This window comes from Curtobacterium sp. SORGH_AS_0776 (assembly GCF_031453355.1).
Lineage (GTDB): Bacteria > Actinomycetota > Actinomycetes > Actinomycetales > Microbacteriaceae > Curtobacterium.
This window is the reverse complement of sequence record NZ_JAVIYU010000001.1, coordinates 1,247,458-1,360,149: the sequence shown is the minus strand read 5'-3', so window position 1 is coordinate 1,360,149 and position 112,692 is coordinate 1,247,458. Positions and strand designations below refer to the sequence as shown.

The window sequence follows — 112,692 nt, the reverse complement described above, 5'->3', positions numbered from 1 at the left end:
CGGCCTCGGGCAGAAGGACGTCTCGGGGACCGGCACCGAGCACCGCGGGCCCGCTCCCGTGCTCGCCGAGCCGCCGAACGTCACCGACGTCTTCGGCACGATGCAGATCCCCCGGTTCGGCAAGGACTACGAGCGCCCGATCGGCGAGGGCACCGACCGCGAGAAGGTCCTCAACACGATCGGCCTCGGCCACTACCAGGACACCGCGATGCCGGGCGCCGAGGGCAACTTCGCCGTCGCCGGGCACCGCGTGACCTACGGCAAGCCGCTCAACCAGATCGCCGAGCTCAAGACCGGCGACGACGTCGTGGTGCGGGTGACCGACGCGAAGACGAAGTTCGACGTCTGGTACGTCTACAAGGTCACCGACTCGCAGATCGTCACGCCCGACCACGTCGAGACCATCGCCCCGGTGCCGAACAAGCCCGGGGTCGAGCCGACGGCCGACGACCGCTGGCTGACCCTGACCGCGTGCCACCCGATGTGGTCGGCGAAGGAGCGGTACGTCACGCACGCCAAGCTCGACTACTGGATGCCCGCGTCGGAGGGCACCCCGAAGGAACTCTCGGAGACGTCGAAGTGATCTTCCCGTTCGTCTGGCGCATCCTGCCCGGCCCCGCGGCGCTCAAGGTGATCGAGTTGCTCGTCGTCCTCGCGGCGATCGTGTGGGTCCTGTTCACGTTCGTGTTCCCGTGGGTCGCTGCGGACATCCTGCCGCCGCCGGACGGCACGGTGGACGTGTCGCCGTCGCCCTGACGCGTGGGGTTGCGCAGCGTCCTGAATTCGCACCGTGCGAGGTTCCGCTGACAGTGGGACGTTGGGGGCCTCGCACCGAGCGCGGGACCTCGCACGGTGGCGGGGCGGGTGCGTGCGCGGGGGCGGGTTCGCGCGCGGGCGCGGGCGCGGGCGCGTCAGACCGTGGTCGTCACCCGGGATCCACCGTCGGACGTGCGCCGCACGGCGATGCGCTCCGGGATCCGCTGCTTGAGCTCCTCGACGTGGCTGACGATCCCGACCTGACGGCCGCCCGCGGTCAGGCGCGACAACTGCCCGATCACGTCGTCGAGCGTCTCGGGGTCGAGCGTGCCGAACCCCTCGTCGACGAACAGCGTGCCGAGGGAGACTCCGCCCGCCTCGGCCTGGACGACGTCGGCGAGACCGAGCGCAAGGCAGAGCGACACCGTGAAGGTCTCGCCGCCGGACAGGCTGCGGGGGTCGCGCACGGTGTCGGTCGTCTGGTCGTGCACGGCGAGCGCGAGGCCCGTGCGCCGTGCGCGTGAGCCGGACTCCCGCTCGTCGGAGGTCTCGAGCGTGAACCGGCCCGCGAGCATCGCCCGCAACCGGTCGTTCGCCGCGGCGACGACGTCCTCGAACCGGCGCATGAGCACGTAGGTGCCGAGGGTGATCCCGGTGGGGTTGGCTGCTGCGACCCCTGCCGCGACGTCGGCGAGCCGCACCACGGCCCGACTGCGCGCAGAGGTGTCGTCGCGAGCACGGACAGCGGCGTCCAGCTCGGCTGCGCACCGTTCGGACGCGACGGCCTGATCGACCGCCGACGTGGCCGCGCGGACGGCTGCCTCGGCCGCGGCTGCGGTGGCGTCCCGTGCTGCGCGGGCTCCGTCGAGGTCGAGTGCTGCCGGGTCGTCGTCGGCCGCAGCGACGACCGCCGGTTCGGCGAGTCCCGCGTCGACGACCGCGCGCGCCTGGTCGGCACGGGCGACCTCGGCCCGGAGTGCTTCGGCGTCCGCTCGGTCGAGGACCCCGGCGCGGGCGGAGACGACGTCGTCGAACCCCTGCTCGGCGAGGACCCGGTCCACTTCGGCCGCACGTTCGCGGACGTCTGCTGCTGCCGAGTCCGCGCGGCTGTCGGCCTGGAGCACCGCGTCGAGTCGGCCGACGAGCGCGTCGAGCGACTCGACCCCCTGGCGCAGGGTCTCCGGCGCACCGTCGAGGTGTTCGGCCACGCGTTCGATCGCGGCCGACACCGCCGACTCGTCCTGCTCGAGGCGCTCGGCATCGGCTGCCGCTGCGCCGGCGAGGACGGCGCGTTCGGCGTCGACCTCGTTCCGCTGCCGTTCGAGGGTGCGCGTTCCCTCGTCGTGTGCGGCCCGCTGCTGTTCGAGGTCGCGCACGCGGACGGCCGCGTCGTGCGCCGCCGTGACGGCTGCGTCGGCCGCAGCCGCGAGGGCGTCGACGGTGTCGTCGTCGACGTCACCGAGGACCTGCACGAGCCGGGCGAGTTCGGCCCGTTCGAGTGCGAGGGCCGTCGCGGCGTCGCCGAGGGCGCGCTCGGCACCCCGGGCACGTTCGGCCGCGGCCTCGATCGCCTCGGTCGTGGGGTGGTCGTCCTGCGGTGTCGCGACGACCGGGTGCTCCGTCGCCCCGCACACCGGGCACGGGTCGCCCGGCAGGAGTGCGGCGCCGAGCTCTCCGGCGAGACCGGCGATGCGGCGCTCCCGCAACTGCTGCTCGACCCGGACGAGCTCGTGGGCGGTGGTGCGGGCGGCGACGACGGTCTGCTCGGCACCCTGCACGCGCCGTTCGGACGCGGCCCGGGCGACGAGGTCGGCCCGGAGTGCACGGACACGCTCGACCTCGAGCCGCGCGGCCTCGGACCCGGCGGCCAGCGCGGCGGCGGCCCGGGCGTCCTCGACGATGCGGGCGCGTTCGGCGGGGCGGGCATCGAGCGCGGTGTCGAGGTCGGCGAGGCGTTCGGTGAGCAGGGCTCCGCGAGCGACGGCGTCGGTGATCGCCCGACGCCTGCCGGGGAGCGCTCGCTCGAGGTCGATGCGGTGCCGGACCGCGGCGAGGCACTCGGTCACGGCGGTCCGCTGGTGGGCGAGGGCGTCTCGGTCGGTCGTCACGCCGTGCTGTGCGCGGAGGGCCTCCGCCGCCGCGGTGGCGTGGTCGGAGCGGGCGCGTGCGGCGTCGAGCCCGTCGGCGACGACCGCGACGCGGGCAGCGCGCTCGCCCGACGCCAGGCGCACGCGGGCCGCGGCGACCCCGTCGACACCCGCGTCGAGTTCCGCACGACGTGCGACGAGGACGGCGCGGCGATCCAGTGCGGCTGCACGAGCAGTGACCGACTGCTCGTGCGCCGCCGCAGCAGCGGCCGCGTGCGACGCGGTGGCGCGAGCGGACTCGGCGGCGTCGGCGGTCGCTCGGAGTGCTGCGACGGTCGCGGGGACGTCGGACTCGTCCGGCTCGTCGACGCCCGCAGCCTGGGCGAACCGGTTCAGGGCGTCGCGGACCCGGGCTTCGGCGCCCTCGACCTCGGCCAGGACGGCGCGACGGCGGACAGCGAGTTCGTCGGCCGTCCGGTCGTAGACCTGCGTACCGAACAACGACTGCAGCAGCTTGCGGCGGTCTTCGCCGGGAGACCGCAGGAACCGGGCGAACTCGCCCTGGGGCAGGACGACCGTCTGCAGGAACTGCGCCTTGTCGAGGCCGATGATCCGGGCGATCTCGACCGCGACCTCGGGGATGCGCGAGGACATCGGCTCACCGGCCACGTCGGCCGGCCCGGCGAGGCGGAACAGCTGCGCGGAGGCCTGCTGCTTCACGGTGCCGGTCCCCCGCTGCTTCGGGCGCTGGTACTGCGGCGTGCGTCGGACGCGGTACACACCGGCACCGGTCTCGAACACGAGCTCGACGAAGGGCTCGACCGCGGGGTCGGCGTGCTGGCTGTGCAACCGGTCGTCGCTCGCGTCGGCACCGGCCAGTCCGCCGTACAGGGCGAACACCACGGCGTCGATGATCGTCGACTTGCCGGAACCCGTCGGCCCTTCGAGCAGGAACACCCCGGAGGCGGCGAGCGCGGCGAAGTCGATCGACACGAGGTCCGGGTAGGGGCCGATCGCGCGGAGTTCGAGCCGGTGCAGGTACATCAGCGGTCCCCCTCACGCTGGAGGCCCAGGGCGGCCGCTTCGTACGCCTCGGTCAGGATCGCGCGGTCGTCGTCGTCCGGCGCGGTGCCGGTGGCGAACGACACGAAGTCGGCTGCCACCTCGACCGGGTCGGACGTCGCCGTGACCGCGCGGGCTGCGGCACGCTCGGCGCGGTCGGCCGGCTCGTGCGTGATGGCGAGGGCGTGGGGGAAGTGGTCCTTCACCCGGGCGTACATCCGTTCCGGGTGGACGGTGTCCGTCACGGCGACGCGGACCCAGGCGTCCGCCGCCGACCGGTGCGCCCCGGACTCGATCTCGTCGATCGTGGCCCGGACGTCGACGAGCCGCCGCGGCACGGGCGTCGGCACGAGCTCGGCCGTCACCTGCCCGGAGTCGTCGAGGTCGACGACGGTGACGGACTTCTGCTGGTGCCGCTCGCCGAACGAGAACGCGAGCGGCGAGCCCGCGTACCGCACGCGGTCGCCGTCCCCCACCCGCTGCGGCCCGTGCAGGTGCCCGAGCGCGACGTAGTCGATGCCGTCGAACACGGCACGCGCCACCCGGTCGACCCCGCCGACGCGGATGTCCTGCTCGCTGTCGCTCGGTTCGGTCCCGCCGACGAACGCGTGGGCCACGACGACGCTGCGCGTACCGGGCCGGTGGGCGAGATCGGCGCGGACGCGGTCCATCGCGGCACCGACGACGGCCTGGTGCGAGCGGGCGAGCGGCTCGTCGGGCACCGCCGCGAGGGCGTACCGGGTGAGGTCGGGGTGCAGGTACGGGATGCCGTACACCGCGACGGGCCCGTCGGCGTCGTCGACGAGGACCGGGGTGGCGATGCCTGCGGGTTCGGCGAGGATCCGCACCCGCGGGTCCATCACGCCGGCACCGAAGCCGAGTCGTGCGGCGGAGTCGTGGTTGCCCGGGGTGATGACCACCGTGGCCGTCTCGGCCAGCTGTTCGAGCACCCGGGACAGCATCCGGACGGCGTCGACCGGCGGGATGGCACGGTCGTAGACGTCCCCGGCGACGACGACGAGGTCGACCGCACGCGCCCGTGCCTGGTCGACGAGCCAGTCGAGGAAGGCCGCCTGGTGCTCGAGCAGGTCGGCACCCAGCAGTGTGCGGCCGAGGTGCCAGTCGCCGGTGTGCAGGATGCGCATGCGGTCACGGTAGCGCCGGCCGGGGACATCGCCGGGTGCCCCGCGGCGACCTGTGGAGAACTCAGGGCACGCAGGTCGCGGAGGAGATGCCGAGCAGTGACGTGACCTTCACCTTGACGGTCGGGGGGCTCAGCGCGGTCCAGGTCCCCCCGAGGTTCGTGCGGAGGTTCACCGTGTACGTCGTCCCCAGGTCGAGCAGGCCGCCACCGCTGTAGGGCAGCGACCGCTCGGTCCCCGCGACCGTCGCGACTTGTGTGGTCTGGTAGACGAGGTCGAACGAGTTGGGCGTGACGCCGGTGTACGTCCACGCGATGGTGACGGTGTTGCTGTTCAGCTGCGTGCACGTGAGGGTCGCGACGCTCGTCGCGGTCGCGGCGCCGAACGAGGTGGACGTGACGGTGGTCCGCGACCACGGCCCGGCGACGGCCTCCGCCGGCAGGAGGAACCCGGCTCCGCCCGCGAGCACGAGGACGGCGGCCGCGCCGCCGAGACGGCGGAACCGACGCGCTCGGCGGTCCGCACGACGGAGGGTACGGCGGCTCACGACGGCGGTGGGGGCGGTGGTCGGGGCCGTGGCGACGCGCGGGGCGGGGTCGACCCGCGCCTCCTGGCCGTCACCGCCACCGACGGCGCCACCGACCCTGTCGCCGACGCCGACGCTGTCACCGACGCCGCCGCCGACGCCGCCGCCGCCGACACCGTCACCGGCGCCGACGCCGCTGTCACCAACGCCGTCCGGTCCGCCACCCGCGTCGCGCGACGCATCGTCGTCCGACGAGCGCCCCGCCGGACCGACCAACCGCCGCAGCGATCCGTCGATCGTGCAGAGCGCGAGCACCGCGACCAGCCCGAGTGCCAGCATCCCGACCTTGCCCCACTCCCCCGCACGGAGCCAGACGATCGGCGCACCGACGAACGGGACCCGCAGGAACGCGACTCCGTGCACGGCCGACGGTTCGACGGGCGTGGAGTCCTGCCGGGGGTTGGCATCGCCCTTCGTGACGATCGTGCCGCGCGGACCGTCCTCGACGTAACGGTGCATGCGGAGGTGCCCGGGCTGGTCCGGGTCGTCGACGAGCAGGACCTTGCCCATCCGGACGTCACCGGCCGACACCGGGCGGGAGACCACGACGTCGCCGGGGGTGAGCCGCGGCTCCATCGATCCGGTCATCACCGTCGTCGGCTGCCAGCCGATGACGGCGGGAGCAGCCGCCCAGAGCGCGAGCCCGAGCAGGGTCGCGACGACGCCGCGGGCGAGCGTGGCCACGACGACGCGCCCCCAGTCGACGGCGTCACGGAGCGCGTCGTGCGGCGTGGGACCGCCGTGCACTTCGATGCTGACCATGACTGCCTTCGACCGGGGGCGCGTTGTCGGACGGTGACGGACGGGCCCGCATCGGGCTCGGTCCCGGACGTCACGCGGTGGACACGGGAGCGTCGATCACGCTCCCGTGTCGCCGGCTCAGCTGTTCTGGGCCTCCCAGGTGAAGCCGAGGGCCGCGGTGCCGCCCTGCACGGTGTTCGGTGCGGTGCTCGAGACGGTGTAGGTGAAGCGGTAGACGCGCGACTCCGAGCCGCTGCCGGTCGGGGCCCAGCTGCCGACACCCGTGGCGAAGTTGGTCGAGGCCCGTGCCGAAGCCCGCGACGGTGCCGCTGTAGAGCGTGCCGTTGGTCGACGCCGCGGTGAAGCCGGTGCAGGAGCCGAAGCCGCCGCCCGTGCCCTGCTCGACGGTGAGGTTGATGTTCGACGCGAGGGCGTTCGTCGTGGCCGCGTTCGTGCCGTAGAGCTTCACGGTCGAGGGCAGCGTGCCGGTCGAGGTGACCGTGATGCAGTTCGCACCGGTCGAGCCGGGCTTGAGGCCGGTCGCGTTGAACAGCGCGGTGTTGTTGTCGTCGTCGGTGAGGGCGACGCTGCCGGCCGTCCAGTTGCTGGTCGGGTTGACCGTGGTGGCCGAGAAGGCCGAGTAGGACGCGGTCGAGACGACGACACCCGAGGCCACGAGAGCGGCGGGGATGGCGATCCAGGCGGCGAGACGCGCAGCGCGCGGGGTGACACGGGACATGACGGAGCTCCTGATCCAAAGGGGCGCCGGGGTTCCGCGGTGGTTGGTCGCGACGGCGCCGTGGTTGCAACGACGATCAAGCTACTTGAGCGCCGTGTGGCTCACAAGGGAAGCTACACCCCCACAGTTGGGGGTACTTCAATCGGTGAGATACTTGTTCAATGAGCAGCACGACGGCATACCCGTGCCGTCCCGCCGATCGCGCAGGCGATCACCCTCCCGAGAAGAGCCGCCCGATGACGGACACCACCACCGCGCTCGCGCGACCCCTGGACGCCGCGCAGCTCCCCCCTGCCCCCGTGTCGCCGACCGTCAGCATCCCCGAGGTCGACCCGGACGGCGACGTCGCGACGCTGATGACGGCGTTCCGCGTGCTGCAGATGCAGCACGCGCGCGTCCTGCACCACGAGAGCTCCACCCGCGGGCTGAACGCCACGGACGCCCGGTTCGTGTTCTTCCTCGCGTCCGCCGACGGCGAGGGCATCACCCCGAAGCAGGCCGGCGAGTACCTCGAACTGTCCACAGGTGCCATGACGAGCCTGATCGACCGGCTCGAGAAGCGCGACCACATCGAGCGTCGTCCGAACCCCGACGACCGCCGCAGCATCCTCCTCCACCTCACCCCGTCCGGGTCCGAGGTCGCGCGCGAGATCGGCGCCGTCTACTCGTCGGCGTTCCGCGAGGTCATCGCCCCCGGCGACCGCGCCGGCCTCGCCGACGCCTTCGACCGGCTCGGCGCTGCGCTCGAACGCCACTCGCGATCGGTCTCCGTCGCGGGGACGATCGCCGGCCTGCAGCCGTGACGAACGGTGTCGGACACCGCGCGTAGCGTTGCCGGCATGACCCCCTCAGAACTCCTCATCGAAGCGTTCTCCCGCGTCCCCGCCACGGTCGAACGCGCCGTCAGCGGGCTGTCGGAGGACCAGCTGGCCGCACGTCCGGCCGCCGGTGCGAACACCCTCGCCTGGCTCGCGTGGCACATCGCGCGCGGGCAGGACGCCCAGATCGCGGACCTCGCGGGCACCGAGCAGGTGTGGACGGCGGACGGCTGGGTGGAGCGGTTCGGACTGCCCTTCCCCGCCGAGGCGCTCGGCTACGGCATGTCGCGGGACGACGTCGGACGCGTCCGCGCCTCGGCGGACCTGCTGGTCGACTACCTCCGCGCGGTGCACGACCGCACGGTCGCCTACGTCGGCACGCTCGAGCCGGCGGACTTCGACCCGGTGGTCGACGACGCGTGGGACCCGCCCGTCACGCGGGGCGCGCGGCTCGTCAGCATCCTCGACGACTGCACGCAGCACGCCGGACAGGCCGGGTACGTGCGCGGGTTGCTCTTCTTCAACCGCTGACGCGGTCGTGACGGACGGGAGGCGCGGTGCCAGCTGGCACCGCGCCTCCCGTCCTGCGTCTGCTCGCGACTACCGCGCGGCGAGCTCCGCGACGATCCCGTCGCCGGGGGCGGCATCGACGAGGTCCGCCTCGATCTCCGCGTGCTCGAGGATGCCCTCGATCTTGCGGCGACGGCTGCGCGGGACGATCGTGACGACGGTGCCCTCCTTGCCGGCACGACCCGTGCGGCCCGAGCGGTGCATGTACGCCTTGTAGTCGTCGGGCGCGTCGGCCTGCACGACGAGCGACACGTCGTCCACGTGGATGCCACGGGCGGCGACGTCGGTCGCGACGAGCACGTTCACGCGGCCGCTCGTGAGGAGCTGCAGGTTGCGCTGCCGGCGCGACTGGTTCAGGTCGCCGTGGAGCGAGGTCGCGCGGATGCCGGCGTCCTCGAACTGGTCGGCGAGCCGCTCGGCGTAGGCACGGGTGCGGGCGAACACGATGGTCTTGCCGGCGCCGGCGACGAGCTCCTCGAGGAGCTGGTCCTTCTGGCGCTGCTCGACCACGAGCACGCGGTGGTCGATCGTCGACGAGGCCTGGTCCTCACCGGCGACCTCGTGGACGGACGGCTCGTGCAGGAACTGCTCGACGAGCGACGCTACCTGGGCGTCGAGCGTCGCGCTGAACAGGAGCTTCTGGGCGCGGTTGCCCTCGGGGGTGACCTCGGCCGTGGCGGAGAGGATCTCCTGCACCGGCTCGAGGAACCCGAGGTCGCACATGTGGTCGGCCTCGTCGAGCACGGAGATGACGACCTCACTGAGGTCGAGCGTCCCCTTGTTCATGAGGTCCTGCACGCGCCCCGGGGTGCCGACGATGATGTCGACGCCACGCTCGAGCGCACCGACCTGGCGGCCGTACGGGACACCGCCGTAGATCTGCGTCGTGAAGAGGCCCACCGAGCGGGCGATCGGCTGCACGGTGCGGTCGATCTGCAGGGCGAGCTCACGGGTCGGCGCGAGGATGAGCGCACGCGGGGCGCGGCCCATCTTGCGCTTCGTGCCGCCGCCGTTCTCCATGAGCTTCTCGACGAGCGGGGCGCCGAAAGCGATGGTCTTGCCGGAGCCCGTGCGGCCACGGCCGAGGACGTCCTTGCCCGCGATCACGTCGGGGATCGTCGCTGCCTGGATCGGGAACGGGCTCGTGGCGCCGAGTTCGGCCAGGGCGCGGGAGATGTTGCCGCCGATGCCGAGGTCGGCGAAGGTCACGCCCTCGACGTCGGCCGCGAGGGTCGCCTCGGCCTGGAGCTTCTCGAGCTTGACGTCGTCGGCGGGGACGAAGGGCTTGCGCTCGGTGTCGTCGCGGTCGAAGCGGCGCGGGGCGCGGTCGTCACGGTCGAAGTTCCGGCGCGGACGGTCGTCAGCGTCACGGCGGGGCGCACGATCGTCGCGGTCGAAGCGACGGGGAGCGCGGTCGTCACGGTCGAACCGGCGCGGGGCGCGGTCGTCGCGGTCGAAGCGACGCGGGGCACGGTCGTCACGGTCGAACCGGCGCGGGGCGCGGTCGTCGTCACGACGGGGAGCGCGGTCGTCGCGGTCGAACCGGCGGGGCGCACGGTCGTCACGGTCGAACCGGCGCGGGGCGCGATCGTCGCGGTCGAACCGGCGCGGGGCGCGGTCGTCGTCACGACGGGGAGCACGGTCGTCACGATCGAAGCGACGCGGGGCACGATCGTCGCGGTCGAAGCGACGCGGGGCGCGGTCGTCACGGTCGAACGAGCGACGCGGACGGTCGTCGTTGTCACGACGGGGCGCACGGTCGTCGCGGTCGAAGCGACGGGGAGCGCGGTCATCGCGGTCGAAGCGACGGCCACCACGGTCGTCACGCTGCGGGCGGCCCTGGCCACCGTCGCGCGGCTCCCAGTTCGGACGACCCGGGCGCTCGCCCTGCGCCGCGCGGCCGCGACGCTCCTCGGCGTCCCAACGCTGCTTCTGCCGCGGAGCGGACGGGTCGGCGGCGCGGAAGCCGCGGTGCTTGCTGCTGCGAGCGGCGGGGGTGCCGTTCGGGTGGCGGACACGGTCGGAGGCGCGGTTGTCCGCGCCGCCCTTGTTGTACGGGGCCATGGCTACTTTCTCGGGGTGCGCAACGTACCGCAGCGCCCGGCAGCGACGTCGGCGGGGGCTTGCGTGCGGAGAGGGGGTTCTTCCCGTCGCGGATCGACGTGAATCCAGCCCTCGAGCAACACACACCCAAACGAAAACTCCGTGATCGCAATGTCACGGCGTCGAAGGCCGACCGAGTGAGTCTACGCGATCGGACCGTCGCTGGCCAGCCCACCGCCGGGCCGGGGCTGCGGGGCGGGGGCGATCCGTGCCTCCTGGACCGTTCGCGGGTCAGGACTCGGCGAGCCGCTGCCGCTGCTCGGCCACGTCGAAGTCCGCTGCGGGCCAGGTGAGCTGCATGTCCTCGAGCGTGCGGAGCAGGAGCTGCTGCACGGCGAGCCGGGCGTACCACTTGCGGTTCGCCGGGATGACGTACCAGGGGTTCGTGGCGGTCGAGGTGCGGTCGAACACCGTCTGGTACGCGTCCTGGTAGTCGTCCCAGAGCAGGCGCTCGTCGATGTCGCCGGGGTTGAACTTCCAGTGCTTGTCGGGTCGGTCGAGGCGCTCACCGAGTCGTTCGCGCTGCTCGTCCTTCGAGATGTGGAGCATGACCTTGACGAGGCTCGTGCCCGACGCGGCGAGCTCGTCCTCGAAGTCGACGATGGCTCCGTAGCGGCGCTCGATCTCCTCCGGCGGGGCGAACGCGCGGACCTTCTGGATGAGGACGTCCTCGTAGTGGGAGCGGTCGAAGACGCCGAGCTGGCCGGCGCCCGGCAGCTGTCGCTCGATGCGCCAGAGGAAGTCGTGCTCGCGTTCCTCGGCGTTCGGCGCCTTGAACCCGGCGTAGTGCACGCCGTTCGGGTCCACCGCGCCGACGACGTGCGAGACGATCCCGCCCTTGCCCGCGGTGTCCATCGCCTGGAGCACGAGGAGCACGCGGCGCTGGTCACCGGCGGTCGAGGCGGCCCAGAGGCGCTCCTGCAGCGCGGACAGTCGGGAGGCCCCGGCGGCGAGCGCCTCGAGCCCGTCGATCTTCCGCCCGGGGAAGCCGGGGGTGTCCTCGGGGTCGACCCGGTCGAGACGGAAGCCCTCCTCGACGCGGAGCAGCGGTTCGGGGTCGGCGTTCCAGGCCTTGCGACGGCTCACGGGTCCTCCTGCGGGGTCGTGACCATCCTTGCACCGCCGGACGGGTTCGTCCGGCGGTCGTCCTCGGGGCGGAGGAGGGGAGGGTCGGTTCCTCCCGTGGGTGGACGACGGCGTGCGGGGACCGGGTTACCGTTGATCCGATGAGGTCAGGCCGTCGCACGCTGCTCGCGCTCGTCGCCGCGGTCGTGGCGCTCGGCGCGGTCGCGTCGTGCAGCACGGACCCGGTCGGAGACGAGAACCGCACGGTGACCGCCGGACCCGTCATCTACCCGCTGTCGCTCCGGTACCACGGCATCGACGACGTCGCCGACGTGCCGTACGGGTCGGACGCGCTGCAGCGGCTCGACGTGTGCCTGCCGGCGGACAGTGCACCGGACACCACGAGGACCCCGACGCCGACGCCGGGCGGGACGGCGTCCGCGACGCCGGACGATGTCGGGGCCGACGCCGCCGGGGGCGGGAGTGCGAGTGGTGCCGGGACTGCCGCGGCCGGCGTCGCCGCTGCCGGGGCCGGGGCCGGGGCAGCCGAGGACGGGTCTGGTGCTGGCGACGCTGCCGTCGCCGAGGCGGCCAGCGGCACGCGTCCCGCCGTCCTGATGATCCACGGCGGGAGCTGGTCCCACGGCGACAAGGCCACCGCCGCGTACCGATCGGTGTGCAAGTACCTGGCCTCCGAGGGCTTCGTCACCTTCAACGTCGACTACCGGCTCGCCCCGACGGACCCGTTCCCGGCCGGGCTGGACGACGTCCGACGGGCACTCGACTGGGTGTTCCGTCCGACGACGCTGTCGACCTACGACGTCGACAGCAAGCGGGTCGGGGTGTTCGGGGGCAGCGCCGGTGGGAACCTCGCGGCGATGCTCGCCGTGACGGACCACGACTCGACCGCCTACGCCGAGGGGGACCGGATCCGGGCCGTCGTCGATCTGAGCGGCCCCACGAACCTGACGACCCGCTCGACCGAGGCCGACGGCGTCTCCGCCGCGTTCCAGCGGAAGCAGTTGCTGTACCTCGGCTGCCGGACCTACTCGGACTGCCCGGCCGCGACCCGGGCATCGCCGGAGTACCAGGTGACCTCGGACACGGCGCCGTTCTTCATCGGCCACTCCACCGACGAGTTCATCCCACTGTGGGAGTCGCAGGAGTTCGCGGCGACGCTCCGACGACATGACGTGCCGGTGACGTTCGTCGCGGTCGAGGGGTCGGCGCACTCCATCGCGCAGCTCGACGAGGCGATGAGCAAGCGCGTGGCGAACTTCCTGCGGGAGCACCTGGACTGAGGCGCGGCAGGGGCCTCCGCGCGTGGCTGGTGCCTGGTGGCCGCCGCGGCCCCGAGTCTCGGTTCGGCGGACGTTCCTCGGGCGGTGCGGACGCGAAAGTGTCCGCGGGGCCGAGACTCGGGCACCGGAACCGGCACCGGCCGCACGTGCCCCGGCCGGGTGGCACCCGGAGTCGGGACTGCCGCTCGCCGACCGCGCACCGCAGACTTCGGGGGTGACCGACACCTCGATGCGCCCTGCACACGCGACTGCCTCCCGCTGGGAGCGGCACTCCTCGCTGCAGACGTTCGCCGAACTCCTACTCGGTCTGTCGTTCACCGCCGCGGTGGCCTTCGGCGGGTACGCGGCCGTGACGGGACGGATGACCGTGCTGTCGCAGGGCGCCGGCGTGGTGTTCCTCGTGACGCTGACGTGCGTCCTCGTGTCGTGGTTCCGTGCCGTCGAGCGCGAGGAGGCACCCGCGGCGGCGCCGGCTGCCTCCGTCGTCGACCCGATCTCGGCGATCGACGCGGAGTACCGCCGCTAGTCCTCCCCCGCCGCGGCCCCACGCGCCGCGGCCTCCCCCGCCGCGGCCCCACGCGCCGCGGCCTCCCCCGCCGCGGCCCCACGCGCCGCGGCCTCACGCGCCGCCCGCCGGTCGGCCCGCCGCTCGAAGAGCCCCTCGACGAGGGCGTACAGCGACGGCAGCACCACGAGGGTGAGCAGCGTCGACGACACCAACCCGCCGATGACCACGAGCGCGAGCGGCTGCGAGATGAACCCGGACCGGCCGGTCAGCCCGACGGCCATCGGGAGCAGCGCAAAGATCGTCGCCAGGGCGGTCATCAAGATCGGCCGGAGTCGTCTGGTCGCACCCTCGATCAGGGCATCGTGCACGCGGAGCCCCCGGCGCCGGTACTGGTTGACGAGGTCGATCAGGACGATCGCGTTCGTCACCACGATGCCCACGAGCATGAGCAGGCCGATCAGTGACGCCACACCGAGCGGGATCCCCGTCACGATCTGCAGGAGCAGCGCGCCGGTGACCGCGAACGGCACCGACACGAGCAGCAGCAGCGGCTGCCGCAGGCTCCGGAACGTGGCGACCATGATCACGTAGACGATCAGGACCGCGACGAGCATGGCCAACAGGAGCTGGCTGAACGCCGACGACTGGCTCGAGGCGACACCGCCGATCTCGGCGGATGCGCCACGCGGCAGGTCAAGGCCGTCGACGGCCGCCGTCACGTTCTGCACGGCGGCACCGAGGTTCGTCGAGTCCGGGGTCACCGTGATCGTGGCCGTCCGGACGGCGTTCGACGTCGTGATGGACGTCGGCCCCTCGGACTGCTCGACGGTCGCCAGGTCGGACAGCGGCACCGACCCGGTCGAGGTGGGGATGGACAGCGACCGCAGTGCGGCGACGGTCGTCGGGGGCTCGGGGTCGGCGATGTACACGTCGAGCGTCGCGTCGTCGATCTCGATCGTGCCGGTGTCGCGGGGCGAGACCGCCGCGGCGACGATCCCGCCGACCTGCGTCTCGGTCAGCCCGCGCTCGGCGGCGGCCTGCCGGTCGACCCGGACGGCGAGGTACGGCTCGGACGCCGACAGGTTGCTCGTCGCGCCGGTCGTGCCGTCGACCTTCCGCATCTCGCGCAGCACCGACGCCGCCGCGGTCCGGAGCTCTGCCTGGGTCGGCGCGGTGACGTCGACCTCGATGTCGCTCGAACCGCCGAAGCCGCCACCGGCCGACGAGAGGCTGACCTCGCCGACGCCGTCGATGCGGTCGATTCGGTCGCGCGCGGTGGACTGGATGGTGGTCTGGTCGTCGCCGGCGTCCGTCGTGACGTTGTACTGCACGGAGGCCGACGCCCCGCCCCCGAAGGCCGCCTGGATCGACTGCCCGCTCGTCCCGATGGTGGTCTGCACGGTCTGCACACCCGCGACGCCACGGAGCACGCGCTCCACCTCCTTCGCCGCGTCGGACTGCTCGTCGAGGCTCGTCCCCGGCTCGAGGTCCTGCGTGACGGTGAAGGTGTTCTGCCCGGAGTCGCCGAGGTAGTTCGTCTTGACGAACGGCACGGCGGCCGCGGTACCGCCGAGCACGAGCACCGCCAGGACCACCACGAGCGCCGGCCGACCGATGGCCCAGCGGAGCACGGGCTGGTACCCGCGCCGGAGCCGGTCGGACGTGCCGGCGTCGTGCAGGTCCTCGGCGGACGACAGCGCGGCGGTCGCAGCGGACCCGTCGGCAGCCGCCCCACCGGCAGCAGCACCGCCGGCAGCAGCGCCACCGGCTCCACCGGCGGCGGCGCCACCAGCGGCGGCGCCACCAGCGGCGGCGCCAGCGACGGCGCCACCGGCGGCAGGTGTCCGGAGGAACCAGTACGCGAGCACCGGGACGATCGTCAGCGACACCAGCAGCGACGCCACGAGCGCCATCGTGACGGTCAGGGCGAACGGCCGGAACAGCTCGCCGACGAGCTCCGCGACGAACGCGACCGGCAGGAACACGGCGACGGTGGTGAGGGTCGACGCGGTGACGGCGCCGGCGACCTCGCGGACGGCGTCGAGCACCGCCCGGGTCCGGTCCACCCCGGGTTGCAGGTGCCGCTTGATGTTCTCGATGACCACGATCGAGTCGTCCACCACGCGTCCGATCGCGATGGTGAGCGCGGCGAGCGTGATGACGTTCAGCGTGTACCCGGTCGCCCGCATGCCGATCGCGGCGAGGAGCACCGAGGTCGGGATCGAGATCGCGGTGACGATCGTCGACCGCACCGACAGCAGGAACAGCAGGATCACGACGACGGCGAACCCGAGGCCGAGGAGCCCCTCTTCGGCGAGGGAGTCGATCGACTGCTGGATGTAGGGCGCCTGGTCGAACACGACGGTGAACCGGGGGTCGCCGGCGACCTTCGCCTCGATGCCGGGGAGGGCGTCGCGGACCGTCTTCGAGACGTCGACGGTGTTCGCTTCCTGCGTCTTGGTGATCGCGATGGTCAGTGCCGTCTCGCCGTTCACGCGGCTGATCGAGGTGCGCGGTGATTCCTCGATCGCGACCTTCGCCACGTCGCCGATGGTGGTCGGCGTCGTCGCGGCGGTCCCGGCGGTCGATCCACCGGCGGTCGCACTGGAGGCGCTGCCCACCCCCGCCGCACTGCTCGCCGCCGTCCCGCTGGTCGCGTCCACGGCCCCGGTCGAGCCCGCCCCGCCCGACGAGCCAACCCCGCCCGCCCCGCCGGTCGCGCCCGCTCCGCCGCCCGCCCCTGCCCCGGCGTCCGCCGCACCGCCGGACGAGGAGCTGCCGGAGGATCCCGCCCCGGACGACGACCCGCCGCTCGACGCGGCGGTCAACGGCAGCCCCTCGATGTCCTTGATCGAGGCGATCCGCTCCCCCGTCTGCACCGACAGCGTCGTGCCGTCCTGGGTGATCGTGCCACCGGGGACGAGCGTCCCGTTGTCGTCGAGTGCGTCCGCGATGGACTGGGTGCTCAGGCCCCGCGACGCCAGCTCGTCGGTGTCCGGGGTGATCACGACGCGGCGCCCCGGGTTGCCGAAGACGTCGGCCTGCCGGACGCCGTCGAGCTTCTCGATGTCGGGGATCGCCGTGGCGTTCAGCCGGTCGACCAGCTGTTCCTGGTCGCCCTTCCCCGTGACGGCGAGCTGCAGCACGGGCAGGTCGTCGAAGGAGCCGGTGACGATCTGCGTCTGCACGGTGTCCGGGAGCGACAGGGCGTTCACCGCGGTCTGGATCTTGTCCTCGGCGCTGGCGAGGTTCGATCCGTAGTCGAACGACGCCGAGACGACGCTCTGCCCGGTCGACGACGTCGCGGTGGTCGACTCGAGGTTCGGCACGACCTGGATCGCCTGCTCGATCTTCGTCGACACGTCGTTCGACACGACCTCGGGCGTGGCACCGGGGTACGCGCTGACGATGGCGACCTGCGGGAACTGGACGCTCGGGATGAGCTCCTGCTTGAGGCTCGTCAGCGCGATGCCGCCGAACACCGCGACGACGACGGTGACGAGCGCGATGAGCGCCCGGTTGCGGAGGCTGAAGACCGAGAGGAGGTGCACACCCCGATCCTTGCAGGGTGCACCACGACGCACTCAGCCGTCGAGCAGGAGGTACGCGCCGAGCACGCCCACGGTCCCGAGCACGCCGGTCGCGAGCGCCACGATCCGGCCGAGCGGGGTCCGTGCCGTCACGACCGCCACGACGACGACCGCCAGGCCGACGACGATCTCGACCACCCAGGTCACCGGCCCCGTGGTGTCCGCCACCTGCAGCAGGGCCCGGACGCCCTCGCCGACCAGCACGGCGGCGGTCGCCCCGAGCGCTGCCCCGCGCCACCCGACGTCCCGTGACCGGAGTGCCACCGCGACCGCACCCGCGAGCATCCCGGCGGGGATGCCCATCAGGACCCAGAAGTTCGTGATCGACAGCACGTCCGGGTAGCCGCGCAGGTTCGTCGTCGCCCAGTACCCCACGTGCATGAGCTCGAGGAGCACGACGCCGAGCACCATCGCGACCGGCGACGCCCAGCGCCCCGACCGCACACCGGCGAGCAGGCACAGCGCAGCCGCGACGACGAACCAGGGCCCGGCGGAGTTCGCGACGGAGGAGAGTCCGGGCACCGCCTGCCCGAACGAGGTCAGCACTCCGGCGAGCAGTGCCCCCGTGAGCGCCATCGAGACCCGGGCGGCGGCGGGCACCGCGTGGGTCGGAGCGGGCGCCGGACGGGCCGTCGTGCCGGCGTGCATGGTCGTCTCCATGGGACCAGGATCCCGGTGGCCGGGCGTCGCACGCATCACTCCGCAGAGCCAGATCGCACGAGGAGCGTCACCCCGGAGGATGACACTGCCGAGCGAGGAGGGCGCGTCACACCACCGCGGCGAGCGACCCCCGCACGCCGGCGGCGTCTCCGCCGATCCGCGCCCACGACCGTTCGAGCACGTCGACGAGCCGCACCCGGTCGGCCGGGGACATCGTGAACGGCACCCGCAGGAACCGCTCGAACCCACCGTCCGGGCCGAAGACCCCGCCGGACGCGAGCACGACGCCCTCGGCGCGTGCGGCGAGCACCAGCGCGCTCGACACCGGGCGCCCGAGCCCGACCCACGTCGTCAACCCGCCCGCCGGCGACGGCACGTCCCACTCCGGGAGCCGCGCGCGCAACGCACCCACGACGTCGTCGCGACCCTGGCGCAGGTACTCGCGCCGCGCCTCCAGGACCGCCGCCGTCCGCGGGACGAGCTCCCGCGCGACCAACTGGTCGAGCACGGGCGTGCCGAGGTCGCCCGTCGGACGGGCGAGGAGCAGCCGTTGCAGGAGCGCCGGTGCGGCGCGGATCCAACCGATCCGCAGGCCGCCCCAGAACACCTTGTCGGCCGACCCGATCATCACGACCGATGCCCCGGACGGGTCGGCCGCTGCCAGTGGCAGGGACGGCGAGCCCTCGATCCGCAGCTCGCCCATGGTCTCGTCCGCGATGACGGTCGTCCCGGTCGACGCAGCGACGGACAGCAGGAGCTCCCGGGTGGACGCGGACATCGTCGCTCCGGTCGGGTTGTGCAACTCGGGCATGACGTACGCGACCGCCGGCGCCGTGCGGCGCATCGTGGTCTCGAGCGCCGTGGCGTCCCACCCGGTCCGCGCGTCGACGGGCACGCCGACGAGTCGACCGCCGACCTCGCGGAAGGCCTCGTGCGCGTGCGGGTAGGTCGGGGACTCGACGAGGACGGCGTCGCCCCGGCGGACGAGCACCCGGGCGAGCAGGGCGATCGCGTGCTGCGCCCCGATCGTCACGACGACCTGGGACGGGTCGGTGGGCAGGCCGCGTTCGGTGTACCGCTCGGCGATCGCCGCGCGCAGCCCGGGGTCCCCGACGGTGTCGTACCCGATGCCGGCGAGCGCCGCGGGCACGTGCCGCACCGCGCGCTCGACCGCCTCGGCGATCCCGGGAGCCGCGTGCAGTGCGGCCTTGCGGAGGTCGAGCAGGTCGTCGTCGACGACGCCGCCGAGCCGTTCCGGGTCCGGTCGGCCGATCAGCCCGGCCGGGAGCCGGACCACGCTGCCGGACCCCCGGAGCGACACCACGAACCCGTCGGACCGGAGCCTCGAGTACGCGTTCGCGACCGTGGTGCGCGAGACGCCCAGCGCGGTGGCGAGCCCCCGCTCGGCGGGCAGCCGCACGCCCTGCGGGATCCGGCCGTCGATGACGAGCACGCGCAGCGCGTCGGACAGCGCCTCGTACGCGGGGGCGTCGGTACCGGCGCGCCAGTCGGTGAGGAGGAGTGCTGCGGATCGGGCACTGAGCAGGACCGGGGTCATGGATCCACGGTAGCGGAATTGGCTCTCGACCCGCAGTCCAATCTCCACGACGATCAAGCCATGACCCGCTCCACCGCCCTCACGCTCCGCTTCGTCCAGCTCTTCGTGGGCCTGTTCCTCTACGGCGCCTCGACGGCGCTGCAGGTGCGTGCGGTCGTCGGGGTCTCGTCGTGGACGGTCCTCACGGAGGGGCTCGAGAACGTGGTGCCGTGGTCCTTCGGCGTCATCACCGTGGTGTCGAGCGGCGTCATCCTGCTGTTCTGGATCCCGCTCCGCCAGAAGCCGGGCATCGGGACGCTGCTCAACGCCCTGGCGATCGGACCGAGCGCCGACCTCGTGCTCTGGCTCGTCCCGACGCCGTCGGAACTCGTCGGCCGGGTCCTCCTGTTCGTCGCCGGGCTGGTGCTCCTGGCGGTCGCCACCGCGTTCTACATCGGCGCCGGCTTCGGCACGGGCGCTCGTGACGGCCTGATGGTCGGCCTGCACGAGCGCCTCGGCTGGCCGGTGTGGGTGGCGCGGACCGTCATCGAGGTCTCGGTCGTGATCGTCGGCTGGTTCCTCGGCGGCGACGTCGGAGCCGGCACCGTGGTCGCGGCGTTCGCGATCGGCCCGATGGTGCAGCCGCTCATGCCGGTCTTCCGCCGGTTCCCGTGGAGCCCGGAACGGACGCGTGCCACCACACCGGTCCAGGAGGCGCGGGTCGCCGCCGCCTCGGAGGTCGCCTAGAGCCCTTGCGTGCGTCCATGTCGCGATATAACGTGTCTGCCACAGACGCGATACATCGCGAGTTCGAGGAGGCAACATGGCCCAGGAGAAGTGGCTCGTCGAGGAGCCGAAGGTGATCGACACCGGGATCGTCCGCCGCTTGCGCGTGGGCCTCGCCGGAGGACAGGTGGACGTCGTCGCGCACGACGAGCCGACCGCCCGCGTCGAGGTGCACAGCGTGTCCGGCAAGCCGATGAAGATCGAGCTCGACGGCGACACGCTCACGATCGACCACCCGCAGGTCCGGTGGGACGACCCGATCGGCTTCCTGAAGTCGTTCCGCGGCAAGGCCCACGCCGACGTCAGCGTCCTCGTGCCCCGCGACGCCATCGTCACCCTCGGCGTCGTCTCGGCCGGGGCCCTGCTGTCCGGCACGAACCGCGGCGCCACGCTCAACACGGTGTCCGGCGACCTCGTCGTCGACGACGTCGCGGGTGACGTCACCGTGAACGCGGTGTCCGGCACGACGACCATCCGCGAGCTCGACGGCGCCCTGACGGTGCACACCGTCTCCGGCGACGTCGTGGCGACCGGGGCGATCCCGCGGTTCTCGGCCGACGGGGTGAGCGCCGACGTGGTGCTCGACCTGCACGGCACCCCCGACCAGGCCCGCGTCAACACGGTGTCCGGTGCGGTGAGCGTCCGACTCGAGGACGGCGTGCCCTACCAGTGCACCGTCAGCACCGCCTCGGGCAAGCTGCAGTTCGACGACTCGGAGATTCGCGGCGTGCGGGGTTCCTACGTCAAGCAGGGCGGCGAGCTGTCCGGGCAGTGGCTCGACCTCAAGGTGAACTCGGTGTCCGGCGACATCGCGGTGCTGCACGCCCCACCGGTCGCGGAACCGACCGCGCCGGCTGCGCCGACCACGCCCGCGGCCCCGGTGAACGACGGCGAGGCGCCCGAATGAGCCCCGTCTTCGCGCACGGCCACCTGCGCCTCTACCTGCTCGTGCTGCTGGCCGACCACCCGATGCACGGGTACGAGGTCATCCAGGCCCTCGGCGACCGCTTCGGCGGCACCTACGTCCCGAGCGCCGGCACCGTGTACCCGCGGCTCGCCAAGCTCGAGGAAGAGGGGCTCGTCACGAAGTCCGCGGACGGCCGGAAGACGGTCTACGCCATCACCGACGCGGGCCGTGCCGAGCTCGACGCCCGTGCCGACGAGATCGCCGCGGTCGAGAACGGCGTCAACGACTCGGTGAAGTCCCTGGCCGACGGCGTCCGCGCCTCGGTGGGCGAGGCGATGCGGTCGCTCCGTGCCGACCTCGCGGCGAGCGCGCAGGCACCGCGCGGCCGGACCGCCGACGAGCCCGTGGACGTCCCGTCCGAGGGCGCCCGCGCCCTGCGCGAGATCGAGATGGTCCTGTCGTCGTTCCGGCAGCAGGTCCGCGCGGACCTCCGCCGTCGGGCGACCCGCGGCACGCTCGGTGCGGACACGGTCACGCGTCTGCGCGACGGCCTGGAGGCGCTGCGCAAGTCCCTCTGACGACCGGCGGCCGACAGACGGTGACGACCCGCGCCTCCAGGCAGCCCGCCAGGAGGCGCGGGTCGTCCGTCACAGACCGCGGTCGGCCAGGGCGTGCATCGCGTCCCGCAGGGCGCGGGCGGCACCCGCGCCTGCCCACTCGAAGGCGTGCGTGAACCGTTCGTCCTGCACGTACATGTCACCGAGCGTGCGGAACCGGTCGGCGGTGAGCTCGGCCGGGGGCGTCGCCTCGGCGAGCCAGGCGAACTGACGCCGCGCGAGTGCCGTGCCGGCCTCCGACGCCGGACCCGCGCCCGACGCGGCGAGCGCTGCGGCGTCCTGCGCGATCGCCCGCTGTTCTGCCTGGAAGGCCTCCTTCGCGGCGGCGTCCTTCGACTCCCACCAGCGTGCGCCTCGGTCCCAGGCCGCGGGCCCCCAGCGCTCCTCGACCTCCTGCCGGAAGCGCGTCTGGTCGAACCCGTCGAACGTGTCGGTGGCGTTCATGTCCTGTCCTTCCTCCAGCCTCGTGATGGTGGTCCGCACGGCCGCGAGCTGCCGCGCGAGCCGGTCGCGCTCGCGTTCGAGCCACGCGACGTGCGCCGTGAGGGCCGCGACGTCGTCCTGCTCGCCGTCGAGGACCCGGCCGACGTCGGCCAGCCCGAGTCCGAGCCCGCGCAGCAGGAGGATCCGTTGCAGCCGGACCAGCGCGCGGTCGTCGTAGCGTCGGAGCCCGCCCTCGCCGACCGCGGTCGCCGGCAGCAGGCCGATCGCGTCGTAGTGCCGGAGCGTGCGGCTCGACACACCGGCGGAACGCGCCACGTCGGCGATGCCGTGCGGTGCTTTCGCAGCTGCGGCTGCCGTGTCTGTCGAATCCCTCATGCAGGCCACGGTAGAGGTTGACGCTGCGTCAACTGCAAGGGGTTTCCGGGGTGCGCCCGACCCGAACCGGCACGGACGGGGAATACCACCGGGGTCGGCCGTGTTGACTCGCGCCCGGAAATGAGTAGGTTTGCCGCTCGTGACGAACGAGATCCGGTCGTTGAAAGCGCGACTGATCGGGGATCCCCTCCCCTCCGAGAAGCTCGAGGGACAGCTCCTCCCGAAGCACCTGGCACTGCCGATCTTCGCGAGTGACCCGCTGTCCTCCGTGGCGTACGCGCCGCAGGAACTCCTCATGATCCTGCTGCTCGGCGGGATGGCGTTCCTGACGTTCGCCCCGTGGGTCGCCGCCCTCGTCGTGCTGCTGCTCGTCGTGGTCGTCGCGTCCTACCGACAGCTCATCAAGGCGTACCCGTCCGGCGGCGGCGACTACGAGGTGGCGCACCGGAACCTCGGCGAGAAGGCGGGGCTCGTCGTGGCCTCCGCACTGCTCGTCGACTACGTCATGACGGTGGCGGTCTCGGTCGCGTCCGGCGTGGACAACATCATCTCCGCGCTCCCGTTCCTCAACGAGTTCCGGGTCGAACTGGCCCTGGTGTTCGTCGTGCTCCTCGCCGCCGCGAACCTCCGGGGCGTCCGCGAGTCGAGCAAGGCCTTCGCCGTGCCGACCTACCTGTTCGTGGCGAGCGTGTTCGTGATGGTCGTCGTCGGGCTCGCCCGGGCAGCACTGGGCAACGCCCCGGTCGCCGAGTCTGCCGCGTACACGGTGCAGAACGTCGAGCACACGACGCAGGCGGCGTTCATCCTGCTGCTCCTCCGCGCGTTCGCGTCCGGCTGTTCGGCGCTGACCGGTGTCGAGGCGATCGCGAACGGCGTGCAGGCGTTCCGCCGCCCGAAGATCAAGAACGCGCAGATGACCCTCGTGTTCATGGGGTCGATCGCGATCGTGCTGTTCGTCGGTCTCATCACGCTCGCCCTCATCTCCCGCGTGCACTACGCCGAGAGCGCGTGCGACCTGCAGGGCTTCGCGCAGTGCGCCACGACGCCGCAGCGTTCCCTGATCGCGCAGATCGCTGCCGCGACGTTCGGCGACAACACGGTCCTCTTCTTCGTGATCCAGGCGACCACCGCGGCGGTGCTGCTGCTCGCCGCCAACACGGCGTTCAACGGGTTCCCGCTGCTGGGGTCGATCCTCGCGCGCGACTCGTACGCCCCGAAGGCCCTGTCGACCCGCGGCGACCGGCTCATCTACTCGAACGGCGTGATCGTGCTCGCCCTCGTCGCGGCGGCGTTGCTGATCGTGTACCGGGCGAACGTCACGAGCCTCATCCAGCTCTACATCATCGGTGTGTTCGTGTCGTTCACGCTCGGGCAGACCGGGATGATCGTGCACTGGACGCGGTTGCTGCGGGCGGACCGGGCGGGCACCGCGGATGGTCCGGTCAACCGTGGGCAGGTCATGCGCTCCCGTGCCATCAACGCCACCGGCGCCACCTTCACGTTCGTCGTCCTCGTCATCGTCACGATCACGAAGTTCACGCACGGCGCCTGGCTCGTGTTCCTGATCATGCCGATCCTGTTCGTGCTCATGCTCGGCGTGAACCGGTACTACCGCGATGTCTCGCACGAGATCGAGGCCGACGAGGAGACCCGGTTCGGCGCGACCGGCGACCACGCGATCGTCCTGGTGAACAAGTTGCAGAAGCCCGTGCTCAAGGCCCTCGACTACGCGATCGCCGCGAAGCACGCGAGCTTCGAGGCCCTGCACGTCGCGATCGACGACGCCGATGCGGCCCGGCTCAGGGCACAGTGGGAGGAGTACGGCATCGAGGTCCCCCTGACCATCGTGCCGAGCCCCTACCGCGACATCTCGATGCCGCTCATCAAGTACATCAAGGCGCACCGGATGGAGCACGGCTCCGAGGTCGTGACCGTCTACACGCCGGTCTTCATCGTCGGGCACTGGTGGGAGACCTTCCTCCACAACCACCGCGGTCGCCGCATCCGGAAGAAGCTGCTGCTCGTGCACGGCGTGACCGTCGCGCTCGTGCCCTGGCTGCTCGACTCCTCCGAGCTCCTGTACGGCCGGCGATCCCGCCCGCTCCCCGGCCAGGAGCGTCGCGGCGAGCCGATCCGCCCCGCACTCCGCCGCTCCCCGCACGGCGTCGTCCAGCACGACGCCGAGGACGACCGTCTGCTCCGGTCGGCCCAGCGGAACAGCCTGCAGCCGCGCCGCGCGACCCGTCCGGCCGGTCCCGCCGAGGGCGTCGACCCGACCCAGTGCACCGGTGAGATGCACGTCCTCGTCCCGTCGCCTCCACGCGGCGACGGTCGCTCGTCGTAGCATCTGTCGTCATGACGATCTCCGACCTGCGCACGTTCGCCACGTTCGACGGGCACGGCGGCAAGGTCTCGAAGCGCGTCGAGGTGCTCGACCACGAGCCGACGCCCGGCGGCCCGCACGAGGGACTCGTCGCCGTCCGCGGCCCGCACCCCCTCGGCGCGCTCGACGAACGGGCGGCCGAGGACTCGACGCACCGCATCGGCTGGGTCGACCCGACAACGCTCCGCGACTGGTACCGCCCGGACCGCGTGGTGGTCTCCCGGATCGAGGCGCGTCGGTCCGGCATCGAGCCCGGCACGTACGCGGATTCACGCGGTCGCGGTCGGGTCCGGATCGACGGCCTGGAGGCGCGGCTCGCCCCCGACGGTCGGCCCGCCTTCCGCGCACTGGCGGGTTCCGCGGACGCCCCGGTCGTCGACGTGCCGCTCCCCACCGACCAGGCGGTGCGGCTCGTGGCGGTGCGCGCGGTCGACGAGGGCCTCGAGATCGTGACCACCCCGGTGTCGCCGTTCCTGTCGCCCGGTCGGTACCCGGCCTTCGGCGACGACGTCGTGGGGCTGCCGCCGCGCTCGGGCACCGGGCACGTCCTGGTCCGCGCTGCCGTCCTGATCGACGGCACCCTGCACGAGGTCGAGCGGATCGACGAGCGTGCCGCGACGATCTGGATCCGCCGCGAGGACCGGTCGGTCCCGATCGCGGTGAGCTCGGTCGGCCCGGACCTGGTGCGGTACACCGCGGTCGCGGACTGACCGTGGGTGCTGCCGCGGGGCGTGGGCGCTGCCGCGGGCGTGGGTGCTGCCGCGGGCGTGGGTGCTGCCGCGGGCGTGGGTGCTGCCACGGGCGGGGGCGCTGCCACGGGCGGGGGCGCCGTGTGTCCGGGGGACGCCACGGTGGGCGTTCCGGTCGGGGGTGCGGCGTAGCGTCCACGCCATGAGTGACGCAGACCCGATCGACGACCGCACCGACCAGCCCGAGACCCTCGGCGGCGCCCGCCCCGACCCCAGCACCGACGCCAGCAAGGACCCCGAGCAGTGGGTCACCGGTGACGAGCCCATGACCGGGCCGCAGCGCAGCTACCTCGACACGCTCGCCCGCGAGGCCGGCGAGGAACTCCCCGCCGACCTCACCAAGGCCGAGGCCTCGGAGCACATCGACCGCCTGCAGCAGCAGACCGGACGCGGCGCCGATTCCTGAACGCGGGTCCGCGCTTCTGCGGACCCGTGCCTGGGCATGTTCTGGTGATGTCCGGGAAGTCCCCCGGACGGGGGTGGATGATGACGCGTCACCGGTTAGCTTCGACGGCATGCGAACGACATCGACCTCCATCGGCCTGACCGCGCTCCGCATCGTCCTCGGCGTGGTGTTCATCGCCCACGGCGCCCAGAAGTTCGCGCAGGGGATCGGCTCCGTGTCGCAGGGCTTCTCCGGCATGGGCGTCCCCCTCGCCGAGGTCGCGGCACCCCTCGTCGCCGGGCTCGAACTCGTCGGCGGGGTGTTCCTCGTGCTCGGCGTCGCGACCCGGATCGTGGGCGTGCTGCTCGCGGTCGACATGGTCGTGGCCGGCCTGCTCGCGCACGCGTCCGCGGGGTTCTACTCGCAGGACGGCGGGTTCGAGTACGTCCTCGTGCTCGCGGTGGCGTCCCTCGCGGTGGCGCTGACCGGGCCGGGGCGGTTCTCGCTCGACGCGGTGTTCCTGCTGGCCTCCCGCCGGCGTCGTGGCGTCGAGGAGCCCCTGCCCGCCTGACGCCCGCGCCAGTGCGCGAGGTCAGTCGGACCCGACCGCCGGCGCCGAGCCCGCATCGTCATCCGCGAGCACGTCCATCACCTGCCGGGCGATCCGCCGCCCGGCACGGTTCGCCCCGATGGTCGACGCCTGCGGCCCGTACCCCGCGAGGAACAACCGCGGCTCGTCCACCGACCGACCGTCCTCGACCACGATGCCCCCGGCCGCGGTCCGCAGGTGCAGCGGCGCGAGGTGCCGCAGGTCCGCACGGAACCCGGTCGCCCAGATCACGGCGTCGGCGTGCACGTGCTCGCCCTCGGCCGTGACCACGCCGGTCTCGTCGAGCCGGGTGAACATCGGCGAGTCCTGCAGCACACCCCGCTCGAGTCCGGCACGGATCCGTCGCGACACGGGGACACCGGTGCCGGAGACGATGCTCGGCAGGGTCTCCCCCGCCCGGGCGGCCCGGTCCTGCTCGTCGACCGCCGCCACCGCGGACTCGAGGTCGAGCGCCGCCGACTCCGACCACACCATGGGCCGCCGGGTGAACCACCGGGTCCGCTCGGCGACGCCGTCGAGCTCGAGCAGGAACCCGATCGCGCTGGTGCCACCGCCGACGACCACCACGTCCTGACCGGCGAACTCCGCCGCGCTCCGGTACTCCGTCGTGTCCAGCTGCCGACCGCCGAAGGCATCCCGACCTGGGTACCACGGGACGAACGGCGTGCCCCACGTCCCGGAGGCGTTCACGACGACCTCGGCGCCGATCCGGCTCGTGCGCCCGTCGGCGGTCCGGACGGTGACGCACAGGCCTCCGGACGCTCCGGGGCTGTCCCCGATGCGCGACACGGACGACACCGAGACCGGACGGCGGACCCGCAGGTCGTAGTGCTGCTCGAAGCGCCGGTAGTACTCGCCGACGACGTCCCGCGCCGGTCGCGACCGGTCGGCGTCGTCGAACCGGAGGCCCATAGCGTTCATCCCGGGCAGGTCGTGCACGCGGTGCGCGGCTCCGAGGCGGAGGGCCTCCCACCGGAACTGCCAGGCTCCACCCGTGCTCGGCGCCCGGTCGAGCAGCACCAGATCGCTCCCCGGCGTCAGGCCGAGCCGGCGGAGGTGGTATCCCACCGAGAGGCCGGCCTGACCCGCGCCGATCACCACGACCCGGGCGTGCTGGTCGGCCGGGGCCTGCGCGTCGTCTGTCATCACTTCGATTCTGCTGTGGGCGGGGCCGTCGCGGCGACGTCCAGATCGGGGTACATGGTAGAGTGATCGGCAGATTTCAAACCACGAAACCGTTCGGTTCCCCGGGTGACTCCTCTCCCGCCAGGACCGGACCAGAGCCGATCACGAGGGGGTCACGCATGGGGCGCGGCCGTCAGAAGGCGAAGCACACCAAGGTCGCCCGGGAACTGAAGTACTTCAGCCCGGAGACGAACTACGGTGCGCTCGAACGAGAGCTCTCCGCCGGGCAACACTCGGACGAGAACTCCTACGTCGACCGCTGGGCAGACCAATACGGTGATGACCAGCTCGAAGAAGACGACGAGTTCGAACCGCAGCAGGACCAGAACAAGTCCGCCTGACCCAGGCTCGATGACGACGCCGCGCACCCTCCGGGGCAGCGCGGCGTTTCGTCGTGCCTGCCGCCCGGTGCTGCCCGCGTCTGACGTCGGCCGGGGCCCCGCGGACTCGGAACGACATCCTCGACGTCGCACGACAGCGACGATGTCGCACCCGCGCGCCCGCAACGACCGGCGCGCGCAACGAACGACGAAGCCGACGTCGTACGACAGCGACGATGTCGCACCCGCGCGCCCGCAACGACCCCCGCACGCAACGAACGACGAAGCCGAGGTCGCACGACCCGCCGCGCCCGTTGCGCCCCGGTCGCACGAACTGCCGCCCAGAAGGAGTCCGGACGGCAGTTCGTGCGACCTCGAGCCCGCGGCCCCGCGCGGCCCCGGGCGCCCGCGCTCAGCCCGCGTACGCCCCCACGAGCCGCACCGCGCCGCCGTCGACGCCCTTCGCGCCCTGCTCGAACCCAGTCAGGTCACGCGCCGAGGTCGAGATCGTCCCGACCGCCCACGACGGCAGCCCGGCAGCCCCGAGCGACGCGATGACGTCCGACGCCGCAGCGGCCGAGACCACCGCGAACATGCCGATGCCGAGGTTCCAGGTGCCCTCGGTGTCCTCGATGGGAGTGCCCGCCATCGACGCGAGCACACGGAAGACGGGGAGCGGCTCCCACGTCGAGCGATCGACCTCGACCCAGGACCCGACGGGCAGCACGCGCGCCAGGTTCGCCGCGATGCCACCGCCCGTGACGTGCGACAGCGAGTGCACGGCGCCCGGGTGCTGCTCGATGAGCGACAGCAGCGGCGTCGTGTAGAGGCGCGTCGGCTCGAGCAGGGCTTCCCCGACGAGGCCGCCGAGCTCCGGCAACGAGTCCGTGTACCCGACGCCGCGCGACGACAGGATGTGCCGCACGAGCGAGTACCCGTTGGAGTGCAGCCCGGAGGACTCGATCGCCACGACGACGTCGCCGTCCTGCACGAGGTGCGCGCCGAGCTGCGACCCGGCCTCGACCGCGCCGACCGCGGCACCGGCCACGTCGTAGTCGTCCGGCCCGAGCAGCCCGGGGTGCTCCGCCGTCTCGCCCCCGACCAGCGCGGTGCCGGTCTCCGAGCAGCCGCGGGCGATGCCGGCGACGATGTCCGCGATGCGCCCCGGGACGACCCGGCCGCAGGCGATGTAGTCCGTCATGAAGAGCGGCTTGGCGCCGACCACGACGATGTCGTCGACGACCATGCCGACGAGGTCCTGCCCGATCGTGTCGTGCTTGTCGATCGCCTGCGCGATGGCGACCTTCGTCCCGACGCCGTCGGTGGAGGTCGCGAGCAGCGGCCGTGAGAAGTCCTTCAGGAACGAGACGTCGTAGAGCCCGGCGAAGCCACCGACGCCGCCCAGGACCGACGGGGTGTGGGTGGCCGCGACTGCGGACTTCATGAGTTCGACGGCCAGGTCACCGGCGGCGGTGTCCACTCCGGCTTCGGCGTACGGGTTGGGCATGCTGAGTCCTTCGCGGTGACATGGCAGACTTGTTCGGTACCCCCCGATTCTACGGTCTGGAGCACACCCGCGAATGTGCGGCATCGTCGGCCTCGTTGCACAGGGCCCCGCCAACCAATCCATCTACGACGCACTGCTCCTCCTGCAACACCGGGGACAGGACTCGACGGGCATCGCCACGGTCGAGGGTCACATCCACCACATGCACAAGACCCGCGGTCACGTGCGGGAGTCCTTCCGCACCCGTGACATGCGTGCCCTGCTGGGCACCATGGGCCTCGGGCACGTCCGGTACGCCACCAAGGGTGCCGCCAGCAACGAGGAAGAGGCCCAGCCGTTCTACGTGAACGCGCCCTACGGCATCGTCCTCGTGCACAACGGCAACCTGACGAACACGCGGGAACTCACCCGTGAGCTGTTCGACATCGACCGGCGGCACCTCAACACGAGTTCCGACACCGAGCTGCTGGTGAACGTGCTCGCGCACGAGCTCCAGGGCCAGGTGCGCGGCAAGGACCTCGACCCCGGGCAGGTCTTCGACGCCGTCGAGCGCGTGCACGAGCGGGTCGAGGGTTCCTACGCCGCCATCGCGACCATCGCCGGGCACGGGCTGCTGGCGTTCCGCGACCCGTTCGGCATCCGTCCGCTGATCCTCGGGCACAAGTTCGACGAGGCCGGCAAGCCGGAGTGGGTCGTCGCCTCCGAGTCCCTCGTGCTCGAGTCCGGCGGCTACGAGATCGTCCGCGACGTCGCCCCCGGTGAAGCGGTCTTCATCGAGATGAACGGCCAGATGCACGCCCGTCAGTGCGCGAAGAACCCGCGCCTGGTGCCGTGCTCGTTCGAGTACGTCTACCTCGCCCGTCCCGACTCCGTCATGAACGGCATCTCGGTGTACGACGCCCGCCTCCGGCTGGGCAACCGCCTGGCGGACACGATCGCGCAGTACGCCCCCACCGGTGACATCGACGTGGTCATGCCGATCCCGGACTCGAGCCGCCCGGCCGCGATGCAGGTCGCGCAGAAGCTCGGCATCGAGTACCGCGAGGGCTTCTACAAGAACCGCTACGTCGGCCGCACGTTCATCATGCCGGGGCAGGCGGAGCGCAAGCGGTCCGTGCGCCAGAAGCTCAACGCGATGTCGTCCGAGTTCAAGGGCAAGAACATCCTCATCGTCGACGACTCGATCGTGCGCGGCACCACGAGCCGCGAGATCGTCGAGATGGCCCGCGCCGCCGGTGCGAACGAGGTCACGTTCACGAGCGCCGCGCCGCCTGTCCGGTACCCGCACGTGTACGGCATCAACATGCCGACCCGCGCGGAGCTCATCGCCCACGACCGGAAGATCCCGGAGATCAACACGGTGCTCGGCAGCGACCACCTGATCTACCAGGAGATCGGCGACATGCGCGACGCGATCATCGAGGGCTCCGACGTCACGGACCTCGAGATGAGCTGCTTCACGGGCGAGTACGTCACGGGCACGGTCAGCCCGGAGTACCTGTCCTGGGTCGAGGCCAACCAGCTCAGCTGAGCGCGGGTCGCGAACGCGACGGCCTGACCGACGGGAGGTGGGCCCCACCAGCCGGTTCCGGCGCACCGCGCCAGCGGGGTGACGGCCGTGCCTGGAGGGACGGTGCCAGCTGGCACCGCGCCTCCCGTCCGTTCGTCCGGTCGCGTCTACCGCGCCTGGTCGCCGTGGTCCTCGATCTCGCCGTCCACCGTCTCGGGCGGCAGCTCGACCTCGACGCGCTCCGCCGTGAGGCGAGCCGCACGGCGCGAGAACACGCGGTCCAGGACGACGGCGACGACCGCGCCGACGAAGGCGCCGATCGTGACGCCCCACAGGCTGAAGTACCCCACCAGGCTGCCGAAGCTCGCGGTCTCCTGCGTGTCCCCGCGGTCGATGTCCATGGTGAGCGACACCACGATGAGCGTCGCGATGAAGCCGAGCACCGCACCGCCCACGATGAAGACGCCGAACTTCGGGGCGCGACGGATCGTCACCTCGTCGGAGGAGGAGACGGCGTTCGGCGCCGGAGCCGGTCGTTCGTCGGGTCGATCGGTGTTGCTCACGGTCCCATTGTCCCCCACTGTGGGACGTGCTCCGGTCTGTGCGGCCAGGTCGATCCGGGAGAGGATGGTCCCTACCGATCGGTATCCACGGGGAGGAGGTACGGCAGATGCGCGAACGGACCACTCGTGGTTCCCGGATCCCGGCGCGGATCGGCTGGCCGATCCTCCAGCGTCGCGAGGAGGACCGAGCCGTCTCGGTCGTGGCCGAGCACCGGTGGAGCGTCGCGCTCGTCGGTGCTCCCGGTCTCGGCAAGAGCTCGGCCGCGGTGCGGGTCACCGACCGCGTCTCCGGGCGTGACACCTCCGGCCGGACCCTCGTCGTGCCGATCACCGCCGTCGCCGCCAGCCGCTCGATGCCGTTCGGCGCGGTGGCCGAGCGCTTCGGGGAGCTTCCCGGGTCCCTCGCCGAGCTCGTCGGTGCCGGCGGTGCCGAGCAGCGCCTGCGCGAGAGCGAGGAGCTCACCGACCGCGACGTCCTCCTGCGCGTCGACGACGCCGACCACCTCGACGCGATCTCGGCGCGGTACGTGGCATGGCTCGTCCGCGAGCAGGGCGCCCGTCTCGTGCTGACGTGCCGCGACTTCACCGCGCTCCCCGAACCCCTGCGCGCCCTGTGGCAGGACGACCTGCTGGAGCGCATCGACCTCGAACCGCTCGACCTGCACGAGACCTCGTCGCTCATCGCCGAGGCGCTCGGTGCCCAGCTCGAGACGGCGTCGGCGGAGCGGGTGCACCGCGCCACCGCCGGCAACCCGCTCTACATCCGCGAGGTCGTCCGGTCCGCACTCGCCTCCGGTGCCCTCGACCAGACCGCGACGGGCTGGTACTGGCGGGGCCGGGTGACGGCGTCGAACAGTCTCGCCGACATGTACCGGACCGAGCTCGGCTCGCTGCCGGAGGACCTCCGCGACGTGGTCGACATCGTCGCCCTCGCGGATCCGATCCCCCTCGCGCGGCTGATCGGGCTCGTCAGCGGCGGGGACGTCGACCGGGTGGTGGCGCTCGGCCTCGTCCGCATCGACTCGCTCGACGACGGCGCCGCGGTTGTCCGTCCGTCGCACCCGCTCGTCGGCGAGGTCGTCCGGGCGCTCGTCCCGGTCGCCCGGCGCACGGCGCTGTTCGCCCGCGCCAACGCGTTCCGCACCGACCGCCCCGAGGGAGCCCCGCCGGCCGCCCGGCTTCGTGCCGCGCTGTGGTCGCTGGAGTGCGGCGTGCTGCCCCCGGTCGACCAGCTGCTCGATGCCGCCCAGGTCGCGGTCCGGCTGCAGGAGCACGAGAGCGGCATCGCCCTCGCCTCGGCGGCCCTGCGTACCACGCTCAGCCCGAGTGAACGGGTCGCCGCGCACTGCCTGCGGTCGCTCGCGCACTCGTACAGCACCGGTCGCGAGGCCGGTCGCGCCGACGCCGAGGCCGCCTGGGCCGTGGTGTGCTCGGCCCCGACCGAGGTCGACGACCACGCCGTGATCGAGGCGTGCGAGACCCTCGCGAACATCCGGCAGTTCCACGACGACGACGTCCTCGCCGCGGTGGCCCTGACCGACGTCGCCGCACGGTTCGTCTCCGGCGACGCCGCCGAACGGCTCCGGCTGCTCCGACTCGCCCACCTCGGCTGGGGCGGCAGCTTCGACGAGGTCCGTGCCGAACTCGAGCGCTCGGGCATCGTGCACGCGGCGACGGTGCCGTTCGCCTTCCTCTGCCTGGCGCCGTGCGCGGTGATGGCCCTCGCGACCGGAGGGCGGCTGGACGAGGCGGCGGCGTTCGGCCGGGCCTGCCTGGCGACCGCGGTCGAGCACCTCGAGGACGCCCCCTGGAGCGTCGGCGAGATCGTCTCCGTGCTGCACCAGCTGCAGGTCTGGCGGGGCGACATCGCCGACCTCATCACCGAGGTCCCGGTCCGCCGGTCCAGCCCCTACCTGAAGTACGACTTCACGCTCGAGCTCATCGGCGAGGGCAACCTCGCGCTCGGCCAGCGGCGCTGGGACGACGCCATCGCCGCGTTCTCCGCCGCCTGCGAGCGGTACGACGTGGCGGACCACGGTGGCTTCGCGGCGTACCCGTGGGCACGGCTCGCGATGTCGTACGCCTACGCCGGCCGCGCCGAGGATGCGTCCGCTGCGCTCGACCGCGCCCGCTCGACGCCACTCCGGGCGATGCGGATCATCGGCGAGCAGGTCGCGGTGACGATCGCCTGGACCGAGGCGGTCCTCGGCAACCCGGCGGGCCTGCGGCACGCGGACGACATCATCGAGCGCGGGACGGCGAGCGGGTCCTGGACGCACGTCATGTACGCGCAGACGCTGCACTACACGAACGACATGCTGAACGGGCGGGACTCCGCCGCGTCCCTCGAGCGGATGCGCGACGCCGCCGCCCGGGTCGACGGACCGCTCGCGGGAGCCATCGTCGAGTACGCCGAGGCGATCCGCGCCGACGAGCGGACCCGGATCATCGCGGCCCAGGGCGTGCTCGCGTCGCACGGGATGGCGGTGTCGGCCGGACGGGTGAAGCCGCCGCTGACCAACCGCGAGTACGAGGTCGCCGAGCTCGCCGCACAGGGCATGAGCAACCGCCGCATCGCCGAGGTACTCGGCCTCAGCGTGCGGACGATCGACGCCCATCTGTCGCGGGTGTTCACGAAGTGGGACCTGCACGCGCGCACGGAGCTCGCCGAGCTGCTCTGATCGGCGAGTCGTCCGGGCGCAACCGCGCCTCCGGAAGCCGCAGGTTCGTTGCGGAATGCAGCACGACTCGCCGGAACGGTTGACAGGATGTACGGAATGTCGCGTACCTTTGACCCTGTCGCCGGGTTCGGACCCGTTCGGGTCGGGTCCGAATCCCGGCGACTTCTACGGTATTCGCCGGGTCGGTGACGTCACATCAGTAGGTACTACCTAATTCGGTGAGGCCGTCTAAGTACTTGCGTCCGTATGGACCAGGAGGCGCGGGGCGGGCTGGCACCGTTCCTCCCGTCCGACACACGCGACCGTCTGCTGGCTGCTCCGGACCGTCTGCTGTCCCGTTTCGGGGCCGTCTGCTGTCCCGTGTCGACGGCCGTCTCAGACGGCCAGACGCACCGGCAGGAAGTCCGTCAGGTCCGCACGTGACCCGGACGCGCTGACGCGCGACTGCGCGACGGCCTCGTCCCAGCGCAGCTCGCCGGTGGCGAGCGCGAGCCACGTCGCCGCGTCCGTCTCGACCACGTTCGGCGGCGTCCCACGGGTGTGCCGGGGGCCGGGGACGGCCTGGACCGCCGCGAACGGCGGGACCCGTACCTCGACGCTGTTGCCGGGCACGTCCTCCGCGAGGCGCTGCAACGACCACCGCACCGCGGTCGCCAGGGTCGGCCGAGCGGTGGCCCCCTGCTGCACGGCGGTGAGCGCGGCGCGGCCCTCCGCGTCCTCGATCCTCCTGGGTGGCATGTCCACAGGCTAGCCGTCGCATCGCAACGGGCGAGTCGGGATCGGTAGGGTGATCGGGTGCGAATCCTCGTCCTCGGTTCCGGTGCCCGCGAGCACGCGATCATCACGGCCCTCCTCGCGGAGCAGGCCGGTCACGTCATCACCGCAGCGCCGTGGCAACGCCGGCATCGCGGCCGACGTCGAGACCGTCTCGATCGACCCGACGAACGGTGCCCTCGTCGCCGAGTACGCGCTCGAGAACGGTGTCGAACTCGTCGTCGTCGGGCCCGAGGCGCCGCTCATCGCCGGTGTCGCCGATCCGGTCCGCACGCGGGGCATCCCGGTGTTCGGTCCGAGCAAGGCCGCCGCGCAGCTCGAGGGCTCCAAGGCCTTCGCGAAGCGGATCATGTCCGAGGCGGCCGTGCCCACCGGGCGCCCGGTGTACGCCGGCACCGTCGACGAAGCCGTCGCCGCGATCGACGAGCTCGGGGCCCCCTACGTCGTGAAGGCGGACGGGCTCGCCGCCGGCAAGGGCGTCCTCGTGACCGAGGACCGCCAGGCAGCGATCGACCACGCCACCTACTGGCTGCAGCACGGCCACGTCGTGGTCGAGGAGTTCCTCGACGGCGAAGAGGTCTCCCTGTTCTTCCTGAGCGACGGGCACGACGTCCGGCCGCTCAGCCCCGCACAGGACTACAAGCGACTGGGCGACGGCGACGTCGGACCGAACACCGGCGGCATGGGCGCGTACTCGCCGCTGCCCTGGCTCGCCGACCGCTGGGCGTCCGAGCAGGCCTTCGTGGACGAGGTCACCGACCTGGTCGCGCTCCCCACCGTCCGTCGGCTCGAGCACGAGGGCACGCCGTTCGTCGGCCTCCTGTACTGCGGGCTCATCGTCACCGAGCAGGGCGTCCGGGTCATCGAGTTCAACGCGCGCTTCGGCGACCCGGAGACCCAGGTGGTCCTCCCCCGCCTGGCGACCCCGCTGAGCGGGCTGATGCTCGCCGCGGCCACCGGGCAGCTCGGGGGCACCCCGGCGCCGTCGTTCCGCGACGAGGCCGCCGTGACGGTCGTGCTCGCGAGCGAGGGCTACCCGGAGAACCCGCAGACCGGTCGGCCGATCACCGGGATCGACGCCGCGAACGCGCGCGAGGGGGTCTCCGTCGCGCACGCCGCCACCGGGGTCCTCGACGACCAGCTCGTCGCGACCGGCGGGCGGGTGCTGAGCGTCGTCGCCACCGGGTCCTCCTTCGCCGAGGCCCGCGACCGCGCCTACGCCGGCCTGGGCGACATCACGCTCGCGGGAGCGCAGTTCCGCACCGACATCGCCGCGAAGGTCGCCCGATGAGCCCGGCACCCGTCCTCGACGGCTGGCAGCACGTCTCCTCCGGCAAGGTCCGCGAGCTCTACGTCCCCACCGGCACCGCCGACGTCGCGAGCGCCACCGAGCTGCTCCTCGTCGCATCCGACCGGGTGAGCGCCTACGACTTCGCGCTCGAGCCGCCGATCCCGGGCAAGGGCGAGCTCCTCAACCGGCTGTCCCGCTTCTGGTTCACCCAGCTGGCTGACGTGCCGAACCACCTCATCGCGCCGTCCGCCGGCGGGACCCCGGTGCCGTCGTCGGTGGCATCGCGCTCCATGCACGTCATGCCGCTCGAGATGTTCCCGGTCGAGTGCGTCGTCCGCGGGTACCTCGTCGGCAGCGGGTGGGCCGAGTACCAGCAGTCCGGCAGTGTCTGCGGCGTGCCCCTCCCCGCCGGCCTGTCGAACGGCGACCAGCTGCCCGAACCGATCTACACGCCGGCGTACAAGGCGCCGCAGGGCGAGCACGACGAGAACATCTCCTTCGAGCAGACGGTCGACCTCGTCGGGTCCGACGTCGCGACGCAGCTGCGGGATCTCTCGCTCCGCGTCTACTCCGAGGCGGCGGCGATCGCGCTCGACCGCGGGGTGGTCATCGCGGACACGAAGTTCGAGTTCGGGCGCGATGCGTCGGGGCAGATCCGGATCGCCGACGAGGTCCTGACGAGCGACTCCAGCCGCTACTGGGACGCCCGGTCGGGGAACCGCACGGAGTCGTTCGACAAGCAGATCGTGCGGGACTGGCTCAGCGCGAACTGGGATCGGCAGGGGACGCCGCCGGTGCTGCCCGAGGCGATCGTGGCGCGGACGGCCGAGCGCTACCGCGAGCTCATCGAGCGCCTGGGCGCGTAGCGCCCGCGCCGGGCCGCCGCGCGCGGCGCCGCGAGCGGGCGCAACACGCCGCTCACGTCCGCCGAGGGCGCACGAAGTGCCGCCCGCCGACGCCGAGCGCGACAGATTTTGCCCTCTCGGCACCCCCGCCCCGCCCGCGCCGCCTCAGTCGCGCGCGACGACCACCACCGTCAGGTCGTCCCCCGGGTCGTGCGTCGCCGCACGCGCCCGCACCCGCCCGAAGAACACGTCGAGCTCCGGCGCGTCCCGCCACATCGCCCCGAGCGCACCGAGGGACGCGAGCGTGGAGTCCCACAGCTCGAGTGCCCCGTCGCTCACGACGATGAGGACGTCCCCGCGCTCCAGCTCGAGCGTCCCGGTGACCCGCGCGGCACCGACCGGGTGCAGCCCGATCGGCAGGTCGTACGAGCGCAGCACGGTCTCGGTGCCGTCCGCGTGCAGGTGCAGCACGAGACCGTGCCCCGCGTCGGTGAACTCCATCCGCCCGGTCGAGGTCGTCAGGCGGCCGTGGAACAGCGTCGCGAAGGACTCGGCACGACCGAGGTCCGGGGCGACCTGGGCCTCGAGCGCCGCCACGGCATCGCGGGACGACGACGTCCCCCGGGCGAGCAGCGCACCACGGATGGTCGCGGCGAGGAGCCCGGCGGACATCCCCTTGCCCATGACGTCGGCGACGGTCACCGAGAGCGACGCCCCGTCGACGTGCCAGTCGTGGAAGTCACCGGACACGACCCCGTGCGGCTTGGACATGCCGCCGACGCGGTACCCGGGCAGGTCGACACCTGCTGGCTCGAGTCCGGCGAGCACCGAGCGGAGACGGTCCTCGTCGGCGCCGGCGGCGAGCTCGCGCTCCGCCCACACGCCGAGCTCCTGCAGCAGCGCGAGGTCGTCGTCGTCGAGCGTGCGCGGTGCCGGGTCGATGAGGCAGAGCGTGCCGACCTTGACGTCGTCGTCGCCCACCCGCAGGGGCACCCCGGCGTAGAACCGCACGTTCGGGTCGTCGACGACCATCGGCATGTCCGAGTACCGGACGTCGGCGCGGGCGTCGGGGACCACGACGGGACCGTCGACCGCGAGGGTCCGACCGCAGAACGTGTCGTGCAGCGGGATGGTCGGGCCGAACACCGTGTCGCTCTGCTGCGACTTGATGAAGACCTCGGACTCCCCCGCGAGGTTGAGGAACGAGCCGGTGACGCCGAACGCTTCGCGCGCGATCCGCGTGATCCGTTCGAAGCGTTCCTCGGGCCCGCCCTCGACCACGTCCAGCGCGGCGAGGAGCGCTGCCCGCCGGACGGCGTCCGTGGCGGGTCGGTCGGTGACGACGGGCTCGTGGTGCATGCACCAACGCTAACGCGCCTACCGGACAGCGGCCGTCCCCAGTACGGAGGACGTGCGCGGTCCCCAGGGTCCGTGGCGCGGCGTAGCCTTGCCGACGTGCTCCGACGTGTCGCCCCCGTGTTCTCGTCCTCGGCGTCGCCGCGGTCCTGACGCTCACCGGCTGCGGTGCGCACGACTCCACCGGACAGCTGTCCGTGACCGTGTCGGCCAACGCCGCGGACCACCCCTACGAGGTGAAGGTCTTCACCGCCGAGACCGGGAAGCTCTCCGAGCACCAGCGGGTGTTCCCGGGCGGCACCGCGGACTTCGCCGGCGTACCGCTGGGCAAGGTGACCGTGCGGGCGAACGAGCTCTGCCCGCAGGAGGCGACCGTGTCGAACGGCGAGGTCGCGACGGTCACGTTGACGACGACGGGCTGCTGACGCACAGGAGGCGCGGTGCGGGTCGGACCCGCACCGCGCCTCCTGGACGGGGTCCGGCTGGTCAGCCCTCGGATCGGCCCGACCGTCGGAGCGTCTGGTGCGGACTCTCACCGAACCGCTGCCGGTACGAGGCCGCGAACCGGCCCAGGTGCGCGAAGCGCCAGCGCCGGGCGATGTCGCGGACCGTCACGACCCCGCCCCGGCGGGACGTGAGTTCGAGGTGCACGCGGTCGAGACGGACCTCGCGGAGGTAGCGCATCGGCGTCACGGCGAGGCGGCGGCGGAACAGGTCCTGCAGACCCCGTTCGCTGAGCTCCGCGCCGGCGGCGATGTCCGCGACCTCGAGGTCCTCGTCCGCGTGGTCGTGCACGAAGCGGATGGCGCGACGCAGCCGGTGCTCGACGTCGGAGCGGGACCGGGTGAACGTCGACAGCACGACCGTGGCCACCCGCCGGTTCAGCGCTGCCCGCTCGGTGGCGTCGAGGTCGGGGTCGAGGATGCGGTCGGTCACCTCGCGCAGCAGGGTCAGCAGGGGCTCGACGCCGGGGTCGGCGGCGTCCGGTTGCACGAACTCCGACGGCTCCTCGGCGTCGCCGAGCATCGCGGGCGCGACGTGCAGGAGCGTCATCGCGGTCGCGTCGGTGTCGAACGCGTACGCGACGGGTGCCGACAGCATCATCGGTCGTCCGGGCCCGACGTCCCACTCGCTGCCGTCGTCGGCGGTCAGCGTCGCCCGGCCGTTGGCGAGCACGAAGACGACGTGGTCGGGGCGGGGGCCGATCGTGCCGGCCTGCGGCCCACCGGTGCGGATCTTCCGGAGGGAGACGTGCTCGTCGCCGCCGGAGCGGTAGTCGAACGGCTGGTCGGAGGACGTCACGAGAGCCTCCGTTCGACGGTCCGCGCGCCGGGTCCGGCGGGCCACCGAACGCTACCGTGACCGTCCGGCGCACGCGAGACCCCCGTCCGCGTCGCGCAACGGGTCGGCCGTTCGCCGTCGATCACGGTTCCGGGACCGCGTCCCAGACGTCGCCGTGCCGCGACAGCACCGTCCACCGCGACACCGGCCACGTCGTGACGAAGGCCCGGCCGACGACGTCCGACACCGGGACGGTCCCGTGCGCCCGGGAATCGGCTGAGTCGTACCGGTTGTCGCCCATCACCCAGAGCCGGCCCTTCGGCACGGTCACCGAGAAGTCGGTCAGCGCGACCCGGTCGGAGCCGGGCCGCAGCACGACGTACGACTCGTCGACCGCGTGACCGTTCACCGACAGGCGTCCCTGCGCGTCGCAGCACGACACGGTGTCGCCGGGCAGGCCGATCACCCGCTTGATGAGGTCGTTCCCCTGCCCGGGCCCGAGCCAGCCACCCGGGTCCTCGAAGACGACGACGTCGCCGCGTCGGAGCGGCACCACTCCGGGGACGAGTTCGTTGACGAGCACCCGGTCGCCGACCAGGAGCGTGTTCGCCATCGACAGCGAAGGGATGAAGAACGACCGGACGAGGTACGACTTCACCAGGAAGGACGCCAGCAGCGCGACGACCACGATGATCGCGAGGTCACGGAGGAACTTCCAGCGGGCACGCCTGCGGGGCTCGGGGACGGCTTCGTCGCTCAATGCGTCAGCACCACCTTGACGACACCGATGACGAACGCGACGGCGGCGAGCACGATGCCGCCCCAGAGCCCGAGGAACGTCGGCCGCTTGCCGCTGAACCGCTGCATGAACACACCGACCATGCCGATGCGGACCACGAGGATGACGAGCGCGGCCGTCTGCGCCCACGACGCGGGCAGCCAGCCGATCCAGGCGACGGCGTACAGCACCGCGGGGATGAGGCCGGACGTGGCGATCGGGTTCGCGTTGCGGACGATGGTGACCACGGACTCGCGACGGACGTCGTCGGACGCGTCGTCGTCCCCGAGCCCGTGCGCGACCAGGTGCGACAGCACGTGCGCGAGGTACGTGAGCACCGCGGTGCCGAGGACCGCCCACACCGCCGAGCCGTGGTGGATCGCGGCGGGGTCCACGGCGATCGCGGCGGCGAGCACGGTGATGTTGCCGTAGACGTACGACGACATCCGGTCGCGCATCTGCTCGATCGGCAGGTCGCGGCGGTCCGGACGGCCACCACCGCGCCCGTCCGCTCGGTCCGGCAGTCGTCGTGTGCGTGGCATCCCTCCATCTTGGCCCCGCCCGGGGCCCGCGCAGCCGACAGGACACCGAGTGCGATGGCACACGCCGTGCTCGCGATGACACGCACTGCGCTCATTTGGTTGACGCGTCAACCAAATGAGCGCACACTGGTCCCATGACCACGCAGGACCTCCTCGCCGCCGACACCTCGATGGGCGCCGTGACGCTCCGGGTCGCCGACCTCGACCGCATGATCGGCTACTACCGCGACGGCGTGCGGCTGTCCCTCCTGTCCAACGAGGGCGGTGTGGCGGTGCTCGGGCGGGGCACGACCCCGATCGTCATCCTCGAGCACGCGCCGTCGATGCAGCACGCCGGGCCGCACGACGCCGGCCTGTTCCACACCGCGATCCTGTTCGACACGAAGGCCGACCTGGCCGCCGCGCTCTACTCCGTCGCGACCCGGTACCCGCAGACCTTCACGGGCAGCGCCGACCACCTCGTCAGCAACGCCTTCTACTTCACCGACCCCGAGGGCAACGGCGTCGAGCTGTACTGGGACCGCGACCGCACCGAGTGGTCGTGGACGCACGGCATGGTCGACATGGCCACCATCTACGTCGACCCGAACGCCTTCCTGCAGGAGCACCTCACGCAGGACGCCCTCGACGGCGCAGCAGCACGCCCCGGACGTGTCGGCCACGTGCACCTGTCGGTCGGGGACGTCGCCACCGCCGAGGAGTTCTACGTCGACCGGCTCGGCTTCGCGACCACGGCCGGTTGGGGTGAGGCGCTGTTCGTCAGCGCCGGCGGCTACCACCACCACATGGCGATGAACACGTGGAACTCGCGCGGTGCCGGACGCCGCCAGCTCGCGCTCGGACTGGGTCTCGTCCGCATCGAGGTCCCCGGCGCGGACGACCTCGGCGCCCTCGTCGAGCGGATGCACGACTCCGGCGTGCAGTCGGCGGACGACGGTCGGACGATTGCCTTCGAGGACCCGTGGGCGAACCGGATCGAGGTCACGGCGCCGGGTCGCGGCTGACCCCACCGCACCGGGACGGACGGTCTCCGGCAGGATGGACCCGTGACTGAGGACATCCGGTGGGAGGTGGTCGAGGAGAGCACGCTGTCGCTCCCCGACCACGAGGCGATCGCAGCGCTCCTGGGACAGGCGTTCCCCGACTGGTCGCACTGGTACGTGGGCGGCCGCAGCTGGGCGGGCATGCAGCCCGAGCGGCGCGTGCTCGCCCGTGACGCCGACGACGTCGTCCTCGCCCACGTCGGGATCCGCCGGATGTTCATCACCGTCGGCGGCCGGGACGTGCTCGTCGGCGACACCGGCCTCGTCGCGGTGTCGCCACGACTGCAGGGCACCGGCAAGGGCCGCGACCTGATGGAGCGTGCGCACGCCGTGCTCGAGGGGCTGGCGGTGCCGTACGGATTCCTCGGCGCCGGTGAGAACCGGGTGCCGTTCTACGCGAACCTCGGCTGGCACGTGTTCGACGACGTCGTGGCGGACTACACGGCGTTCACGGCCGAGGGCGCCGGGCTGCCGATGACCGACCAGGGCGGCTGGATGGTGCTCCCCGTGGCGGAGCGGCTCGAGGATTGGCCGGCCGGCCCGATCTGGCTGAACGGCCAGCAGGTCTAGGCGGGACGACAGACGGGAGGCGCGGTGCGGGTTCGACCCGCACCGCGCCTCCCGTCTGGTGAGACCGGGGCTTACGCCTCGACCGCGACCTTCTCCGGGTCCTCGTTCGAACCGGGCGCGCTCGGCGCGACCGCCGCGCGCACGCGCGCGCCGAGGTCGGCGTCGACGTTCGTCCAGTAGGCGAACACCCGCTCGCGGAGGTCGTCGCGCGTCACCTTCGAGACGTGCCCGGCGATGTTGCCGACCAGGCGCTCACGCGCGGCGTCGTCGAGGACCTCGCGCACCAGGGTGCCGGCCTGACCGAAGTCGTCGTCCTCGGGGTGGAGGGTCGCGGCGGAGCGCTGCAACGCGCCGTCGGACTCCCAGCCGGGGGTCTCGTCGGTCGCGGCCGGGTCGGCGTGCGCACCGCCGAGCGAGTTCGGCGCGTACACCGGGACCTCGGACTGCTGGAAGTCGAAGCGCATCGCGCCGTCCTTCGAGTACGAGTGCACCTCGTTCTTCGGGGCGTTCACGGGCAGCTGCGCGTGGTTCGTGCCGACGCGGTAGCGGTGCGCGTCCGCGTAGCTGAAGATGCGCGCGAGGAGCATCTTGTCGGGGCTCGCCGCGATCCCGGGCACGAAGTTCGAGGGGGCGAAGGTCGCCTGCTCGATCTGCGCGAAGTAGTTCTCCGGGTTGCGGTTGAGCTCCATCGTGCCGACCTCGATGAGCGGGTAGTCCGCGTGCGGCCACACCTTCGTCAGGTCGAACGGGTTGAACCGGTACGACTCGGCGTCCGCGTAGGGCATGATCTGCACCTTGAGGGTCCAGCGCGGGAAGTCGCCACGCTCGATGGCCGCGTGCAGGTCACGGATGTGGAAGTCCGCGTCCTCACCGGCGATGCGGTCGGCGTCCTCCTGCGTCAGGGTCTTGTGGCCCTGCTCGGTCAGGAAGTGGTACTTGACCCAGAAGCGCTCGCCCGAGGCCGAGATCCACTGGTAGGTGTGCGAGCCGAAGCCGTCCATCTCGCGCCACGACGCCGGCAGACCGCGGTCGCCCATCAGCCACGTGACCTGGTGGGCCGACTCGGGCGACAGGGTCCAGAAGTCCCACTGCATGTCGTGGTCGCGCAGGTGCGAACCCGGCAGGCGCTTCTGCGAGCGGATGAAGTCCGGGAACTTGATGCCGTCGCGGATGAAGAACACGGGGGTGTTGTTGCCGACGAGGTCGTAGTTGCCGTCCTCGGTGTAGAACTTCAGCGCGAAGCCGCGCGGGTCGCGCCAGGTGTCCGGGGAGCCCTGCTCGCCGGCGACGGACGAGAAGCGGGCGAGCATCTCGGTCTGCTTGCCCGGCTGCAGGAACGCGGCACGGGTGTACCTGCTGATGTCCTGCGTGACGGTGAAGGTACCGAAGGCACCGCCGCCCTTGGCGTGGACGACCCGCTCCGGGACGCGCTCACGGTTGAACTGGGCGAGCTTCTCGACCAGGTAGTGGTCGTGCAGCGCGAGGGGCCCGTCGGCGCCGACACCCATGGAGTGCTGGTCGCTCGACACCGGCGCGCCGGAGTTGGTGGTCGTGGTGGGGGTGCCGGCTGGCTGGCCGGGCGTCGTGTTCTGGTCGGACACGGTTCCTCCTTGGGTGGAACGGTTGGTTCGGTCAGGGGTGCTCGGGTTGCTCGTGGTCCCGGTTCGGTGCCGGGAGCGGGAACGACTGCGGTCGTCCCCGGGTCGGGGTGTCGGCGGTCAGGCCGGGACGGCCACGGTGTCGTCGCGTTCGGCGGCGGCACACTGTTCGCAGATGCCCCAGTAGGTGACCTCGGCCGTGGTGACGGCGAAGCCGTGCGTCTCGGACGGGGTGAGGCAGGGCGCGTGGCCGACGGCGCAGTCGACGTCCTCGATCGCGCCGCACATCGTGCAGACGACGTGGTGGTGGTTGTCGCCGGTCCGCCGCTCGTACCGGGCGGGGCTGCCCGCGGGCTCGATGCGCCGGACCAGTCCGACGCCGGTCAGTGCCGCGAGGACGCCGTAGACCGCCTGGTGACTCGTGGTCGGCAGCTCGGCGGCGAGCGCGGTGACGATGTCGTCTGCGGTCGCGTGCGGCATGGTCTCCGTCGCGCGGAGGACCGCCAGGCGTGGTGTCGTGACCCGGAGACCGGAGGCGCGGAGCAGGTCGGCGTCGACGTCCATGCTGAGCCTTTCTTTTGCAGAGATCAAGACAACACCGCCACTGTACACCAGGCGATCCGATGGTCGAGCGCGAACGGTGGGTCATGACAGATGCACCACAGTCACCCCCGTCCCCGCTGCACTCCCCGCCCGCCTCGTCGCCGAGGCCGCGGGGACCTTCCTGCTCGTGTTCGCCCTCGTCGGCGCCGCGACCTCCACCGCCGTGTTCCCCGACGAGCACAACACGCTCGGGATCGGGCTGCTCGGGGTCGCGCTCACCCTCGGCCTCGTGGTGATGATCGGCGCGAGTGCGTTCGGTCCCGTCAGTGGCGGCCACTTCAACCCCGCGGTGACGATCGGCCTCGCGGTCGCCGGCCGGCACCGGTGGGCGGACGTCGTCCCGTACCTCGTCGCCCAGTTCGTCGGCGGCACGGCCGGGGCTGCCGTCCTCGTCCTGTTCGCCGAACTCGGACCGGCCACCGCCCTGCAGAGCATGCTCGACGGCGGCTTCGCCTCGAACGGCTTCGACGCGCAGAGTCCCGGCGGTTCCACCCTGCTCGGCGTCGCCCTCGCCGAGACGATCGCGACGGCCGTCCTCGTGACGGTGATCCTCCGCGTGACCGGAGCCCGCGGGAGCGCGGTCCCGGCGCCCGTGGTCATCGGCGCGACCCTCACGGTCCTGCTGCTCACGCTCATCCCGGTCTCGAACGCGTCGCTGAACCCGGCGCGATCGTTCGCCACCGCGGTCTTCGCGGGGCCGGACTGGCTCGCGCAGTGGTGGGTGTTCCTGGTCTTCCCCGTGCTCGGCGCCGTCGTCGCGGGTGCGATCGGTCGGATCGGTCGGATCGTGCGGACGTCACGCGCGGACGACGCGACGGTCGAGCCCGACGCACCGCGGGCCTGAGCCGACCCGGGGCGCGGGCGGGCCGGGCGATCGGCTCGACCCGCGCCTTCCGGCCTTCGTCCGCACCGGCGCGACGTGCCGGACGCATGTCGGACGCATGCCCCTGGCGGAATACGATGTGTCACGATCCGGTCGCGATCGGCTGGAACGACGCTGGGAGGGCGGGAACCCGCGCTACCGTCCCGACATGTCCATGCAGCAGGGCCTGCCGCAGCAGGCGCACAGCGCTCAGGACGTCCGGGGGATCATCGCGCAGCGGGACCTGGTCGTCGACCTCATCCGGACGGCCTGCGTCGTCCTCGTCGTCTTCGTGCACGTCACGATGGTCGGTGTCGCCGCGGGGGCGGACGGCATCGCGGTGACGAGTCCGCTCCAGGAACTCCCCTGGTACGTCGCCGCGACCTGGATCGGCCAGGTGATGCCGCTCTTCTTCGTGGTCGGCGGCTTCGCCAGCGCCGTGGGGTGGCGTTCCACGGTCGCGCGCGGCGGCGGCGCACGGGACTTCGTGGCGACGCGGCTCGTGCGGCTCTTCCGGCCGGCGATCCCGCTCTTCGCGGTGCTCGCGCTCGGCCTGGGCGTCGCCACGCTGCTCGGCACGCCGCCGGGGCTCCTCGCCGAGGTCGCGTTCGGCATCGGCTCCCCGCTCTGGTTCCTCGCCGCGTACGGGATCACCCAGTGCTGCGTGCCGGTCATGATGCGACTCCACGAACGCGCTCCGTGGCGCACGCTCGGCGCACTGCTCGTGCTCGCCGCGGCCGTCGACGGCGTGCGGTTCGCCAGCGGGACGGCAGCGGTCGGTCTCCTCAACCTCGGCCCGGTGTGGCTCTTCGCGCAGCAGCTCGGCTTCCTCTGGGCCGACGGCTGGTTCGCCCGACGATCGCGGGTGCTGCTCGTCGCCGTCGCCGCGGCCGGGTACGGCGTGCTCGTGCCCCTGACGTCGATCGGGCTCTGGGCTCCGGACATGCTGCAGGACCTCAACCCGCCGATGCTCCCGCTCGCCGTGCTGGCCATCGCCCAGGCCTGCCTCGTGCAGGTCGTACACGCCCCGCTCACCCGGCTGATGCGCACCCGCGCGGCCCAGGGCGCCGTCTTCCTGCTCGGCCGGGACGGGATGACGATCTACCTCTGGCACCTGCCGCTGTTCATCGCGCTGAACGGGGTCGCCCTGCTCGTCGGCGTTCCGTTCCCGGCGCCGGGGTCGCCGACGTGGTGGGCGACCCGTGGGGTGGCCCTCGTCGTCCTCCTCGCGGTCGCCCTCGGCACCGCCCGGGCGCTGCGCCGGTTCGACCGGCCGCTCCCCCGGCTGGTCCCCGGCACCGATCGCCCGGCCTGGCCCGTACTCGCCGTCGCGGCGCTCTGCACGATCGGGCCCGCCTTCGCGGTGATGCAGCTGCACCTGTCGTTCGGGGTCGCCCTGCTCGGTGCACTGGCCGTGCCGCTCGGGGTCCGGCTCCTGACGAGGACCGTGCCGACCCGGAGCACCGCCCGGATCTGAACCGGTTCTCACCGGCAGGGGCTGCTCCGGGGCGCGTGCCGGGCGGAGGATTGTGGTCGGCCGCACGATCCTCGAGGAGGCACCCCACGCCGTCGACACCCGAGTTCTGGAGCACGTGGCACCTCGACCCGCTCGCGGCCGTCCTCATCGCCGTGGCCGCGATCACCTACGGCTGGTGGGTCGTCGGTGCCGCCAGGCGGGGCACCCGGTGGCCGTGGTGGCGGACGCTCGCCTTCGTCGGGGCGCTCGTCCTGTTCGGCATCCTGCAGTTCGGGATCGTCGGCATCCACGACCAGGACCTCCGGTGGGCGTTCGTGCTGCGGTTGGCCCTGCTCTTCTTCGCGGTCCCCACCTTCGCCGCGTTCGCCGCGCCCGTCTCGTTGCTCCGCTCGGGAGGCCCGGCTCGCCTCGCGCACGCAGCCTCCGCAGCGCTCGCATCGCGTCCGGCACGGGTCCTCGGCAACGCGGTCGTCTCGCCGCTGATCGCCCTCGCGCTGTTCTGCGTGCTGCTCACCCCGTTCTCGGCGACGATCCGCGAGTCCCCGGTCTGGGCGACGGCGATCACGGTGTTCGTGCCGATGCTCGGGTTCGCCCTGCTGACCCCGCTGTCCGAGCCGGGGATCCTCCGCTCGTCGACGTTCGTCACGATGGAGTTCCTGCTCGCGTTCGTCGAGCTCATGGCGGACGCGATCCCGGGCATCGTGCTCCGGATCACGAACCACGTGCTCGACGGGTCGGTCACGGCGGCGGTCGGGCAGCCGTGGTTCCCGTCGCCCCTGCGCGACCAGCACCTCGCCGGGGACCTGCTGTGGTTCATCGCCGAGGTCGCGGACGTGCCGGTGCTCATCTCGCTGTTCATCCGGTGGCAGCGGTCCGACCGCCGCGAGGCCCGCACCGTCGACGCCCTCACCGACGAGGAGATGGCGGAGCTCACCCGGGCGCACCTGCAGCGCCGCGGGTGACGCGGTGCGGTGTCGGGCTGCCGACTCGGAACGACATCGCCGATGTCGTACGACGACGACAATGTCGCTGCCGCGCGGCCGCAACCGTTGCACGCGCGCACCGACAACACCGCCGATGTCGTACGACGACGACGATGTCGTTCCGCGGCGCACCGGCCCGCGCCCCGCACGCGACGGAGCCCCGCGCCGCACGAGTGCGACACGGGGCTCCGAGGCTCCGGACTGGCTCGGACTAGGCGTCGGCGTGCCGCCCGTGGTGGTCGGTCGCGGCGAGCTCGGCCTCGGCGGTCTCCGGCGCGGGCGCCGCGGCATGGACACCGTGACGCTGCTCGGACCCCACCACGCTGCCGTCGGACGCAGACGCGGGCGACCCGTCGGACGTGCCGCCGGTCTGCTGCCACGCCACGGTCTGCTTCGGCTTCGCCAGGAACAGCGCGGCGACGATCCCGATGCCGAGCACCACGGCCGGCAGCACGAGCGACTGTCCCATCGCGGTGGCGAACGGCTGCTGCAGGAACTCCGGGAGCTTCCCGACCTGCTGCTCCGCACCGCCGGCGCTCGTGCCGCCGGTGGACGCCGGGAAGTTGGCCGTGATCCGCGCCTCGATCAGCGCCGCGATGCCGGCCGAGCCGAGGACGGCACCGATCTGCCGCGTGGTGTTGTAGACGCCCGAGCCGGCGCCGGCGAGCTTCGGCGGCAGGTTGCGCGTCGCGGAGACCGAGAGCGGCCCCCACATGCAGGCGTTCGCGAGGCCGAGGAGCGTCGACGGCAGGAGCACCCAGCCCCAGTCGGCACCCGAGGCCAGGAGCGCCCCGAACCAGAACAGCGCGCCGGAGAAGCAGGCGAGGCCGAACGCCGCGACCCAGCGGAGGCTCCACCGGTTGAGGTTCTTGCCGACGAGCGGGGCGAGGCCGGCCGAGAGCACGGCCTGGGGGACGAGGAGCAGCGCCGCCTGGGTCGGGCTGAACGTCAGCACGTCCTGCGCCCAGAGCATGATCGGCAGGGCGAACGACGAGATGGCGACGCCGACCGCGGTGATGGCGATGTTCGCGAGCGTGAAGTTGCGGTCCTTGAAGAGGCCGAGCGGCAGGAGCGGCTCACCCTTCTGCACGCCCTGCCACACCACGAAGGCGATGAGCACGACGATGCCGGCGATGATGAGCGACCAGACCGAGATCGGGCCGGTGATGGTCCCCCAGTCGTAGGTCTCGCCTTCCTGGATGCCGAAGACGAGCAGGAACATGCCGACGGCGCTCAGGACGATGCCGAGGGTGTCGAAGCGGTGCCCGTGCCGGTCGAACGACGGGACGAAGCGCTGCGCGAGCACGAACGCGACCACACCGACCGGGACGTTGACGAAGAAGATCCACTCCCAGCCGAAGCCGTCGACGAGCAGGCCGCCCACGATCGGCCCGACGAGCGAGGCGACACCGGCGACGGCACCCCAGAGGCCCATCGCCGCGCCGCGGTTCTGCGGCGGGAAGATGCGCGTGATCACGGCCATCGTCTGCGGCGTCATCATCGCCGCGCCGAGCCCCTGGACCACACGGGCCACGATGAGCACCTCGATCGAGCCGGCGAGCCCGCACCAGAGGCTCGAGAGCGTGAACACCACGAGCCCGATCTGGTACATGACCTTCGGGCCGAAGCGGTCACCGAGCCGGCCGGTGATGAGGAGCGGCACGGCGTAGGCGAGCAGGTAGGCGCTCGTCACCCAGATGACGGAGTTGATGCTGGCGTCGAGCTTCGCGGCGATGGTCGGCGTCGCGACGGACACGATCGTCGAGTCGACGAGGATCATGAAGAAGCCGACGACGAGGGCCCAGAGGGCCGGCCACGGCTTCTTCTCGGTGGTGGTCGAGACGGAGGTCATCGAGTGGGTTCCTTGCTGTTCGTGGTGGTGCCTGTGTCGGTGGGGACGGCCGGGCCGTCCCAGGGGATGTCGCCGCTCGCGATCCGGTCGGCCGCGGCGTCGAGCCACTCGATCTGCGCGGTGAGCATGGCACGGACGTACGACACGTCCAGCCAGAAGCGGTCCGCGAGACGCTTGGCCTGGAGGCCCGTGGCGGCTTCGTCGTACTGCTCGCGTTCCGTCCGGAGTGCGCGGGCGCGGGCGCGCAGGGCGGTCGCCGCGTCCTCGGCGCTCAGGTTGTCGACGTGCGAGACCGCGAGTTGGAACTCCGGGTACTCGTCGGCGGGCTCGGCGATCATGCGGCGGAGGCCGTCCTCGAGCGCGGTGCGCCCGTGGTCGGTGATCGCGTAGGTGGTGCGTTCCGGTCGGTTGCCCTCCCGCGCGGTGCCGAGCGCCTCGGCGTAGCCGAGGTCCACCAGGCGACCGATCTGGTGGTAGAGCGTGCCGGGTCGGACCTTGACGTTCTGGTCCTCGCGACGCTGCAGCATCGTCTGGAACATCTCGTAGGGGTGCATGGGTGACTCCGCGAGGAGCCCGAGCGCGGCGAACGCGAGGGGCGTGAGCGACGCCATCCGTGCCTCCTGGACTGGTCCGTTCCGATTATTCCAAGTGGAATGTACGCCTTCGAACAACCGGGCGCAAGCGCGTCCGACGCGCCGCGCGCGCCCCGTAGACTGTTCGCGTCCCACCCATCCCCGAAGTGCTGGAGTGAACACGTGCCAACGATCGTCGTCGAGGTCATGCCGAAGGCCGAGATCCTCGACCCCCAGGGCAAGGCGGTGGGCAACGCCCTCGCCCGTCTCGGCAAGGCAGACCTGACCAACGTCCGCATCGGCAAGCGCTTCGAGGTGGCCGTCGACGGCCCGGTCGACGAGCAGAAGCTGGCCGAGGTCCGCGAGATCGCCGCCGACGTCTTCTCCAACGCCGTCATCGAGGACGTCGTGTCCGTGACGGTCGAAGGCGAGTGACACCGGTGCGCATCGGCGTCATCACGTTCCCCGGGCTCGCTCGACGACCGCGACGCCCAGCGCGCGGTCCGTCTCGCCGGCGCCGACCCCGTCGCGCTCTGGCACGGCGACCACGACCTGCAGGGCGTCGACGCGATCGTCCTCCCCGGCGGGTTCTCCTACGGCGACTACCTGCGTGCCGGTGCGATCGCGGCGAAGGCCCCGATCATGGCCGAGGTCATCGACGCCGCCGGCAAGGGGATGCCCGTGCTCGGCATCTGCAACGGCTTCCAGATGCTCGCCGAAGCACGACTGGTCCCGGGCGCGCACACCCGCAACGCACACCAGCAGTTCATCCGGCGCGACCAGAAGCTCCGCGTCGAGACCACCGCCACGGCGTGGACGAGCGGCTTCACGGCCCAGCAGGAGATCACCATCCCGCTGAAGAACGCCGACGGCCGCTTCGTCGCGGACGCCGACGAGATCAAGCGCATCGAGGACAACGGCCAGGTCGTGTTCCGCTACGTCGGCGTGAACCCGAACGGGTCGATCGACGACATCGCGGGCGTCTCCAACGGGCGCGGCAACGTCGTCGGCCTGATGCCGCACCCCGAGCACGCGACGGAGCCCGGGTTCGGCCCGGACACACCCGCGGCGATGGCCTCCGGCACGGACGGCCTCACCTTCTTCACCTCCGTGATCGAGTCGACGCTCGTCAAGTGACGACCACGCCGACGAACACGACTCCAGTGACAGGGAACGACACCACCGTGACGACACACGTCCGCCCGAAGCCCGACACCGTCCAGGACGCCGCAGCCACGCCCGACAAGGAGCAGCCGTACGAGGCGCTCGGGCTGAAGGCCGACGAGTACGCGAAGATCCGCGAGATCCTCGGCCGCCGCCCCACCTCGGGCGAGCTGGCGATGTACTCCGTGATGTGGTCCGAGCACTGCTCGTACAAGTCCTCGAAGAACTACCTCCGGCAGTTCGGCAAGAAGGTCACGCCGGAGATGACGAAGAACCTCATGGTCGGCATGGGCGAGAACGCCGGTGTCATCGACGTCGGCAACGGCTGGGCGGTGACCTTCAAGGTCGAGTCGCACAACCACCCGTCCTACGTCGAGCCGTACCAGGGCGCCGCGACCGGTGTCGGCGGCATCGTCCGCGACATCATCTCGATGGGTGCCCGCCCGGTCGCCGTGATGGACCAGCTCCGCTTCGGCGCGATCGACCACGAGGACACGCAGCGCGTCGTCCACGGTGTGGTCGGCGGCATCTCGTTCTACGGCAACTGCCTCGGTCTGCCGAACATCGGCGGCGAGACCTACTTCGACCCGGTGTACCAGGGCAACCCGCTGGTGAACGCCCTCGCGGTCGGGGTCCTCCGCCACGAGGACCTGCACCTCGCGAACGCCTCGGGTGCCGGCAACAAGGTCGTGCTCTTCGGTGCCCGCACCGGTGGCGACGGCATCGGCGGCGCGTCGATCCTGGCGTCCGACACCTTCACCGAGGGCGGCCCGACCAAGCGTCCCGCCGTCCAGGTCGGCGACCCCTTCGCCGAGAAGGTGCTCATCGAGTGCTGCCTCGAGCTGTTCCAGAAGGAACTCGTCGAGGGCATCCAGGACCTCGGTGCCGCCGGCATCTCGTGCGCCACGAGCGAGCTCGCGTCGAACGGCGACGGCGGCATGCACATCTCGCTCGACGACGTCCTGCTGCGCGACCCCACGCTCACCGCCGAGGAGATCCTCATGTCGGAGAGCCAGGAGCGCATGATGGCGGTCGTCCGCCCCGAGAAGCTCGACGAGTTCCTCAGCGTCGTCGGCAAGTGGGAGGTCGAGACCAGCGTCCTCGGCGAGGTCACCGGCACCGGCCGGCTCGTCATTGACTGGCAGGGCCAGGAGATCGTGAACGTCGACCCGCGCACGGTCGCCGTCGACGGCCCGGTCTACGACCGCCCTGTGGCCTACCCGACCTGGATCGACGCGCTGCAGGCCGACTCGGCTGCATCGCTCGACCGCCCGGCCGACGGCCCCGCCCTCAAGGCGCAGTTCCTGCAGCTGCTCGGCTCCCCGAACCTGGCGTCGAAGAACTGGGTGACGAACCAGTACGACACCTACGTGCTCGGCAACACGGCGCTCTCCTTCCCCGACGACGGCGGCATGATCCGCGTCGACGAGGAGACCGGGCTCGGCGTCACGATCGCCACCGACGCGAACGGCCGCTACTGCCAGCTCGACCCGAAGCAGGGCGCCCGGCTGGCCCTCGCCGAGGCGTACCGGAACGTCGCCGTCACCGGTGCCGTCCCGGCCGCCGTGACCGACTGCCTGAACTTCGGCTCCCCCGAGAACCCCGAGGTCATGTGGCAGTTCTCCGAAGCGGTCGAGGGCCTCGCCGACGGCTGCATGGAGCTCGGGATCCCGGTCACGGGCGGCAACGTGTCGTTCTACAACCAGACCGGCACCACCCCGATCCACCCGACCCCGGTCGTCGGTGTCCTCGGCGTCATCGAGGACGTGGCGCTGCGCGTGCCCTCCGGCTGGCAGGACGACGGCCACAACATCTACCTGCTCGGCACCACGTCGCTCGAGCTCGACGGGTCGGCCTGGGCCGGCACCGTGCACGGGCACCTCGGTGGCCGTCCGCCGGCGGTCGACCTCGAACGTGAGAAGGCCCTCGCGGACCTCCTGCACGCCGCGGCGAACGAGCAGCTGCTCACGAGCGCCCACGACCTGGCGGACGGCGGCCTCGGCCAGACCCTCGCCGAGTCGGTGCTCCGGTTCGGGCTCGGTGCCCGCGTCGTGCTCGACGAGCTCGAGGCCCGCGACGGCGTCGACACCGCCACCGCACTGTTCTCCGAGTCGACCGGCCGCGTCATCGTGACCGTCCGGCGCGAGGACGACGTGCGCTTCCAGGGCCTCTGCGACGGCCGCGGCTTCCCGGTGCTCCGCATCGGTGTCACGGACGCCACGAGCGGGTCGCTCGAAGTCCAGGGTGCGTTCGAGGCGACGATCGACGAGCTGCGCGGCACCCACGGCGCCACGCTCCCGAGCCGCTTCGGGGACGTCATCGTCGAGGACGTGACCGAGGGCTACGTCGGTCGGGGTCCGCTCGACGACCACGGCTCGTTCTCGCCGCGGACCGACTCCTGAACGGGCCGGGCCGGAGCGCCACGACGACGGGCACCGACTGATGCCCGTCGTCACCCTGCCGTTCCGTGGACTCGTCGATCGCTTCGGCCCCGTGCCGGAGGGCATCGAGCTCGACGTGTGGGACGTCGAGGCACCGTACGGACGCCCCGACGACGTGGCCATCGCGTTCCTGCCGTTCTACTTCGGTGGGCGGCACCGGTGGCAGTACGTGCACGACCTGCCGAACCTGCGGCTCCTGCAGCTGCCGAGCGCCGGGTACGAGCACGCCGTCCCGCACGTCCCCGGCCACGCGCAGCTCGCGAACGGCCGCGGCATCCACGACGACGAGACCGCCGAACTCGCGGTGGGGCTCGCGCTGACGTCACTGCGCGAGCTCGGGGCGTTCCAGGCCGACCGTGCGAACGGCGTCTGGGACGCCCGGACCACCCGGTCCCTCGCCGACCGTCGCGTGACCGTGGTCGGCTACGGCGCGATCGGGTCGGCCATCGCGACCCGCTTCGAGGCGTTCCGCACCGAGGTAACCGTGGTGGCGCGGACCGCGCGTGAGCAGGACGGCCGGCAGGTCCACGCGTTCGGCGAGCTCCCGGAGCTCGCTGCGACCACCGACGTCCTGGTGCTCATCGCCCCGCTGACGGACGAGACCGAACGGCTGGTGGACGCCGACCTGCTCGCCGCGCTGCCCGACGGCGCCCTCGTGGTGAACGTCGCCCGCGGCAAGGTCGTCGACACCGATGCCCTCGTCGCCGAGCTGCGGTCCGGACGGCTCTCGGCAGCGCTCGACGTCACCGATCCCGAACCGCTGCCGGACGGGCACCCGCTCTGGACGACGCCGAACACGGTCCTGACGCCGCACGTCGGCGGCAACACGGACCTCAGCGTGCCGCGGTCGATCGAGCTGATGCGTCGTCAGGTGGCCGCGTTGGCCGAGGGCCGACCGTTCGAGAACGTCATCGAGTCCTGACCGCCCGGCCGGCCGGTCAGTCGGTCGGCAGCGCCATCCCGAGGCTCGGTGCCACGTCGTCGAAGCCGAGCGATCGGTAGAGCCGCTGCCCGGGCGGGTCGCCGACGAGGGTGACGTACGCGCCACGGGGCGCCCGGGAGCGGACGTCCGCGACGAGCCAGGCGACCACCGCACGACCGATCCCCCGGCGTTGGTGGGCCGGGTCGGTCGCGATGTCGGCGATGTGGAAGTACCAGCCGCCGTCGCCGATCGTCCGGCCCATCGCGACGGGCCGCCCGTCGGGATCGAGGACGTGGCAGGCGGACCAGCTGCCGGCGATCGCTCCGGCGCCCTGGTCGGCGTTCTTCGGCGTCAGGCCGGAGTCACGGCGTAGCCGGAGGTAGTCGTCGAGGGGAGGCGGGCCGGGGACGAGGGTGTAGGACGCGTCCATGGGGTCAGTCTCAGACCGGCACGACGACCGGGACGACGCACGCCGGCGTGCCGACCGCGATCTGCGCGACGGCCTCGCCCGGGACACCGTCCTCGCCGAGGGGCAGGACCGCGATGGCGTCGGACATCTGGTTCGCCACGAGGAGGAAGCCGGGCACCCGTGCGAAGTGCCGGGGCCACACCCCACCGGAGGACGCCGAGCCCACGAGCGACAGCCCGCCGTCGGATGCGTCGAGCACCACCACGAGGTCGCGCCCGCGCACCGCGACGTACGCGCGCCCGGCGTCGTCGACCTCGATGTGGCTGAGGAGCGACTCGCCGACCTCACCGGTGAAGGTCGCCGCGGAGGCCACCGACACGAACGACCCCGAGCCGTCGCGGCGGAGGCGGTGGACCCGGCCGTCGAGCTCACCGGCCACGATGAGGTCGCCCTCGTACCAGGCGAGGTGCCGCGGTCCGACACCCGGGGTGACGTGGTGGACGCGGACCTGCTCGATGCTCGGGGCGTCCGTGATCCGGAACTCGTGCAGGGCGTCGCCGCCGAGGTCCGCCACGAGCACGGTGCCGTCCGGCGTCGCCGTCGACTGGTGGGCGTGCGGGCCCTCTTGCCGGTCCTCGACGGGGCCGGTGGCGTCGGGGAGGACCTCGGTGACGAGCGCCGACGCGGGCACCGTCACCTGGTCGTCGCTGCCGTGCGCGCCGATCAGCCCGTCGCTGCCGAGCACCGACGCGGCGTGCGACTCCGCTGCGGCGAGCGAGACCGCCGTGACGGTGCCGGAGACGTAGTTGGTGACGACGAGCGCACCGGACGGGTCGACGCGCACGTGGCACGGGGCGTCGCCGCCGGCCGGAGCGTCCCAGAGGTGCTCGAGCGACGAGCCGCCCAGGCGGAAGGCCGAGACACCGCCGTCGGCCGTCTCGGACACGGCGTAGACCCGGTCACCGGAGACGGCCAGGAACGACGGGTCGTCGATGACCGCGACGGTGCGAGCCGTCGGCGCGCCGCCGTCCGCACCCCCGACCGGTCCGCCGGGGACGATCGAGATGCCCGTCGCGTTCCCGCCGCCGGTGGCCGTGTACGAGCCGACGAGCAGCGTCGGGAGCGCGTCGCTCACTCGTCGCCGCCGGCGATCTGCTCGTGGTGGTGGATGACCTCGGCGACGATGAAGTTCAGGAACTTCTCCGCGAAGGCGGGGTCGAGGTGCGACTCGGCGGCGAGGGAGCGGAGTCGTGCGACCTGGATCTGCTCGCGCCCCGGGTCGGCCGCCGGCATCCCCGCTGCTGCCTTGAGGTAACCGACCCGCTGGGTGTACTTGAAGCGCTCAGCGAGCATGTGGATGACCGCGGCGTCGATGTTGTCGATGCTCTGGCGGATGCTGGCCAGTTCGGCGACGGCCGCCGGGTCGTACTGGGGCGTGGTGTCGTCGTCGCTCATGCCCCGAGCCTAACGGCCGCGACCGCTCGGCAGGTGTCGGTTACGTCGGCGGCCGGCGACCGGAACCTGAGCGGGACCTGAGCACGCCTTCGGAACTGCGAGAATGGGGACCATGTCGGTCCTGCTCGTGATCTCGTGCGTGTTCGCGGTCCTCGCGGGCCTCGTGCACGTGTACATCTTCTTCCTCGAGTCCGTCGCGTGGACGAGTCCCCGCGTGCGGAAGATCTTCGGCCTGTCGTCCGAGACCGAGGTCCAGGCCACCCGCTCGATGGCGTTCAACCAGGGCTTCTACAACCTGTTCCTCGCGATCGGCGCGATCCTCGGTGTGGTGCTCGCCGTCACGGGCAACGGGGCCACCGGGTGGACGCTCGTGGTGTTCTCGACGGCGTCGATGCTCGGTGCCGCCGTGGTCCTGCTCGGGACGGGTCGCCGGTACCTCAACTCCGCGTTCGTGCAGGGGTCGTTCCCGCTGATCGCTCTGCTCTTCGCGTTCCTCGGTTCGACGTTCGGCGCCTGACCGCAGCGCCCCGACGGGCCGGACGCCGGCTCGCGACGCGACCACAGGACGACGGGAGGCGCGGTGCCAGCTGGCACCGCGCCTCCCGTCGTTCCGCGTCGGCGTCAGCGTCAGCCGAGCTTCGCCTGGAACTCGTCCGGCAGCTTCTCGAGCGCCCACTCGATCGCGGCGGTGGTCCCCATCGAGAACGCCGACGACACGTCCGGGTCGTCGAACACGATGGCGTGCCCGGCCTCGACCGACGGCACCTTCTGGAAGAGCGGGTCGGACTCGGCCTCGGACGCCTCGACGTAGATCGGCAGGATCAGCGTGAGGTCGGCGTCCAGCAGGTCGAGGTTCTCGTCCGACAGGTGCACCGAGAACGCCTTGCCGGCCTGCTCGTCGATCGCCTTCGGGATCGTGAAGCCGAGGTTCCGCATGAACGTCGAGCGGCTGTCCGTCGAGGCGTAGGCCCCGAAGCCCTCGGAGGTGTAGGCACCGACGACCGCCGACTTGCCCTCGAAGTCCGGGTGCGCCTTGCGGGCGGCGGCGTAGGCGTCGTCGAGGCCGGCGAGGAGCTTCTTGCCCGCGGCCTCCTTGCCGAGCGCCTTCGCGATCATCGTGGTCTGCTGCTCGGTCGACGCGAGGTAGTTCTCGCCGCCCTTCGGGATCGCCACGGTGGGCGCGATCGCGGAGAGCTTCGCGTAGCGGTCCTTGTCACCCGACGACTTCACGTCGAGGATCACGTCGGGCTTGAGCTTGAGGATGTCCTCGTAGCTCGGCTCGAGCGTCTGGATGATCTTCGGCGACTTCGTGTACGCGCCCTTGAGCCACGGCCCGACGCCGTCGCCACCGAACGCGAGCCAGTCGCTCGCGCCGACCGGCTGCACGCCGAGTTCGAGCGCGGTCTCGGCGTCGCCCCAGCCGAGGGCGACGACGCGCTTCGGCTGCGAGTCGATCTTCGTGGTGCCGAGGGCGGTGGTGATGGACACCGGGAACTGGCCGTCGGCGGACGTGGTCGCGGCGTCGTCGGACGACGAACCGGAGCCGGAGGCGCACCCGGCGAGGACGAGGGACGCTGCGACGACGGCGCCGGCAGCGGCGAGCGCTCGGCGGAAGCGGGAGGGAGTTCGGATCACGAAGGTAAGCCTAACCTAAGCGCTCGGCGCGGAACACGCCTGGATAGGCTGGCGGGGACATGTACTCCGACCCCTCCCGGACCCGCCTCGCGGTGCTCGGCTCCCCCATCGCCCACTCCCTCTCCCCCACGCTGCACGCAGCGGCCTACGACGTGCTCGGGGTGCCGTTCACGTACGGGAGGCACGAGGTCGCGTCCGGCGGACTGGACGCGTTCGTCGCGGGGCTGGGTCCCGATTGGCGCGGCCTGAGCCTGACCATGCCGCTCAAGCGCGAGGTCCTGCCGATGCTCGACCGGACGACCCCGCTCGTCGACGAGCTCGGCGTCGCGAACACCATCGCGTTCCGCACGGTCGGCGACACCGTCCTGCGGTCCGGCGCGAACACCGACGTCGAGGGGATCGTGCGCCCGGTCGAGGCGCTCGGACACCTCCCCGGCGAGGCGACCGTCCTCGGCGGCGGTGCGACCGCGGCGAGCGCCCTCACCGCGGCCGTGCGGCTCGGGGCGTCGCTCGTGCGGGTGTTCCTCCGCGACACCGCGAAGGCCGGACACCTCGTCGACCTGGCTGTGCGGCTCGGGGTCTCGCTCGAGGTGCTCCCGCTGACCGAGCTGCCGGGGAGCCGTCACGGGTTCGTCGTCTCGACGCTGCCCGGGGGTGCGGCGGACACGCTCGACCTCGTGCCGTCGGGGCCGGACGCGGTGCTCTTCGACGTGGCCTACGAGCCCTGGCCGACCGCCGTCGCCACGCGGTGGGCGGGCGCCGGCGGGCGCGTGCTGAACGGGCTCGACATGCTCGCCGAGCAGGCCCTCGGGCAGATCCGGTTCTTCCTGAGCGGTGACCAGGACGAGCTCCTGCCGGCCGAGGCCGACGTGCGGAGGGCGATGCGCGCCTCCGTGGGCCTGCCGGAGACCATCGGGGCCTGAGCCTCGGTCAGCGTCGAGCTCGTGCCTCGGCGTCGAGCAACGCGACCGAGACGTCCCAGAGCCGCTCGGCGGCGGCCGGGTCGAGCGCCCACGGGAGCACGCCGTGCAGCCCGTCGGTGATGCGGTCGACGACGGCGGCCTCGTGGCAGTCCTCGAAGTACCGGCCGCTCACGCCGTCGAGCTCCGGAGCGGTGGCGAGGAGCACCGACGTCGCCGCGCCCTGCTCCGGGGACTTGACGACGTCCGCCGCGGAGACCTTCGTCGCCGCGAGCACCTCCGGGTCCCAGTGCTTCTGCAGCCCCGTCCAGATCCCTCCGGGCATGCACGCGTTCGCCGTGATCCCGTCGGCGGCCCATCGTCGACCGACCTCGACGGCGAAGAGCACGTTGGCGGTCTTGGACTGGGCGTAGGCGAGCCCGGGCTCGTACGGGCGACGCCGGAAGAACAGGTCGTCGAACACGACCGGCGAGCTGCCGTGCCCGCTCGACGACAGCGAGACGATCCGCGCCCCGGACGCCGCGGCGAGCGCCTCGTGCAGCCCGAGGGCCAGCGCGAAGTGCCCGAGGTGGTTCGTGGCGAACTGCGTCTCCCACCCGGCCGACGTGTACGACTCCGGGCTGTCCATCACCCCGGCGTTGGCGACCAGGACGTCGAGGGGCCCGGACCACGACGCCGCGAACGCTTCCACGGACGCCGGGCGGTCGAGGTGGAGCTCGGCGACGTCGGGTGCCGTGCGCCCGGTGGTGCGGGCGATGTCCGCCGCGACCCGCTGTCCGGCCCCGACGTCGCGGACCGCCAGGGTCACGGTCGCGCCGGCCCCGGCGAGCGCTCGGGCCGTCTCGACGCCGATGCCCGAGGCGGCACCGGTCACGACGGCGGTCCGTCCTCGGAGGTCGAGCCCCGCCACGACCTCGGCGGCGGTGGTGCGGGCGCCGAAGGCGGCGAGGTCACGGTCCGGCACGGTGTGCTCCTGTCTGCGGACGGAGGCGCTCAGGACACGGTGCCGTCCACGTAGGACCACCGGCCGTGCTCGCGCACGAAGTCGCTCGTCTCCTCGAGTGTGCCCCGCTCGTCGTCGGTGCGCCACCACGCGCGGAAGGCGACGGTGCCGCGGGAGTCGAACGGGCCGCCGGACTCCGTCGACAGGACGTCCAGCCGCGTCCAGCGCTGGGCCGGGTCGAGCTCGAGGCTCGCCGGGCGGGTGCGCGGGTGCCACGTCTGCAGCAGGTACTCGGGCAGGCCGAGGGCGAACGCGCTGAACCGCGACCGCATGAGCCGCTCGGCGGTCGGGGCCGCGGCGCCCGCGTGCAGCGGGCCGCAGCACTCGCCGTAGGGGTTGCCGCTCAGGCAGGGGCAGCGCGACTCGTCGGTGACCACGGGCGGCACGCTAGTCGACGATCGACAGCGCGACCGTGATGTTGCCGCGGGTGGCGTTCGAGTAGGGGCAGATCTCGTGCGCGCGCTCGGCGAGACGCCGGCGCTGCTCGGGTCGGGCGGCCGGCGCGTACACGTCGAGCTCGACCGCGAGGCCGAAGCCCCCGTTGCCGGTGCCGCCGATGCCGACCTCGGCCGAGACCTCGGCGCCGGTCGTGTCGACGTCGAGCTCCCGGCCCGCGGCGTGGAGCGCCCCGAGGAAGCACGCGGCGTACCCGGCGGCGAAGAGCTGCTCGGGGTTCGTGCCCTCGCCGCTGCCGCCCATCTCCTTCGGCGGACGGGTGTCGAGGTCGAGGCGGTCGTCCTCGCTGCGCACGTGTCCGTCGCGGCCGCCTCCGGTGGCGTGGGCGGCGGCGGTGTAGACGATGTCGAGACTCATGGCACGAGCGCATCGTGCGTTCCTGGACGACCGCTGGAGCGGGGCGCAACGGCGGGCGGCGGCGGTCGGTCGATGAGGACGCGTCGGGCGTGTCCGGCCCCACCGCTGTCAGCTTCATGGAGTAGACGGAACCTCGTGTTCAGACTCGGGTGGCAGGTGCTGCGGGAGCGGATCGCCACGGTGGTCGATCCCGCACGCGCCCGTCGTGCCGTGTGGATCGCCGCCGCGTGCTCCGTGGTCGTGCTGGTCGGCGCCGTCGCGCTGCAGCTCGCGTTCGGCTGGGCCGGCACGGGGGTCCGACCGGTCGTGGTCATCGCGCTCGTGTCCCTCGGCCTCGGATCGATCGTGCTCTCCGCCTTCCGGACCGACCGTCCGCTCGACCCGGCAGCGACCATCAACGGGCGACAGGTCCGGCCGGACTGGCAGATGAGCGTGCGGTGGTCGGTGCAGCCCTACCTGGGCAGACGGCAACGGCCGGTGGCGCCCGAGGACCGCGCGGCCGTCCTGACCGACGTCGGACTCCTGCAGCGCGGGCTGGTCCGGCAGCTGACGCGGCTCACCCCGCTCCTCGGCGGGATCGCACTGCTCGGGATCGCGGCCTTCGCGCGCAGCGACGTGCGGCCGATCGCGCTGCTGTGGGCAGCGGTGTACGTCTGCACGCTGCCCGACCTCGTGGTGCGGCTCGGCCGCTCGGAGCGCGCGCGGCTCGCAGCCCTCGCGGTCGATCCGCCGGCCGGAGACGCCGATACGGGGAAGCACGGGGTCGACGGCTCGAAGGTGCGGCTGCCCGGTGACTGAGGCCCGCGAGCAGGAACCCCGGACCGTCTTCCGCACCGGGTGGCAGGTGTACCGCGAGCGGCTCCCCGAGCTCGTCGACCGGCGCCACCACCGCCGTGCTGTCCGCGTCGGGATCCTCGTCGCGGTCGTCGCGTTCGCCGGGCTGCTGCTCCTGGGGGCGTTCGTCGAGCGCCTCGACGGAGCCGTCCCGGTCGCTGCCGGGGTCGTCGTGGCGCTCCTGGTCGCCGCGGGCATCGGGTGCGTCGGTGCCGCCCTCACGCCGATCGGCCCCCGGGGATGGTCGCTCCCACCCGTGCCCGGCATCGGGTGGCGTACACAGGAGGCGATCGCCCGGTACTTCCGCCGCAACCCGCCGCCGGTCGCGCCGGAGCACCGCGACGCCGTGCTGCAGGGCATGCCGGCGACCCGCGACCTGCTCGTCCGAGCGGCGTACCGCTCGCTGTTCCTCACGGGCGGGTGGATCGGTATCGTCCTCGGCACCCTGGTGTTCGACGTGGCCTCGTCGGTGGGCAGCGACACCGTGATCCTGTTCCCGGGCGTCTGGCTGTTCTCCATCGTGGTCACGAGCGGCACGGGGGTCATCGGCATCCGGACGCTCGGGCGCCAGGAGCAACTCCGCGTCGAGGCCGAGGCGTTGCCGCCCGTGCCGCCCGCGCCGCGCCGAGGACGCCCCGACAGCCCGAGCGGCAGCAAGCTGGCCCTCCCGGGCGAGTGAGCGCGTGAGCGCGTGTCGGTGGCACCGGGCACACTGGGCGCATGTGTGGAAGGTTCGTCGTCTCCGACACCACGGCCGATCTGCTGCCGGAACTGATCGGTGAGCTCGCCGACCGGACCGAGCACGTCGACGAGGACACCGGCGTGGTCGGCACCGGCCTGGTCCCGAGCTGGAACGTCGCACCGACCGACCCGGTCTTCGCGGTCCGGCAGCGGCACGGGCAGCGCGAACTCCCGCAGATCAGCTGGGGGTTCGTGCCGAGCTGGGCGAAGGACTTCCAGAAGCAGCGCCCGAAGCCGATCAACGCCCGCATCGAGACCGTCGCGACGAGCGGCATGTTCAAGCGGGCGTTCGCGACGAACCGCTGCATCGTCCCCGCCCAGGGCTACTACGAGTGGGTCGTGCGCGAGGACGGCAAGGAACCGCACTTCGTCCACGAACCCGGCGGTGCCCTCGCGATGGCCGGCGTCGTGAGCGCGTGGCCCGACCCCACGAAGCCCGACGGCGACCCGGACAGGTGGCGGCTGTCCCTGGCGATCATCACGCGGGACGCCCACGTGGCCCCGGGCGAGGTGCACGACCGCATGCCGGCGTTCCTCACCCCGGACGGCTACGACGCCTGGTTGGACACCGAGCAGGGCGGCCTCGGACAGGACGACCTGCTCGCCCTGCTCGACCACGAGTCACTGACGGTCGCGGCGGGCCTCGAGCAGTACGAGGTCTCGCGTGCGGTGAACAGCGTCAGGAACGACGGGCCGCAGCTCATCGAGCGGGTCGCCTAGCCACCCCGCTCAGCAGACGTCGGACCCCGGCGTGGTCATCCCCACGGTCACGTCCGACAGGTCCTGGGTCCGCAGGGTCCCCAGCGGCCCGGCCGTCGTCACCCGGAGCCCGGTCAGGTGTCCGCCGCGCGCCAGGCTCCTCGAGCGCATCTCGGCGACGACCCGGACGTCGTGGTGCGGCGCGATCACCGTGCCGTCGGCGTCGAGGACCTGCGCGCCGTCGATGACGCTCGCGGTGTCGCCCATCAGTGCGCCCGTGCCGGATCCCCGGACCTTCTCCGCGAGGACGACGCGCACCGAGCGGAGCCCGGAGTCCCACGTCGCACGGACGCCCCGGAGCGTGACGGGCCGGTCGGACGGGTTCCGCAGGACGAACCCGGCGGACATCCGGGTCTCGTCACGTCCGGCCTCGTCGTCCGACCACCCGCCGCAGACGCCGCTCGCGCCCAGCGCGCGCAGCGGCGCGGGCGACGAGGCGACGACGACGAGCCCGGCGAGCAGGACGAGTGCCGCGACGGCGCACGTCGCCAGCACCGCGCGCGCAGACGGGCCCACTCGGTGCGGAATGGTCGCGTGCTCGTCCGACGTCATGGTCCCCCCGGTCCGGGCCGAGCGTCGGCCCACGTCGAGAGCATGACAGACAGGAGGCCCGGATCACGTCAGCCGATCGGCTGACGTGGTCCGGGCCCGCAGTCCAGAGCGTCAGGCGCCGTCGCGACGCACGTCCGGCAGGAGCACGTGGAGCCGCTCGGCGAGCCGCAGCTGGGCTTCCTCGAGCGACCGGAAGTCGCCGACGTACTGCCCGAAGGTGTCCGACACGAAGTAGTGCGCACCCTGGCGGTCGACGGTCCCGCCGTAGTAGCCGCCGTAGTTCGCCGCCCAGAGCCCCGTGTCGGGCCGCGACCAGAGGATGCGCGGGTGGACCGGCTCCTCGACGTCGGTGTCGACGACGAGGTCGACGTGGGCGTCCATGCCGGTGATCGCGACCATGGTGGCGGTGTCGACGGTCACCTCGGTGTGCTGGTGGTGGTCGACGGGCGTGCTCATGGTCGTGCTCCTCTTGGTGCGTGCTGCTGTGGTGCGGCGTTCCGTGGTGCGGGTGGTGCGGGGTGGTGCGGTGCTCCGGGGAGCGACGTGCTAGTCGACTGGGCGGATCACGGACGGCAGCATCACGTGCAGCTGGTCCGCGAGCTTCGCCTGTGCCTGCTCGAGCGACGCGAAGTCGCCGACGACGAGGCCGAACGTGTCCGAGGCGACGTAGCGGTCGTCGCGCTTGTCCACCGATCCGCCGAAGTACCCGCCGTAGTTGGCGACCCACTCGCCGTCGTCCTCCTGCGTCCAGGTGAGCTTGGCGCGGGCCGGGCGGGCGTGCGGTTCAGCCTGGGCTTCGAGGATGGCGATCGTGTCGACGGTCTCGGTGTCGAGCGTGACCTCGGCTCGGGTGTCGGTGCTGACGGTGGTGCTCATGTCGCTCTCCTTCGCGATCCGGGGTACATCGGCTGACATGAGAACGCTACGAGACCGACCCCTCCACCCGCCAGCGACGCCCGCCGATTCACGGGTTCCATCAATGCGCCCCATCGGCGAAGCCCGGGTTTCCGGGGTCGGGCGTCGCACTTCCGGGGTACAGGGGACAGATCGGGGTACTCGTTCTCCGGCCATTCCGCTGGAGGGGTCGGGATGCGTCGATGCCGCACAGCGCTGCAGTGTGCGAGGTTCCGCGCACGGTGGGAGCGCGCGATCCCCGCACGCTGGCCGGAACCTCGCACACTGCTGGCGCAGCGCGCGGCGCGTCAGCGCGCCGCGCGCCGCGCGTCAGCGCACGGCGCGCAGCGCGTCCGCGACCACCACGAGCGCCGCGGCGATCTCGTCCGCCACCCGCTCGTGCGTCGCCGTCGACCGGCGGTACGGGTCGTCGACGTCGTCGTCCGCCGGATCCGCGAGCGGCGGCACGGTCCCCCGCAGTCGGGCCACGAGTGCGACGAGCGCCTCGGGCGTGGACACACCGGCGAGCTCGGAAGGCTCGAGGCCGTCGAGCACCCGGGCGAACTGCTTGACCGTGAACGCGCGCTTCGCCGTGCGGGGCGCGAGCGAGACCACGGCCGCACGGTGCGAGCGCTCGGCGGTGAGCACGAGGTCCACCGACCCCGCGATCGACGCGGTGAGGTACCGCGCACGGTGACCGTCGGGCGACCCGCCGAGCCGCACGGACTGCGCTGCGGCGGCATCGTCCATCGGAGCGCCGTCCTGCGCGATGGTGCCGGCGGACTCGACCACGAACGCGGGTGCGTCCGGGCCGAGTCGCGCCGTGAGGACCTGTGCGCCGAGCGGCGAACGGCAGATGTTGCCGCTGCAGACGAACAGGACGCGCATCGTCAGGCTGCGGTGTCGCCGAGCAGGTCGTGCCGCACGACGATGGCGTCACGCCCGGGGCCGACACCGATCGCGGAGATCCGCGCCCCGGACATCGCCTCGACCGCGAGCACGTAGTCCTGCGCGTTCTTCGGCAGGTCCTCGAACGAGCGGGCTCCCGTGATGTCCTCGGTCCAACCGGGGAACTCCTCGTAGACGGGCTTGGCGTGGTGGAAGTCCGACTGGTTCACCGGGACCTCGTCCACGCGGACGCCGTCGACCTCGTACGCCACGCAGACGGGGATCGTCGACAGCCCGGTGAGGACGTCGAGCTTCGTCAGCACGAAGTCCGTCACGCCGTTGACGCGCGCCGTGTAGCGGGCGATCGGGGCGTCGTACCAGCCGCAGCGGCGCGGGCGACCCGTGGTGGTGCCGAACTCGAAGCCGTTCGCCCGGAGGAACTCCCCCGACTCGTCGAACAGCTCGGTCGGGAACGGACCGGCGCCGACGCGGGTCGTGTACGCCTTGACGATGCCGATGATGCGCTCGAGCTTGCCCGGGCCGATGCCCGAACCGGTCGCCGCGCCACCCGCCGTCGCCGACGAGGAGGTCACGAACGGGTAGGTGCCGTGGTCGACGTCGAGCATGGTGGCCTGGCCGGCCTCGAACAGGACGGTCTCCCCGCGCTCGAGCGCACGGTGGATCTCGAGCCCGGTGTCGGCGACCATCGGACGCAGGCGGTCCGCGAAGGACAGCAGCGACTCGACGACCTCGTCGGCGTCGATCGCGCGACGGTTGAAGACCTTCACCAGCAGGTGGTTCTTCTGGTCGAGGGCCGCTTCGACCTTCTGGCGCAGGATGTTCTCGTCGAAGATGTCCTGGATGCGGATCCCGACGCGGTTGATCTTGTCGGCGTAGGTCGGGCCGATGCCGCGACCGGTGGTGCCGATCTGGCGCTTGCCGAGGAACCGCTCGGTCACCTTGTCGATGGTGCGGTGGTAGTGCGTGATGACGTGGGCGTTCGCCGACACGAGCAGCTTCGAGGTGTCGACGCCGCGGGCCTTCAGCGCGTCGAGCTCCTGGAAGAGGACCTCGAGGTCGACGACCACGCCGTTGCCGATGACAGGCGTGACGCCCGGCGTGAGGATGCCGGAGGGCAGCAGGTGCAGGGCGTACTTCTCGCCGCCGACGACGACCGTGTGCCCGGCGTTGTTGCCGCCGTTGAACTTCACGACGTAGTCGATGCGGGACCCGAGGAGGTCGGTGGCCTTCCCTTTGCCCTCGTCGCCCCACTGGGCTCCGATGATCACTGCAGCGGGCATCTGGTTCTCCTCACGTTGGCGGAGGACCTCACACGACCAGTCGGGCCGGTGGTCCACCCGAGTCTATCGGACGGCCACCGGCACGCTACCTGCCGGTCGCCTGGCGCGGCCGACGCGGCGCCCCGCCGTCTGCCCGACGGACGGTACCGGAGACGGACTGGAGGCGCGGTGCCAGCCGGCACCGCGCCTCCAGTCCCCGAGCGGGTCGCGCTCGCGTGCTCAGCTGCGGAAGAAGTCCTGGTACGACGGGTCGCCCACCGGGGCCGAGTGGCCGGGTTCGGCGAGACGTTCCTCGATCATCGACTGGATGACGTCCGGCGGGGTGAGCCCACGGCGACGCCACTCCATCGGGTTGGCCCGGAGCTGCTTCAGGGTGGTCTGCGTCTGCATGCTGCAACCCTCCCACCGGATAACTAGTTTGTCTAACTACATGTCCTCTTGACGCACTGCGGGCCCCGTCGCTGGGGTGCGACGGGGCCCGAGTGGTGGTGTCGGTGCCTAGCGGCGAGCGACCTTGGCGGTCGACTTCGAGGTCGACGTGCCGTCCTGGTAGCCCTTCGCCGTCGCGACGACCTTCACCGAGAAGGTGTGGCCGGCGTCGGACGTGCCGAGCTTGTAGGACGAGCTCGTCGCGCTCTTCACCGCCTTGCCGTCACGGAGCCACTGGTACGAGTACGTGACGCCCGAGCCGTTCCACGTGCCGTGGTTCGCCTTGAGCTTCGTGCCGACCGTCGGCTTGCCACTGATGGAGACCGCACTGCCCTTGACGAGCGTCAGTGCCGGGGCCACCCAGGTCGCCGCGGCGCTCTGGGCCTGGCTGCCGACCGCGTTGCCGAGGTGCAGCAGCAGGATCCGGGCGCTGGCCACACCGGCGCCGCGGGTGACCTGGAGCGTGCCCTTGTCGGCGAACAGCGTGCCGCCCTGGCCACCCTGCGCGAACGTGAGCGTCGGCTTGGCGAGGTTGAACTTCGCCGTCGAGGTCACGTCGACCACCGAGGACCCGCTGGTGGCCGCACCCGGCGCGTACGCCGACTCGGTCTCCACCCGGTACGAGATGGTCTTGCCCGCGGCGCCGATCGCCGAGGCCGTCACCGGCAGCACCTTGACGGCGCTGTCGAACGTGTTGACGTCCTGGCCGGGGGCACCGCCGTTGAGCGGGAAGGCGTCGACCACGGCGTCGTCGTCGGACGTCGCGTTGAGGTCGATCGTCGTGACGAGCGTCGCGTCGACCACGGACGACTTCGCGTCGTAGACGAGGTAGTCGTCCTTGCCGTCGCCGTTCGTGTCGATGAACACCTCGACGTTGGTCACGGCGCCCGGGTTGGCGTCGGGGCCGGCCGTCTGCACACCGAACGCGAGGGTGTCCGACGCCTTGTCGTAGCTGACGCCGTAGGCACGGACGTCGGCGGCCTTGAGCGACTGCGACGCCGAACCGGTCGGGAACGACTCCACGCCGTCCGTCCCGCCGAGCACGAACGGTGCGACCGCGGCGTGGTAGCCCGAGGTCAGGCCGCCCTGGTCGACCGTGCGGCCGCTCAGCGCGAGGTTCGCGGTCTTCTGGGACCCGGTGAAGGACACACCCGAGCCGCGCACGGCGCTGACCGGCTTCGGCGCGACGTACGTGCCGAGGCGCAGCGGGTCGAGCGTCTTGTCGGTCGGGGTGAAGGTCACGAGACCCGTCGCGGCGGTGACGAACTCCCGCTGGTAGCCCTGCTGCACCGACTCCTGGGTGGGGTCGATGACGCGGCGGAGCTGCGTCGGGTCAGCGACCGTGAAGGTCAGGTCCACGACGGCACCGCGACCGGGGCCGACGGTGACGCGCTTCGTGCTGAGCGAGAACGCGACACCCGGCTGGGACACCTGCGGCTGGTAGGCCACGTCGTAGGTGTGGGCCGTGGAGTCGGTGTTCTCGATGAGGAGCGACCGGGTCTCGCTGGTCTTGCCCGCGACCTCGACGACACCGAACGAGGCGGTCACGAGCTGACCGTTCTCCACGCTCTTCACGGTGGTGTCGGCGGTGACGGCCTGCAGGGCGTCGACGCGACCGGTGCCCTGGCGCAGCAGGGTCGCCGTGCCGGAGCCGTCCTTGACGTCGTGCGTGGCCGTGTTCATGAGCGCGGCCTTGACGTCCGGGGCCGACCAGGTCGGGTGCGACTCGAACGTCAGCGCGGCGATGCCCGCCACGTCCGGCGTCGCCATCGACGTGCCGCTCATCGACATGCGGTCGTCACCGGTGCCGTTGGCCGCGGAGATCACGTTGACCCCGGGGCCGGCGATGTCCGGCTTGACGATGTCACCGAACGAACCGTGGACACCGCGGCTGGTGAACGACGCGAGCGTGTTCACGGCCTCGGGGTCGGTGGCGAGTTCGAAGCCCTTGAGCTCGTCGGCGAACTTCACGTGCAGGGTCCCGGCCTTGGCAGAGGCCAGGAGGCTCGTCACGCTGTCCTTGGTCAGCTCGGCACCCGGGATGGTCGCGTTCCCCGCGATGCCCGAGCTGAAGGTGTTGATCGTGCCCGCGAGGAGCACGCCGACGCCGCCGGCGGCCTGGACATTGTTGAACCGGACCCCGGACCCGCACTCGAGCGCGGCGTCGGTCCACTTGAGCCAGACGACCTTGCCGGCGACGGCCGCGGCGTCCGCACCCGTGAAGGGCGTGCAGCCGTCGACGTTCGTGGTCGGGACGACGACGTCGCCCTCGACCGGCAGCGTGCCCTGGAAGTTCTGGGAGTACTGCGCGCGGTAGGTCTTCGCGACGGCGGACGGGGCGGTCACCTGGACACCGTCGTAGAGCGACTGGCCGGTGGCGCTGGCGGCGACCGTCAGGGCACCCTCGGCGTTCCCGGGCGAGCCACCGATGTCGGTGAAGTCGTCGGCGTTGCCCGAGGCGATCACGGGCAGGACACCACGGGCGGTGAGCGCGTCGATCTTCGCGTTGTCGGGGTCGTCCGGCGCGCCGTAGTCGGAACCGAGCGACAGGTTGAGGACGTTGATGTCCTTGCCCTCGGTCAGCGACTGGCCGACCCAGTCGAGTGCGGCGCCGGTGAGGTCGGTCGAGCCGCCGTTGTCACCGAACACCTTGAGGGCGTAGAGGCCGGCCTCGGGCGCGGTGCCCGGGCCGATCCACATGTCCTGCACCTGCTGCGTGGTGAGCTTGGTGTAGTCGCCGTCGAAGGTCTGCTTGTCGGCGTCGAGGCCGTAGCCGGCGATCGTGCCGGACACGTGCGTGCCGTGGTCGCCGCCCTTGCCGTCGATCGGGTTGTCGTCCGGCGCGGGCACCGGCTGGTAGGTGTCGGGGTCCGTCGGGTCGGCGTTGTAGGTCGGCCCGGCGAAGTCGTACCCGCCGAGGAACTTCTGCGGGTCGTACGAGCCCTGGGCGGGCGCACTCGTCGAGGCGAGCGCGGCGTCGTAGGCGGCCGTGGTGCCGGGGCCGCCGAAGTCCGCCTGGGTGTAGTCGAGGCCGGTGTCCAGCACGGCGACGTTGACGCCCTTGCCGGTGTGCCCGGTCTGCTGCCACGCGTTGAGCGCCCGCGTGTACACGTCGCTCGCCGCGTTCTTCGGGCTGACGCCGTCCGCTCCCGGCTTCGCGAGGCTCGGGTCGACGCCGGACGGGGCCGCCGAGGCATCCTCGTTGACCGTCGGCTCGACGACCTTCTTCGGCGTGAGCGGGATGATGCTCGCGACGTCGGAGCGCGCCGCGACCTTCCGGAGCGCCTCGACGTCGGCGACGACGGCGATGCCCGGGACGGTGTACTCGGTCGAGTAGAGCTCGGTGGCGTCCGCGTCGGACTGCTTGACGGCAGCGCGGACCGCGTCGACGGTCGAGCCGATCGCCTTGACGCGCTGCTTCGCGGCCGAGGACTGCGTCTTCGACTTCGTGAGGTCGCCGCCCTTGGCCTTCGCGTCGACCTCGAGGGCACCCTGGCCGGTCGTGCGCACGAACGCCGCGATCGTCTTCTGGGGCTTCGCGTCACGCAGCGGCTGCGCGATCTTCAGGTCGGCGGGCGAGAGGCCGGACGGGGCCGCGGAGGCCGCCCCACCGACGGCGAGCCCACCGCACGCGATGGCCGCGGCGGCGATGCCGGCGGTCAGGACGCGTGCGATGCGATGGGGGTTCGGGTTCGGGTTGTCGTTCGGTGTTGCACGGTTCAAAAGGCGCACTCCTGGCTCCGTCCGTGTTCTTCATGGAATTGCTGTGAAGTTATGCGCTTGCTCTCAGGGAGCGCAGTCGGCACTTTGGGGGACCACCCTCGGTCGGGGGTACCGGAACTGATAACTTGCACACGTGTGTGCACGTTATTACGATGGGGTGCGTGACCACTCCTGACCAGCCCGCACGCGCTCCCCGCCGGGACGCGACGGAGAACCGGGCTGCCCTGATCGAGGCGGCGAAGACCGCACTGCAGGCGGACCCGGACGTCTCGCTCGAGACGATCGCGTCCGCCGCGGGACTCTCCCGGCGTGCGGTCTACGGACACTTCCCCTCCCGTGACGACCTCGTGCGCGAGGTCGTCACCGCCGGGGCCGCCCGTGTCGCCGGCGCGATGCCGACCGCGGCGGACCTCGGCGCACTCCCACCGGCCGCTCGGCTCGCCGCCATCGCGGTGACGCTGTGGTCCGAGGTGTCCCACGTCCGGTCGATGGCCCGGGTCGCGATCCGCAGCCCGTTCAGCGAGTCCGTGGCCGCGGTGTTCGCACCCCTGCGCGCCCAGGTCCGCGACGCGTGCGCCCTCGGGATCGCCGACGGCACCATGCGCGACGACGTCGACCCCGCGACGCTCGGCCGGCTCGTCGAGGGCGCCTGCATCGCCGTGCTCGACGAGGCCACGCGCTCCGGCACCTCCGACGACGACGGACGCCGCATGGTCGTCCTCTCGGCGCTCGGGATGGCCGGCATCGACTGGCGCACCGCTTCGCTCTCCGAGCCGGCCGCCTCCACCACCACGAAGGTCTCCACAGAGAAGGACCGCGCATGACGCTCGAACTCGACCACGTCGGCATCGGCGACGAGCCCGGCGCCGCGCTGCCCGTCGTCTCCGCCGTCGCCGCCCCCGGCCGCCCGGGTGTCGTCGCCGTCGAGACGGAGCAGGCACCCGTGCTCGCCTCGCTCGTCGCCGGCGGGCGCATGCGGCCCGAGACCGGTCGCGTGCTGCTCGACGGGCACGACGACGCCGCGGCGATCCGGAGGACGTTCGCCCTCGTGGACACGCCGGGCATCGCCGAGCCCTTCCCCGTGATGAGCCTCAAGCGCATCGTGCGCGAGGAGCTCGCCTTCGCCGGACAGCGACCCTCCCGCGAGCACGTCGACACCGTGCTCGACGAGCTCGGGCTGCGGGACTACGCCGACACGCACGTGCAGCGGGTCCCGACCGATGTGCGGGTCCGGCTCCTCGTCGAACTCGCCCTGCTGCGGGACGGGGTGACCGGGCTCGTCGTCACCTCGCCCGAACGGCACGGCGGCGCCGTGGAGGGGTGGTTCGCGGTCGTCCGCGACGTCGCCCGCCGCGGCGTGACCGTCGTGCTCGTGACATCCAAGGCCGCAGCCGCGACCGTCGAACACCTGCTCGACACCATCCAGACCGAGGACCCCGAGGACGTGGCCCGACCTGACGGAGACGACCCGCGCCTCCAGTCCGACACCGACCACCTGCCCACGGAGGCGACCGCGTGACCACCACCTCGCTCGTCCGCGCCGAACTGGCGCGACTCACCGCGACCCCGCTCGCACGACTCGCGTTCATCGCGCTCATGGTCGTGCCGCTGCTGTACGGCGGCGCCTACCTCTGGGCGAACCGCGACCCGTACGCGAAGCTCGACCAGGTCCCCGCCGCCATCGTCGACCAGGACGCCGGGGCGACGCTCGACGGCGACCACGTCGACTACGGCAAGGACGTCACGAAGGAGGCCATCGACGGCGCCGACTTCAAGTGGACGAAGACGACCGCGGCCGACGCGCGCTCCGGCGTCCGGAACGGCACGTACGACTTCGTCGTGACGATCCCGCACGACTTCTCTGAGTCCCTCGTCTCCGCACAGTCCGACGACCCGAAGCGTGCCGAGCTCGTGATGACGACGGCGGACACGAACTCGTACCTCGCCTCGACCATCGCGGAGCAGGCGGGCAAGACGATGCGCACCGCCGTCGCCGAGCGGGTCGGCAAGCAGGCGGCGAAGACCCTGCTCGTGGGCCTCGCCGACGTGCGCGACAGCCTGGGCGACGCGGTCGACGGCGCGGGGCAGCTCGCCTCCGGTGCGAAGTCCGCTGCGTCGGGCGCGGCCACGCTCGCGGACGGAACCGGCAAGCTCGCTTCCGGCGCGGCGACGCTCGCGGACGGGACCGCCGCGTTGCCGTCGCAGACCGCTGCGCTCGACCAAGGCGCCCAGCAGGTCGCCTCCGGGGCGGCGACGCTGTCCTCGGGGCTGCAGACGGCCAAGCAGCAGACCGCGTCGCTGCCGGCGCAGACCGCGCAGCTGAACGACGGTGCACAGCAGGTCGCGGCCGGCAACAAGGCACTGGCCGACCAGACCGATCCGGCGCTCGACGCGCTGAACGGCCTCTCCCCCGACACCGTGACGGCGGCGATCACGAAGGCCGCCGCGGACCGTGGGGTGGAACTGACGCCGGAGGTGCAGGCGGTCATCACCTCCACCGTCGAGGCGCAGCTCGGTGACGACGGGACGAAGGCCGACCTCGCGAAGGCCAAGGCCGCGCTCGAGGGCGTCGACCAGCTGCGCGACGGGTCCGCCCAGGTCGCGGCCGGCACCTCCGCCCTGGCGACGGCGGCCCCCACCCTGGCCGGCGGGGTCTCCTCCGCTGCGGACGGTGCTGCGCAGTTGGCGTCGGGCTCGTCGCAGGTGGCTTCTGGTACCTCGCAGCTCGCGTCGGCAGCGCCCACGCTGTCGTCCGGTGCGGCTTCGTTGGCGTCCGGAGCGGCCTCGGCCGACGACGGCGCGAAGTCGTTGGCGTCCGGGCTGACGAAGCTGCAGAGCGGCTCGTCCGAGCTCGCCTCGAAGCTCGACGAGGGCCGCACGAAGATCCCGGCGTCGAACGCCTCGCAGCGTGAGGACCAGGCGTCGGTGATCTCGGACCCGGTCAAGGTCGGGGACGACAACGTCGCGGCGGCGGACAACTACGGAGCCGGTCTCGCGCCGTTCTTCATCTCCCTCGCGGCCTGGATCGGCATGTACGCGCTGTTCCTCATCCTCAAGCCGATCTCGAAGCGGGCGATCACCGCGGTGCGGAAGCCCCTCGCGGTGGTGTTCGGCGGATGGCTGACGCCGGCGCTGCTCGGACTCGTGCAGATGGTGGCGCTCTTCTTCATCGTCCGGTTCGCCCTCGACCTGAACGTCGTGCACGCCGGGGCGACGATCGGGGTCATGGTGCTGGCATCGGCCACGTTCGCGGCGATCATCATGGCGCTGAACGTGCTGCTCGGCTCCGTGGGGCAGTTCCTCGGCCTGGTGCTCATGCTCGTGCAGCTCGTCACCGCCGGCGGGACGTTCCCGTGGCAGACGCTGCCGGGGCCGTTGGCGGCACTGCACTTCGCGCTGCCGATGACGTACTCGGTCGACGCGATCCGGCAGACGATGTACGGCGGGGACCTCGGTGCGGCGTGGTCGGACGCGGGCGTGCTCGCGTGCTGGCTGCTCGGGGCGCTCCTGGTGTCGTTCGTCGTGACGGCGCGGCAGACGCGGTCGCGGACGCTGCGCGACCTGCGCCCGAGCCTGATCGGGTAGCGGGGGCGCGCCGCCGCGCCGCTTCGTGAGCAGAAATGGTCGGGTGATCTCAGGGAACCCGACCATTGCTGCTCACGAAGTGCTTCGCCCGAGCGGCAGCTCGACCATGTCGCCACCGAGGTAGCGGAGGTCCTCGGCGGGCAGGGCCGCACGGGCGTCGGGGTCCAGCACGCCCGAGGCGTCGTCGACCGGCACGAAGCCGATCCGCTCCCCCGCGGTGAGGTCGGCCGGGGACCCGGTGTTCCGGGACAGCGCCCACACGACGTGGTGCCCCGGGTCCCGGAGCGCGACCGTCGCCAGCACCAACCGCACCAGGTCGTCCGGCGAGCTCCACATCAGGAGCGCACGACCGGACGACGGCTGCTCGCCGAACGCACCGATGCGTGCCGAGACGATCGACATCCCGAACCGGTCGGCGAAGAGACTGCCGAGGAGTTCCATCCCGGCCTTCGTCACGCCGTAGTACGTGTCCGGACGGGGCAGCCGGTCCCCGGGCACGCTCCCCGGTTCGTCGAGCGGCTCGGGCACTCGGCCGACGGCGTGGATCGAGCTCGCCTGGACGATCCGGAGGACCCCGGCCGCGGCCGCTCGCTCGAGCACGTTCTTCGTCCCGGTGAGGTTCGCCGCGACGAGGTCGTCCCACGCGGCCTCGGTCGGGATGCCCGCCAGGTGGACGACGGTGTCGACGCCGATCAGAGCGTCGTCGAGGGCATCGGCGTCGTGCACCGACCCGGGCACGAAGCGCTCACCACCGGTCGGTGGGTCGTCCGGGGTCCGCTCGTCGAGCAGCACGAGGTCGTGACCGGCCGCGAGGAGTCGGGGCCGGAGTGCAGCGCCGATCCGTCCTGCGGCCCCGGTGATGAGCAGCGTCGCCATTGCCCGGACGCTACCCCCGGCGTGTGAGCACCGACCGCAGGTGTCCGATGGCCTCGGCGAGGTACCGGGTGAGGTCCGAGCGCGACCACCGGACGACGACCCAGCCGAGGCGCTCGGCCTCGCGGTAGCGACGGAGGTCGCTGGCCCACTGCGCGGCATCCGTGCGGTGGTGGTCGCCCTCGTACTCGATCAGGACGCGGTGCCGCGGGTAGGCCATGTCGACCCGACCGACGAACGACCCTGCCTCGTCTCGGATCTCGACCTGCAGTTCCGGTTCGGGAAGGCCCGCGCGGACGATCGCGAGCCGCGCCCGCGTCTCCTGGGGCGAGCCGGCACCGACCCGGACCAGCTCGATCGCCGTCCGCAGCTTGCGGACGCCTGCTCGGGCTCCGGCCCGGACGAGTGCGGTCCGGAGGTCGTCGATCGTCGTGCGACACCGTCGCTCGGTCACGATCGCGTCGCCGAGCACGATGAGCTCGTCGGTCGTCAGCATCGCGCCGCAGTCGACCCACAGCGCTGCGGGAGTGCTCGCGGGCATGCCCCACCGCTCGGCGACGTCCGCTCGGTCGGGCGTGATCCGGTGTCCGATCACGCCCGTGCGACGCGGTTGGGCGGTCGGGATCGGACTCGTGACGTGCACCGGTGCCCCGTCGTCGACCGGGACGGGCAGCCCCCAGAGCACGGCGGCGGAGACGTGGCTGACGAACTGTCCGGGCAGCAGGACCGGCCGGAGGGCTCGGATCCGGTGCACGGCGTCGGGTGGGCGGTCGCGGGCCCACCGGATCGAACGGGTGGGCCGGACGAGGTCGCTCCGACGGAGTCGCTGTCGGGAGACTCCTGCGCGGTCCGCGGCGTGGACGTCGAACGCGCGGTTGCGGAGCGCGGGCGGAAGCGGGCGCGGTCGCATGCGGTCACCCTCGCGCCCCGCGCTCCCGTACCACCCCCGAACGGAAGCACTCGTGCAGAACCCGCACCGCGCCTCCCGTGTGGAGGAGTGACCACGCGCAGATCGTGAGCAGACGATGTCGGGCCGGGACCACGCACCCGACCATTTCTGCTCACGAAGCGGCCGCGCGCCCGGCGCGCCGCCCGCGCGCCGCCCCCGCTACCATCGACGGGAGAGCCACGGAGGTCGATGCAGATCATGGGAGCCGGCAAACCCGCGACCATCTACGACGTCGCCGCGCGCGCCGGGGTCTCGAAGTCCCTCGTGTCGCTCGTCCTGCAGCGCTCCCCGCGGGTGAGCCAGCAGCGGCGTGACGCCGTGCTCAAGGCGATCCAGGAGCTCGACTACCGCCCCTCCACGGCCGCGGTGTCGCTCGCCGGTACGCGCTCCCGGACGATCGGCGTCGTCCTCGACGACTTCCGGAACCAGTGGTTCGTCGACCTGCTGACCGGCCTGCGCGAGGCGCTGCAGGACCAGGGCCACCGGCTCGTCGTCGCGGACCGCTTCCTCAACACCGGGCTCGACGCCTCGCCGGTCGAGGGCTTCCTGTCCATGCGCGTCGAGGGGATCGTCATCGCCGGCGAGCCCGACACCGACCTCGCGATCCCCGCCTCGACCCCGCTCGTCATCGCCGGCGGCCGCGTCGCGATCCCCCGCGCGGACACCGTGGCGAACGACGACCGCGCGGGCGGGGCGATGGCCGCGGAGCACCTGCTCGCCCTCGGCCACACGCGCCTCGGGTTCGTCGGCGCCTCGTCGGCCGCGTCCGACGAACGACGCACGGGGTTCACCGCCGGTGTCGACGGCCGCGCCGAGGTCGCGACGGTCGTGCTCCCGGGCGAACCCACCGAGGAGGCCGGGTCGCGCGCCCTGGCGCAACTCCTCGACGCGCACCCCGAGGTGACGGCCGTCTTCGCCGCGAACGACGTGATGGCGCTCGGCGCCCTGTCCGAGCTCGCCGAGCGTGGGCTGCGCGTCCCCGAGGACGTGTCGGTCATGGGCTACGACGACACCCCGCTCGCGGCGACGCGGTACGTGGGGCTCACGAGCATCGACGACCGCAGTGTCGAGATCGGGCGCGGCGCCGGCGAGCGGCTCCTCGCGCGGATCGCCGACCCGACGTCGGCGGCGACCGAGGTCCTGGTCGAGCCCCGGTTGGTCGCGCGGCGCACCACCGCGGCGCGCTGACGCCGACGCGGCAGCGGACTGGAGGCGCGGCTCACCCCCGCCCCGCCGGCTGCGGCCGACAGGTGCAGGGTTCAGCGCGCGGTGCCGTCGGCCCCGCTGGTGCGGTCGATCTCCGCGTGCTGGACGACCCAGCTGTGCATGACGATCGCCGCGGCCGCCGAGGCGTTGATGCTCCGCGTCGACCCGAACTGCGTGATCTCGAGGTGTCCGTCCGCCCCGGCGACGGCCTCGTCGGTCAGCCCGGGGCCCTCCTGGCCGAACAGGAACACGCACCGTTCCGGGATCGGCGCCGTCTCGATGCGGGAGGCCCCGGGGGTGTTGTCGATCGCGATCACCGGGCGACCCTCGTCGCGCATGGCTTCGAGGAAGGCGGCGACGTCGGGGTGGTACCGGACGTGCTGGTACCGGTCGGTGACCATCGCCCCGCGCTTGTTCCACCGACGGCGCCCGACGATGTGCACGGTGCCGGCGAGGAACGCGTTGGCGCTCCGCACGATCGACCCGATGTTGAGGTCGTGCTGCCAGTTCTCGATCGCCACGTCGAACGCGTGGCGGTGCGTGTCGAGCTCGGCGACGATGGCGTCCATCGACCAGTAGCGGAACCGGTCGACGACGTTGCGGGTGTCCCCGGTCGCCAGGAGCTCCGGGTCGAGCCGCGGATCGTCCGGCCAGGGCTCGGGGTGCGGCCCGACCCCGTTCGTCGTCCGCTCGTGGGACGGTTCGGGGACTGCGGTCACGCCCCCAAGCGTACGGCGGGGTCGCCGGTCACCGGATCCGGGACTCGATCCCCGCGATGAGGACGTCGAGCCCCAGCGCGAACCGGTCCTGGTACGAGTGCGAACCGAGGATCTCCGCCACGAGCTCGTGCCGCTCCGGACGACCGGCCGCGGCCGAGCCCCGGCCGACCTGCACGCCGGTGTGCCCGACCACGAAGTCGTACACGACGAAGAACGCGTACATCGCCTCGGCGTCGGGCAGGCCGGCCGACCGGAGCGCACCGACGACCTTCGCCACGACGGCGTCGGACTCCGTCGAGACCAGGGCCCCGCGGCGGCTGTGCGACTCGAGCACGAGGGGGTGGGTCAGCATGAGGTCGCGGAAGGTCGTGGCGAACGTCCGGACGACCGCGTGCCACTCGTCCGGCCAGACGAACGTCGCGGTGAACTCGTCGACCGTGCGGCGGACGAGCTCGGCGTGCAGGTCGTCGAGGCCGCCGATCGTCCGGTGCACGGTCATCGGTGCGACGCCGAGCCGGACGCCGAGCGCGCGGAAGGACAGCCGGTCGAGGCCGTCCTCGTTCGCGATGGCCGTCGCGGCGTCGATCACCTGCTCGCGGCTGAGGACGTTGGGGCGGCCACGGCGTCGTCGCGGGGTCGCCTCGGCCTGCTCCGGCGCCGTGACGGGCCGGGGTGCGACGGGCGGGGTTCCGGGTTCGACGAGCACGGGGCGTCCTCCTTCTTCCAGTACGTGTCCCGAAAAGCCTAGGGCAAAGCCGACCGGCGTTCGGTGTCTCGACCATCTCGGGTCCGCGACCGGCGCGCAAGAGCCGATCCGTGCCTCCCGGCCTTCTCCGAGCCGACGCCGAGCCGGGCCGTCACGGGCGCGCACTAGGGTGAGGGGCATGGCAACCCGCGACGAGGTCGAGTGCTGGCTGACCGACATGGACGGCGTGCTCGTGCACGAGAACCAGGCGCTCCCCGGGGCGCCGGAGCTGATCCAGCAGTGGCTCGACGAGGGCACGGAGTTCCTCGTCCTGACGAACAACTCGATCTTCACCCCGCGTGACCTCAGCGCCCGGCTCCGCTGGTCCGGCATCCACGTCCCCGAGGAGCGCATCTGGACGAGCGCCCTCGCCACCGCCGACTTCTGCAAGTCCCAGATGCCCGGCGGCTCCGCGTTCGTCATCGGCGAGGCCGGCATGACCACGGCCCTGCACGAGGCCGGCTTCATCATGACGGAGACCGCCCCCGACTACGTCGTCGTCGGTGAGACCCGCAACTACTCGTTCGAGGCGATCACCAAGGCTGTGCGCCTCATCCGCGACGGCGCCCGCTTCATCGTCACGAACCCCGACGCGACGGGCCCGTCGGCCGAGGGCGTCCTCCCGGCGACCGGCGCCATCGCCGCGATGATCGAGAAGGCCACCGGCAAGCAGCCGTACGTGGTCGGCAAGCCGAACCCGATGATGTTCCGCTCGGCGATGAACCGGATCGGCGCCCACTCCGAGAACACCGGCATGATCGGCGACCGGATGGACACCGACGTGCAGGCCGGCATCGAAGCAGGACTCCACACCGTCCTCGTCATGACCGGCATCAGCGACCAGGCCGAGATCGACCGCTACCCCTTCCGCCCGAGCGAGGTCATCTCCGGCGTCCACGAGCTCGTCCGCACCGAACCCTTCGAGGTGGAGCTGTAGCGATGCGCTGGGATCCGTCGCGCTACGCCGCCTTCGCGGACGACCGCGCGCGGCCCTTCCACGACCTCGTCGCGCAGATCGCGTGGCCGGCGGGTGCGGGCCAGGAGGCGCCACGTCGCGTCGTCGACCTCGGCTGCGGCCCCGGGACCCTCACCGCCACGTTGGCAGCGCGGTGGCCTTCCGCGTCGGTGGTCGGGATCGACAGCTCAGCGCAGATGCTGGCGTCGGCGCCGACCGGCCCCGGGTTGTCGTTCGAGCTGGGCTCGATCGAGGACTGGACGCCCGGCCCCACGGACGACGTCGTCGTGACGAACGCGGCGCTCCAGTGGGTCCCGTCGCACGTGTCGCTGTTGCCGCGGTGGCTCGACGCGATGCCGTCCGGGTCGTGGTTCGCGATGCAGGTGCCGGGCAACTTCGGGTCGCCGTCGCACGCGCTCATGCGGTCCGTCGCCGCCTCCGGGCCGTGGGCGCCGGCGCTGGCCGGTGTCCTCCGCGAGGACCCGGTGCTCGACCCGGCCGGCTACCTCGGCATCATGCTCGACGCCGGGTTCGAGGCCCGCGCGTGGGAGACCACCTACGCCCAGATCCTGCCGGGCATCGACCCGGTGCTCGACTGGGTGCGCGGGACCGGGCTCCGGCCGGCGCTGCAGGCGCTGGACGCCGCGGACCCGTCCGGCGCCCTGACCGGGGCGTACGAGGCGGAGTACGCGGCGGCGCTGCGGTCGGCGTACCCGGCGGGGGCGCACGGCACGGTGTACCCGTTCCGGCGGGTCTTCGCCGTCGGCCGCAAGCCCTGATCGCCGCCGCTCGGCGCCCTACTCGACCGTGACGAGGGTGCCGAGCGGCAGGGCGTCCACCGCCGCCACCGCCTCGGCGTCGAGCCGCACGCATCCGTGCGACACCGTGCCCGAGGTCGTCGCGTTCCAGTGCAGCCCGATCAGCCCGCCGTCGTGCCCGCCGTACGGCTCGTCCGCCGCGCTCGAGTGCAGCGAGGTCAGCTGGATCGGGTGGTCGCCGGTCCCCTGCGCGGGGTCGACGTACCGCTGCTCGAGGTAGCCGGTGACCCCGGTCGGCGTCGGGGTGTCCGCCGTGCCGACCCCGGCGCGGAACCGCTGCACGGCCCCGCCGTCCGACGAGACGATCGACACGGACTGGTCCGTCGTCGAGATGACGACGCGGGAGGTCGGGGTCGACACCTCCCGGAGCGACGCCACCGGTACCCACGCCGAGGTCTGCGCCGCCGCCCATCCCCCGGCGGCCGAGGGCAGCTCCTGGCGCGCCGGGGTGAGGACGCGCTCCCAGTCCCCGTCGCGCTCGACCCCGACGACCGTGGTGGGCTGCCGGAGGAAGTCGGAGGCGGCGAACCGCGCGACCGGTGTGGTCCGCGCCGCGCCGAACAGGGGTGCGTCGGCCCGGAGCTGGAACACGGTGTCCGAGGTGATGGTCCGGTCGAACGGCATGAGCCCGCCGATGACCGCCGAGTACTGCGCCTCCGGCAGTGCGGCGAGCGCGGCGGCCCCGACGTGCGGCACGGCCGGGGCGACGTGGGACCGCGTCGCCGGCGCCGACGGAACGGGCGCCGAGGCGACCGGGGTGGATCCGAGCAAGGGGACGGCGACCGCCCCGGCGAGGACGACCGCGGCAGCGATGCCGGTCGCGGTCCAGAGGGTGCGAGTGCGCATGGGGGTGCTCCAGGGGTGGCGGGAACGGGAAGGCGGCCGGCGCCGCCGCACGGGACGGACGCCGGCCGGCCCGCGATCAGCCGGAGACGACCGGCAGGTGGATGCCCGTGCCCGGGTCGACGACGGTGCCGGTGCCGCCGCTCCCGGCTCCCGTGCCACCGGTGCCCGGGCCCGAACCGGCAGCGGCCGGGGTCACCGTGATCGCGAGCGGTACGACGAGCGCCGAGGCGCCGGAGGCGTCGACCACGTCGATGGTGTGCGCTCCCGTGGCCGTGCCGGCCGGGATGGTGACACTGCCGGACACCGTGCCGTCCGCCGCGACGGTGAGCGTGCCCACCGTGACCGGGGTGGAGTGCAGGACGACGCGGACCGACGCCCCCGGGGTGAAACCGGTGCCGGCCAGCGCGAGCGACCCTCCGGCAGCGACCGAGGTGCCCTTCGGCGCCGTGAGGACGCCGGTCACGACGCGAGCGGTGCCGCCGGTCGAGAGGACCTTGGCGGTGCCGTCGGCCGACACCGCGACCGTGGCGCTCGTGGCGGCGGCGAGGTCGAGACGCTCCCACGAGCCCGCGGCCGAACCGGACTGGTCGAGCGGGTAGCCCGACGCGATCTCGGTCTGGGCGAGCACGGCGGTGCGCTGCGCGTCGGTCAGGGTCGGGAACGCGGTGAGGAGCAGGTTCGACGCACCGGTCGGCACCGAGGGGGCGAGCCCGGTGGTGCCGGTCGCCGCGAAGCCGTAGGTCATCCGCTCGCGGTAGACCGCCGCGGCCGAGGCGCGGTCGGTGACCATCTGGGCGGTGCCACCGGGGATCGCGGCCCCGCCGTACGGGTCGTCCGAGTACGCCGTCGAGTGGGCGATGCAGTTCGCGAGCGTGTCGCCGCACTGCTGCTCGAGGTACGAGACGAGTTCCTTCCGCGCCGGCTCGAGGACCTCGGTGCGGTACTGGGTGTCCGACCAGCGGGCCGCGAGTGCCGCTTCGCCGTCGATGCGCCCGCCCATGATGTCGAGCGGGTAGTGGACGCCGAGCACGATGCGGTCGTTGCCGGCCTCGGAAGCGCGGGCGAGCAGCTCCGGCGCCAGCTCCGGCACGAGCGTGGCGAGGGTGATGCCCGCCTGGTACGCCGTGGTGGTGTGGCCGCTCGGGTACGAGCCGCCCGTGCAGATGCCGGCGGTGCCGTACCCGGGGTCGAGCACGACGTCGTTCGGCGAGAACTCGTGCGACGTGTCCGTGGCGACCGGCACCCGCGTGATGTCGAGCGACCCGTCCGCCGAGGCCCAGACCTTGCCGGCGCGGTTCGCGGCGAGCGACGACGCGTTCACCTTCGCCGGGGCGCAGCCGGTCTGGTCGTCGGTCGCGGGCAGCGTCGCGGTGCTGCTCGCCGGCAGGTACGGCCGCGGGTAGCTGTAGTGGGCCTTCGCGTCACCCGTGCTGACGTACGCGCCGCTCGTGCCGTTCGAGGAGTTCACCACCGCCGAGGTCAGCGGCAGCTTCCCGGCGTTCCGACCCTCGACGTAGATCTTCTCGAGTGCCGGACCGAGGCCCTGCGACACCGTCATCGACTGGTCGTAGGCGGTGTTCGTGGCGTTCTGGTACTCGGAGTCCTGCAGCGCCTTCAGCTGCTGCGCCTTCGTGGCGTGCTGGTTGATCCACGAGGTCAGCCGGTCGTTCTCTGCCAGCGTCCCGGCATCGAGCACGGTGCCGTGCAGGTCGTTCGTCCCGCTCGACTTCCAGTACTGGTCGTACCCGCTCAGCAGGGAGACGAGGTCGGGCTTGGCGGTGTCGCTCGGGTACCCCGCCGCGGTGGCGACGAGGGGCGAGCCGACGACGAGGGCGGTCGCGACGGCGGCGACGGTCACCCCGCGGAGTGCTGATCTGTGCATGCGCCGAACGCTAAGGACGGGTGGTTGCCGAGCGGGGAACGGTGCACCAAGCCGAGGTGAACCGGACCGCAGCCTGTGCGCACTCGCAGCACCGCGCCTCCCGTCCGTCCGTCGTCACCACACAGCGGACTGGGCCCACGCTCGCCGGTCCCTGAACGACGCGTCAGCGGCGGTCAGGCCGTGCCGAGTGGGGAGAGGCGGGGCTCGTCGCCCAGCACCGCGTACGCCCCCATGGGCGGCACGTTCCGCCACCGGCGCCGCAGGCGGCGCGGCCGGTCGTCCCGCCACGCGATCACCCCGCCGGCGACGACCCCGAACGCGAGGACAGCGAAGGACAGCAGCCCGATCACGCCGACGACGACGAGCTTCGACGGGTCCTGCACGTCCGTCGTCGCCGAGAGGCCGATCGACCCGAAGTCCCAGAACGCGTGCAGCAGCACCGGCAGGAGCAGGTTCCCGGTCAGCCGACGCGCGACGTAGAGCGTCGAACCGAACGACGCCGCGAACACGACCTGCACGAGCGTCACTCCGAGACCGGCCCCGGCGAGGGCGTTGAGCAGGTGCAGCACCCCGAACAGCGCGCACGACGCGATCCACACCCCGAACTCGGGCAGGCGCCGCCGGAGCCCGACGAGCAGGACGCCGCGGGTCATCAGCTCCTCGAAGACCCCGACGAGCAGCACCCCCACGGCGAGCAGCAGGAAGTAGCGGACCGGCAGCGCCGACCAGTCCACGAGCGGCAGCCGCACGATGCACACGACCGCGATGAGGATCGGCGCCACCATCGTCCACCGCAGGCGCGTGCGCGTCGGGTCGACGGTCGCGATGCGCCACCAGCCGAGCCCGGTCACGACGAGGCAGAGTGCGACGGCGGCGATGCCCTCCGGGACGACGAGCGACCGGACGACGCTGTCCACCGTCTGTCCGAGGGTCGGGTAGTCGTCGCTCGGCCGGGCCCGCCAGGCGCTGACGGCCGCGAACACCACGAGCGGCGCGAGGCCGACGAGCAGCGACGGCGGAACGGGCCAGCGGCGGCGGCGGGAGGGGTCGGCGGCGGTCACCTGCCGTTTGTACCATTGGGGCATGCGCTTGCCCTCCCTGTCCACGATGGCGGAGGACTACGTGAAGCTCGTCTGGAAGGCGAGTGAGCGCGGCGGGACGGGCCTGGCCACCCGCGACATCGCCGCGGCGCTCAAGGTGTCCGCATCGACGGTCTCGGGCAACCTCCGGAAGCTCGACCGCGACGGCCTCATCGAGCACACCCCGTACTACGGCGTCGTGCTCACCCCGCTCGGCCAGCAGGTCGCCGTGGCGATGGTCCGGCGGCACCGGCTGATCGAGACGTTCCTCGTGCAGCGGCTGGGGTACTCGTGGGACGAGGTCCACACCGAGGCCGAGGCGCTCGAGCACGCGGTGTCGGAGACCTTCCTCGACCGGGTCGACGCCGACCTCGGGCACCCGACGCACGACCCGCACGGCGACCCGATCCCGCGCGCGGACGGAACCGTGCCGGACTCCCCCGGGACCCTGCTCGGGGCCGTCGAGCCCGGGGCGTGCGGCACCGTCGACCGGGTGTCCGACGACGACCCCTCGCTGCTGCGGTACTTCGACGAGCTCGGGGTCGGGCTCGGGACGCACCTGCGGGTGGAGCAGGTTCGGGACTACGCGGGCGTCATCGCGGTGTCCCGGCGGTCGTCGGACGGGTCGGAGTCCCTCGTGGACCTGCCCGCGGCGGCGGCGTCCGCGATCTGGCTCGCCCCCGACGCCGACTGACGCCCCGCGCGCCCGTCGGCCGCGCACCGCGGTCGCACGACATGCCGCTCACGTCCGCCGAGATCGCACGAAGCGCCGCCCGCACGCCCGCCATCCGGCAGAAAACGCGACCTCGGCGCCTCGCGCCGGCCCCGCACGCGCCCGCGCGTCAGCCCCGCAACACGGGGGACGACGCCCGGCGGAACGGCGCAGTCACCGTCGGCAGGATCTCCCGCCGGTTGATCCAGAACACCACGACCGCCGCCACGAGGTGCACGATGCTGAGCACCCACCGCCCGTTCGTGTCCGTCACGAAGAACTGCACCGCGAACAGCGCCGCGAGCCCGATCGCCGACCACCGGTGGAACCGCAGCGCGATGATGATCGCCACGCCGAGCACGGTCTGCGACGCGGTCAGCATGAACTCCTCGACCTGCCGACCGTCGAGCGGCAGCCCGCCCGAGGTGCCACCGCCGAGCACGTGCGCGATCGGCAGCGACCCGACGAGCAGCGACCACTGGTTGACCTTCGACGCGATGAGCGTGCCGATCGCCGCCCCACCCATCCCCCGCAGCGCGAAGAGCGCGGCGACGATGAACTCCGGCGCCTCCGTGGCGAGCGGCGCGAGCCACTGCACGAGGAAGTAGCTGTCGATCCCGAGCGCGCTTCCGGACTGCACGAGCGCGTCCGCGAACGGCTCCGCAGAGGACAGGATCACGGCCGCGGCGACGACGAACAGCGCCACGATCGTCCAGCGACGCCCACGCTGCGGCATCGAGGCGATGTTGCCCGCCATGCCGACCATCTCCTCCTCGTCGTCGTCGCCGTCCTCGACCTTCGACGCCCGCCAGAGGTACCAGACGAACGCGGCGAGCAGCACGAACCCGAACCACATCGGGATCGAGCCCATCAGCGGGATGAGGAACGCGACGAGGGCCAGGAGCGCGAGGAACCCGATGTCGAGTCGCGAGGACCGTTCGAGCTCCAACACCCGGGTGGCCGAGGCGGGGAGCGACCCGGTCCGGACGAACCGGCGCGCCACGAGCAGCGAGATGATCACGACGAGGGGCCACCCGAACCCGAGCAGCAGCCGGTTCGAGCCGGTCATGTTGGCCGCGGCGAACTGCTCGTACGAGGGGTCGTACCCGGAGCGGAACGCGTAGTACAGGTCGACCGCGTACTCGGGCAGCACGGCGATCAGGGCGAGGATCGCGATCGCGAGGGCGCCGGCGATGTCCTTCTGCGCGGCCTCGGCGGCCCAGGCGAGCAGGAACGAGGCGGCGACGACGGCACCGCCGAAGACGAGCAGGTCGACGACGGGGTTCGGCGCGAACCCGCCGATCCGGAAGACGACGGCGGGCAGGGCGATGGCGATGCAGATCGCGATGCGGCCCCAGGCGCTGGCGCCCATCCGAGATGCCACGACGCCGGGCGTCGGAGCGGGAGACAGGGTGTCGGTCATGGTGGTCCTCGTGGTCGAGCCATGACGCTGCACACACTCGAGCGGCTTCGGCCATGGCGGAACGGCCGAAGGTCTCGCTCGCCTCGAGGGCCACGTGCACCGGGCCGATCGTCGTGATGGCCAGTGTGTCGATGCACGCGCTGGGAGCTACTCCCCTTCGCCACCACCTTGGCGCGCTCCGATCCGCTCACGCAAGCCGATCCGGCCTGTTCGGCGTCCCGAATCCCGGTGTTCCCCGACCCGCCCCGGAACGGCCTGGAGGCGCGGGGCGGCCCCGCACCGCGCCTCCCGTCCGTCGTCGGGTCGCGCCCACCGCGTTTCGTGCGCAGAAATGGTCGGGTCGCCTCCGCCGACTCGACCGTTTCTGCTCACGAAACGACGCGGCGCGGCGCGCGAGGCGCGCGGGACGCGCGGCGCGCAGCGCCCCCGCGCGCGCTACCCCTTCGCGGAGCGGGTGCGGCCGAGGGCGACCTCGCGGCGGGCGCGCTCGACGGCGAGGGCACTCGCGGCGTCCGGGTCCCGGAGGAGGCGGTCGACCTCGGCCACGTGCGCACGGACGTCGTCCGCACCGCGCGCCGAGGCGTCGTCGAGGACCGGTCGCACCGCGTCCTCGCCGAGTGCGACCAGGGCGCGGGACAGACTGAGCCGGGTCTCCTGGTCTCCACGGCCGAGGTGCTCCGCGAGCGTCCGGGCGAGGGCGTCCCGCTCGGCGTCCGGGACGAGCGCGGCAGCGGTGCGCCACGCCGCTCGGAGGACCCCGACGTCGGAGTCCCGCAGCAGGGGCCGCACCGACGGCCAGACCGCGGGGTCGCCGATCTTCGAGAGGGTGTGCAGCGCCTGGCTCCGGGCCTGCGGCAGCGGTCGGTCGAGCTCGGGCAGCACCCGACGGACGACCGCGTCGGCGGGGAGCCGGATGAGCGCCCACGTGAGCATGTCGCGGACGAAGAAGTCCGGCTCGACGGCGCACTGCTCCACCAGCACGTTGAGGTCCGCCGGGTCCGGGTGCGTCCCCGCGGCCATGACGGCGCGGAGGCGGACGGACGAGCGCGGGTCGGCGAGTGCGGTGGTGAGCGCGGACATGGCCCCATGCAAGCGCACCGTCCTGCGTGACGTCCGGAGACCGCCCGCCAAGGGTCGAGGCATAGCGTGGGCGGGTTCGTTCGACACGACCACGAAAGGATCCCCATGCCCCGCATCGGTACCAGTGACCTCACGGTGTTCCCCCTCGCCCTCGGCGGCAACGTCTTCGGTTGGACGGCCGACGAGCAGACCTCCCACCAGGTGCTCGACGCCTACACCGCGGCCGGCGGCGACTTCGTCGACACCGCGGACGTCTACTCCGCCTGGGCGCCCGGGAACTCCGGCGGCGAGTCCGAGCAGGTCATCGGCTCGTGGCTCGCGACGTCCGGCAAGCGCGACGACGTCGTCATCGCCACGAAGGTCTCCCAGCACCCGCAGTTCCAGGGCCTCTCCGCCACGAACGTCGCCGCGGCTGCACGCGCGAGCCTCGAGCGGCTCGGCACCGACCGGATCGACCTGTACTACGCGCACTTCGACGACGAGTCGACCCCGCTCGAGGAGACCGTGCGCGCGTTCGACCAGCTCGTGCGCGACGGCCTCGTCCGGTACACGGCCATCTCGAACTACTCGAAGGAGCGTGCGGCGGAGTGGATCCGCATCGCGCGGGAGAACGACCTCGCCCTGCCCGTCGCGATCCAGCCGCACTACAACCTGGTCACCCGCGAGCCGTACGAGTCGGACATCGCTCCCCTGGCCGCCACCGAGCACCTCGGGGTCGTTCCGTACTTCTCCCTCGCGGCGGGCTTCCTCACCGGCAAGTACCGCACGAAGGAGGACTTCGCCGGCAAGGACCGCGAGGGCCAGGTCTCCGGCTACTTCAACGAGGCGGGGCTCGCGGTGGTCGACGCGCTCGCCACGATCGCCCAGGACCGCGGCACCGAGGTCGCGACGGTCGCCCTCGCGTGGCTGCAGGCGCAGCCGGACGTCGTCGCGCCGATCGCCAGCGCACGCAACACCGAGCAGCTGCCGGCACTGCTGGCGTCGGCGGAGCTGGAGCTCAGCGCCGACGAGCTGCGGACCCTCTCCGACGTGTCGGGGAAGGTGTCGGCCGCGGCCTGACACCGGCGCGGTCGACCCGGGACGACATCATCGACGTCGTACGACCTCGGTGATGTCGTTCCGGGTCCGCCCGTCCAGACCCCTCACGCGCTCGGCGCGACCGACCCCGTCATCGTGTCGCCCGACGACCGGGTGACGAAGCACGAGATGAACGTGTCCCCCTGGTCCCACGTCGCCTGGTCGGGCGCGTAGGACCCCTGCACCTGCACGTCGCCGTACGCCGCCGCGGCCGAGGCGTTCAACGCCGCCGAGGTCTGGCACTGCTCGGCCGCCTGGGCCGCGAGCGCGTCCGGCCCGGGCCACTGGTTCGCCGAGACGGGCAGCCGCGCGGTGAGCTGGGCGACGTGCGGCGTCTGGCAGTCGACGACCGTGTAGGTCTGCGCCCACGCGTTCGTGAACGGCGACAGGCACTCCCCGCCGGCGAGGTCGGTCCACGCGTGCTCGCCGGGGGCCGCCGGCGTGGTGGCGAACTGCAGCGTCTCGAGCGAGGTCGATGCCGACGAGGGCTGCGACGCCGCGGCGGACGGCGTCTCCTTCGGGGTCGCCGCCGCCGAGGCCGCTGACGTCGAGGTCGGCGCCGGGGAACGCTCGTCGATCCGGTTGCCCAGGATCCACTGCGTCAGGGCGAACACCGCCACGATGAGCACCACGATCAGCACGATCGAGCCCCAGACGAGCAAGAGCTTGCCCCGTCGTCCCTCGTTCCGGAGCTTGGCGAAGCCCTCGTTGATGAAGTTGTCGCGGTCGCCCCCGCCCGCGGAGGCCGACGGCACCGGCGCCACGGGTGGCACGGGCGTGCGCTCGGGTGCGGGTGCGTGCGCCGGCGTGGCACCGACGGCCGGCATCATGCGCGTTCCGGTGTCGTGCGGGTCGTACCCGGTCCCACCGAGCTGCCCGACCGCCTCGGTCCCGAAGAGGTCCTTGATCGCACTCGTGTCGCTCGTCTCGCGACCGTCCCACTCGGACTGGTCGAGGTCGTCCGGCGCGGCGGCCGGGAGCGGCTCCGGCTCGTGACCGCGGATGCCCATCACGGCGTCGAGGTCCTGCCCGACCGCCGGAGGCAGGTGCGCGGGGTACGCGCTCGGCTCCGCCTCGGACGCGGCCGGTTCGACCAGCGGCGGGGCAGCCGTCGGCGGCACGGTGCCGTCCGGCTCGGCCCACCACGGGCCGCCGGCGACGGGCAGCGCCGTGGTCGGTTCGTCGACCTGGAGGCGCGGCTCGTCCTCCGGCGCCTCCGTCGCGTCGTCGAGGTACCCGGGCTCCACCGCCGTGGTCGGCTCGACGACGGGCGTCCCGCCGACCGGGGTCGGCAGCGCACCCGCGACGACGTCGTCGTCCGGGTCGTCCGAGTCGTCCGCCAGGCTCCACGAGCCACCGGCCAGCGCCGTCGTGTCGAACGCGTTCGTGGTCAGGGTCGCCGGCACCTCGCCGGCCTCGTCGTCGCGGATCGCCCAGTCGAACGGGCGCTCCTGCCCGCCGGTGCCCTCGCCCTCGCCATCGGCGATGCGGAGCAGCTCCGTGAAGCTCGGCGGTTCGTCGGTGGCCGGCAGGACGTTCTCCACGCCGACCGGCTGCGGCACGACGGGGAACGCAGGGGCAGCGGGCGCGTCGGCCGGCTGCGAGCCCGTGGCCCGACCGAGCCAGTCGACGTCCTTGCGTCCGGCGCCGAACGGGTCGGTGCGGCGCCGCTCCTCGTCGATCGCACGGTTCTCGGCCGCACGCTGGTCGCGGTGGGACTGGGCGGTCGGCAGGCTGATCGACGACGGGTGCGGTGCGGTCGACGACGGCGGGACCGGGGCCGCTGCGGGGATCCGGTCGGAGAGCGTGGCCCGCTCGGCCTCGGCGTCGGCCTGGGGGTTCTCGGACGGTGCCTCGAGCTGCTCGGGCATCGAGATCGCCTGCGTGGAGTCGTCCTCGGCGGGCGAGGCGGGCGACGCGGGGGTCGCGGAAGACGCGGGGGACACGGGCTCGTCGGACACCACCGGCTCGAACGGGTCCGGCAGGGGTGCGCCGGTCTCGCGCGCGGTCTTCTCCGCCTCGCGCCGCTCACGGCGCGAGGGCCAGTCGTCCGCGCCCCGCGGCGCACCGAAGATGTCGGCGGCACTGCGGAGACCGTGGAACGGAGCGTCCGGGGCGGAGTCGCGCCGTGCCTCCAGTCCGTCGTCCCCGTCTGCGGGACCGGCGGTCTGGTCGGGCTCGTGCGCGTCGTCCGGACGCTCCTCGGTCACGCGCTCAGCCCCAGATCAGCCAGCCCGATCGCCGCGAAGTACGGGTACCCGGCAGCCTCGATCTTCTCCTTCGCGCCGGTGTCGCGGTCGACGACGACGGCCACGGCGGCGATGATCGCGCCCTCGCGCTCCAGTGCCTCGGCGGCCTTGAGCGGCGAGCCGCCCGTCGTCGAGGTGTCCTCGAGCACGATCACGCGCTTGCCGGCGAGGTCCGGCCCCTCGACCTGCTTGCCGCGGCCGTGGTCCTTCGGCTCCTTGCGCACGACGAACGCGTCGTAGGCGAGGCCGCGGGCGGCGGCCTGGTGCAGCACGGCGCTCGCGATGGGGTCGGCGCCCATGGTCAGTCCGCCGACGGCGGCGACGTCCGGCACCTGGCCGATGAGGTCGGTCATCACCTGACCGATGAGCGGGGCGACACGGTGGTCCAGGCTCACCTTGCGGAGGTCGATGTAGTACGTCGCCTTCTTCCCGCTGGTGAGGGTGAAGTCTCCGTGGAACACCGCTTCGTCCGTGATGAACTGGATGAGCTGGTCGCGCGCGTCGGTCACAGCCCACAAGGGTAGCCGGTCGTCCCCGCAGCGCGCTGCCCCGTGTGGGTGGGGTGCGCTGCGAGCCACGCTCGGTACGCTCCGGTCATGTCCTCCGACGCGCGCCCGGTCAGCGAGGTCGTGCGTCCGACGGGCGGCTCGCGGTGGCGCGCGCGACGGCTCGCGGTCGGCCAGGAGGCGCTGGGCGCCCTGGTCGCGCTGGCCCTGACCGTCATCGCCCTGCGCCACGTCGTCGCGACCTCCAGGGTCGCCCTGCTCTGGTACGACGGGGACTCGGTGCTGCTGCCACTCGTCGAACGGTCGATGCAGCTCGGGCAGCCGTTCGAGTGGGCGATGTCCCCGGCGCTGTTCTTCTTCCCGGAGCTGCCGGTCTACCTCCTGTGCTCCCTCGTGACGGCCACGCCGCAGCAGTCGCTCGCGCTGAACGGCGTCCTCGTGCTGCTCGCCGTGTACGCGCTCGTGCGGGCCGCGGCGAACGAGCTCATGCCGGCGGCCCGGCGGTCGGCCCGGATCGCGGTGTCCGCCGTCGCCCTCGGGTTCGTGACGCTCCTGGTGCTCACCGAGTCGTCGGCCACCGCGACCTCGTTGGAGCTCGCGTCCCTGCTCCTCACGACGACGTACTACTACGGCGCGGTGCTGGCGATGCTCGGCACCGCGGTGCTCGTGCTCCGTGCGGTGCGGCTCGGGCGGGCGTCCGTCACGGTCCTCGTCGTGCTCGGCCTCGTCGCCGCGTGCACGACGGCGTCGAACCCGCTGTACGTCCCGTGGTCGGCCGCCCCGGTCGTCGTGACCCTCGTGCTCCTGGCACTCGCCCGCCGGCTCCCGTGGCGTCCGGTCGGGCTGCTCGCCGGGACGCTCACCCTCGGGTCCGTCGTCGGGTACCTGCTGCGGATCCCGCTGCGGCCGTTCGTGTCCCTCGACCCGTCGACCTACGTCCAGCCGTCGCGGGCCGGCGAGACGCTCGGGTTCTTCGCCGCGCTCACCGACGACCGCGCGGGGTCGGCGGCGGGCGACGCGGGGCTGCTCCTGCTGCTCGTGGGGGTGCTCCTGTCGGTCGGCGGGACCGTCTGGGCGTGGCGGGTCCGGACCTCGCGGACCGTCCTCGTCGCCGCAGCGCTCCCGCTCGTCACCGTCGTGGCGGTGTCGGTCGGGGTCGTCGTCGCGGGATCGGAGACCCCGCGGTACCTCGAGCCGATCGTCACGGCGCCGCTGCTCGCCCTGGTCGCGGTCGCCGAGCTCGCCCGCACCGCCGTCCGCCGGACCCAGGTGCACCGGCCGCGACGCGGCATCCGGGCCGTGCTCGCCCTCGCGGCCGCCGGGGTGCTGCTCGCCGGGATCGCCACCGCACCGAGCACCGCCCGCGCGGTCGCACAGGCGCGCTACGACCCGGCGGCCTGCCTCGACCGCTGGGCCGACGGGCGGGACGTCGTCGGGGTCGGGCAGTTCTGGACGGTCCGCCCGCTCGCCGCGTACGCGTCCACGAACGTGCAGCTGCTGCAGGTGCGGGACACGTTCCAGACCTACCCGTGGCTCGTCGACCTGGGGGCCTACCGCGACGCCACACCGACCTTCGTGGTGATCGGGTCCGGCGACGTCTGGACGACCGCCGTCGAGGACTCCCTCGGGCCGCCCGCGACGATCACGCACTGCACCGGGTTCGACGTGTACGACTACGCCGGCACGTCGGGCGCCGCCGTCCTGCAGCGGGACGTCGTCGACAGTGCCGATGCCATCCGGCGGGAACGCGGCTTCTGAACGCCCGCCCTGCGAAGTTGTCCACAGCCGCGCGGCGACGGCCGATCGTGCCTGAACGGATGTATAGGCTCGTGCCCGTGACTCGTCCCACCAGCCACTCCCGTCCCCGTGCCACCGTCCGACTCCGTCTCGCCGCCACCGGCCTCGCGCTCGCGGGCCTCGTCGGCACGGTGGTGTTCGACGCGCCGGTGGCGAGCGCGGCGACCTACCCCTCGTGGGACGAGGTCATGGCCGCGCGCGGGCAGGAGTCCGACAAGCAGGACCAGATCACCGAGATCCGCGGCATCATCTCCGGGCTGTCGAGCAAGGTGAAAGCGGCCGAGGCCGAGGCCGAGCGCCTCGGCACCGAGTTCTTCGATGCGCAGAGCAAGGCGCAGGACGCTGCGGAGAAGGAACAGCGGCTCCGCGCCGACGCCGACGACCACGCCGAGGTCGCCGAGCAGAGCGCCGCCCAGGCGGGGCAGTTCGCCGCCCAGATGGCCCGGTCCGGGGGCGCCGACGTCACCGCGTCCGTGATCTCCGGCGGCCAGGACGCCAGCGACCTGCTCTACAACCTCGGTGCGCTGAGCAAGCTCTCCGAGCAGGCCGAACGCGTCGAGGCCGCAGCCACCGCCGACGCCGCCGTCGCCCGGTCCCTCACCGCTCAGGCCGACCGTGCGTCCGAGGCGCTCGACGACCTCGCTGCCGAGGCCGAGCGCCGCATGCAGGCCTCCCAGGCCGCGGCGGACAAGGTGCAGGCCGCCTACGACGAGCAGCAGACCAACAAGGCACGGCTCGACGCCCAGCTCGCGACGCTGACCTCCGGCCGGGTCCGGACCGAGGCCGAGTTCGCCAAGGGCGAGGCCGTGCGCAAGGCGGCGGAGGAGAAGGCCGCGCGCGAGGCCTACCTCCGGGCCATCGCCGCCCAGAACGCCGCGAACGCGGCCAACGCCGGCAGCGGCGGCGGGGGTGGCGGTACCGGCAGCAGCGGCTCGGGTTCCAGCGGTTCGCCGGGGTCCGGCTCGGGGACCGGGTGGGTCCGTCCGGCCAGCGGGTACGTGATCAGCCCCTACGGGTACCGCGTGCACCCGATCTACGGCACCGTGATCAAGCACGACGGCGCCGACCTCGCGAGCGGGTGCTCGACGCCCATCGTCGCGGCGGCCGCCGGCACGGTCGACTACGCCGGCTGGTACGGCGGGTACGGCAACTACGTGCGGATCAGCCACGGCGGTGGGGTCCAGACGGCCTACGGGCACATCGTGAACGGCGGGTTCCGGGTCAGCCCCGGCCAGCAGGTGTCGGCCGGGCAGCTGATCGCGCTCGTCGGCTCCACCGGCAACTCGACCGGCTGCCACACGCACTTCGAGGTCCACGTGAACGGCGCCACGGTCGACCCGGTGCCGTTCATGCAGGCGCGGGGCGTGGCCTTCTAGCCGTCCCGCCGGGCACCCGGTCCGGCGCTCGTCCCGTCGGCGGTCTCCGTGCCGGACGCGGTCTCGATGCCGTCGTCGTCCAGGTTCCACAGCGCCCGGTACCAGACCGTCCGCTCCTCGTCGACGGGCAGCCCGTACGCCTCGTGGAAGAGTCCGTCCCACCCGGGGCCGTAGTTCCACCCGAGCGCCATCGTCGCCACGCCCAGGTCCGCCCAGCGGTCGGCGATGCCGAGGGCGTCGAGGTCGACGTGCCCGGCGAACCGACCGTCCGCGCCGATCAGGGTGTTCGGCGTGCACGGGTCGCCGTGGCACACCACCACACGGTCCACGGGCGGCTCCGGACCGAGCGCCTCGGGGTCGGCGCCGGCAGCGCGGGCCCGTCCGGCCCGCTGCACGGTGGACCACTCGAACGGGCAGTCGAGCACGGGCAGGGTGTCGTGCAGCGCCCGCAGTCCCTCGCCGGCCGCGATCACGGCCGTGCGCGGTTCGTCGTGCCACCGGGGGTCGACCGCGCTCCACCCCGGCAGCGCGCGGGTGCGGAGCCAGGCCCCCTCGTCGTCGACCCCGTGGTCGAGGAGTTCCGGGACGCGTGCGTACCGAGAGGCCCAGGTCAGGCGCGCTGCCTCGCCGACGATCCAGGGCGCGTAGGCGTGCGGGAGCACCTTGACGTACTCCTCGGCCAGGCCGTCCGCACCGATGCGGAACGTCCGGCCGCCGATCTCGTTGACCCACACGGCCTGCACCGGACGACCCCGTGCGACGCGACGGACGACCGCGGGCACCGCGGCGGCACCCCGCGCACGGGACAGTCCGTCGATCGAGCGCGGCATGCCGACTTCAGTGCACCCGGTCCGTGCGGCCGGAGCCCGCGCCACCCCGAGCGATCTCGAGCAGGACCGGCAGACGGTCCCCGAGCAGGGCGTCCAGGTCGGCGACGATGTCCTCCACCCCGGTCGTGATGTCGCGCGGCGAGGCTCCGCGACGGGGTCGGACGCGGATCCGGATCGCCCGGCCGCCCCGGACCCGGAACACGTCGACCGCGAGCGAGCCCACCTGCGGCATGGCACCGATCGCCGACGACAGCGCGTGCTGCACCGCGGCGGCGTCGATCCGGACCGAACCGGCGACCCCGCCGGCGGACCCGTCGTCCTCGACCACGGTGCCGACCCGACCGCCACCGAGCGTCGACAGCACCACGATCGCCAGGACCCCGAGCACCACCGCGCCGCCGAGGACCCAGGTCCACGCCGTCACCGAGGTCTCGCGCGGGGCATCCGCGCCGAGGGCGTCGAGCACGCCGGCACGCTCGTGCCACGCCGTGGCCGCCCACGGCAGCGTCTGGACGAGGATCGCCCCGACGCCGAGCACGAGCAGCGCGAGTCCGACCAGCACGAGCGCCGTCCGTCCGACGACGCGGTTCGTCGCGTTCATCCGTCCACCCGTCCGGTCGGCTGCACGCGGACCCGCGCGGTGACGCCGGGCTGCGCGTCGATCGCGGCGAACTCCGCGGTCACGGCTTCGGTCGCGGCGACCGCGGGGACGTCGGCACCCGCAGGCGGGCGGAGCACGACGTCGACGGTCCGACGGCCGACGGTGCCGACGGCCGCGTCCTGACCGAGCCGAGTGGCCGACCGAGCGGCCCGCGCGGCGGCCGATGCGAGCACCTCGTCGTCGATGACCACAGCGAGCCGCGACGACGACATCGCGTGCCGGGGGCGACGCTGCGGCAGGAGGCCCTGCGCGAGGAACACGAGACCGGCCAGCGCGACGATCGCCGCGATGCCGACCACGACGGTGGCGTCGAGCCCGCGGGGCGCCCGGGCGGCGGCGTCCACGACCGCGCGGGGATCGACACCGAGCGCACGCTGGTCGAGGAACACGAGTGCGGCGGCGAACACGGCGGCCGCGGCGAGCACGAGGGTGACGAGCATCGCGACGACGACCGCTCCCGACCGCGAGGCGTTCGTCTCGCGGCGGACGATCCGGCGGTACACCCGGTCGTGGGTCGGGCCGGCCGGCAGGGAACGCTCGGTCACCGGACCCTCCTCGGGGTGTCGACGACGGACGACGAGAACGTCACGGTCACCCGTTCGACCTGTCGGCCGGTGATGGTGCGGAGCCGCTCGGCGATCGTGCCGCGGGCGCGGTGCGCCGAGGTGGTGACGGGTTCGTCGGGGACCGCGTGGCTCCCCAGCACGGGGACGGCGAGCGGGGCGGTGATCTCGACCGCCAGCCCACCGCGACCGTCGTCCGCGACCCGGGCACGCGCCTCCTGGAACGGCACCCGGAGCGCTTCCGCAGCGACCGCCTGCGCGGTGTGCACGAGGGCTGCCGAACCGATCCGGTCGGAGCCGGGGACCCGTCCGCCGCTGCCGGGACCGGCGACGGCGGGCGTGCTCACGACGAGCTCCGGCGTCCGCGCAGCACGTCGAGGAGTCGTCGCACGTCGACGTCGCCGGTGACGATGCGGGCGACGATCCCACCCACGAGCATGCAGACGGCCACCACGACGAACGCCCAGGCCCCGAGCGTCACGGCGACGATCGCGAGCAGTGCGCCGACACCCATGCCGACGACGGTGGCGTTCACCGGACGCGGCCCTCGGCGTCGTCGGCGACACCGTTGAGGGCGGGGATGTTCACGTCGTTGATGGCGATGTTGACCTCGGTGACCTCGAGCCCGACGAGCTCGGTGACCGCGGTCGTGACGGCCGCGCGCACCGCGGTGGCGACGTCCATCATCGGCGTCGGGTAGTCCACGACGATCGTCAGGTCGACCGCGACCTGCGTCTCGCCGACCTCGACGCGGACGCCCTGGCCGAGCGCGCTCGAGCCGATCGCGTCACGGATCGCGCCGAACGCCCGGGCCGCGTTGCCGCCGAGCGCGAAGACGCCGGGGACGTCCCGGGCGGCGATGCCGGCGACTTTCGCGACGACCGTGTCGTCGATGATCGTCCGGCCCTTGGTGGTGACCTGCGTCGTCGTGGTGCCGGTCGTCGCGGTCCCGTCGACGCGGTTCGTCGTCGATGCCATGAGTGCCTCCGATGCAGTCTCGTCCTGGTGTCCAGCGAACACCATCGTGCCGTGCTCCGCCCGGGAGCACGGCCCGGCACGCGGAGCCCGCCGGGCCGGCGCACGGAGCTTCGCCGGGCCGGCGCACGGTACGTTCGGACCCATGCGCGTGGCGACCTGGAACGTGAACTCCGTCCGCACCCGAGTGGGTCGGATCGTCGACTGGCTGGTGCGCGAGGACGTCGACGTCCTCGGCATGCAGGAGATCAAGTGCAAGCCGGAGCAGTTCCCGGTCGAGGCGTTCGAGGCCGCCGGGTACCAGGTCGAGGCGCACGGCCTGAACCAGTGGAACGGGGTGGCCTTCGCCAGCCGCCTCCCGCTCGAGGACGTCACCCGCGACTTCCCCGGCCAGCCCGGGTTCCTCAAGGGGCACGAGGGCCCCGACCTCCCGGTGGAGGCCCGCGCCCTCGGTGTCACGGTCGACGGCGTCCGCCTGTGGAGCCTCTACGTGCCGAACGGGCGCGAGGTCGGCGACCCGCACTACACGTACAAGCTCGACTGGCTCGGGCAGTTGGCCGACCGCACCTCGGAGTGGCTCACCGCGCACCCCGAGCAGCCGCTCGCGCTGATGGGCGACTGGAACGTGGCGCCGCTCGACTCCGACGTGTGGGACGTCTCGGTCTTCGAGGGGCACACGCACGTCACCGAACCCGAGCGCGCGGCCTTCCGGGAGTTCGAGGCGCGGGGCCTGCAGGACGTCGTCCGCCCGATCGTGCCGGACGGCTACACCTACTGGGACTACAAGCAGCTGCGCTTCCCCCGCAACGAGGGCATGCGCATCGACTTCATCATGGGCTCGCAGGCGTTCTCGGACGTCGTGACGGACGCCCGCATCCACCGCGACGAGCGCAAGGGCGACGCGCCGAGCGACCACGTCCCGGTGTCGGTCGACCTCGACCTCGAGACCTCGCTCGACGACGACCGGCCGATGATCTTCTGACGCCTTCTGTTACTCCCCGCGTCCGCCCTCGTTGAGCGGGGCGGACCCAGCGACGTACGTTGCCTGCACCGAACCCCTTCGAGAGCAGGTGAAGCCATGTCCCGCACGACCCCGTCGACGATCCTTCCGATCCAGCGCGTCATGGCCGACGCCACGCCCCGTGCCTGGAGGGACGGCATCGTCGTCGAGACACGCCCCGCCGACGTGGTGGTCGCGTTCCTCGACGGCGGCGTGACGCAGCTGCGGGTGGCGGACGCCGACACGCTCGTGTCGGTCGGCGACCCGGTCGCCCATCACCCGGCCGCGGAGATCCTCAGCGCCGGCGGTCGGAAGACCACCGCGCGCACCGCGTGACGCGTCAGGCGGTCATCGAGGCCATCATCGCCTCGCACTTCGCGACCATCTCGTCGCACGCCATCGCGCAGTAGCGGCACGACTCGTCCATGTCCGCGTGGCTGCGGCACTCGGCGGCACACGCCGTGCCCATCGCGACGCAGGCTGTGAGCATCGCGCGCATGCTGTCGGCGTCCATGCCCATCGGACGCATCATCATCCGCATGCCGGTGTCGGCCATCATCGCCGTGTTCGAGCACATCGCGGCACAGGTGGCCATGTCGGCACCCATCTGCATGTCGCTCGCGGAGCACATCGTCGCGGCCATCGACGCGGCGTTCATCGCCATCATCGTGTCCTGCATGAGCTCAGCGTCCATCGCCACGGGCATCTCGCTCGTGGACATGGTCTTCATCATCGCCATGGTGTCCATCGGGGACCTCCTCTTCCGTTCGGTGGCGCCCACGGTACGCGCCGCCCCGATGCGTGACGCGGCTACGGGTGCAGGAGCGCGGCGACCGCGACCAGCACCGGCACGGAACCGATCGTCGAGATGAGCACCACGTCCCGCGCGACCGGCACCGCCGCCCCGTACCGCTGCGCGTAGTTGAACACGTTCTGCGCTGCCGGCAGCGCCCCGAGGGTCGTGAGCACGAAGACGTCCTGGTCCCCCAGCCCGAACACGAACCGGGCGAACACGAACGCCACGGCCGGCATCACGACGAGCTTGATCGCCGACGCCACGATGACGTCCGTCCGGATCGCCGGGTCGCGGAGCGGGGTCGCCCCGTGCAGGCTCATCCCGAACGACAGCAGGACCACGGGTACGGCGGCCGCCCCGACGAGCGAGAACGGCTCGAGCACGGGCGTCGGGAGGTCGATGCCCGTCGCCGAGAAGACCAGGCCCACGAGCGAGGCGATGATGATCGGGTTCCGGAACGGCCCCGAGACCCGGCGCCACCAGCTCCCGCCCGCCGAGGTCGCGGTGTCCAGGATCGTCAGCGCGATCGGCGCGAGCACGATGAGCTGCAGCAGGATGACCGGCACGACCGCGGTGGCCTGCCCGAGGACGTACACGGCGACCGGCAACCCGATGTTGTTCGCGTTGACGTAGCTCGCGGCGAGCGCCCCGACCGTCGTGGTCGCGAGCGGCCGGCGCAGGACGACCCGGAAGACCACGCCGGCGCCGATGGCCACCACGACCGCGCTGAGCAGGGACACCCACAGCATGGGCGACAGCAGGACGTGGATGTCCGCCGTGGCGATCGTGTGGAAGAGCAGGCAGGGCATGAGCACGAAGAACGCGAGCCGGCTCATCACGAACTGGGCGTGCTGGCCGAGCAGTCCGATGCGTCCGACGACGTACCCGGCGGCGATGATCGCGCCGATGATCGCGAACCCGGTCAACACGCCACCCATCGGCTCCATCCTTGCACCATGTGACGTTGCTCAGGCCGGAAATGCGAACGCATCGAATACCGTTGTGCCCACCATGACCTCGACGAACTCCAGCACGCTCACGCGTTCGACCGACTCCAGCCAGCCCCTCGTCCCGTTGCTCGAGGAGCGGTGGAGCCCCCGTTCCTACGACGAGACCGCGACGATCGACGACGCGGCGTACGACGCGCTCCTCGAAGCCGCTCGCTGGGCCCCGTCGGCCATGAACTTCCAGCCGCGCCGCTTCATCGCCGGCCGCCGTGGCACCGAGACGTTCCGGAAGATCAACGAGAACCTGCTCGGGTTCAACGCCGCCTGGGCCTTCCGCGCCAGCGCCCTGGTCGTCGGCGTGCTCGAGACCGTGACCGAGGACGGCGACGAGCGCCCCTTCGCCCAGTACGACCTCGGCCAGTCCCTCGCGGCCCTGACCGTCCAGGCGCACGCCGAGGGCCTGCACGTGCACCAGATGGCGGGCATCGACGCCGAGGGCCTCCGTGCCGCGTTCGACCTGCCGGAGCGGTTCCTGCCGTACACGGTCACCGCGATCGGCACCGTGGCGGACCCGTCGCAGCTCGACGACAAGGCCGCCGAGCGCGAGGTCGCCCCGCGCACCCGTCTCCCCCTCGACGAGGTCGTGCTCGTCAAGGAGTAGTCCTGCGCCACCGCACGCGGCCGCATCCTCACCGGGGTGCGGCCGCTGCCGTGTGCGGCGGGGCGTAGCATGTACTGACATGCAGCACGACGCGAACACCCCCGGCCCCGAGATGAACTTCTACACCCGCAAGTGGGTCCGTCCGGAGGACCTCAACGCCAACGGCACCCTGTTCGGCGGCAGCCTCCTCCGCTGGATCGACGAGGAAGCCGCCGTCTACGCGATCATCCAGCTCGGCAACGGCAAGGTCGTCACGAAGTACATGTCCGAGATCGTGTTCGTGTCGTCCGCGCGCGAGGGCGACATCGTCGAGATCGGTCTCGTCGCCACCCGCTTCGGCCGCACCTCGCTGACGATGCGGGCCGAGGCACGGAACCTCTTCACGCACCGCAGCATCCTCACCATCGACGAGGTCGTGTTCGTCAACCTCGACGAGGACGGCTCCCCGGCGCCGCACGGCTACACCGACATCACGTACGACCGCGACCGGGTGCCCGCCACGCACCGCGCGTGACACCGCAGACATCGCGCAGCGCCGTCCGGGCAGGGCATCGCACCCGGCATGTGATCGGGGGCCTCTGGCAGGATCGGGGCATGACCACGCCCCGCCTCGTCGCCTTCGACCTGGACGACACCCTCGCCCCCTCGAAGTCCGCGCTGGACCCCCGGATGCTCGAGACCTTCGCGTCCCTGCTCGAGGTCGTGCCGGTCGCGGTGATCTCCGGCGGCAACTTCCAACAGTTCGAGCAGCAGCTGGTCGCACCCCTGCGGCGTCGCGACGGGCTCGTGCTCGACGACCTGCACCTCCTGCCGACCTGCGGCACCGCCTACTACCGGTGGACCGGCGACGACTGGGCGCTCCAGTACGCCGAGGACCTCACCGACGAGCAGAAGGCGCGCGCCCTGGCCGCGGTCGAGGCCGAGGCAAAGGCCGCCGGGTTCTGGGAGTCCGAGACGTGGGGCCCCATCCTCGAGGACCGCGGGTCCCAGATCACGTTCTCCGCGCTCGGCCAGTCCGCTCCGGTGGACGTGAAGAAGCAGTGGGACCCGACGGGCGCGAAGAAGGACGAGCTCCGTCGGCGCGTCCAGGCCGAGCTGCCCGACCTCGAGGTCCGTTCCGGTGGCTCGACGAGCGTCGACATCACCCGCAAGGGCATCGACAAGGCGTACGGCATGCAGCGCCTGGCCGAGATCACGAGCGTCGCGCTCGACGACATGCTGTTCGTCGGCGACCGCCTCGACCCCGAGGGCAACGACTACCCGGTGAAGGCCCTCGGCGTCCCCTGCCACGCGGTCGAGGGCTGGGAGGACACCGATGCGTTCCTCACGGAGCTGATCCCCACCCTGCGCTGACGGAACGAGCGCCGGCGGTACGGGCGCTGACGCGCCGACGGACGGGAGGCACGGCGAACGACTCAGGGGATGCTGCGGACCGCCTCGACGAACGCCCGGATCTTCGCCTCGTCCTTCACGCCGCGTTCGGACTCGACACCGCTCGACACGTCCACGCCGTCCGGGTCGAGCGACTCGATCGCCGCGACCACGTTGGCCGGCGTCAGCCCGCCCGCGAGGATCCACGCCTCGTCGACCTTCCCCGTGATCGAGGCGGGGTCGATGAGCCGCCCGCTGCCCGGCACCGCGGCGTCGAGCAGGAGCAGGTCGTGGTCGTACGACGCGCGCTGTTCCGGCGTCTCGGCCAGGTAGTCCTCGGCCGCGACCGCCCGGATCGTGAAGAACCCGGCGTCACGGGCGCGCGCGAAGTCCGTGGCCGACTCGCCGCCGTGCAGCTGCAACGTGGTGAGCCCCACTGCCGACGCGATGCCCACGACCTCGTCGATCTCCTGGTCACGGAAGACCCCGACCGCGTCGATGCCATCCGGCACCCGCTCGACGAGCTCCTTCGCGAGGTCCGCTGTCACGGTGCGCGGGCTGCCGGCGGCGAAGACGAACCCGACCGCGTCCGCACCGGCGTCGATGGCGGCGTCCACGGTCGCAGGGGTCGACAGGCCGCAGATCTTGATCCATCGCTGGTCGGTCATGCCGTCCATCCTGCCAGGGACCCCGGAGGTGCGGAGCGGCCGCCGGTACGGGGTGCGCAGCGGCCGTGCGAGCGGGCTAGTGCAGGGTGCCGGCGATGTACGACGCCGCGCAGGCGACCAGGACGCCGAAGGCCGCGAACGACCCGACGAGCACGTTCCGCCGGCGCCAGCGCCGCACGGTGACGAACGTCCCGCGCCGGGCGTGCCGGTGCGCGGCGCGGTGCAGGCGGTGGTCGCGCTTGTGCTTCACGCGCTGCGGCCCCAGCGGCACCGGGCCGGTTATCTGGGCCGAACCACCGCGCAGGGCGTTCGCGATCGCCACCGCGGTCGGGCGGCGGTCGGGGTCGCGCGCGGTCATCTTCGCGAGGAGGTCCCGCCACTCCGGCGCGATGCCGTCCGGGATCTCGGGGTCGTGGCGGAGCCGTGCGAGTGCCGCCTCGATGAGGGTGCCGGAGTACTCCTGCTTGCCGGTCAGGGCCTCGAGCAGCACCAGTCCGAGCGAGTAGACGTCGGTGGCGAAGCCGATCGGCTCCCCGGCGACCTGCTCGGGGCTGAGGTACGCGGCCGTGCCGATGATCGTGCCGTCGTTCGTCAGGCGCGAGCCGTCGACGAAGTGGGCGACGCCGAAGTCGGTGAGCTTCACGGTGCGCGCGAAGCCCGACGATCCCTCGTCGCTGATGAGGATGTTCGCCGGCTTGACGTCGCGGTGGACGATGCCGCGCGAGTGCACGTACGCCAGCGCGTCGGCCAGCTGGGCGCCGAGGTCGGCCACCTCGTAGTTGTGCAGGGCGCCCCCGGCGAGCCGGCGCAGGAGCGTCGTGTCCGCGATCAGCTCCATCACGATGTACCGGTGCGGACCGTCCTCGAAGTCGTGGGTGCCGGCGTCGTACAGCGGGATGAGCCCCGGGTGCGACAGCATGCTGAGCAGCCGGATCTCGCGCTCTTGGCGGACCCGGTCGGCCGTGGTCATCGACTCGGGCGTGGCGAAGAGCTTCACGGCGACGGCACGGTAGGTGTGCTCGTCACGTGCTTCGTAGACGGAACCCATGCCGCCCGTGCCGATGAGCTTCACGAGTCGGTAGCGGCCCGAGAGGACCGTGTCCGACCGTGTGTCGTTCAGCAGGGCCATGGCTGATGTCGTTCCGTTCAGAGCCCGGTGTTCCGCGGCAGTTGCCGACGTGGTGGCTCATCCACTACGGTACGCGTCCGAGTAGTGATCCGCGCGGACGTTATGACATCGTGATCGGCCTACTTCCCTGTGTTCATGCGGATGCATCGGGGTACAGTCCGACGTCCGAACAGGTGAGCGATCACGCAAGGAGGACACCATGGCGCTGTCGAAGGGCGACACCGTGCACTGGAACACGTCGCAGGGGAAGACGACCGGCACGCTCGTGCAGAAGCGGGTCTCGGACTTCGAGTTCGACGGCCAGTCGTTCAAGCCGACCGACGACGACCCGTACTGGATCGTCGAGTCGGAGAAGTCCGGCAAGCGCGCCGCCCACAAGGAGTCGGCGCTGACGAAGGCGTGAGCGCTCAGTCGCCGGCGGGCTCGGCGCGACGACGGCCTCGGGCGGCCACTGCGCCGTGCTCGGCGCGCTGGTTCCGCTCGGCCCGGATGCGTCGGACCCGTCGGACGACGAACGTCACCACGACGACGGCGATCGCCACGTAGAGCACCCGGTCGATCCACTCGGTGTACTGCTCGACCTTGTCGTACTGGGTCCCGAAGGCCGCTCCGAGCAGCACCAGGGCGCTGTTCCAGATCCCGCTCGCGATGATCGTGAACACCGAGAACGTCCCGAGGTGCATCCGGTCCGCTCCGGCCGGCAGCGAGATGAGGCTGCGGACGATCGGCACGAACCGGCCGAAGAAGACCGCGCTCTTGCCGTGCCGGTGGAACCAGTCCGCCGCCGTGCGGAAGTCGTCCTCGTCGACGAGGGGCAGCTTGCCGAGCCAGCGCGTCGTCCGTTCGAAGCCGATGACGGCGCCGAGCCAGTACAGCACCAGTGCGCCGAGGTAGGAGCCGAGCGTCGCGAGCAGGAGGACCAACACGAGGTTCATCCGGCCGGCACCCGCCAGGAACCCGGCCAACGGCAGGATCACCTCGGACGGGATCGGCGGGAAGACCGTCTCGACGAAGAGCATCAGCGCGACGCCCCACTCCCCCAGGGCGTCGATGAGCTGCAGCACGAGGCCGGACAACCCGCCCATCTCGGGGTCCGCGGCGGAGTCGCCGGCGGCGACGGTCATGGTGTGGGCAGGCGCAGCCACGGCAGTCGTCATCCCCCGATGGTGCCTGAGTGCCCTGTCAGGACCCGGCACGCAGACTGAACGTCAGCCGAGTCCCATGTGCGTCGTCCGGACGTGGGTCAGGGAACGGGCGAGGGCGCCGCGGGCCACGGCGTCGCGGCCGACCGTCGAGGGGACGATCTCGACGGGGTGCCGGAGCTGCGGCGCGACGATCTCGGTCAGTGCCTCGCAGAACACCGGGGCCGCCGGCAGGACCTCGCCCCCGACGACGACCACCTCGGGGTCGATCGTCGCGATGAGCTGCACGACCCCGGGAGCGACGTCCGCGGCGAGCGCCCGCACGGCCGCGGCGGCGTCCGGGTCACCCTGCCCGGCCGACGCCATGACGGACTCGACGTCCGTACCGGGGGCGATCCGCGCCTCCAGTCGGGCGGGTGCGTCGGGCCATCCGGTCGAAGCCAGGCCGCCCATCTCGCCTGCCGCCCCGCGCGCACCGCGTGCGAGGGACCCGTCGACCAGGTAGGCCGCGCCGATCTGGCGACCCATCACCAGGTACAGGCCGTCCTGCACGCCGCGGAAGCGTCCCCACATCGCCTCGGCGGTGGCGGCGAGCTTGGCGTCGTTGTCGAAGAACGTGGTGGCCGTGGGGAACAGGTCGCCGATCCGGCCGGGGACCCGTCGCTCGACCCACTGCGGGACCGCGACGGTGTAGTCGATCTCGCCGGAACGGTCCACGACGGCCGGGACCCCGAAGGTGGCGGCGAGGAGCCGCGTCGGGTCGGTGCCCTCGACCAGACGACGGACGACGTCCTGCACGCTCTCCCACGCCTGCTCGGCGGATGCGAGGTCGGTGTAGACCTCCTCGACCCGGGCGAGCTGCCGACCGCGGAGGTCCGAGCGGAGCCCCACGATGCCGTGCAGCCCGAGGTCGACCCCGAGCACCGACCCGGCGCCGGCGTCCGCGCGGAAACGCTTCGCGCGGCGACCCGCCTTGTTCGGCGTGGCGATCGCCTCGGCCTCGGTGACCCATCCCTCGTCGACGAGGTCGGCCAGCGCTGCCTCGACCGTGGGGCGCGACAGGCCCACGGTCTGCCCGAGCTCGGTGACGGTGTGCGAGCCGTCGTCACGGAAGAGCTCCGCGAGGAGCGCACGCGAGTTGATGAGTCGGAGCATCCCCGGTGTGCTGCCGACGACACCGTTCGGAAGCGTTGACACGGTCTCGTCCACGGCCATAGCCTCCATATTACGAAAGATCATTGAGGAATGGTGGACTCCGACATGCTCATCCCACGGCCGCGCCGCACCGAACCGGGTGCCGGCGCCTTCGCGATCACCCCGTCGACCCGCATCGCCGCAGACGCCGCGAGCGAGTCGGTCCGACTGTACCTGCAGCAGACCCTGCGGGGGTCGACCGGGCTGCCGGTGCGCGACGCCGACGACGCGGCCGGGGTCGACACCGCGCGCACGGACGTGATCGCACTCCGTGTCGCCGACGACGACACGCTCCCCACCGGACCGGCCGGTGACCGCTCCGAGTCGTTCCGGCTGCGGGTCACGGCCGACCGGGTCGAGATCACCGGCGGGGGTCCGGCGGGCGTCTTCTACGGCGTCCAGGCGCTCCTGCAGTCGCTGCCGGCCGACGTCTACCGCAAGGGCCGGGTCGGCACCGGCCCGTGGACGGTCCCGGCGGTCACCGTCGAGGACGCCCCGGCGTTCGCCTGGCGCGGCGTCATGCTCGACGTCGCCCGGCACTTCCGCACCAAGCACGAGGTCATGCGGGTGATCGACCAGCTCGCCGCGCACCGGCTCAACCGACTGCACTTCCACCTCACCGAGGACCAGGGGTGGCGCATCGAGATCCGGAAGTACCCGCGCCTGACCGAGGTCGGCTCGTGGCGGAAGGAGTCGCAGGTCGGGGCGCACGTGCCGGACGCCGACGGGGTGCTGCACCCGGCGGCGTTCGACGGCCGTCCCGCACGGCGGCTACTACACGCAGGACGACATCCGCGAGATCGTCGCCTACGCGGCCGACCGGTTCGTCACCGTCGTCCCCGAGATCGAGACGCCCGGGCACGTCCGCGCCGCCCTCGCCGCCTACCCGTCGCTCGGCGTCTCGGGCGAGCCGATCGACGTCTGGACGGAGTGGGGCATCGCCGAGGACGTCCTCAACGCCGAGGAGTCCACGATCGCCTTCTTCCAGGACGTCCTCGACGAGGTCATCGCTCTGTTCCCCTCGGAGTACATCGGCGTCGGCGGCGACGAGTGCCCCAAGGTCCAGTGGGAGGACGACCCCCGCACGCAGGAACGCATCCGCGAACTCGGCCTCGACGACGAGGAGCAGCTGCAGGCGTGGATCATCGGCCGGCTCGCCTCCCACGTCGAGTCGCACGGGCGGCGGGCGTTCGGGTGGGACGAGATCCTCGAGGGCGGCACGCTCTCGAAGTCCGCGACCGTGCTCTCGTGGCGCGGGCTCACCGGCGCCCGGACCGCGGCGAAGCGGGGCCACGACGTGATCTCCGCCCCGGACGACCAGGTGTACCTCGACTACCGGCAGAGCGACCTCGAGACCGAGCCCATCCCGGTGTCGATCGTCCTGTCCGTCGACGACGTGTTCGCCTTCGACCCGGTGCCGGCGGACCTCACCGACGCCGAGCGCGCCCACGTGATCGGTGGCCAGGGCAACATGTGGACCGAGCACGTGGACACCGCCCGCAAGCTCGACTACCAGCTCTTCCCGCGGGTCGCCGCCCTCGCCGAGGCGCTCTGGTCGGCCGACGTCGCCGGGCCGCGCGACGTCGCCGAGTTCCGGGGGCGGCTCGCCGAGCACCTCGCTCGGCTCGAGGCGATGGGGATCGAGTACCGGCACGACGCCGGGCCGTTCCCCTGGGAGCAGCGGCCGGGGGTGCCGGGGCGGCCGCACTCGCGCGAGGAGCGTGCGGCCTACATCGACGCGGTCACGGCCAACATCGCCGAGTAGCCGAGCAGGCGCGCGGGGGCGGTCCGTCGTCCTTCCGCGTGGTCGCTCAGCCGAAGGTGGGCACCGGACGGTCCTGCACGACCTCGTGCCCGACGTCCGAGGTCCTCGCCCCGGTGACGACCGCGCAGCTCATCGACAGGCTCCAGAACGAGGTGGGCTCCTGCCGCGTCGGTGGCCCCGGGGTGTCCTGCTGCGTCTGCGGCGCGCTCCGGATCCGGATCGCGCGGTCGGCCGGCAGCGTCCGGCAGGCCTCGCGGGCGGCTGCCACGGCGGCGGTGTAGCGCGGGCCGTCGGTGCGCAGGACCGGCCCCCACGGCCGGAACTGCACGAGCACGAGCACGAGCAGGGCCACGGCCACGGTCGACCGCAGGGCCACGCCGAGTGTGGGACGGCGCGCGGTGGGCCGGGGACGCAGCGACCGTCGCGACGGATCGGTGGACACCCGCTCCGCCGCCCCGGCGTCGACCGACGTGCGGCTCCGGCGCCGGGGTGTCACGAGCGCCAGGACGACGAGCACGAGTCCGGCAGCGGCGGGGAACATCCCGTACCGACTCACCCACGCGTACCGGAGGAACTCCGGCGACATGCCGGCGTAGGCGTAGGCGGGCTTCGGGTTGAGCACGACCGCGGCGCACCAGAGCACGACGGCGAACAGCGCGAGGACGACGGCGAGGGTCCGCTGCGGGCGGTCGCCGCGGACGAGCACCCAGACGAACGCGACGACGAAGGGCACCACGAAGAGCAGCCCCGCCCAGGGTCCGACGGTCGCGAGGACCTCGCCAGACGCGGCCCGCGAGAGGAAGGTCGACATCCCGGCGTTCAGCCCGAACCCGTCCACGAGCGACGCGAGGTCGATCGTCGCGCGCCCCACCTGTCCGCGGTGCCGGTCCGAGCCGAGCCAGACGGCGAGCTGCAGACCGGCTCCGACGAGGAAGGCGGCCGTGACGGGCCAGGTCCGACGAGCCCGCAGCCCGAGGACGAGCAGCGGCGCGAACACGATCGCCTGGGTCTCGGTCAGGGCGCCGAGCAGGGTCACGGCGGCCAACGCGACACTCGACCACCAGCTGCGCGGCCGGTACAGGAGCACGAACGGCATCATCCAGAGGAAGTACGCGTGCACGTTCGCCAGGTTGCCGAGGACCTCGTTCGTCGCGATCGGGACGAGCACCACCGCGAGCGCGATCCCCACCCGGGCGGCGAGCGCGGCGGCCGGCGTCAGTCGCGCGGTCAGGTCCCGGGTGCAGACGAAGACCACCGTCGCGACGAGGCCCGTCCCGACCACGGCACCGAACGCGATGCCGGTCGCCCAGCCCTCGACCGGCAGCACGTGCTGCACGATGCCCGCCACGATCCGCGGGTACTGGTGCAGGTACCCCGCGTAGCTGCGGGTGAGCGTCCCGAGCGTGCCGTACTGCATCCCCTCGCCGAGGAACGTCCGGCCATCCTCGGCCCACAGCACGTCGCGCACCGCTGCCGGCATCCGCGACCAGGCGAGGACCACCGCGAGGACGAAGACACCGGCGGCGGCGACCCACTCCGGGCGATGACCGGCACGGGAGCCGTCGCGCGGCGGCGCGTCAGGAGCGGCTGCTGTTCGCATCGGATCCGTTCGTCTCTGGGGCGCCGACCAGCGTACTGGGCCGTGACGGACGGGAGGCACGGTGCCAGCTGGCACCGTGCCTCCCGTCCGTCGTGACGTCGGCTACGCGGCGACCGGCGCGCGCTGACCGACGGTCTCGGCCGCGACCGCGGCCTCGCTGCCCGCGGCGGCCTCGTCGACCGGACGACGCCGCACCCACTTCTTCAGCCCGACGAGCACGAGCGCCGACACCACGGTGCCCGCGAGGATCGCGACGATGAACATCGCGACGTCGCCGATGGCGAAGAACACGAAGATCCCACCGTGCGGCGCCCGCGAGGTCACACCGGCCGCCATCGAGATCGCACCCGTCACCGCGGCCCCGACCATCGACGCCGGGATGACGCGCAGCGGGTCCGCGGCCGCGAACGGGATCGCACCCTCGGAGATGAACGAGGCACCGAGCAGCCACGCGGCCTTGCCGTTCTCGCGCTCGGGCTTCGTGAAGCCCTTGCGGTAGAGCACGGTCGAGGCGAGCGCCAGGGCCAGCGGCGGGACCATGCCCGCGGCCATCACGGCCGCCATGATCTCGAACGGGACGACGTTCGTCGCGGATCCGGCGCCGAGGCCGGCGACCGCGAACGCGTACGCCACCTTGTTGACCGGCCCGCCGAGGTCGAACGCCATCATCAGGCCGAGGATGATGCCGAGCAGGATCGCCGAGGCGCCGGACAGCGAGTTGAGGAACTCGGTCAGCTGGGTCATCAGCCAGGCGATGGGCCCGCCGAGCACGAGCAGCATGAGCCCCGAGGCGATGATCGACGCGAACAGCGGGATGATGACGACGGGCATCAGACCACGCAGCCAACGCCAGGTCGGGATGCGGCCGATCCAGTAGGCGGCGGCACCGGCGATGAGACCACCGATCAGGCCACCGAGGAACCCGGCGTTCATGAAGACGGCGATCGAACCGGCGACGAAGCCGGGCGCGATGCCGGGTCGGTCGGCCATGGCGTAGGCGATGTACCCGGCGAGCGCCGCCACCAGGAACCCGAGCGACACGCCACCGATCTGGAACGCGGCGGCACCGAGGTAGTACGCCAGACCCTCCGGCGGCAGGTTCAGGAGCGTGTAGTTCGTCAGCGTGTAGACCGCGTTGTTCTGCCCCGAGTCACCGTGGGTCAGCGCGATGCCGTAGCCGGCGAGCAGGAAGCCGAGCGCGATGAGGAGTCCGCCGCCCGCGACGAACGGGATCATGTAGCTCACACCGGTGAGCAGCCAGCGCTTGAGCGCCTGCCCGAAGTGCTCGTCCTTGGCGGTGCTCGAGCCGGCCTCGGCGGCGTTGCCGTGCACACGTGCGGCGTTGGGGTCGTCGGCGGCTCGGAGGGCCTCGGCGATCATCTTGTCCGGCTCGTCGACACCTCGCTTGACCGGGCCGGCCACGAGGGGCTTGCCGGCGAAGCGGCCGCGGTCGCGGACGTCCACGTCGACCGCGAAGACCACGGCGTCGGCGCGGGCGATGAGGGCCGGGTCGAGCGGCTCGACCTGCGAGGACCCCTGCGTCTCGACGTGCATCTCGGCACCCGCACGCTGGGCCGCGGCGACGAGGGCGTCGGCTGCCATGTAGGTGTGCGCGATGCCGGTCGGGCACGCGGTGACGCCGACGAGCACCTTGCGTGCTCCGGCGGTGGAACCGGCCGCGTCGCCGTCCGCGGCGTGCGTGGCGGCGGCGGGTCGCGCCTCCTGGCCGGTGGCGGTCGCACTGGAGGCGCTGCTCGCGGTGCCGACGCCGGCCTGCGCGACCTCGCCGCTCACCTCGCGGTCGACGAGGTCCACGATCTCCTGCGGGGTGGCGGCGGCGCGGAGGGCGGCGGTGAAGTCCTCGCGGATGAGCGCACGAGCCAGGGTCGAGAGGAACCGTGAGGTGGTCCTTGTCG

107 protein-coding genes and 5 pseudogenes (2 of these 112 cut by a window edge) are annotated in these 112,692 nt (G+C 72.5%); 51 read left to right on the top strand and 61 right to left on the bottom strand.

Annotated features, from left to right (window positions below; translation table 11 throughout):
* Window positions 1–583, top strand: the 3' portion of a protein-coding gene (locus tag QE359_RS06850) for a class E sortase (protein WP_229087447.1). It extends 221 nt beyond the left edge of the window; only the last 583 of its 804 coding nucleotides appear in the window; its start codon lies beyond the left edge, outside the window; it ends in the stop codon at window positions 581–583.
* Window positions 580–756, top strand: coding sequence for a hypothetical protein (locus QE359_RS06845; RefSeq protein WP_309778460.1), 177 nt, complete (start codon window positions 580–582; stop codon window positions 754–756). Before QE359_RS06850 ends, QE359_RS06845 begins: the two co-directional genes overlap by 4 nt.
* A 155-nt stretch (window positions 757–911) precedes the next feature.
* On the opposite strand, the gene QE359_RS06840 is transcribed toward QE359_RS06845, so the two are convergent.
* From QE359_RS06840 to QE359_RS06825, 4 genes are all read right to left on the bottom strand, one after another.
* Window positions 912–3,887: an SMC family ATPase gene (locus QE359_RS06840; protein ID WP_309778458.1), complete on the bottom strand. Its 2,976-nt coding sequence runs from the start codon at window positions 3,885–3,887 to the stop codon at window positions 912–914.
* Window positions 3,887–5,050 (bottom strand): exonuclease SbcCD subunit D, encoded by a 1,164-nt coding sequence (locus tag QE359_RS06835; RefSeq protein ID WP_309778456.1) that lies wholly within the window; start codon window positions 5,048–5,050, stop codon window positions 3,887–3,889. Before QE359_RS06835 ends, QE359_RS06840 begins: the two co-directional genes overlap by 1 nt.
* A gap of 61 nt (window positions 5,051–5,111) precedes the next feature.
* Entirely contained in the window at window positions 5,112–6,395 is a 1,284-nt protein-coding gene (locus tag QE359_RS06830) for a S24/S26 family peptidase (protein ID WP_309778454.1), read from the bottom strand.
* 70 nt (window positions 6,396–6,465) lie between these two features.
* Entirely contained in the window at window positions 6,466–7,113 is a 648-nt protein-coding gene (locus tag QE359_RS06825; protein WP_309778452.1) for a hypothetical protein, read from the bottom strand.
* Between the two features lie 236 nt (window positions 7,114–7,349).
* Here QE359_RS06825 and QE359_RS06820 point away from each other — a divergent pair, with 236 nt between their 5' ends.
* Both QE359_RS06820 and QE359_RS06815 read left to right on the top strand, forming a co-directional pair.
* Entirely contained in the window at window positions 7,350–7,916 is a 567-nt protein-coding gene (locus tag QE359_RS06820; RefSeq protein WP_309778451.1) for a MarR family transcriptional regulator, read from the top strand.
* Window positions 7,917–7,952: 36 nt separating this feature from the next.
* Window positions 7,953–8,462, top strand: a complete 510-nt coding sequence (locus QE359_RS06815; protein ID WP_309778449.1) for a mycothiol transferase — start codon at window positions 7,953–7,955, stop codon at window positions 8,460–8,462.
* Between the two features lie 69 nt (window positions 8,463–8,531).
* Here QE359_RS06815 and QE359_RS06810 read toward each other — a convergent pair whose 3' ends face one another.
* Together QE359_RS06810 and QE359_RS06805 are read right to left on the bottom strand one after the other, a co-directional pair.
* Window positions 8,532–10,565 carry a DEAD/DEAH box helicase gene (locus QE359_RS06810; protein WP_309778447.1) on the bottom strand — a complete coding sequence of 678 codons (2,034 nt, stop codon included), beginning with the start codon at window positions 10,563–10,565 and terminating at the stop codon, window positions 8,532–8,534.
* 270 nt (window positions 10,566–10,835) lie between these two features.
* Window positions 10,836–11,690: a PPK2 family polyphosphate kinase gene (locus tag QE359_RS06805; RefSeq protein ID WP_309778445.1), complete on the bottom strand. Its 855-nt coding sequence runs from the start codon at window positions 11,688–11,690 to the stop codon at window positions 10,836–10,838.
* A gap of 140 nt (window positions 11,691–11,830) precedes the next feature.
* Between QE359_RS06805 and QE359_RS06800 the strand changes: the two genes are divergently transcribed.
* The gene (locus QE359_RS06800) at window positions 11,831–12,970 is read left to right on the top strand and encodes an alpha/beta hydrolase (RefSeq protein WP_309778443.1); all 1,140 of its coding nucleotides are present in this window, start codon (window positions 11,831–11,833) and stop codon (window positions 12,968–12,970) included.
* Window positions 12,971–13,184: 214 nt separating this feature from the next.
* The gene (locus QE359_RS06795) at window positions 13,185–13,496 is read left to right on the top strand and encodes a hypothetical protein (RefSeq protein WP_309778441.1); all 312 of its coding nucleotides are present in this window, start codon (window positions 13,185–13,187) and stop codon (window positions 13,494–13,496) included.
* Here the strand turns inward: QE359_RS06795 and QE359_RS06790 are convergent.
* From QE359_RS06790 to QE359_RS06780, 3 genes are all read right to left on the bottom strand, one after another.
* Window positions 13,493–17,029, bottom strand: coding sequence for an efflux RND transporter permease subunit (locus tag QE359_RS06790; protein WP_309778440.1), 3,537 nt, complete (start codon window positions 17,027–17,029; stop codon window positions 13,493–13,495). The two genes, QE359_RS06795 and QE359_RS06790, sit on opposite strands and share 4 nt — an antisense overlap.
* 33 nt (window positions 17,030–17,062) lie before the next feature.
* Entirely contained in the window at window positions 17,063–17,728 is a 666-nt protein-coding gene (locus QE359_RS06785; RefSeq protein ID WP_309778438.1) for a DUF6518 family protein, read from the bottom strand.
* Window positions 17,729–17,834: 106 nt separating this feature from the next.
* A complete protein-coding gene (locus QE359_RS06780) occupies window positions 17,835–19,286 on the bottom strand; it encodes a PLP-dependent aminotransferase family protein (RefSeq protein WP_092384556.1) in 1,452 nt (483 codons plus the stop codon).
* Window positions 19,287–19,346: 60 nt separating this feature from the next.
* Between QE359_RS06780 and QE359_RS06775 the strand changes: the two genes are divergently transcribed.
* From QE359_RS06775 to QE359_RS06765, 3 genes are all read left to right on the top strand, one after another.
* Window positions 19,347–20,012 (top strand): hypothetical protein, encoded by a 666-nt coding sequence (locus QE359_RS06775; RefSeq protein WP_309778437.1) that lies wholly within the window; start codon window positions 19,347–19,349, stop codon window positions 20,010–20,012.
* A gap of 76 nt (window positions 20,013–20,088) precedes the next feature.
* Entirely contained in the window at window positions 20,089–20,958 is an 870-nt protein-coding gene (locus tag QE359_RS06770) for a DUF4097 family beta strand repeat-containing protein (protein WP_309778435.1), read from the top strand.
* Complete coding sequence (locus QE359_RS06765; RefSeq protein WP_309778434.1) at window positions 20,955–21,536, top strand: PadR family transcriptional regulator; 582 nt, start codon at window positions 20,955–20,957, stop codon at window positions 21,534–21,536. Before QE359_RS06770 ends, QE359_RS06765 begins: the two co-directional genes overlap by 4 nt.
* A gap of 69 nt (window positions 21,537–21,605) precedes the next feature.
* Here QE359_RS06765 and QE359_RS06760 read toward each other — a convergent pair whose 3' ends face one another.
* Entirely contained in the window at window positions 21,606–22,394 is a 789-nt protein-coding gene (locus tag QE359_RS06760) for a MerR family transcriptional regulator (RefSeq protein ID WP_309778432.1), read from the bottom strand.
* Between the two features lie 130 nt (window positions 22,395–22,524).
* Between QE359_RS06760 and QE359_RS06755 the strand changes: the two genes are divergently transcribed.
* The 4 genes from QE359_RS06755 to QE359_RS06740 all read left to right on the top strand — a co-directional run bounded on the left by QE359_RS06755 (window position 22,525) and on the right by QE359_RS06740 (window position 26,482).
* Window positions 22,525–24,738: an APC family permease gene (locus tag QE359_RS06755; RefSeq protein ID WP_309778430.1), complete on the top strand. Its 2,214-nt coding sequence runs from the start codon at window positions 22,525–22,527 to the stop codon at window positions 24,736–24,738.
* An 11-nt stretch (window positions 24,739–24,749) separates the two neighbouring features.
* Entirely contained in the window at window positions 24,750–25,487 is a 738-nt protein-coding gene (locus QE359_RS06750) for a hypothetical protein (RefSeq protein WP_309778428.1), read from the top strand.
* Window positions 25,488–25,668: 181 nt separating this feature from the next.
* Entirely contained in the window at window positions 25,669–25,932 is a 264-nt protein-coding gene (locus tag QE359_RS06745; RefSeq protein ID WP_070416997.1) for a DUF3072 domain-containing protein, read from the top strand.
* A 109-nt stretch (window positions 25,933–26,041) separates the two neighbouring features.
* Window positions 26,042–26,482: a DoxX family protein gene (locus QE359_RS06740; protein ID WP_092384570.1), complete on the top strand. Its 441-nt coding sequence runs from the start codon at window positions 26,042–26,044 to the stop codon at window positions 26,480–26,482.
* Between the two features lie 21 nt (window positions 26,483–26,503).
* On the opposite strand, the gene QE359_RS06735 is transcribed toward QE359_RS06740, so the two are convergent.
* Window positions 26,504–27,667: an NAD(P)-binding domain-containing protein gene (locus tag QE359_RS06735; protein ID WP_309778424.1), complete on the bottom strand. Its 1,164-nt coding sequence runs from the start codon at window positions 27,665–27,667 to the stop codon at window positions 26,504–26,506.
* 158 nt (window positions 27,668–27,825) lie between these two features.
* On the opposite strand from QE359_RS06735, the gene QE359_RS06730 reads away from it, so the two are divergent.
* Window positions 27,826–28,047 carry a DUF3073 domain-containing protein gene (locus QE359_RS06730; protein WP_070417000.1) on the top strand — a complete coding sequence of 74 codons (222 nt, stop codon included), beginning with the start codon at window positions 27,826–27,828 and terminating at the stop codon, window positions 28,045–28,047.
* A 391-nt stretch (window positions 28,048–28,438) separates the two neighbouring features.
* Here the strand turns inward: QE359_RS06730 and purM are convergent, their stop codons facing one another.
* Window positions 28,439–29,533, bottom strand: a complete 1,095-nt coding sequence (purM, locus tag QE359_RS06725; protein WP_309778421.1) for a phosphoribosylformylglycinamidine cyclo-ligase — start codon at window positions 29,531–29,533, stop codon at window positions 28,439–28,441.
* A gap of 73 nt (window positions 29,534–29,606) precedes the next feature.
* On the opposite strand from purM, the gene purF reads away from it, so the two are divergent.
* Window positions 29,607–31,064 (top strand): amidophosphoribosyltransferase, encoded by a 1,458-nt coding sequence (gene purF, locus QE359_RS06720; protein ID WP_309778419.1) that lies wholly within the window; start codon window positions 29,607–29,609, stop codon window positions 31,062–31,064.
* Window positions 31,065–31,210: 146 nt separating this feature from the next.
* Here the strand turns inward: purF and QE359_RS06715 are convergent, their stop codons facing one another.
* Window positions 31,211–31,606 carry a hypothetical protein gene (locus QE359_RS06715; RefSeq protein ID WP_083295078.1) on the bottom strand — a complete coding sequence of 132 codons (396 nt, stop codon included), beginning with the start codon at window positions 31,604–31,606 and terminating at the stop codon, window positions 31,211–31,213.
* A gap of 107 nt (window positions 31,607–31,713) precedes the next feature.
* Between QE359_RS06715 and QE359_RS06710 the strand changes: the two genes are divergently transcribed.
* On the top strand, window positions 31,714–34,287 hold the full coding sequence (locus tag QE359_RS06710; RefSeq protein ID WP_309778416.1) for a LuxR C-terminal-related transcriptional regulator: 2,574 nt from the start codon (window positions 31,714–31,716) through the stop codon (window positions 34,285–34,287).
* A 375-nt stretch (window positions 34,288–34,662) separates the two neighbouring features.
* Here QE359_RS06710 and QE359_RS06705 read toward each other — a convergent pair whose 3' ends face one another.
* Window positions 34,663–35,025 (bottom strand): sterol carrier family protein, encoded by a 363-nt coding sequence (locus QE359_RS06705; protein ID WP_071294508.1) that lies wholly within the window; start codon window positions 35,023–35,025, stop codon window positions 34,663–34,665.
* Window positions 35,026–35,082: 57 nt separating this feature from the next.
* On the opposite strand from QE359_RS06705, the pseudogene purD reads away from it, so the two are divergent.
* Both purD and QE359_RS06695 read left to right on the top strand, forming a co-directional pair.
* Window positions 35,083–36,352 (top strand): annotated as a pseudogene (purD, locus tag QE359_RS06700) (phosphoribosylamine--glycine ligase).
* Complete coding sequence (locus QE359_RS06695; RefSeq protein ID WP_309778411.1) at window positions 36,349–37,218, top strand: phosphoribosylaminoimidazolesuccinocarboxamide synthase; 870 nt, start codon at window positions 36,349–36,351, stop codon at window positions 37,216–37,218. Before purD ends, QE359_RS06695 begins: the two are co-directional and overlap by 4 nt.
* 144 nt (window positions 37,219–37,362) lie before the next feature.
* Here QE359_RS06695 and QE359_RS06690 read toward each other — a convergent pair whose 3' ends face one another.
* A complete protein-coding gene (locus QE359_RS06690; RefSeq protein WP_071294472.1) occupies window positions 37,363–38,556 on the bottom strand; it encodes a GAF domain-containing SpoIIE family protein phosphatase in 1,194 nt (397 codons plus the stop codon).
* Window positions 38,557–38,750: 194 nt separating this feature from the next.
* Here QE359_RS06690 and QE359_RS06685 point away from each other — a divergent pair, with 194 nt between their 5' ends.
* Window positions 38,751–38,978: a hypothetical protein gene (locus tag QE359_RS06685; RefSeq protein ID WP_309778408.1), complete on the top strand. Its 228-nt coding sequence runs from the start codon at window positions 38,751–38,753 to the stop codon at window positions 38,976–38,978.
* 61 nt (window positions 38,979–39,039) lie between these two features.
* Here the strand turns inward: QE359_RS06685 and QE359_RS06680 are convergent, their stop codons facing one another.
* From QE359_RS06680 to QE359_RS06670, 3 genes are all read right to left on the bottom strand, one after another.
* Window positions 39,040–39,855, bottom strand: coding sequence for an AraC family transcriptional regulator (locus tag QE359_RS06680; protein ID WP_070417011.1), 816 nt, complete (start codon window positions 39,853–39,855; stop codon window positions 39,040–39,042).
* 121 nt (window positions 39,856–39,976) lie between these two features.
* Window positions 39,977–40,594: a signal peptidase I gene (gene lepB / locus QE359_RS06675; RefSeq protein ID WP_309778404.1), complete on the bottom strand. Its 618-nt coding sequence runs from the start codon at window positions 40,592–40,594 to the stop codon at window positions 39,977–39,979.
* Window positions 40,591–41,154 (bottom strand): hypothetical protein, encoded by a 564-nt coding sequence (locus QE359_RS06670; protein WP_229085410.1) that lies wholly within the window; start codon window positions 41,152–41,154, stop codon window positions 40,591–40,593. The genes lepB and QE359_RS06670 overlap by 4 nt, the downstream gene beginning before the upstream one ends.
* Before the next feature lie 134 nt (window positions 41,155–41,288).
* Between QE359_RS06670 and QE359_RS06665 the strand changes: the two genes are divergently transcribed.
* Together QE359_RS06665 and QE359_RS06660 are read left to right on the top strand one after the other, a co-directional pair.
* Window positions 41,289–42,158, top strand: a complete 870-nt coding sequence (locus QE359_RS06665) for a VOC family protein (RefSeq protein ID WP_309778400.1) — start codon at window positions 41,289–41,291, stop codon at window positions 42,156–42,158.
* Window positions 42,159–42,200: 42 nt separating this feature from the next.
* Window positions 42,201–42,767, top strand: coding sequence for a GNAT family N-acetyltransferase (locus QE359_RS06660; protein ID WP_071303490.1), 567 nt, complete (start codon window positions 42,201–42,203; stop codon window positions 42,765–42,767).
* Between the two features lie 71 nt (window positions 42,768–42,838).
* Here QE359_RS06660 and QE359_RS06655 read toward each other — a convergent pair whose 3' ends face one another.
* Window positions 42,839–44,368: a catalase gene (locus tag QE359_RS06655; protein ID WP_309778397.1), complete on the bottom strand. Its 1,530-nt coding sequence runs from the start codon at window positions 44,366–44,368 to the stop codon at window positions 42,839–42,841.
* A 117-nt stretch (window positions 44,369–44,485) separates the two neighbouring features.
* Window positions 44,486–44,929 (bottom strand): Fur family transcriptional regulator, encoded by a 444-nt coding sequence (locus QE359_RS06650; RefSeq protein WP_309778395.1) that lies wholly within the window; start codon window positions 44,927–44,929, stop codon window positions 44,486–44,488.
* Window positions 44,930–45,005: 76 nt separating this feature from the next.
* Between QE359_RS06650 and QE359_RS06645 the strand changes: the two genes are divergently transcribed.
* From QE359_RS06645 to QE359_RS06635, 3 genes are all read left to right on the top strand, one after another.
* Window positions 45,006–45,812 carry an aquaporin gene (locus QE359_RS06645; RefSeq protein ID WP_309778394.1) on the top strand — a complete coding sequence of 269 codons (807 nt, stop codon included), beginning with the start codon at window positions 45,006–45,008 and terminating at the stop codon, window positions 45,810–45,812.
* A gap of 187 nt (window positions 45,813–45,999) precedes the next feature.
* A complete protein-coding gene (locus tag QE359_RS06640) occupies window positions 46,000–47,307 on the top strand; it encodes an acyltransferase (RefSeq protein WP_309778391.1) in 1,308 nt (435 codons plus the stop codon).
* 152 nt (window positions 47,308–47,459) lie between these two features.
* Window positions 47,460–48,269 (top strand): cytochrome c oxidase assembly protein, encoded by an 810-nt coding sequence (locus tag QE359_RS06635; RefSeq protein WP_309778389.1) that lies wholly within the window; start codon window positions 47,460–47,462, stop codon window positions 48,267–48,269.
* Between the two features lie 232 nt (window positions 48,270–48,501).
* Here the strand turns inward: QE359_RS06635 and QE359_RS06630 are convergent, their stop codons facing one another.
* Window positions 48,502–50,142, bottom strand: coding sequence for a DHA2 family efflux MFS transporter permease subunit (locus QE359_RS06630; protein ID WP_309778387.1), 1,641 nt, complete (start codon window positions 50,140–50,142; stop codon window positions 48,502–48,504).
* Window positions 50,139–50,753, bottom strand: coding sequence for a PadR family transcriptional regulator (locus QE359_RS06625; RefSeq protein ID WP_071303488.1), 615 nt, complete (start codon window positions 50,751–50,753; stop codon window positions 50,139–50,141). Before QE359_RS06625 ends, QE359_RS06630 begins: the two co-directional genes overlap by 4 nt.
* 144 nt (window positions 50,754–50,897) lie before the next feature.
* On the opposite strand from QE359_RS06625, the gene purS reads away from it, so the two are divergent.
* From purS to QE359_RS06605, 4 genes and pseudogenes are all read left to right on the top strand, one after another.
* Window positions 50,898–51,149, top strand: coding sequence for a phosphoribosylformylglycinamidine synthase subunit PurS (gene purS / locus QE359_RS06620; RefSeq protein ID WP_309778384.1), 252 nt, complete (start codon window positions 50,898–50,900; stop codon window positions 51,147–51,149).
* Between the two features lie 5 nt (window positions 51,150–51,154).
* A pseudogene (gene purQ, locus QE359_RS06615) lies at window positions 51,155–51,851 on the top strand (phosphoribosylformylglycinamidine synthase subunit PurQ).
* A gap of 47 nt (window positions 51,852–51,898) precedes the next feature.
* A complete protein-coding gene (gene purL, locus QE359_RS06610) occupies window positions 51,899–54,280 on the top strand; it encodes a phosphoribosylformylglycinamidine synthase subunit PurL (protein ID WP_229085404.1) in 2,382 nt (793 codons plus the stop codon).
* Window positions 54,281–54,320: 40 nt separating this feature from the next.
* Window positions 54,321–55,241: a 2-hydroxyacid dehydrogenase gene (locus QE359_RS06605; protein ID WP_071294462.1), complete on the top strand. Its 921-nt coding sequence runs from the start codon at window positions 54,321–54,323 to the stop codon at window positions 55,239–55,241.
* Between the two features lie 16 nt (window positions 55,242–55,257).
* On the opposite strand, the gene QE359_RS06600 is transcribed toward QE359_RS06605, so the two are convergent.
* From QE359_RS06600 to QE359_RS06590, 3 genes are read right to left on the bottom strand one after another with little or no spacing between them, the layout of a single operon-like run.
* Window positions 55,258–55,671, bottom strand: coding sequence for a GNAT family N-acetyltransferase (locus QE359_RS06600; protein ID WP_309778380.1), 414 nt, complete (start codon window positions 55,669–55,671; stop codon window positions 55,258–55,260).
* Between the two features lie 10 nt (window positions 55,672–55,681).
* Complete coding sequence (locus QE359_RS06595; RefSeq protein WP_309778378.1) at window positions 55,682–56,785, bottom strand: beta-propeller fold lactonase family protein; 1,104 nt, start codon at window positions 56,783–56,785, stop codon at window positions 55,682–55,684.
* Window positions 56,782–57,105: a chorismate mutase gene (locus tag QE359_RS06590; RefSeq protein WP_070417024.1), complete on the bottom strand. Its 324-nt coding sequence runs from the start codon at window positions 57,103–57,105 to the stop codon at window positions 56,782–56,784. Before QE359_RS06590 ends, QE359_RS06595 begins: the two co-directional genes overlap by 4 nt.
* 112 nt (window positions 57,106–57,217) lie before the next feature.
* On the opposite strand from QE359_RS06590, the gene QE359_RS06585 reads away from it, so the two are divergent.
* Window positions 57,218–57,622, top strand: a complete 405-nt coding sequence (locus tag QE359_RS06585) for a DUF1304 domain-containing protein (RefSeq protein WP_083295407.1) — start codon at window positions 57,218–57,220, stop codon at window positions 57,620–57,622.
* 110 nt (window positions 57,623–57,732) lie between these two features.
* Here the strand turns inward: QE359_RS06585 and QE359_RS06580 are convergent, their stop codons facing one another.
* A complete protein-coding gene (locus tag QE359_RS06580; protein WP_309778375.1) occupies window positions 57,733–58,740 on the bottom strand; it encodes an iron-siderophore ABC transporter substrate-binding protein in 1,008 nt (335 codons plus the stop codon).
* Window positions 58,741–58,799: 59 nt separating this feature from the next.
* On the opposite strand from QE359_RS06580, the gene QE359_RS06575 reads away from it, so the two are divergent.
* Window positions 58,800–59,663 carry a shikimate dehydrogenase gene (locus tag QE359_RS06575; protein WP_309778373.1) on the top strand — a complete coding sequence of 288 codons (864 nt, stop codon included), beginning with the start codon at window positions 58,800–58,802 and terminating at the stop codon, window positions 59,661–59,663.
* Window positions 59,664–59,670: 7 nt separating this feature from the next.
* Here the strand turns inward: QE359_RS06575 and QE359_RS06570 are convergent, their stop codons facing one another.
* The 3 genes from QE359_RS06570 to QE359_RS06560 are packed head-to-tail and all read right to left on the bottom strand — an operon-like array spanning window position 59,671 to window position 61,476.
* Window positions 59,671–60,624, bottom strand: a complete 954-nt coding sequence (locus QE359_RS06570) for an SDR family NAD(P)-dependent oxidoreductase (protein ID WP_309778371.1) — start codon at window positions 60,622–60,624, stop codon at window positions 59,671–59,673.
* A gap of 29 nt (window positions 60,625–60,653) precedes the next feature.
* On the bottom strand, window positions 60,654–61,040 hold the full coding sequence (locus tag QE359_RS06565) for a YchJ family protein (protein ID WP_071294503.1): 387 nt from the start codon (window positions 61,038–61,040) through the stop codon (window positions 60,654–60,656).
* A gap of 10 nt (window positions 61,041–61,050) precedes the next feature.
* Window positions 61,051–61,476 (bottom strand): organic hydroperoxide resistance protein, encoded by a 426-nt coding sequence (locus tag QE359_RS06560; RefSeq protein WP_309778368.1) that lies wholly within the window; start codon window positions 61,474–61,476, stop codon window positions 61,051–61,053.
* Window positions 61,477–61,611: 135 nt separating this feature from the next.
* Here QE359_RS06560 and QE359_RS06555 point away from each other — a divergent pair, with 135 nt between their 5' ends.
* From QE359_RS06555 to QE359_RS06545, 3 genes are read left to right on the top strand one after another with little or no spacing between them, the layout of a single operon-like run.
* Window positions 61,612–62,274 (top strand): hypothetical protein, encoded by a 663-nt coding sequence (locus QE359_RS06555; protein ID WP_309778366.1) that lies wholly within the window; start codon window positions 61,612–61,614, stop codon window positions 62,272–62,274.
* Complete coding sequence (locus tag QE359_RS06550; RefSeq protein ID WP_309778364.1) at window positions 62,267–62,989, top strand: hypothetical protein; 723 nt, start codon at window positions 62,267–62,269, stop codon at window positions 62,987–62,989. Before QE359_RS06555 ends, QE359_RS06550 begins: the two co-directional genes overlap by 8 nt.
* A 41-nt stretch (window positions 62,990–63,030) precedes the next feature.
* On the top strand, window positions 63,031–63,771 hold the full coding sequence (locus QE359_RS06545; RefSeq protein WP_309778362.1) for an SOS response-associated peptidase: 741 nt from the start codon (window positions 63,031–63,033) through the stop codon (window positions 63,769–63,771).
* A 9-nt stretch (window positions 63,772–63,780) separates the two neighbouring features.
* Here the strand turns inward: QE359_RS06545 and QE359_RS06540 are convergent, their stop codons facing one another.
* From QE359_RS06540 to QE359_RS06510, 7 genes are all read right to left on the bottom strand, one after another.
* Entirely contained in the window at window positions 63,781–64,326 is a 546-nt protein-coding gene (locus tag QE359_RS06540) for a hypothetical protein (RefSeq protein WP_309778360.1), read from the bottom strand.
* 147 nt (window positions 64,327–64,473) lie between these two features.
* Window positions 64,474–64,818: a hypothetical protein gene (locus QE359_RS06535; RefSeq protein WP_309778358.1), complete on the bottom strand. Its 345-nt coding sequence runs from the start codon at window positions 64,816–64,818 to the stop codon at window positions 64,474–64,476.
* 90 nt (window positions 64,819–64,908) lie between these two features.
* Window positions 64,909–65,238, bottom strand: a complete 330-nt coding sequence (locus QE359_RS06530) for a hypothetical protein (RefSeq protein ID WP_070417032.1) — start codon at window positions 65,236–65,238, stop codon at window positions 64,909–64,911.
* Window positions 65,239–65,586: 348 nt separating this feature from the next.
* Window positions 65,587–66,144, bottom strand: a complete 558-nt coding sequence (locus tag QE359_RS06525; RefSeq protein ID WP_309778356.1) for a low molecular weight phosphatase family protein — start codon at window positions 66,142–66,144, stop codon at window positions 65,587–65,589.
* Window positions 66,145–66,146: 2 nt separating this feature from the next.
* Window positions 66,147–67,445: an adenylosuccinate synthase gene (locus QE359_RS06520; protein WP_070417034.1), complete on the bottom strand. Its 1,299-nt coding sequence runs from the start codon at window positions 67,443–67,445 to the stop codon at window positions 66,147–66,149.
* A 219-nt stretch (window positions 67,446–67,664) separates the two neighbouring features.
* On the bottom strand, window positions 67,665–67,835 hold the full coding sequence (locus QE359_RS06515; RefSeq protein ID WP_156794772.1) for a hypothetical protein: 171 nt from the start codon (window positions 67,833–67,835) through the stop codon (window positions 67,665–67,667).
* Between the two features lie 108 nt (window positions 67,836–67,943).
* Window positions 67,944–71,597 carry a S8 family serine peptidase gene (locus QE359_RS06510; RefSeq protein ID WP_309778350.1) on the bottom strand — a complete coding sequence of 1,218 codons (3,654 nt, stop codon included), beginning with the start codon at window positions 71,595–71,597 and terminating at the stop codon, window positions 67,944–67,946.
* 161 nt (window positions 71,598–71,758) lie between these two features.
* Here QE359_RS06510 and QE359_RS06505 point away from each other — a divergent pair, with 161 nt between their 5' ends.
* From QE359_RS06505 to QE359_RS06495, 3 genes are read left to right on the top strand one after another with little or no spacing between them, the layout of a single operon-like run.
* On the top strand, window positions 71,759–72,421 hold the full coding sequence (locus QE359_RS06505; RefSeq protein ID WP_083403140.1) for a TetR/AcrR family transcriptional regulator: 663 nt from the start codon (window positions 71,759–71,761) through the stop codon (window positions 72,419–72,421).
* Window positions 72,418–73,116 (top strand): hypothetical protein, encoded by a 699-nt coding sequence (locus QE359_RS06500; protein WP_309778348.1) that lies wholly within the window; start codon window positions 72,418–72,420, stop codon window positions 73,114–73,116. Before QE359_RS06505 ends, QE359_RS06500 begins: the two co-directional genes overlap by 4 nt.
* Window positions 73,113–75,182 carry a YhgE/Pip domain-containing protein gene (locus QE359_RS06495; protein ID WP_309778346.1) on the top strand — a complete coding sequence of 690 codons (2,070 nt, stop codon included), beginning with the start codon at window positions 73,113–73,115 and terminating at the stop codon, window positions 75,180–75,182. Before QE359_RS06500 ends, QE359_RS06495 begins: the two co-directional genes overlap by 4 nt.
* 72 nt (window positions 75,183–75,254) lie before the next feature.
* Here QE359_RS06495 and QE359_RS06490 read toward each other — a convergent pair whose 3' ends face one another.
* Together QE359_RS06490 and QE359_RS06485 are read right to left on the bottom strand one after the other, a co-directional pair.
* Window positions 75,255–76,058, bottom strand: a complete 804-nt coding sequence (locus tag QE359_RS06490) for an NAD(P)-dependent oxidoreductase (RefSeq protein WP_309778344.1) — start codon at window positions 76,056–76,058, stop codon at window positions 75,255–75,257.
* A 10-nt stretch (window positions 76,059–76,068) separates the two neighbouring features.
* Window positions 76,069–76,965 (bottom strand): hypothetical protein, encoded by an 897-nt coding sequence (locus tag QE359_RS06485; RefSeq protein ID WP_309778343.1) that lies wholly within the window; start codon window positions 76,963–76,965, stop codon window positions 76,069–76,071.
* Window positions 76,966–77,193: 228 nt separating this feature from the next.
* On the opposite strand from QE359_RS06485, the gene QE359_RS06480 reads away from it, so the two are divergent.
* A complete protein-coding gene (locus tag QE359_RS06480; RefSeq protein ID WP_071303471.1) occupies window positions 77,194–78,192 on the top strand; it encodes a LacI family DNA-binding transcriptional regulator in 999 nt (332 codons plus the stop codon).
* A 71-nt stretch (window positions 78,193–78,263) separates the two neighbouring features.
* Here QE359_RS06480 and QE359_RS06475 read toward each other — a convergent pair whose 3' ends face one another.
* Both QE359_RS06475 and QE359_RS06470 read right to left on the bottom strand, forming a co-directional pair.
* Complete coding sequence (locus QE359_RS06475) at window positions 78,264–78,929, bottom strand: TrmH family RNA methyltransferase (protein WP_309778339.1); 666 nt, start codon at window positions 78,927–78,929, stop codon at window positions 78,264–78,266.
* Window positions 78,930–78,957: 28 nt separating this feature from the next.
* Window positions 78,958–79,635 carry a TetR/AcrR family transcriptional regulator C-terminal domain-containing protein gene (locus QE359_RS06470; RefSeq protein ID WP_309778337.1) on the bottom strand — a complete coding sequence of 226 codons (678 nt, stop codon included), beginning with the start codon at window positions 79,633–79,635 and terminating at the stop codon, window positions 78,958–78,960.
* A 178-nt stretch (window positions 79,636–79,813) separates the two neighbouring features.
* Here QE359_RS06470 and QE359_RS06465 point away from each other — a divergent pair, with 178 nt between their 5' ends.
* Both QE359_RS06465 and QE359_RS06460 read left to right on the top strand, forming a co-directional pair.
* Window positions 79,814–80,611 (top strand): HAD-IIA family hydrolase, encoded by a 798-nt coding sequence (locus tag QE359_RS06465; RefSeq protein WP_070417042.1) that lies wholly within the window; start codon window positions 79,814–79,816, stop codon window positions 80,609–80,611.
* A 2-nt stretch (window positions 80,612–80,613) separates the two neighbouring features.
* The gene (locus QE359_RS06460) at window positions 80,614–81,408 is read left to right on the top strand and encodes a methyltransferase domain-containing protein (RefSeq protein WP_309778334.1); all 795 of its coding nucleotides are present in this window, start codon (window positions 80,614–80,616) and stop codon (window positions 81,406–81,408) included.
* 18 nt (window positions 81,409–81,426) lie between these two features.
* On the opposite strand, the gene QE359_RS06455 is transcribed toward QE359_RS06460, so the two are convergent.
* The 3 genes from QE359_RS06455 to QE359_RS06445 all read right to left on the bottom strand — a co-directional run bounded on the left by QE359_RS06455 (window position 81,427) and on the right by QE359_RS06445 (window position 85,236).
* Window positions 81,427–82,293 carry a L,D-transpeptidase gene (locus QE359_RS06455; protein WP_309778332.1) on the bottom strand — a complete coding sequence of 289 codons (867 nt, stop codon included), beginning with the start codon at window positions 82,291–82,293 and terminating at the stop codon, window positions 81,427–81,429.
* Between the two features lie 76 nt (window positions 82,294–82,369).
* Entirely contained in the window at window positions 82,370–84,175 is a 1,806-nt protein-coding gene (locus QE359_RS06450; RefSeq protein WP_309778331.1) for a phosphatase PAP2 family protein, read from the bottom strand.
* 173 nt (window positions 84,176–84,348) lie between these two features.
* Complete coding sequence (locus QE359_RS06445; protein WP_309778329.1) at window positions 84,349–85,236, bottom strand: CPBP family intramembrane glutamic endopeptidase; 888 nt, start codon at window positions 85,234–85,236, stop codon at window positions 84,349–84,351.
* A gap of 22 nt (window positions 85,237–85,258) precedes the next feature.
* On the opposite strand from QE359_RS06445, the gene QE359_RS06440 reads away from it, so the two are divergent.
* Window positions 85,259–85,948, top strand: a complete 690-nt coding sequence (locus QE359_RS06440; protein WP_309778327.1) for a metal-dependent transcriptional regulator — start codon at window positions 85,259–85,261, stop codon at window positions 85,946–85,948.
* Between the two features lie 148 nt (window positions 85,949–86,096).
* Here the strand turns inward: QE359_RS06440 and QE359_RS06435 are convergent, their stop codons facing one another.
* Both QE359_RS06435 and QE359_RS06430 read right to left on the bottom strand, forming a co-directional pair.
* Window positions 86,097–87,389 carry a sodium:proton exchanger gene (locus QE359_RS06435; RefSeq protein ID WP_254791855.1) on the bottom strand — a complete coding sequence of 431 codons (1,293 nt, stop codon included), beginning with the start codon at window positions 87,387–87,389 and terminating at the stop codon, window positions 86,097–86,099.
* A gap of 435 nt (window positions 87,390–87,824) precedes the next feature.
* Window positions 87,825–88,469 (bottom strand): HEAT repeat domain-containing protein, encoded by a 645-nt coding sequence (locus tag QE359_RS06430; protein ID WP_309778324.1) that lies wholly within the window; start codon window positions 88,467–88,469, stop codon window positions 87,825–87,827.
* A gap of 105 nt (window positions 88,470–88,574) precedes the next feature.
* Here QE359_RS06430 and QE359_RS06425 point away from each other — a divergent pair, with 105 nt between their 5' ends.
* Entirely contained in the window at window positions 88,575–89,528 is a 954-nt protein-coding gene (locus QE359_RS06425; protein WP_261646446.1) for an aldo/keto reductase, read from the top strand.
* A gap of 83 nt (window positions 89,529–89,611) precedes the next feature.
* Here QE359_RS06425 and QE359_RS06420 read toward each other — a convergent pair whose 3' ends face one another.
* A complete protein-coding gene (locus QE359_RS06420; protein WP_309778321.1) occupies window positions 89,612–91,756 on the bottom strand; it encodes a septum formation family protein in 2,145 nt (714 codons plus the stop codon).
* Window positions 91,753–92,304 carry an orotate phosphoribosyltransferase gene (gene pyrE, locus QE359_RS06415; protein WP_022905654.1) on the bottom strand — a complete coding sequence of 184 codons (552 nt, stop codon included), beginning with the start codon at window positions 92,302–92,304 and terminating at the stop codon, window positions 91,753–91,755. The genes QE359_RS06420 and pyrE overlap by 4 nt, the downstream gene beginning before the upstream one ends.
* Window positions 92,305–92,391: 87 nt before the next feature.
* On the opposite strand from pyrE, the gene QE359_RS06410 reads away from it, so the two are divergent.
* A complete protein-coding gene (locus QE359_RS06410; RefSeq protein ID WP_309778318.1) occupies window positions 92,392–94,059 on the top strand; it encodes a hypothetical protein in 1,668 nt (555 codons plus the stop codon).
* Between the two features lie 77 nt (window positions 94,060–94,136).
* Complete coding sequence (locus tag QE359_RS06405; protein WP_309778316.1) at window positions 94,137–95,474, top strand: peptidoglycan DD-metalloendopeptidase family protein; 1,338 nt, start codon at window positions 94,137–94,139, stop codon at window positions 95,472–95,474.
* Here the strand turns inward: QE359_RS06405 and QE359_RS06400 are convergent.
* Genes QE359_RS06400 through QE359_RS06375 form a run of 6 tightly spaced genes read right to left on the bottom strand, consistent with a single transcriptional unit; the run spans window position 95,471 to window position 98,506 of the window.
* Window positions 95,471–96,304, bottom strand: coding sequence for an aminoglycoside 3'-phosphotransferase (locus QE359_RS06400; protein WP_309778314.1), 834 nt, complete (start codon window positions 96,302–96,304; stop codon window positions 95,471–95,473). The two genes, QE359_RS06405 and QE359_RS06400, sit on opposite strands and share 4 nt — an antisense overlap.
* Before the next feature lie 7 nt (window positions 96,305–96,311).
* The gene (locus QE359_RS06395) at window positions 96,312–96,905 is read right to left on the bottom strand and encodes a hypothetical protein (RefSeq protein ID WP_309778312.1); all 594 of its coding nucleotides are present in this window, start codon (window positions 96,903–96,905) and stop codon (window positions 96,312–96,314) included.
* Window positions 96,902–97,510 (bottom strand): hypothetical protein, encoded by a 609-nt coding sequence (locus QE359_RS06390; protein WP_309778310.1) that lies wholly within the window; start codon window positions 97,508–97,510, stop codon window positions 96,902–96,904. The genes QE359_RS06395 and QE359_RS06390 overlap by 4 nt, the downstream gene beginning before the upstream one ends.
* Window positions 97,507–97,875, bottom strand: coding sequence for a hypothetical protein (locus tag QE359_RS06385; protein WP_071294428.1), 369 nt, complete (start codon window positions 97,873–97,875; stop codon window positions 97,507–97,509). The genes QE359_RS06390 and QE359_RS06385 overlap by 4 nt, the downstream gene beginning before the upstream one ends.
* Window positions 97,872–98,063 (bottom strand): hypothetical protein, encoded by a 192-nt coding sequence (locus QE359_RS06380; protein ID WP_070417057.1) that lies wholly within the window; start codon window positions 98,061–98,063, stop codon window positions 97,872–97,874. Before QE359_RS06380 ends, QE359_RS06385 begins: the two co-directional genes overlap by 4 nt.
* Window positions 98,060–98,506 carry an Asp23/Gls24 family envelope stress response protein gene (locus QE359_RS06375; RefSeq protein WP_070419251.1) on the bottom strand — a complete coding sequence of 149 codons (447 nt, stop codon included), beginning with the start codon at window positions 98,504–98,506 and terminating at the stop codon, window positions 98,060–98,062. Before QE359_RS06375 ends, QE359_RS06380 begins: the two co-directional genes overlap by 4 nt.
* 142 nt (window positions 98,507–98,648) lie before the next feature.
* Between QE359_RS06375 and QE359_RS06370 the strand changes: the two genes are divergently transcribed.
* Complete coding sequence (locus QE359_RS06370) at window positions 98,649–99,485, top strand: exodeoxyribonuclease III (protein WP_309778307.1); 837 nt, start codon at window positions 98,649–98,651, stop codon at window positions 99,483–99,485.
* A 96-nt stretch (window positions 99,486–99,581) separates the two neighbouring features.
* Window positions 99,582–99,839, top strand: coding sequence for a hypothetical protein (locus tag QE359_RS06365; protein WP_070417059.1), 258 nt, complete (start codon window positions 99,582–99,584; stop codon window positions 99,837–99,839).
* 4 nt (window positions 99,840–99,843) lie between these two features.
* Here the strand turns inward: QE359_RS06365 and QE359_RS06360 are convergent, their stop codons facing one another.
* On the bottom strand, window positions 99,844–100,251 hold the full coding sequence (locus tag QE359_RS06360) for an aldehyde dehydrogenase (RefSeq protein WP_071294427.1): 408 nt from the start codon (window positions 100,249–100,251) through the stop codon (window positions 99,844–99,846).
* A gap of 62 nt (window positions 100,252–100,313) precedes the next feature.
* Window positions 100,314–101,237, bottom strand: coding sequence for an AEC family transporter (locus QE359_RS06355; protein WP_071294426.1), 924 nt, complete (start codon window positions 101,235–101,237; stop codon window positions 100,314–100,316).
* Between the two features lie 73 nt (window positions 101,238–101,310).
* Here QE359_RS06355 and QE359_RS06350 point away from each other — a divergent pair, with 73 nt between their 5' ends.
* The 3 genes from QE359_RS06350 to QE359_RS06340 all read left to right on the top strand — a co-directional run bounded on the left by QE359_RS06350 (window position 101,311) and on the right by QE359_RS06340 (window position 103,260).
* On the top strand, window positions 101,311–101,907 hold the full coding sequence (locus tag QE359_RS06350) for a nitroreductase family protein (protein WP_309778304.1): 597 nt from the start codon (window positions 101,311–101,313) through the stop codon (window positions 101,905–101,907).
* A gap of 79 nt (window positions 101,908–101,986) precedes the next feature.
* Entirely contained in the window at window positions 101,987–102,421 is a 435-nt protein-coding gene (locus QE359_RS06345) for an acyl-CoA thioesterase (protein ID WP_083295084.1), read from the top strand.
* Between the two features lie 80 nt (window positions 102,422–102,501).
* Window positions 102,502–103,260: an HAD-IIB family hydrolase gene (locus QE359_RS06340; RefSeq protein ID WP_071294424.1), complete on the top strand. Its 759-nt coding sequence runs from the start codon at window positions 102,502–102,504 to the stop codon at window positions 103,258–103,260.
* 62 nt (window positions 103,261–103,322) lie between these two features.
* Here the strand turns inward: QE359_RS06340 and QE359_RS06335 are convergent, their stop codons facing one another.
* Together QE359_RS06335 and QE359_RS06330 are read right to left on the bottom strand one after the other, a co-directional pair.
* The gene (locus QE359_RS06335; protein WP_070417063.1) at window positions 103,323–103,946 is read right to left on the bottom strand and encodes a phosphoribosylanthranilate isomerase; all 624 of its coding nucleotides are present in this window, start codon (window positions 103,944–103,946) and stop codon (window positions 103,323–103,325) included.
* 76 nt (window positions 103,947–104,022) lie between these two features.
* The gene (locus QE359_RS06330; protein WP_309778301.1) at window positions 104,023–105,075 is read right to left on the bottom strand and encodes a serine/threonine-protein kinase; all 1,053 of its coding nucleotides are present in this window, start codon (window positions 105,073–105,075) and stop codon (window positions 104,023–104,025) included.
* A 199-nt stretch (window positions 105,076–105,274) separates the two neighbouring features.
* Between QE359_RS06330 and QE359_RS06325 the strand changes: the two genes are divergently transcribed.
* Window positions 105,275–105,478: a DUF2945 domain-containing protein gene (locus QE359_RS06325; RefSeq protein WP_309778299.1), complete on the top strand. Its 204-nt coding sequence runs from the start codon at window positions 105,275–105,277 to the stop codon at window positions 105,476–105,478.
* Window positions 105,479–105,482: 4 nt separating this feature from the next.
* On the opposite strand, the gene QE359_RS06320 is transcribed toward QE359_RS06325, so the two are convergent.
* Entirely contained in the window at window positions 105,483–106,232 is a 750-nt protein-coding gene (locus tag QE359_RS06320; protein ID WP_254790685.1) for a DedA family protein, read from the bottom strand.
* Between the two features lie 51 nt (window positions 106,233–106,283).
* Window positions 106,284–107,426 carry an ROK family transcriptional regulator gene (locus QE359_RS06315; protein ID WP_309778297.1) on the bottom strand — a complete coding sequence of 381 codons (1,143 nt, stop codon included), beginning with the start codon at window positions 107,424–107,426 and terminating at the stop codon, window positions 106,284–106,286.
* Window positions 107,427–107,462: 36 nt separating this feature from the next.
* On the opposite strand from QE359_RS06315, the pseudogene QE359_RS19050 reads away from it, so the two are divergent.
* Window positions 107,463–108,101, top strand: a pseudogene (locus tag QE359_RS19050) (family 20 glycosylhydrolase); the annotation flags it as partial.
* A gap of 76 nt (window positions 108,102–108,177) precedes the next feature.
* Window positions 108,178–109,176 (top strand): annotated as a pseudogene (locus QE359_RS06310) (beta-N-acetylhexosaminidase); the annotation flags it as partial.
* Window positions 109,177–109,222: 46 nt separating this feature from the next.
* Here the strand turns inward: QE359_RS06310 and QE359_RS06305 are convergent.
* A complete protein-coding gene (locus tag QE359_RS06305) occupies window positions 109,223–110,776 on the bottom strand; it encodes a hypothetical protein (RefSeq protein ID WP_309778295.1) in 1,554 nt (517 codons plus the stop codon).
* A 102-nt stretch (window positions 110,777–110,878) separates the two neighbouring features.
* A pseudogene (locus tag QE359_RS06300) lies at window positions 110,879–112,692 on the bottom strand (fructose-specific PTS transporter subunit EIIC); it runs 335 nt beyond the window's last position.

Bases quoted from the DNA above. Each gene is read 5' to 3' on its own strand.
- QE359_RS06840 (WP_309778458.1), bottom strand. From the start codon at position 3,887: ATGTACCTGCACCGGCTCGAACTCCGCGCGATCGGCCCCTACCCGGAC.
- QE359_RS06835 (WP_309778456.1), bottom strand. From the start codon at position 5,050: ATGCGCATCCTGCACACCGGCGACTGGCACCTCGGCCGCACACTGCTG.
- QE359_RS06830 (WP_309778454.1), bottom strand. From the start codon at position 6,395: ATGGTCAGCATCGAAGTGCACGGCGGTCCCACGCCGCACGACGCGCTC.
- QE359_RS06825 (WP_309778452.1), bottom strand. From the start codon at position 7,113: ATGTCCCGTGTCACCCCGCGCGCTGCGCGTCTCGCCGCCTGGATCGCC.
- QE359_RS06820 (WP_309778451.1), top strand. From the start codon at position 7,350: ATGACGGACACCACCACCGCGCTCGCGCGACCCCTGGACGCCGCGCAG.
- QE359_RS06815 (WP_309778449.1), top strand. From the start codon at position 7,953: ATGACCCCCTCAGAACTCCTCATCGAAGCGTTCTCCCGCGTCCCCGCC.
- QE359_RS06810 (WP_309778447.1), bottom strand. From the start codon at position 10,565: ATGGCCCCGTACAACAAGGGCGGCGCGGACAACCGCGCCTCCGACCGT.
- QE359_RS06800 (WP_309778443.1), top strand. From the start codon at position 11,831: ATGAGGTCAGGCCGTCGCACGCTGCTCGCGCTCGTCGCCGCGGTCGTG.
- QE359_RS06785 (WP_309778438.1), bottom strand. From the start codon at position 17,728: ATGGAGACGACCATGCACGCCGGCACGACGGCCCGTCCGGCGCCCGCT.
- QE359_RS06780 (WP_092384556.1), bottom strand. From the start codon at position 19,286: ATGACCCCGGTCCTGCTCAGTGCCCGATCCGCAGCACTCCTCCTCACC.
- QE359_RS06775 (WP_309778437.1), top strand. From the start codon at position 19,347: ATGACCCGCTCCACCGCCCTCACGCTCCGCTTCGTCCAGCTCTTCGTG.
- QE359_RS06770 (WP_309778435.1), top strand. From the start codon at position 20,089: ATGGCCCAGGAGAAGTGGCTCGTCGAGGAGCCGAAGGTGATCGACACC.
- QE359_RS06765 (WP_309778434.1), top strand. From the start codon at position 20,955: ATGAGCCCCGTCTTCGCGCACGGCCACCTGCGCCTCTACCTGCTCGTG.
- QE359_RS06760 (WP_309778432.1), bottom strand. From the start codon at position 22,394: ATGAGGGATTCGACAGACACGGCAGCCGCAGCTGCGAAAGCACCGCAC.
- QE359_RS06750 (WP_309778428.1), top strand. From the start codon at position 24,750: ATGACGATCTCCGACCTGCGCACGTTCGCCACGTTCGACGGGCACGGC.
- QE359_RS06745 (WP_070416997.1), top strand. From the start codon at position 25,669: ATGAGTGACGCAGACCCGATCGACGACCGCACCGACCAGCCCGAGACC.
- QE359_RS06740 (WP_092384570.1), top strand. From the start codon at position 26,042: ATGCGAACGACATCGACCTCCATCGGCCTGACCGCGCTCCGCATCGTC.
- QE359_RS06735 (WP_309778424.1), bottom strand. From the start codon at position 27,667: ATGACAGACGACGCGCAGGCCCCGGCCGACCAGCACGCCCGGGTCGTG.
- QE359_RS06730 (WP_070417000.1), top strand. From the start codon at position 27,826: ATGGGGCGCGGCCGTCAGAAGGCGAAGCACACCAAGGTCGCCCGGGAA.
- purM (WP_309778421.1), bottom strand. From the start codon at position 29,533: ATGCCCAACCCGTACGCCGAAGCCGGAGTGGACACCGCCGCCGGTGAC.
- purF (WP_309778419.1), top strand. From the start codon at position 29,607: ATGTGCGGCATCGTCGGCCTCGTTGCACAGGGCCCCGCCAACCAATCC.
- QE359_RS06710 (WP_309778416.1), top strand. From the start codon at position 31,714: ATGCGCGAACGGACCACTCGTGGTTCCCGGATCCCGGCGCGGATCGGC.
- QE359_RS06705 (WP_071294508.1), bottom strand. From the start codon at position 35,025: ATGCCACCCAGGAGGATCGAGGACGCGGAGGGCCGCGCCGCGCTCACC.
- QE359_RS06695 (WP_309778411.1), top strand. From the start codon at position 36,349: ATGAGCCCGGCACCCGTCCTCGACGGCTGGCAGCACGTCTCCTCCGGC.
- QE359_RS06690 (WP_071294472.1), bottom strand. From the start codon at position 38,556: ATGCACCACGAGCCCGTCGTCACCGACCGACCCGCCACGGACGCCGTC.
- QE359_RS06670 (WP_229085410.1), bottom strand. From the start codon at position 41,154: ATGCCACGCACACGACGACTGCCGGACCGAGCGGACGGGCGCGGTGGT.
- QE359_RS06665 (WP_309778400.1), top strand. From the start codon at position 41,289: ATGACCACGCAGGACCTCCTCGCCGCCGACACCTCGATGGGCGCCGTG.
- QE359_RS06650 (WP_309778395.1), bottom strand. From the start codon at position 44,929: ATGGACGTCGACGCCGACCTGCTCCGCGCCTCCGGTCTCCGGGTCACG.
- QE359_RS06640 (WP_309778391.1), top strand. From the start codon at position 46,000: ATGTCCATGCAGCAGGGCCTGCCGCAGCAGGCGCACAGCGCTCAGGAC.
- QE359_RS06630 (WP_309778387.1), bottom strand. From the start codon at position 50,142: ATGACCTCCGTCTCGACCACCACCGAGAAGAAGCCGTGGCCGGCCCTC.
- QE359_RS06625 (WP_071303488.1), bottom strand. From the start codon at position 50,753: ATGGCGTCGCTCACGCCCCTCGCGTTCGCCGCGCTCGGGCTCCTCGCG.
- QE359_RS06605 (WP_071294462.1), top strand. From the start codon at position 54,321: ATGCCCGTCGTCACCCTGCCGTTCCGTGGACTCGTCGATCGCTTCGGC.
- QE359_RS06600 (WP_309778380.1), bottom strand. From the start codon at position 55,671: ATGGACGCGTCCTACACCCTCGTCCCCGGCCCGCCTCCCCTCGACGAC.
- QE359_RS06590 (WP_070417024.1), bottom strand. From the start codon at position 57,105: ATGAGCGACGACGACACCACGCCCCAGTACGACCCGGCGGCCGTCGCC.
- QE359_RS06585 (WP_083295407.1), top strand. From the start codon at position 57,218: ATGTCGGTCCTGCTCGTGATCTCGTGCGTGTTCGCGGTCCTCGCGGGC.
- QE359_RS06575 (WP_309778373.1), top strand. From the start codon at position 58,800: ATGTACTCCGACCCCTCCCGGACCCGCCTCGCGGTGCTCGGCTCCCCC.
- QE359_RS06560 (WP_309778368.1), bottom strand. From the start codon at position 61,476: ATGAGTCTCGACATCGTCTACACCGCCGCCGCCCACGCCACCGGAGGC.
- QE359_RS06545 (WP_309778362.1), top strand. From the start codon at position 63,031: ATGTGTGGAAGGTTCGTCGTCTCCGACACCACGGCCGATCTGCTGCCG.
- QE359_RS06535 (WP_309778358.1), bottom strand. From the start codon at position 64,818: ATGAGCACGCCCGTCGACCACCACCAGCACACCGAGGTGACCGTCGAC.
- QE359_RS06530 (WP_070417032.1), bottom strand. From the start codon at position 65,238: ATGAGCACCACCGTCAGCACCGACACCCGAGCCGAGGTCACGCTCGAC.
- QE359_RS06525 (WP_309778356.1), bottom strand. From the start codon at position 66,144: ATGCGCGTCCTGTTCGTCTGCAGCGGCAACATCTGCCGTTCGCCGCTC.
- QE359_RS06520 (WP_070417034.1), bottom strand. From the start codon at position 67,445: ATGCCCGCTGCAGTGATCATCGGAGCCCAGTGGGGCGACGAGGGCAAA.
- QE359_RS06515 (WP_156794772.1), bottom strand. From the start codon at position 67,835: ATGCAGACGCAGACCACCCTGAAGCAGCTCCGGGCCAACCCGATGGAG.
- QE359_RS06500 (WP_309778348.1), top strand. From the start codon at position 72,418: ATGACGCTCGAACTCGACCACGTCGGCATCGGCGACGAGCCCGGCGCC.
- QE359_RS06490 (WP_309778344.1), bottom strand. From the start codon at position 76,058: ATGGCGACGCTGCTCATCACCGGGGCCGCAGGACGGATCGGCGCTGCA.
- QE359_RS06485 (WP_309778343.1), bottom strand. From the start codon at position 76,965: ATGCGACCGCGCCCGCTTCCGCCCGCGCTCCGCAACCGCGCGTTCGAC.
- QE359_RS06480 (WP_071303471.1), top strand. From the start codon at position 77,194: ATGCAGATCATGGGAGCCGGCAAACCCGCGACCATCTACGACGTCGCC.
- QE359_RS06465 (WP_070417042.1), top strand. From the start codon at position 79,814: ATGGCAACCCGCGACGAGGTCGAGTGCTGGCTGACCGACATGGACGGC.
- QE359_RS06460 (WP_309778334.1), top strand. From the start codon at position 80,614: ATGCGCTGGGATCCGTCGCGCTACGCCGCCTTCGCGGACGACCGCGCG.
- QE359_RS06455 (WP_309778332.1), bottom strand. From the start codon at position 82,293: ATGCGCACTCGCACCCTCTGGACCGCGACCGGCATCGCTGCCGCGGTC.
- QE359_RS06450 (WP_309778331.1), bottom strand. From the start codon at position 84,175: ATGCACAGATCAGCACTCCGCGGGGTGACCGTCGCCGCCGTCGCGACC.
- QE359_RS06440 (WP_309778327.1), top strand. From the start codon at position 85,259: ATGCGCTTGCCCTCCCTGTCCACGATGGCGGAGGACTACGTGAAGCTC.
- QE359_RS06435 (WP_254791855.1), bottom strand. From the start codon at position 87,389: ATGACCGACACCCTGTCTCCCGCTCCGACGCCCGGCGTCGTGGCATCT.
- QE359_RS06430 (WP_309778324.1), bottom strand. From the start codon at position 88,469: ATGTCCGCGCTCACCACCGCACTCGCCGACCCGCGCTCGTCCGTCCGC.
- QE359_RS06425 (WP_261646446.1), top strand. From the start codon at position 88,575: ATGCCCCGCATCGGTACCAGTGACCTCACGGTGTTCCCCCTCGCCCTC.
- QE359_RS06410 (WP_309778318.1), top strand. From the start codon at position 92,392: ATGTCCTCCGACGCGCGCCCGGTCAGCGAGGTCGTGCGTCCGACGGGC.
- QE359_RS06400 (WP_309778314.1), bottom strand. From the start codon at position 96,304: ATGCCGCGCTCGATCGACGGACTGTCCCGTGCGCGGGGTGCCGCCGCG.
- QE359_RS06395 (WP_309778312.1), bottom strand. From the start codon at position 96,905: ATGAACGCGACGAACCGCGTCGTCGGACGGACGGCGCTCGTGCTGGTC.
- QE359_RS06375 (WP_070419251.1), bottom strand. From the start codon at position 98,506: ATGGCATCGACGACGAACCGCGTCGACGGGACCGCGACGACCGGCACC.
- QE359_RS06370 (WP_309778307.1), top strand. From the start codon at position 98,649: ATGCGCGTGGCGACCTGGAACGTGAACTCCGTCCGCACCCGAGTGGGT.
- QE359_RS06365 (WP_070417059.1), top strand. From the start codon at position 99,582: ATGTCCCGCACGACCCCGTCGACGATCCTTCCGATCCAGCGCGTCATG.
- QE359_RS06360 (WP_071294427.1), bottom strand. From the start codon at position 100,251: ATGGACACCATGGCGATGATGAAGACCATGTCCACGAGCGAGATGCCC.
- QE359_RS06355 (WP_071294426.1), bottom strand. From the start codon at position 101,237: ATGGGTGGCGTGTTGACCGGGTTCGCGATCATCGGCGCGATCATCGCC.
- QE359_RS06350 (WP_309778304.1), top strand. From the start codon at position 101,311: ATGACCTCGACGAACTCCAGCACGCTCACGCGTTCGACCGACTCCAGC.
- QE359_RS06345 (WP_083295084.1), top strand. From the start codon at position 101,987: ATGCAGCACGACGCGAACACCCCCGGCCCCGAGATGAACTTCTACACC.
- QE359_RS06340 (WP_071294424.1), top strand. From the start codon at position 102,502: ATGACCACGCCCCGCCTCGTCGCCTTCGACCTGGACGACACCCTCGCC.
- QE359_RS06335 (WP_070417063.1), bottom strand. From the start codon at position 103,946: ATGACCGACCAGCGATGGATCAAGATCTGCGGCCTGTCGACCCCTGCG.
- QE359_RS06330 (WP_309778301.1), bottom strand. From the start codon at position 105,075: ATGGCCCTGCTGAACGACACACGGTCGGACACGGTCCTCTCGGGCCGC.
- QE359_RS06325 (WP_309778299.1), top strand. From the start codon at position 105,275: ATGGCGCTGTCGAAGGGCGACACCGTGCACTGGAACACGTCGCAGGGG.
- QE359_RS06320 (WP_254790685.1), bottom strand. From the start codon at position 106,232: ATGACGACTGCCGTGGCTGCGCCTGCCCACACCATGACCGTCGCCGCC.
- QE359_RS06305 (WP_309778295.1), bottom strand. From the start codon at position 110,776: ATGCGAACAGCAGCCGCTCCTGACGCGCCGCCGCGCGACGGCTCCCGT.